The organism is Xanthomonas sp. LMG 8993, assembly GCF_009835065.2.
In the GTDB taxonomy this organism is placed as follows: Bacteria; Pseudomonadota; Gammaproteobacteria; order Xanthomonadales; family Xanthomonadaceae; genus Xanthomonas; species Xanthomonas arboricola.
On the sequence record NZ_QVIF02000004.1, the window covers coordinates 1 to 113,887 of the forward strand.

Consider the following 113,887-nt stretch of genomic DNA (forward strand, 5'->3'; position numbering starts at 1 on the left):
AGCCCCTTCGCGCCCTGGGGCGCTCCTACGGGGTCATGGGGTTTGCGTGGCCATGCAAGCGCCGGGTTCGACACGGTCGAGGCCGCGAACCGATTGCGCAAGCCAATGGCATCGCCCCTGCGTAGGAGCGCACCCGGGCGCGACTGGGGCATTCCCGGTGAAGCCCCTTCGCGCCCTGGGGCGCTCCTACGGGGTCATGGGGTTTGCGTGGCCATGCAAGCGCCGGGTTCGACACGGTTGGGGCCGCGAACCGATTGCGCGAACCGGTGGCATCTGCGCCGCGTAGGAGCGCACCCGGGCGCGATTGGGGCGTTCCCGATAAAGCCTCTTCGCGCCCAGGGGCGCTCCTACGGGTCATGATGGGGTCTGCGTGGCCACGCACGACCTCTTGCGGCATCCATCTCATCGCCCACAAAAAAACCCCGCCTTTCGGCGGGGTCCTTTGTGCTGCAACAGCCGAGTGGCGTGGATCAGAAATCCATGCCGCCCATGCCGCCCATGCCACCGCCGGCCGGCATCGCCGGCTCGTCCTTCTTCGGTGCATCGGCCACCATGGCTTCGGTGGTGATCATCAGGCCGGCGATCGAGGCTGCGTTCTGCAGCGCCGAGCGGGTGACCTTGGTCGGATCCAGGATGCCGAACTCGACCATGTCGCCGAACTCGCCGTTGGCCGCGTTGTAGCCGTAGTTGCCGGTGCCTTCCTTGACCTTGTTCAGGATCACGGACGGCTCTTCGCCGGCATTGGCCACGATTTCGCGCAGCGGGGCTTCCATCGCGCGCAGGGCGATCTGGATGCCGTGGGTCTGGTCTTCGTTGGCACCGGTCAGGTTACCGACGGCCACCAGCGCACGCACCAGGGCCACACCGCCGCCCGGGACCACGCCTTCTTCGACGGCTGCACGGGTGGCGTGCAGGGCGTCTTCGACGCGGGCCTTCTTTTCCTTCATTTCGATTTCGGTCGACGCGCCGACCTTGATCACTGCAACGCCACCGGCCAGCTTGGCCACGCGCTCCTGCAGCTTCTCGCGGTCGTAATCGGACGAGGTGTCTTCGATCTGGGTCTTGATCTGGCCAACGCGGGCTTCGATCGTGGCCGAGTCGCCGGCGCCGTCGATGATGGTGGTGTTCTCCTTGGAGACCTGCACCTTCTTCGCGCGGCCCAGGTCCTTGATCGTGGCCTTCTCCAGCGCCAGACCCACTTCCTCGGAGATCACGGTGCCGCCGGTCAGCACGGCCATGTCTTCCAGCATCGCCTTGCGACGGTCGCCGAAGCCCGGTGCCTTGACGGCCACGACCTTGACGATGCCACGGATGGTGTTGACCACCAGGGTGGCCAGCGCTTCGCCTTCGACTTCTTCAGCGACGATCAGCAACGGCTTGCCGGCCTTGGCCACGCCTTCCAGCACGGGCAGCAGGTCGCGCACGTTGGAGATCTTCTTGTCGTGCAGCAGGATGAACGGGTCGTCCAGGTCGGCCGACTGGCTCTGCTGGTTGTTGATGAAGTACGGGGAGAGGTAGCCGCGATCGAACTGCATGCCCTCGACCACGTCCAGCTCGTTTTCCAGGCCCGAGCCTTCTTCAACGGTGATCACGCCTTCCTTGCCGACCTTCTGCATCGCTTCGGCAATGATGTTGCCGATCGATTCGTCCGAGTTGGCCGAGATGGTGCCGACCTGGGCAATTGCCTTGTCGTCGGTGGTGGGCTTGGAGATGTTCTTCAGCTCGATGACGGCGGCCTTGACGGCCTGGTCGATACCGCGCTTGAGGTCCATCGGGTTCATGCCGGCGGCCACAGCCTTGGCGCCTTCGCGGATCAGGGCCTGGGCCAGCACGGTGGCAGTGGTGGTGCCGTCGCCAGCGTTGTCGTTGGTCTTGGAAGCGACTTCCTTGACCATCTGCGCGCCCATGTTCTCGAACTTGTCAGCCAGTTCGATTTCCTTGGCGACGGAAACGCCGTCCTTGGTGATGGTCGGCGCGCCGAAGCTCTTCTCGAGCACGACGTTGCGGCCCTTCGGGCCCAGGGTGGCCTTGACGGCATTGGCAAGCACGTTGACGCCACGAACCATACGGGTACGTGCGTCTTCACCGAAACGAATGTCTTTAGCAGCCATTTGTTGTAACTCCGGAATTTGAGATTGGGGATTGGGGATTGGCTAAAGCGGGGTTCGGGGGAGATGCGGGATCAGCTGCGCCAAGCGCAGTGGCCAATCCCGAATCCCCACTCCCGAATCCCGCCGTCAACGGCTATCAGCCGATGACCGCCAGGATGTCGTCTTCGCGCAGCACCTTGTACTCGACGCCTTCGGACTTGTAGCTGCTGCCGGCGTACTGGCCGTAGATGACCTTGTCGCCAACCTTGACCACCGGCGCGCGCAGGCTGCCGTTGTCCAGGGGCTTGCCGGCGCCGATGGCGACGACTTCACCCTTGGTGGACTTTTCCTTGGCGGAGTCCGGGATCACGATGCCGCCGGCGGAAACTTCGTCGGCTTCGATCGGCTTGACTACAACGCGGTCGTGAAGCGGCTTGATGCTCATAGAGAAAGACCCTCTTAAGTGATTGATTGGTCTGGAAATTATCGGCGATGTTAGCACTCGTATGTGACGACTGCCAGCACAGCGCGCGGAAAAAACCCGACAGAGCGGGTGCGGGCCAGAGATTGTGCTGTGTGGCCAGCTTTCAAGGGCTGGGGGCAAAAAATTTTCGCCGGGCAGTTCCGTGCCAGGACCGCGAAGCGGCCGACACGACCTGGCGCGCATTGCCCGCTGGCGACGGTCAGCCGGGTGGGAACCGTGGTGGGAACCGGGCTGCGCGATCGCCAGCTGCGCCTGAGACCGGCTACCGAGCCACTGGCACGCCGGACGGTGCGCACCGAGCAGTCGCCGGAGCAGCCGCTCTAAAAATGGAACCAGGTTCCACCGATTGTCATGCGCACGTTTTACAGTCGGCCACGCATTCCCCGATCACAAGGAGCTGTCGATGAGGTTGCCTTCCCCTGCCCGTGCTTTCCCCTTGCGCTGGTCCCCCAGCTGCACGCTTCCCCTGGCCTGTGCGCTCGTACTGGCCGTCCCCACCGCCCACGCGGCGGTGTTCATCAACGAACTGCATTACGACGACGCAGGCGCCTCCGGCGACAGCGGCGAAGGCGTGGAAGTGGTGGCCACCGCCGGCGAATCGCTGAGCGGCTACCGCATCTATCTGTACAACGGCAGCACACCGGGCGCGGCCACGGTTTACGCCAATACGGCGGTGCCGGCCGGCAGCCTGGTCAGCTGCGGCAGCCAGGTGCGCGTGGCCACGGTCGGCTACGCCAGCAATGGCGTGCAGAACGGGCCCAACGACGGGGTGGCGCTGGTCGACCCCAACGGGCAGCTGGTGCAGTTCCTCAGTTACGAAGGCGCCATCACCGCCAGCGGCGGCCCTGCCGCCGGCATCACCAGCCAGAACCTGCCGGTCAGCGAGAGCAACAGCAGCGCGGTCGGCAGCTCGCTGCAACTGACCGGCACCGGCAGCAGCGCGGCCAACTTCAGCTGGGCCGGCTCGTCGGCGCAGACCTTTGGCGCGTGCAACCGCGGCCAGAGCTTCAACGGCAGCGGCGGTGGCGGCGAGACCGGCGCGGCACCGACGATCACCAGCACCACCCCGACCCAGGGCGCGACCGGCTTTCCCGCCGCCGGCGACCTGAGCGTGGGCTTCAGCGAGGCGGTGACGCTGAGCAGCGGCGCCTTCGCACTGAGCTGCGCCAGCTCCGGCACGGTGGCGCTGAGCTACCCGACCAGCGGCACCCGCTTCAGCCTGTCCACCAACACCGCCTTGGTCGGTGGCGAGCGCTGCACTCTGGCGATCACCGCCAGCGCCATCCGCGATGCCAGCGGGCTGAGCCCGGCCGCCAACCAGTCGATCGCCTTCACCGTGGCCACCGCCAGCGGCGGCGGCACCGGTTACTACTCGCGGGTCAACACCGCCAATGCCAGCCAGTTGCGCTGTTCGCTGCACACCGTGATCAAGGGCCACACGGTCTATCCGTACAGCGGCTCGGGCACCAGCACCTGGACCATCCTGGAGATGGCCGACGAAGATCCCAACAACAGCGGCCGGATCCTGGACGCCTACCGCAACCGCAGCTACGCCAAGGGCAGCGACCGTGCCGGCACCGGGAGCGGGCTGACCTACAACCGCGAGCACACCTGGCCCAACTCGCTGGGCTTCGGCAGCGCCAGCGGCGACAAGGGGCTGCCGTATGCGCCCTACACCGACACCCACATGCTGTATCTCACCGACACCGCCTTCAACGCCGACCGCGGCAACAAGCCGTACGCGGCCTGCACCAGCAGCTGCGGCGAGCGGGTCACCGAGGTCAATGACGGCAGTGGCGGCGGCAGCGGGCGCTATCCGGGCAATTCCAACTGGGTGCGCACCCCGGATGGCAACGGCGGTACCTTCGAGGTGTGGGGCAAGCGCAAGGGCGACATGGCGCGTGCGGTGATGTACATGGCGATCCGCTATGAAGGCGGCACCGACGCGGCCACCGGGCAGTCCGAGCCGGACCTGGAACTCACCGACGACCGCAGCAAGATCGTGCAGACCTCGGCTTCGCCGGCCTACATGGGCCTGTTGTCCACGCTGCTGGCCTGGCACCAGGCCGACCCGCCGGACGATGCCGAGCGGGCGCGCAACCAGGTGATCTTCAGCTTCCAGGGCAACCGCAACCCGTTCGTGGATCACCCCGAATGGGCGACCTCGAGCCTGTTCACCTCGGCCAAGCCGGCCAGCTGCCAGCTGGCCAATTGATCCGGCCCGGCCCGGCGCCCCAGGCGCCGGGCCGGGAGACGGCCTGCAGCGGCAATCCACATGCCCGACCGCGCAGCAGGCGCGCGAGCCGTCGGCCTGCGTCATTCAACATCAGCGGGCAGGCGCAGGACCGGTATCGCCGGCCAGCCGCCAGGCCCAGCGAACTTGACGCCCTGTTCCGGAATCTGCGGTCGATCCCCCGCAAACAGGGGATTACACTGCGCGGTCACATGAGCGCCTCTTCCCTCCATCTGTTGTTCAGCACCTGCCCGGATGCCGACAGCGCCGAGCGCATTGCGCGCGTGCTGCTGGACGAGCGTCTGGCCGCCTGCGTCACCCAGTTGCCCGGCGTGCAGTCGCTGTACCGCTGGAACGGGGCGATCGAGCGCAGCCAGGAAGTGCAGCTGTTGATCAAGACCTGGGAAGACCGCCTGCCGGACGCCATCGCGCGGCTGCAGGCGCTGCATCCGTATGAACTGCCGGAGGCGATCGCGGTCCAAGCCAGCGCCGGGCTGCCGGCGTATCTCGATTGGGTCCGGGCCGAAACCCGCAAGGAATCCTGACGTCCATGAAGTCTCTGTCCCGCTGGATCGCCCGCTGCGCATTGCTGGCCGTACCCTTGCTCGCCGCGCCGCTGGCGCTGGTGGCGCCCCTGCCCGCGCAAGCTGCGGTCACCGAGGCCGACCTGCTGCCGGTGGATCAGGCCTTCACCCTGAGCGCCACCGCCGATAGCCGCGACAGCATCGCGCTGCACTGGAAGATCGCGCCGGGCTATTACCTGTATCGCCACCGCATCAGCGTCAAATCCGGGCAAGGCTTTGCCGCCGGCGAGCTGGCGCTGCCGGAAGGCGAGAGCAAGCACGACGAGTTCTTCGGCCAGGTGCAGACCTACCGCAAGCAGCTGCAGGCCAGGCTGGCCGGCAAGGCCGATGCCGGGTTGCAGACCGCCGTGCTGCAGGTGCAATACCAGGGCTGCGCCGACGCCGGCGTGTGCTACCCGCCGCAACGCCGCGAGCTGCGCGTGCGCCTGCCCGATGCCTCGGCTCCCGCCGCGACACCCGCCACCCCGCGCGAAAACCTGGGCGCACTGGTGCCGCGCGCACCGGCAGGCCCGCGGCTGTTCGGCAGCACCGGCCAGGCCGCCGGCGTGGACGCACTGCCGCTGCCGGCCGAGCAGGCCTTCACCTTCGAAGCCATCGTCGGCGACGGCAACAGCCTGCTGCTGCGCTTCACCCCCGCGCCCGGCTATTACATCTACCGCGACCGCACCTCGCTGGCGCTGGAAGGCGCCGGCGGCGTGCGTCCCGGGCTGCCGCGCTGGCCGCAGGGCAAGGCGCACCGCGATGAGCACTTCGGCGATGTGGTGGTGTATTTCGACCAGGCCGAAGTCACCTTGCCGCTGCTGCGCGAGCACGCCGAACCGGTCAAGGCGACCCTGGTGGCGACCTTCCAGGGCTGCCAGACCGACGGTATCTGCTACCCGCCGATGACCCGCCGGGTAGCGCTGGAGTTGCCTGCCGGCACGGTGTCGCCGCAGAACCAGGCGCAGGCAGCGCCGCTGATGATCTCGCCGCTGCCGGCCGGGCAGCTGCCTGCGGAACCGGCGCCGGCACCGACGCCCGCAGCGACTGCAGCGCCGGCCGCAGATGCCTCGGCCGACAATCCGCAGCGCACCCAGCCGCCGCACGCCGACAAGGGCTTGCTGGCCATGCTGGTGCTGGCCCTGCTCGGCGGGCTGGTGCTGAACCTGATGCCCTGCGTGCTGCCGATCCTGTCGCTGAAGGTGCTGGGCCTGGCCCACAGCGGCGAGAGCCGCAGCCACGCGCGCAGCCACGCGATCTGGTATTCGCTGGGCGTGCTGGTGTCGTTTGCGGCGATCGGCGCGCTGGTGATCGGCCTGCGCGCGGCCGGGCAGGCGGCCGGCTGGGGCTTCCAGCTGCAGCAGCCGTGGTTCGTCGCGGCGCTGGCCTATCTGATGTTTGCGGTGGGCCTGAGCCTGTCGGGCGTGTTCACGCTGGGCAGCAATCTGGGCGGCATCGGCCAGTCGCTGGCAGCGCGCAATGGCCCGCTGGGTGATTTCTTCACCGGCGTGCTGGCCTGCGTGGTGGCCAGCCCCTGCATCGCCCCGTTCATGGGCACCGCACTGGCGTATGCCTTCACCGCCCCGGCGCTGCTGGCGATGCTGGTGTTCCTGGCGCTGGGCCTGGGCCTGGCGCTGCCGTTCCTGCTGATCGGCTTCATTCCCTCGCTGGCGCGGCGCCTGCCCACGCCCGGCGCGTGGATGGAAACGCTCAAGCAGGTGCTGGCGTTCCCGATGTATCTCACTGCGATCTGGCTGCTGTGGGTGCTGGGCAAGCAGCGCGGCGTGGACGCGCTGGCGCTGATGCTGGTTGGCGCCACGCTGCTGGCGCTGGGCCTGTTCTGCTTCGAGCGCAGCCGCTGGAAGAGCCATCGCATCGGCATGGGCCTGGCCGCGGTGATGCTGGTGCTGGCGATCGTGCCGGTGGTCGGGGTCACCCGCCTGCGCCTGCCGGCCGCCACTGCCGCCGAAGGCGTAGTGGCGTTCTCGCCGCAGTTGCTGGACCGCCTGCGCGCCGACAACCGCGTGGTGTTCGTCAACATGACCGCCGACTGGTGCGTGACCTGCAAGGCCAACGAGAAGAACGTGCTGAGCAGCGCCGACTTCCGCGACGCACTGCGCCGCGTCGACGCGGTCTACATGAAAGGCGACTGGACCAATGTCGACCCCAGGATCAGCGCCTTCCTCGACCAGCACCAGGCCGTCGGCGTGCCGCTGTACGTGGTCTACGGCCCCGGCGCGCCGCCTGCGGTGCTGCCGACCGTGCTGACCAACGCGATCACCGAGGATGCGTTGCTGCGCGCGGCTAGGTGAGCCGGTCGGTCAGACCCGCGGGCCGGCACGCCGGCTCGAACGGCGGCCCGATGCATGGACGGCATGGGTCGATGATGAAGGGAACGAGCGCCGATCGGCGCTGAAGTGGCTGGATGCCGGCGAACACCAGCCGGCGTTGCCGAGCACGCCGCTCGACAGCACGACAGATAGCAGGGGCCGGGACGCACGGCAGCGAACGCACCGCTTCCGCGAATGGACGCGCTGCACTACGCACCATGGCGATTCAGCAGATGGTCGGCATGCGATCGACAGACCGGCAAGGCTGGGCGCCTGCCGCGAAACCGCAGCCCCACAGGGCTTGGCACACCAACGCAGCAGCGTGCCACCACGAAATTAAAACAACCGTTTAAAACAGACCTAACTTCGCCTATCTGGACAGCATCGGCGACATCGCGCAGACTTCCGGCCTTTCCGCTCTCCCGGATGTCATGGCCCACCTGCTGCTGTTGCACGGCCCCAACCTCAACCTGCTTGGCACCCGCGAGCCGGATGTCTACGGGCGCACCACGCTGGCGCAGATCGATGCGGCCCTGGTGGACCGGGCGCAGGCCGCCGGGCATGCGCTGGCCTGCCTGCAGTCCAATGCCGAGCACGTGCTGGTGGAGCGCATCCACGCCGCGCGCGAGGACGGCACCGCCTACATCCTGATCAACCCGGCCGCCTTCACCCACACCTCGGTGGCGCTGCGCGACGCGCTGCTGGGAGTGGGATTGCCGTTCGTGGAAATCCATCTGTCCAACCCGCATGCGCGCGAGCCGTTCCGTCACCACAGCTATCTCAGCGACAAGGCCGACGGCGTGATCTGCGGCTTTGGCGCCGACAGCTACCGGCTGGCGCTGGAAGCGGTGATCGCGCGGCTGGAACGCGACGCATGACATCCCGCTCACCCACGCCGGCGCCCGCGCCGACGGCCTGACCCCCTTCCGCCGGCAGCCGCCGGCAACCTCCACCGATTCACCTCATGAGGCCCGTATGGATCTCCGCAAAATCAAGAAACTGATCGACCTGCTCGAAGAATCCAATCTCGCCGAAATCGAGATCAAGGAAGGCGAAGAAAGCGTGCGCCTGGCACGCGTGCCCAAGGGCACCACCGTGATGAGCGCGCCGGTGCAGCAGTACGCACCTGCCCCGCCCGCGCAGGCCCCGGCCGCCCCCAGCATGCCGATGCAGTCGCCCACCGAGGCCTCCACCGGCGGCGCCAAGCAGGCTGCCGCCCTGCCGGAAGGCCACGTGCTGCGCGCGCCGATGGTCGGCACCTTCTACACCTCGCCCTCGCCGGACAAGCCGGCCTTCGTCACCGTCGGCCAGCAGGTCAAGGCCGGCGAAACGCTGGCGATCATCGAGGCGATGAAGATGTTCAACCCGATCGAAGCCGACGTCTCCGGCACCATCGTGGCCATCCTCGGCGAAACCGGCCAGCCAGTGGAATTCGATCAGCCGTTGTTTGTGATTGGCTGAGCGGCGGGGATGGGAGAGTCGTGATGACAGCCATACGGCTGTGGAAAAGCCGGGATTCGCAAGAGCGGCCGCATGAGCGCCTGATGGCCTGGCGCGATGCGATGTCGCTTGTCGAAGCGATCTACCGCCTGAGCCACGACTTTCCTGATTCCGAACGTTTCGGACTGACGGCACAGATGCGGCGCGCTGCGATCAGCGTGCCTTCCAATATCGCCGAAGGCGCCGCGCGGCGTTCCACTGCCGAGTACCTGCGTTATCTGTCGATGGCGCGGGGTTCGCTGGCGGAACTGGATACGCAACTGCAGATTGCCGCACGGCTGCAGTTCGGTTCGCCCGATACGGCAACCCTGGATCTTTTGAATCGCACGTTTGCCAGGCTCAATGCATTGATCCGCACGCTGGACGAATCGCGCCATCTGCGCGAGCCCGGCGCCCTCTACGAATCACCACTCTCGAATCCCCAATCCCATGCTAGATAAAGTCGTCATCGCCAACCGAGGTGAAATCGCGCTGCGCATCCTGCGCGCGTGCCACACGCTCGGCATCCGCACGGTCGCGGTGCATTCCACGGTCGACCGCAACCTCAAGCACGTGGCCATGGCCGACGAGTCGGTGTGTATCGGCCCGGCTGCCTCCAGCGACAGTTACCTCAACATCCCGGCGTTGATCGCCGCGGCCGAGGTGACCGATGCGCAGGCCATCCATCCCGGCTACGGCTTCCTGTCGGAAAACGCCGACTTTGCCGAGCGCGTGGAAGAATCCGGCTTCATCTTCATCGGCCCCAAGGCCGACACCATCCGCCTGATGGGCGACAAGGTGGAGGCGATCCGCGCGATGAAGGCCGCCGGCGTGCCGTGCGTGCCCGGTTCGGGCGGTCCGCTGGGCGACGACATCGTCGCCAACACCAAGGTGGCGCGCGAAATCGGCTACCCGGTGATCATCAAGGCCGCCGGCGGCGGCGGCGGGCGCGGCATGCGCGTGGTGCATTCGGAGGCCGCGTTGAAGGCCGCCATCGAAACCACCAAGTCCGAAGCCAAGGCCGCCTTCAGCAACGATCAGGTCTACATGGAGAAGTTCCTGGAAAATCCGCGTCACGTGGAAATCCAGGTGCTGGCCGACGGCCAGGGCGGCGCGATCCATCTGGGCGAACGCGATTGCTCGATGCAGCGCCGCCACCAGAAGGTGGTGGAAGAAGCGCCGGCCCCGGGCATCACCGAAGAACTGCGCAACGAGATCGGTAAGGTCTGCGTGGATGCCTGCATCCGCATCGGCTATCGCGGCGCGGGTACCTTCGAGTTCCTGTTCGAAGACGGGCGTTTCTACTTCATCGAAATGAACACGCGCATCCAGGTGGAGCATCCGGTCACCGAGCGCATCACCGGCATCGACCTGGTCTGCGAGCAGTTGCGCATTGCCGCCGGCCGCAAGCTGACCATCAAGCAGAGCGACATCGTGCTGCGCGGGCATGCGATCGAGTGCCGCATCAATGCCGAGGACCCGGAGACCTTCATGCCCAATCCGGGCCTGATCACCGCGTTCCATCCGCCCGGCGGCCCGGGCGTGCGTGTGGATACGCACATCTACGCCGGCTACAAGGTGCCGCCGAACTACGACTCGATGATCGGCAAGCTGATCGTGCATGGCCCCGATCGCGAGACCGCGATCGCGCGCATGCGCGTGGCGCTGAGCGAGATGGTGGTGGACGGCATCAAGACCAACATCCCGCTGCAGCAGCGCATCATGCGCGACAAGGGCTTCCAGGCCGGTGGGCAGAACATCCACTATCTGGAAAAGCGCCTGGCCGAGCGCAAGAACAAGTCGATCGCGCTGGTCTGATCGCACCGGCCAGTGCACCGCGCAACAAGCCCGGGAAACCGGGCTTGTTGCGTTGTTGCCCGGTGCATTGCGCAGGCCAGCCGACCTGTGCGTAGGAGCGCACCCGGGCGCGACCGCGCTTTATCGGTGGAACCTCGTCGCGCCCAGGTGCGCTCCTACGGGATCCTGGGTGCTAGCGGATCCGCGGCGCCGGCTGCTGGCTGCCCGGCACCGGCACGATGCCGCTGGAGGAGGCCGGGTCGACCACGGTCATGGTTTCGGTGGAGCCATCCGGCCACACCACCTGGAAGGTGGAGCCGGCCGGCAGTGTCGAAAACGGCATCGCGCTGCTGGCGCGGTACACCGCGGCCACCTGGCTGGCGCCATGCCGTCGCTGCTGTTCGTCAGCGGCGACCGTGGTCGACTTGACCGACAGCGGCTGGTAGCGGTGATCGGCGGTGTCGATCATCACGATGCCCACGGCCGCGGCCGAATACGCCACGAACAACGCGACCCAGAACCAGAACTTGGCGCCATGCGCCAGGCGACGGTAATTCATGACTGCGCTCCCGGCTCGGAGACCAAGCTATCGACCATCTCATCCACTCTGTCTGCTCCCTGCCGCGGCACCGCGGCATCGAATACGAACGACACGAAATCCTGTGCGCTGTTGCGCGAGCAGATGCCCGCATTGGCGCAATAACTGGTGACCAGGGTGCTGTCTGCGCTGCAATCCAGCCCCAGCCGGCATGCAGCCACCTGCCAGGCCAGCTCGGCGAACTGATCGCCGGCCACGTAGCCGTCGAGGCTGTCATCGCCACTGGCGCGCGCGCCCATCGCCGGCGCCAGCGCCAGGTAGGCCTCCGGGTCGCGCGAGGCCAGCACGCGTTGCACCAGCGCGCGCTTGTAGCTGGGCGAGCGCTGCAGCGGCTCGCCCAGTGCCAGCAACGCCGCCTCGGCAGCCAGATTGCCCGCACGCGCGGCCGCCTGCCGTTGCTGCGCCACCAGCCGCGGGCCCAGGCCGTCGCCGGGCGCAAAGCCGGCGCAGCGTTGCGCCACGCGCGTGCGCGCCGCGTGCATCGCCGCCACGCCGGGCGTGTGTTGCGCGGCGATCCAGGCGCTGTCGGCGGCGTAACCGGCCGGGCTGGACGCATACGGCGCGCAGTAATCGTAGACGCGGCTCAGGCGCCACCCCGCCTGCGCATTGCCGGCGCGCACCTGCTGCTGCAATTGCTGCGCATAGCGGTACAGGTCAGGCTGCGCGTCAACCGCATCGCGGTGGGGCAGCTGCAGGGCAGTGCCGCGTTCGGCGGGCGCGTGCGCCACCGCTGCCGGCGCGCCGGCACGGTCACTGCTTGCCACCGCCGGCAGCACGGCGGTGGGCGAATCGCCCGGTTGCGCGCGCACATGCCACCAGGCCGCCGCCGCGAGCGCGACGGGAGCCAGCAACAGCCAGAGATGGCGGGCACGAGCAAGCGGCATGGACAGCGGCGACCCTGCTGCGGAAAGCCCCGCAGCGACGGCGCGGAGTCTAGCACCCGCGCCCGCGCACGCTGGCGCGCAAGCGGACGCTGCCGATGCGAACGGCGGACGGTGCATTGCATGAGGACGGTGATCTGCGCGGGTGTGGCGTGGGTGGCGCGCAGCGGGCGTCTGGTTGCCGGCACGCCCGCGTGCTGCGCCGGCAGCGGCCGGCACTACCGCGCTGCATGTGCTGAGTGCACCGATCAGGCGACGGCATCCGCGGTATCGCGCACGCGGTGCGCCTGCCTATCCGGCCCCCGTCGCGCAGGAGTCCGCCGGCATGAATGGTCTACGATGCACGCTTTCGAATTGCCCGACCGCCACGATGCCGTTTCTTGAACTGACCCTGCCCTGCTCCGACGCCACCCAGCCCCGTTACCAGAATGCGCTGGACGACATCGGCGCGCTGGCGGTGACGTTGCTCGACGCCAATGCCGACACCAGCAACGAGCGCGCCATTCTCGAGCCCGGCGTCGGCGAAACGCCGCTGTGGAACACCATGGTGCTGAACGCGCTGTTCGACGGCGACAGCGATGCACTGGTGCTGCTCGCCGCGCTGGAAGCGTTCGACCCCGGGCTGGACTGGAGCCAGGTGGCGTTCCGCACGGTCGACGACAGCGACTGGGAACGCGCCTGGATGGATCAGTTCAAGCCGATGCAGTTCGGCGCGCGCACCTTCATCGTGCCGTGGAATCACGCGCTGCCCGAGGCCGCGCAGGCGCCCGACGCCGCGGTGATCCGTCTGGATCCGGGCCTGGCGTTCGGCTCGGGCACGCACCAGACCACCGCGCTATGCCTGCGCTGGCTGGACAGCCTGGCCGGCAGCGGCGAGCTGCAGGGCCGCAGCGTGCTGGATTTCGGCTGCGGTTCGGGCATTCTCGCCGTCGCCGCGCTGAAGCTGGGCGCCGCCAGCGCGGTGGGCGTGGACAACGATCCGCAGGCGCTGCTGGCCACTGCCGACAATGCCGAGCGCAACGCCTTGCAGGCGCAGCTGGCGGTGTACCTGCCGCAGGACGAGCCGGTGCAGACCTATCCGGTGGTGGTCGCCAACATCCTGGCCTCGGCGCTGGATGCGCTGGCCGACACCTTGTCCGCGCGCGTGGCACCGGGCGGACGGATTGCGCTGTCGGGCATCCTGCATGGTCAGGAAGAGGAACTGCTGCAGCGCTACGCGCCCTGGTTCGAGCAACTGCGTTGCGAACGCGACGAAGACTGGATGCGCATCGACGGCGTACGCCGCCACTGACACCGCGTCGGCTCAGCGGTGTGGCCGGCCGGCGCGGATCTGCGCGGTGGTCACCGCATCGGCCACGCTGATGGCGCGCAGGCGGGTCACCGCCTGCCAGCCGGCACGCCGCAGCGCCGCGTTGCGCCACGGCCCGGCCTGCCGGGCCAGCTGCACGCGCAGGCCCAGCTCGGCCAGCAGCAAGGCCGCCCAGGCCGGCAGCGACCACGTGCGCGGGCCCAGGCTGGCCAGGCCGCCGGCCAGCGCCAGCAAACCCACACTGAGCGCCAGCAGCCACCAGTGCCGCTGGCGCAGCGCCCACCACCGCGGCGCCAGCCCGGCCGACCACTGCGTGCCGTCGGCCACCGCGGTCCACGCGTCCTGGCGCTGCCAGACCTGGTAACACGGCGCGCCCCGAAAGCGGGTGATCGCCGGATCCAGCGGCGAATGTGCCGGCCATGGCGCGGCGGGCGGCGTTGAAGGCGTGGTGGAACGGGCGGATTTGGGAGCGGCTGGCTCGACCATGGATGTCCTCCTTGAGTTCGCTGTGATCCCGTCATCATTGACGCCCTGACAGTATCGCAAACATATCGGCATATGAAAGGTATACGAACTATCCCTGATTGCTGCTAGGGCTATATCTCCCGGCCCGTTCCCCACTCACGGTGCCGTGTGAGCAAGTTGTACGAACGCGTCCGCGAAGCCCGCGCCCTGACCAAGCTGACCCAGGAAGGCCTGGCCGGCGAGCTGGGCGTGACCCGTAGCGCGGTGGCGCAATGGGAAATGGCCGAAGGCACCGCGCCCTCGGTGGACAACCTGATCGGCCTGGCCAGGCGCAGCGGCATGGCGTTCGAATACCTGGCCACCGGCCGCGGCGAGCGCACCTTCGGCCCACCGGTGCCGACGATCGCCGAAGAGCCCGCGCAGTATCGCCATCTGGACGAGCAGCAACGCGTGCTGCTGAACCGCTTCGACACGCTGGCGCCGCGCCAGCGCAGCGGCCTGCTCGATCTGTTGCTGGCCGAGAGCAAGACGCGGCGTCGGCGTTGAGTTGGGGATTCGGGATTCGGGATTCGGGATTCGGGAATCGGGAATCGGGAATCGGGAATCGGGAATCGGGGGCAGGCTGCTTGGGGCTTCGTTTGTGAGGCAAGCTCGGTGTTGGTAGCTGGCTCAGTCGGATGTGGATGACGTGGTGCCGGTCGTTGCGTTTGCTTGTTGGCTGGAATGCGTCTCTGCTGGAATGCGGCCTCGGGCTGCGGCAGGGTGGTCACAGCGGCGCGACGGTTGGCCAGCCAACGGGATGCGTACCCCGCAGTCGATGGAAGCGGCATCTGCGCTTGCGGCTGCGTGCCGCACGCATGACGCGCCCGGGTTCGCCCAGTGGCGTGCGCGTGGTTGAATAGGGTTCTTCCCGCTGCACGCCTGCCGATGTCCGAGACTCCGCCACCGCGCCGCCCCCTGGCCACGTTCCTGCGTGCGACGCCGGCTGCCCCGTCGCTGATCCCGACCCCGGTGGTGCCTGCGGCCGACGCGCCGCTGCACGCGCCGCCGGTGCCGGCCGGCGCACTGGTGCCGGCACCATTGGCCGAGGCGGTGGCCGCCCCGGCGGCGCCGCTCGTTCCGCCACCGTCTGCGCCACCGTCTGCGCCACCGGCGACTGCGCCGCGCAGCGATTCGGTGCCGGTGGACATCCTGCCGCCACCCGGCGATGCCGGCCAGACCGCGGCAGATACCGCCGAGCCGGACCGGCTGGCGTGGACCACGGCGACCACGCGCCAGCTACCCGGCGATCCTGCCGAAGACACGGCGGCCGGCCGCAGCGACACCCGCAGCGCGCTCGCCGGCACTGCCCCTGCACAGCCGACCACTGCACAGCCGCGCGACGTAGCAGCCGCCGGCGTGCCAGGCACAGCCCGGCAGCGTGAGCACGGCAACGCATCCGCTCCCGCCTCCGACCTGGCCGCCCCGCCGGCACCCGGCACCGATCCGGACACGGACGCCGAGCCCAGCGACAACGACGCGGGCGCTGCCGACGCAGCAGCGCCCGCCCAGTTCCAGCCACTGCCGGCCGAGGCCGCGCCTGCATTCGCACGGCGCGGGCTGAGCCGGCCACGGCTGCGCGCCAGCGGCCGCCAGTGGGCGTTACTGGTCGGGCTGGTCGGCCTGCTGGCCTTGCAGATCGTCATCGCCGACCGCGCGCAGCTGGCGGCCGATGCGCGCTGGCGCCCGCTGGTCAGCGCCGCCTGTGCCGTGGCGCGCTGCACCCTGCCGGCCTGGCGCGAGCCGGCCGCGCTGACCTTGCTCAATCGCGAGGTGCGCCCGCTGCCCGGGGTGCCGGGCGTGCTGCAGATCCAGGCCAGCTTCCGCAACGAGGCACGCTGGGCGCAGGCCTGGCCGTGGCTGCAGCTGTCGCTGTCCGACGCCGACGGGCGGGTGATCGGCACGCGTGTGCTGGCGCCGCAGGAGTATCTGGGCCAGCCGCCGGCCGCACAGGACACGCTCGCGCCGGGCCAGGCGGTGCAGGTGGCCTTTCGCGTGCGCGAACCGGCCGCAAGCACGGCGGCCTTCAGTTTCGACTTCCGCTGAGCGGACCCGACCTGCACCCATGGCCACACGGGCGTGGCGAGCGGGGAGGTCACGCGCTAGACTCACTCCCCCTCGCCGGCCACGCGTCCCGGCTTCGTGACACTGGGAAACCTCCTTTGAACGCAGCCCCCTCTCGTCCTGACACCAGTCGTGGCGCCCCGAAGTCGCCGCTGCGCGAACACGTGGCCCAGTCCGTCCGCCGTTACCTGCGCGACCTGGACGGCAGCGACGCCGACGACGTGTACGAAATCGTGCTGCGCGAGATGGAGATCCCGTTGTTCGTGGAAGTGCTCAACCACTGCGAAGGCAACCAGAGCCGCGCGGCGGCGATGCTGGGCATTCACCGCGCCACGCTGCGCAAGAAGCTGAAAGAGTACGGGCTGACGTAAGCCGGGATTGGGGAATCGGGATTGGGGAATCGTTAGAGCGTTGGGGTGTGCTGCGGGCTGGCAGTGCACTGCGCTGGCACGCTTGGTGATGACGCGGCCGATGCCGATCCTTATTGCGTGTTATGGATGTTCTGCGTGTTGATGCCCGGTCGGGCTGCCCAAAGTATTCGCTCTTGATCCCACGCGTCGGCGCAATACTTCTGTCGCGCCCAACGTGCCCTGCCTCGCGCGCCCTCTTCATCTGATCGAGTCAACCGCCGGAATCCGGCGGTTGGCTGCAGTGCTCAATCGGCGATGCCGATCGCCTGGGCGAGTTGCCTGCTCAGTTCGGCAATTGCGTCACCGCTGCATGATCCGCTGCCGGGGCCGGGCCGCTGCCATGGTCCGGCACGATGGTGGCGAGCGTGTCGAAGGGATCGTCGAACTTCTCCACCACGTTCTTGTCGTCATCGATCTGATAGGCGGTGTCGGCCTCGACGCCCTCTTCCCCGGTCTTGGCGATGATGTTGGTGTAGCGCTTGCCGTCCCAGCAGCGAAAGATCAGCACCGAGTCTTCGCCACCGGTCAGGGTGGAGCCCAGGCTGCCGATCAATCTGCTGTTGGCGCCCGCCGTCAGGATGCTGTTCTTGCCAGCGGTCAACTTGCTGCGGTCGCCCGCCATCAGCGTGCAGTCATCGCCGGCGGTGAGCCTGCTGCGGTCCCCGGCGGTGAGGAAGCTATTGCTGCCGGCCAGCAACTTGCTGCGATCGCCAGCGATCTGGGTGCTGTCGGCGCCGGCGATCAGCTTGCTGCGGTCACCCGCGGTCTGCACGCTGCCCATGCCGGCGATCAACGTGCTGCGCGAGCCGGCCGTCTGCGAACTCAGCTTGCCGGCAATCAGCATGCTGCGGTGACCGGCAATCTGGGTACTTTCGTGTCCTGCGATCAGCGAGCTGCCATAGCTGGCGATCTGGTTGCTGCCGTAGCCGGCGGTCAGATAGCTGCGCACGCCACTGGTCAAGCTGCTGCCATAACCGGCAATCAGCGAGCTGTCCTGCCCGGCGATTTCGGTGCTGCCGTAGCCTGCGGTCAACGAGCTGTTGTCCTGCGCGGTCAGGGTGCTGCCATAGCCGGCAGTCAGCGTGCTGTCGCCACCGGCGGTCTGGCTGCTGCCGTAACCGGCGATCAGGGTGCTGGAAAACCCGGCGATTTCGGTACTGCCATAGCCGGCGGTGAGCGAGCTGTTTTCCAGCGCGGTCAGCGTGCTGCCGTAACCGGCGGTCAGGGTGCTTTCGTAACCAGCCGTCTGCGTGCTGCCATAGCCGGAAATCAGGGTACTTTCGTAGCCGGCGGTGGAATTGCTGCCGTAACCGGCAGTCAGGATGCTGCCATGGCCGGCGGTTTGCGTACTGCCGTAACCGGTGGTGAGCCAGCTGATTTCCTGCGCGGTCTGGGTGCTGCCGTATCCGGCGGTCAGCGTGCTTTCGTAACCGGCCGTCTGCGTGCTGCCATAGCCGGCAATCAACGAGCTTTGGAAGCTGGCGGTGGAGGTACTGCCATAACCGGTGATCAGCCAGCTGCTGCTCTGCGCGGTCTGGGTGCTGCCGTAACCGGCAGTCAGGGTGCTGTCGTAACCGGCGGTCTGGGTACTGCCATACCCTGCGATCAGCGAGCTGTCCGGGCCGGCCATGGAGGAACTGCCGTAGCCGGCGATCAGCGAACTGCTTTCCTGCGCGGTCTGGGTACTGCCATAGCCGGTGGTAAGAATGCTCTTGTAGCCGGCCGTCTGCGTACTGCCGTAGCCGGCAATCAGCGTACTGTCATGCCCTGCCGTCGAGGTGCTGCCGTAACCGGTGGTGAGCGTGCTGCGCTCCTGCGCGGTCTGCGTGCTGCCGTAGCCGGCGGTGAGGATGCTCTTGAAGCCGGCCGTCTGGGTGCTGCCGTAGCCGGCGATCAGCGAGCTGTCCGAGCCCGCGGTGGAAGAACTGCCATAGCCGGCAGTGAGCATGCTGCCCTCTTGCGCGGTCTGGGTGCTGCCATAGCCGGTGGTCAGGATGCTCTTGAAGCCGGCCGTCTGCGTGCTGCCGTAGCCGGCGATCAATGAACTGTCCGAACCGGCGGTGGAGGTGCTGCCGTAGCCGGCGGTCAGATCGCTGCCTTTGCGCGCGGTCTGCGTGCTGCCGTATCCCGCCGTCAGGGAACTGTCGCCACCGGAGGTTTGCGTACTGCCATAACCGGCAATCAGCGTGCTGTCGGCACCAGCTGTCGAGGTACTTCCATAGCCGGTGGTGAGGTCGCTGCCCTTGCGCGCGGTCTGCGTGCTGCCGTAGCCGGCGGTGAGCGAGCTTTCCCCGCCCGAGGTCTGGGTGCTGCCGTAACCGGCAATCAAGGTGCTGTCGGCACCGGCCGTGGACGTACTGCCGTAACCGGTGGTCAGGTCGCTGCCCTTGCGCGCCGTTTGCGTGCTGCCGTAGCCCGCAGTGAGCGAACTGTCACCGCCCGAGGTCTGCGTACTGCCATAGCCGGCGATCAGCGTGCTGTCGGCACCGGCCGTGGACGTACTGCCGTAGCCGGTGGTCAGGTCGCTGCCCTTGCGGGCGGTTTGCGTGCTGCCGTAGCCCGCGGTCAGCGAGCTGTCGCCGCCCGACGTCTGCGTACTGCCATAGCCGGCGATCAAGGTGCTGTCGGCGCCGGCGGTGGAGGTACTACCGTAACCGGTGGTCAGGTCGCTGCCGCTGCGTGCGGTCTGCGTACTGCCGTAGCCCGCAGTGAGCGAACTGTCACCGCCGGATGTCTGGGTGCTGCCGTAACCGGCGATCAGCGTGCTATCGGCGCCAGCGGTGGAGGTACTACCGTAGCCGGTGGTCAGGTCGCTGCCGCTGCGCGCCGTTTGCGTGCTGCCGTAACCGGCGGTGAGCGAGCTATCACCACCGGACGTCTGCGTGCTGCCATAGCCGGCGATCAGCGTGCTGTCGGCGCCGGCCGTGGAGGTACTGCCATAGCCGGTGGTCAGGTCGCTGCCGCTGCGTGCGGTCTGCGTGCTGCCGTAGCCGGCGGTCAGCGAGCTGTCGCCGCCGGAGGTCTGCGTACTGCCATAGCCGGCGATCAAGGTGCTGTCGGCGCCGGCCGTGGAGGTACTGCCATAGCCGGTGGTCAGGTCGCTGCCCTTGCGTGCAGTCTGCGTACTGCCGTACCCGGCAGTGAGTGAGCTCTCGCCACCGGAGGTCTGGGTGCTGCCATAGCCGGCGATCAGCGTGCTGTCCGCACCGGCCGTAGAGGTACTGCCGTAGCCCGCGGTGAGGTCGCTGCCGGTGCGGGCGGTTTGCGTGCTGCCGTAGCCTGCCGTCAGCGAGCTGTCGTTGCCCGAGGTCTGCGTGCTGCCATAACCGGCAATCAGGGAGCTGTCGGCACCTGCGGTGCCGGTGCTGCCGTAGCCGGCAGTGAGGTCACTGCCGTCCTGCGCAGTCTGCGTGCTGCCATAGCCGGCGGTCAGCGAGCTTTCTCCGCCCGAGGTCTGGGTGCTGCCATAGCCGGCAATCAACGAGCTGTCGGTGCCCGCGGTGCTGGTGCTGCCGTAGCCTGCGGTGAGGTCGCTGCCGTTCTGTGCGGTCTGGGTGCTGCCGTAACCGGCAGTCAACGAGCTGTCGCCGCCGGAAGTTTGCGTGCTGCCATAGCCGGCGATCAGCGAGCTGTCTGCACCCGCGGTTTCCGTGCTGCCGTAGCCTGCAGTCAGATCGCTGCCATGGCGCGCGGTCTGGGTGCTGCCATAGCCGGCCGTCAGTGTGCTGCCACCGCCTGCGGTCTGGGAACTGCCGTAGCCTGCGACGATGGTGCTGTCGGATCCGGCCACGCCGGTGCTGCCATAGCCGGCGATCAACTCGCTGCCGTTACCCGCGGTTTCGGTACTTCCATAGCCTGCGATCAGCTGGCTCTGATCGGCGCCGGTGAGCGTGCTGCCGTAGGTGGCGATTTCGCGTGTGCGCAGGATCGCAGCTGAAGCCTGTGCGGTTTGTGGATCGATGCCGTGGGTCGCAACCGGCATTGGCGCGGTGGAATGCGCAGCGCTTTCGACGAGCGGTGCGGTGAATTGCGCCTGCGCTGCCTTGGGAATGAAATCCGCGGCAATGACCGGCGTTACCGGCGGCTCCGGCTGGGGCGGCGCGTGCTGCGCAATGCCCGCGGCAATGCACTGCATGGCACCGGCACGGCTGCCGGCGTAGACCACCTCGGCCCGGGGAAACTTGATCATGCCCTCCTCGCCCAGCCAGATGATGTCGGCGGTATCGACCATGCAGACCACCCAGTGCGCATCAGCATGCATGTTCAGATGCGCATTGGTTCCCTGTCCCCACAACAGGCCGGTCAGGCCGTTTTCCTGCTTGATGGTGGGTTGCCAATGCCGGCATTCGACACTGCCTGACTGCGGCCAGATCAGCCCGCAGTGATCGGACATGTTGTTGGTGCAGGTGCGTAATGCCAGGACTTTTTCGCGATTCATAAGGGTGATCTCATAGGAATGTTCCGAGCAGCTGCGCAAACCGGCATGCATGCCCTGGCCGACGAACGGGTGCGGAGCGTCCCGCCGTGAGGGCGAGACGGATCGGCCCATTGGCAAGGGCAGTACCGGCACTGCGACGGTTGGTCATCGACGAACGCCACAAGGCGCACGCGCGCTGCGGTGTCTTGCTTGAATCGCAGGGTCATGGACGGCCGTGACGGCAAGACGCAGCGGGGAGTGATGGCAAGGCTGGCTCCTGCGCGACAGCCGTTGCAGCAAGTAGCGACGGGACGCCTCGCCGAAAGCGTCGTTGCTGGTGAACCGGTTGAGTGAATCGATCAGCGAGCACAGATCGTCGGTCAGCCCGTCGCTGGCAACTGTCGCCGTAGCAGAAGACAGGTGCGCATTACCGAAGAACAGGCATGCATTCCACGCCCGAAGACAGGTCTTTTTGATCAATCTGCGACCGGCTCCGGATTGTGTTCGTCAGTGCACGACCGGAACCAAGAAGAGTTTTGCGCAATCATCGAATCCCGTCGCGGTGGCACACGTGCATGCCCGGCCACAGCGCATGCCGCGGCGGCCACCAGCAACGCCACCGCTGCCGCGAACGCCCGGTCGGCGCTGATGCCGCCGCGTGACCGCGCGCCCGCCATCGGCCGCAGCAGTGCCTGGCAGCGCCTTTTCGGCGCATGGATCGACGCCATTGCGGGCGCTCGGGTCCATTCAAGCGCCGGCGCGGCCTACAATATGGGCTGCTCCGCTTTGATATCCCCCACCGATGGCCTCTGATCTCCTGCCCGTGCGCCGGGCCCTGCTCTCCGTTTCCGACAAGACCGGCCTGATCGATCTGGCCCGCGCGCTGGCAGCGCGCAATGTCGCGCTGCTGTCCACCGGCGGCACCGCCAAGGCGATCCGCGAGGCGGGCCTGCCGGTCACCGACGTCGCCGAGCTGACCGGTTTCCCGGAGATGATGGACGGCCGCGTCAAGACCCTGCACCCGCTGGTGCACGGCGGCCTGCTCGGCCGCGCCGGCATAGACGAAGCGGTGATGGCCGAACACGGCATCGTGCCGATCGACCTGCTGGTGCTGAACCTGTATCCGTTCGAATCGGTGACCGCCAAGGCCGACTGCACGCTGGCCGATGCGGTGGAAAACATCGATATCGGCGGCCCGGCGATGCTGCGCAGCGCGGCGAAGAACTTCGCCCGCGTGGCGGTGGCCACCGACCCGGCGCAGTACGCCGAGCTGCTGGCCGAACTCGACGCCAACGACGGCCAGCTGTCGGCGGCCAGGCGCTTTGCGCTGTCGGTGGCCGCGTTCAACCGCGTGGCGCAGTACGACGCGGCGATCAGCAACTACCTGTCGGCGGTGGCCGACAGCACCGAAAACGTGCCCACGCGCAGCCCGTTCCCGGCGCAGATCAATTCCAACTTCGTCAAGGTGATGGACCTGCGCTACGGCGAGAACCCGCACCAGGCCGGTGCGTTCTACCGCGACCTGTACCCGGTGCCGGGCACGCTGGCCACCTTCCAGCAGTTGCAGGGCAAGGAACTGAGCTACAACAACCTGGCCGATGCCGATGCGGCATGGGAATGCGTGCGCCAGTTCGATGCGCCGGCCTGCGTGATCGTCAAGCACGCCAACCCCTGCGGTGTGGCGGTGGGCGCAGGCTGCGGCGATGCCTACGAGCTGGCCTACGCCACCGACCCGACCAGCGCCTTCGGCGGCATCCTGGCCTTCAACAAGACCCTCGACGCGGCGACCGCCAAGGCCATCCTGGATCGCCAGTTCGTCGAGGTGCTGATCGCCCCGGACTACGAGCCCGGCGCGCTCGACTATGCGACCAAGAAAGCCAACGTGCGCGTGCTCAAGATCCCGCACGGCAACGGCCTCAACAACTACGACACCAAGCGGATCGGCTCGGGCCTGCTGATGCAGTCGTCCGACAACCGCGGCATGTCGCTGGGTGAACTGAGCGTGGTCACCCAGCGCGCGCCCAGCGAAGCCGAACTGGGCGATCTGCTGTTCGCCTGGCGCGTGGCCAAGTACGTCAAATCCAACGCGATTGTCTACGCCAAGGACCACCGCACCATCGGTGTGGGCGCCGGGCAGATGAGCCGCGTGGTCAGCGCCAAGATCGCCGCGCTCAAGGCCGAAGAAGCCAAGCTCACGGTGGCCGGCTCGGTGATGGCGTCGGATGCGTTCTTCCCGTTCCGCGACGGCATCGATGCCGCCGCTGCGGCCGGCATCAAGGCGGTGATCCAGCCGGGCGGCTCGATGCGCGATGGCGAAGTGATCGCCGCCGCCGACGAACACGGCATCGCGATGGTGTTCACCGGCGTGCGGCATTTCAGGCACTGACGTGCCGGGATTCGGGAGTGGGGATTCGGGAGTGGCAACGTCGCTCTGGTCTCTCCTGTTTCCGGTCTCTGCCTTGCTTCAACCAATCCCCAATCACGACTCCCCAATCTCGGCACTTACATGAAAATCCTCGTCATCGGCTCCGGCGGCCGTGAACATGCCCTGGCCTGGAAGATCGCGCAGTCCGCGCGCGTGAGCGAGGTGCTGGTGGCACCCGGCAATGCCGGCACTGCGACCGAAGCCAAGTGCCGCAACGTGGCGATCAAGGTCGACGACCTGGATGGCCTGCTGGCGCTGGCGCAGCGCGAAGCCGTGGCGCTCACGGTGGTCGGCCCGGAAGTGCCGCTGGTGCTGGGCGTGGTCGACCGTTTCCACGCCGCCGGCCTACGTATCTTCGGGCCCACCGCCAAGGCCGCGCAGCTGGAGGGCAGCAAGGCCTTCGCGAAAGATTTTCTGGCGCGCCATGGCATCCCCACCGCGTACTACGCGGTGCACACCGAGGTGGACGCCGCGCTGGCCTACGTGCGCGAGAAAGGCGCGCCGATCGTGGTCAAGGCCGATGGCCTGGCCGCCGGCAAGGGCGTGATCGTGGCGATGACGCTGAGCGAGGCCGAAGACGCGGTGCGCGACATGCTCTCGGGCAATGCGTTCGGCGATGCCGGCGCGCGCGTGGTGATCGAGGAATTCCTCGATGGCGAAGAAGCCAGCTTCATCTCGATGGTCGACGGCAGCCACGCCTTGCCGATGGCCACCAGCCAGGACCACAAGCGTGTCGGCGATGGTGACACCGGCCCCAATACCGGCGGCATGGGCGCGTACTCGCCGGCCCCGGTGGTCACGCCCGAGGTGCACGCGCGGGTGATGCGCGAGGTGGTCGAGCCGACCGTGCAAGGCATGATCGCCGACGGCGTGCCGTTCACCGGTTTCCTGTACGCCGGGCTGATGATCGATGCGCACGGCGCGCCCAAGGTGATCGAATTCAACGTGCGCTTCGGCGACCCGGAAACCCAGCCGGTGATGCTGCGCCTGCAGTCGGACCTGGTGGATCTGCTGGACGCCGCCATTGACGGCAAGCTCGACAAGACGCAAGCGCAGTGGGACCCGCGTCCATCGCTGGGCGTGGTCATCGCCGCCAAGCCGTATCCCGAAGCCCCGATCACCGGCGAGGTCATCAGCGGGCTGGACGCGGTGCCGGCCACCGCCAAGGTCTTCCATGCCGGCACCGCATTGAATGCGACCGGTGAGGTGGTCAGTGCCGGTGGCCGCGTGCTCTGCGTGGCCGCGCTGGGCGATAGCGTGCTGGAAGCGCAGCGCAATGCCTATGCCGGTCTGCAGCCGATCCACTGGGCCAGCGCCTTCCAGCGCAATGACATCGGCTGGCGTGCGATCGCCCGCGAGCAGGGTGCACAGGCCTGAGCGGCTTGCCCCAGGCACTTGCGACAACGCGGCTACTGACAAAGAACTAGCCGCCCTCCACCCCGATGGCGCGTGCCTGCGGCAATAATGCCCGGGCACCTTGCCTTGCAGAGACTGTGGCCACTTCCTCCTTCGAAACCCGCCTGAGCCGCCTGTGGGCCCATGAAAAGGCCAGCTATGGCCTGCGTGTGTTCATCGCGCTGGCGGTGGCAATGGGCGTGTGCTGGCACTGGCAGCAGCTCACCGCGGTGCCGGCGCTGTTCCTGGGCGCGATCGCCAGCGCCATCGCCGAGACCGACGACAACTGGCTGGGCCGCATCAAATCGGTGCTGCTGTCGCTGCTGTGTTTTGCCGCTGCTGCCGCGTCGGTGGTGCTGCTGTTCCCGTATCCGCTGGCGTTCGTGACCGGCATGGCGGTGGCGACCTTCTCGTTGACCCTGCTCGGCGCGTTGGGCGAGCGCTACGCCTCGATCGCGCAGGCCACCGTGGCCTTGTCGATCTACGCCATGATCGGCATGGACCAGCACGGCAGCCACGATCCGTCGATCGCCTGGCATGGCGCGATGCTGCTGCTGATCGGTGCCACCTGGTACGGCGTGCTGTCGATCCTGTGGACCCTGCTGTTCGCCAATCGCCCGGTGCGCGAACGGCTGTCGCGGCTGTTCTTCGAGCTGGGCCGTTATCTCAAGCTCAAGGCCGACCTGTTCGAACCGGTGCGGCAGAGCGACCTGCACGCACGCCGGCTGGCGCTGGCCGAGCAGAACGCCAAGGTGGTCGGCGCGCTCAACGCCGCCAAGACCGCGATCATGAGCCGCTTCGGCCGCTCGGGGCGGCCGGGCGTGCAATCGGGCCTGTATTTCCGCCTGTACTACATGGCGCAGGAATTCCATGAGCGCGCCAGTTCCTCGCACTATCCCTACGAAGCGCTGACCGACGCGTTCTTCCACAGCGACGTGCTGTACCGCTGCCAGCGCCTGCTCGCGCTGCAAGGCAAGGCCTGCGCCGCGTTGGGCGAGGCGATCCGCCTGCGCCATCCGTTCGATTACGGCGACAACAGCCGCCTGGCCACCGAAGACCTGCGGCAATCGCTGGACTATCTGCACGCGCGTGCCGACCCCGCACTGGCGCGTCTGCTCGGCGCGCTGGAATTGCTGGTGACCAACCTGCAGAGCATCGAACGCAAGCTGTCGGAAGCGGCGCAATCCGATTCCACCAGCGACAACCTCGACACCCGCCTGCGCGACTCCTCGCCGCACACCCTGCGCGAAATGGCTGCGCGTCTGATGCAGCAACTCACACCTGGCTCGGTGCTGTTCCGCCACGGCCTGCGCATGGCCATCGCGCTGGTGGTCGGCTACGCCATCATGCAATCCATCCATGCCGACAACGGCTACTGGATCCTGCTCACCACCGCCTTCGTGTGCCGGCCCAATTACGGCGCCACCCGCCTGCGGCTGGTACAGCGCATCGCCGGCACCCTGATCGGCCTGGTCGCTACCTGGGCGCTGATGCAGCTGTTCCCCGGCACCGAAGTGCAGCTGCTGCTGGCGCTGGCCGCCGCGCTGATCTTCTTCATCACCCGCACCGATCGCTACATGCTGGCCACCGCCGGCATCACCGTGATGGCGCTGTTCTGCTTCAACCTGCTTGGCGATGGTTTCGTGCTGATCTGGCCACGCCTGATCGACACGCTGATCGGTTGCGCAATCGCTGCGGCCGCCTCGTTCCTGATCCTGCCGGACTGGCAGGGCCGCCGCCTCAACCAGGTGATGGCCACGGTGCTGGCCAGCTGCGCGCGCTATCTGGCCCAGGTGCTGGAGCAATACGCCAGCGGCATGCGCGACGACCTGCCCTACCGCATCGCGCGCCGCGACATGCATAACGCCGATGCCGCGTTGTCGGTGGCCTTGTCCAACATGCTGCGCGAACCCGGCCGCTATCGGCGCAACCTGGATGCCGGCTTCCGCTTCCTGGCGCTGTCCAACACCTTGCTCGGCTATCTGTCTGCGCTCGGCGCGCACCGCGCCGCGCTCGATGGCGAACACGATCCTGCCATCGCGCAGGCCGGCGACTACCTGCAGCGCGCGCTGGGCGAAATCGCCACCGCCTTGCGCGAACGCCAGCCGCTGCCGGCACACGACGAAAGCCAGGAAATCGCCACTGCCGAAGCGCTGGAGCAGCATGCCGTGCAACTGCCGCCCAAGCAGCGCCTGGTGCGCGACCAGCTGGCACTGACCCTGCGGCTGCTGCCCAAACTGCGTGCCGCTGCCGTGGCGGTCACCACCGCGCCGGCAGAAGGCACACCGCGCCTGGCGACCAGCAAGACCTAGCGCGTCGTCGGTGGTGCGCATGCACGCCGCGCAGCCACTGCCGCATCGATGTGGGCGGCGATGCCGACGCCTCGTGGTGCGCGCGCAGGCCACTTGATCCGGTTGCCGCTGCGCCGTTCCGGCAACCGCCTCTACTTCCAGTGCTTGCGCGCCACGCTCAGTCCCACCCAGCCCAGTGCCGCCACCGCCAGCACCGCCCCACCGATCACCACACCGTTCCAGCCGGCCTGCGCATATGCCGCCGTGCCCAGCGTGGAACCCACCGCACCGCCGATGAAGTAGCAGGTGATGTAGGCCGAGGTGATGCGATTGCGCGCGTTCGGATTACGCTGGTAGATCACGCTCTGGTTGGCGATGTGCACGCCTTGCACCGCGATATCCAGCAGCAGCACGCCGACGATCAGCAGCGCGATTGACTGCGGCGCAAACGCCAGCAATCCCCACGACAGCAGCAGCATCACCAGCCCGCCCCAGCTGACGCGGTCGCCATGGCCGTGATCGGACCAGTGACCGGAACGGTTGGCCGCCAGCGCGCCGGCCGCACCGATCAGGCCGAAGAGCCCGATCACCGCCGTGCCATAGCCATACGCAGGCCCGGACAACAGGAACGCCAGCGTGGTCCAGAACATGCTGAAGCCGGCAAAGATCAGCCCGCCCAGCACCGCACGCGAGCGCAACACCGCATCGTCGCGCAGCAGCGTCAGCACCGAACCCACCAGCTGCGGATACGACAGCTGCGCATTGCCCGGGTGCCGCGGCAGCCCGCGCCACAGCAGCCAGGCGGTGACCAGCAACAGGCCGGAGGCGATCCAGTACACCGTATGCCAGCCGCCAACGCCGGCCAACACCCCAGCCGCGGTGCGCGCCAGCAGGATGCCCAGCAACAGGCCGCTCATCACCGTGCCGATCACCCGCCCACGCTCGTGCGGGGCGGCCAGGGTCGCGGCAAACGGCACCAGGATCTGCGCAGCCACCGAACTGGCACCGGTGACGATCGTGCCGGCCAGCAACATGCCGAAACTATGCGAGGCGGCGCTTACCAGCAGCCCCAGCGCACTGAGCACGAACAGGCCGACGATCAACCCGCGCCGCTCCAGCCGGTCGCCCAGCGGCACCAGCAACAGCAGCCCCGCCGCGTAGGCCAGCTGCGCGGCGGTCACCACCGCCCCGGCACTGCGCACCTGGATCCCGAACGCCTGCGCCAGCGTCTCCAGCAAGGGCTGGGCGTAGTAGTTGCTTGCCACCGCCAGCCCGGTGGCGGCGGCCATCAGCAGCACCAGTCGGCGCGGCAATGGCGGGTGGGCAATCGGTTCGACGGTCATGGCAGGTGCCTGCTGTAGGAATGGGCGCAGTGTGGGCAGCGACGCGGCATCTTTCCAATGTATTGTTTTCACCGTGTCCATCACGTTTGGAGATCGCATGCTGACCCTGCGCCAGCTGGAGTTCGCCGTGGCCGTGGCCGAGGAAGGCGGCTTCACCGCCGCCGCACGCCGGTGCAACACCGTGCAATCGGCGCTCAGCCACCAGGTCGCCAAGATCGAGGAATCCCTCGGTGCGCGCCTGTTCGAGCGCGGCACCCGTCGGGTGCGGCCCACCGCAGCCGGCGAGGTGTTTCTGCACAACGCCCGCGCCACCTTGCGCGCGGCCGAACGCCTGCACGAGGAAATGGCCCAGGCCCTGGGCACGGTGCGCGGCCGGCTCACGCTGGGGCAGATCTCCTCGCTCACCACCGTGCAGCTGCCGACGCTGCTGCGCGCCTTTCGCAGCGCGCATGCGCGGGTGGACGTGCACCTGCGCACCGCCATGAGCGAGGCCCTGCTGCACGACCTGGGCGAAGGCCGGCTGGATGTGGCCCTGGTCGGCGTCGGCCCGCAGGTCGCGGTGCCGGAACAGCGGCTGCTGCTGCACGAGGAAGCCCTGGCCTTGATCGTGGCGCCCAGCCATCGCTTCGCCACGCGCAAGCGGGTGGCGCTGGCCGAGCTGGACGACGAACCGATGGCCGGGCTGATCGCCGGCGCCGGCGTGCGCGGCATCGTCGATGCGGCATTCGCGCAGGCCGGCCTGCGGCAGCGCCAGCAATACGAGGTCACCCATGCCGACCTGATGCGCGAACTGGTCGCCGCCGACCTGGGCGTGGGCATCGTGCCGCAGACCATGGCCACGGCCATGCGCGGGGTGGTGACGGTCGCGCTGAAGGAGCGCTTCGGCTTTCTGACCTATGCGGTGTGGCGGCCCGATCCCACCCCGGCCGCACGGGCCTTCATGGCGCTGCTGCGCGCCCAGGTCGCGCGACGTGCGCCATCGGCACGCGCGCCACGCTGAGCGCGTCTGCATGCACCAGCGCGCCGTGGAAGCCTGCTAGGCTGCGCGCGTTCGCAAAGGAAACTGCATGTCCGGTCACAGTCAGTTCGCCCTGCTCAGGCAGCGCCGCTTCTTGCCGTTCTTCGCCGTGCAGGCGTTGGGCGCGTTCAACGACAACGTCTATCGGCAGGCCATCATCGGCCTGTTGTTCTACCTGGGCATCGATGCGGCGCAGCGCACGCTGTACACCAATCTGGCGCCGGCACTGTTCATCCTGCCGTACTTCCTGTTCTCCGCGCTGGCCGGGCAGATCGCCGAAAAGCTGGAAAAGCAGAAACTCATCGTGATCACCACCACGATGGAGATTGCGATCATGTCCCTGGCGGCGGTGGGGTTTGTCACCGAGAACATGGTGATCCTGCTGGTCGCGCTGTTCTGCACCGGCCTGCAGTCCACGCTGTTCGGGCCGGTGAAATATTCGATCCTGCCCTCGGTGCTGAAACCGGAGGAACTCACCGGCGGCAACGGCCTGGTCGAGATGGGCACCTCGATCTCGATCCTGTGCGGCATGATCTTCGGCGGGCTGATCTTCCAGATCGCCGGCAGCCACGGGCCGGTCGCCGCGGCCACCGCGGTGATCGCGATTGCCGTCACCGGCAACCTGGTCGCGCGGCTGGTGCCCAAGGTCGATGCCGGCGCGCCCGAGCTGAAGATCAACTGGAACCCCATCCCCGAATCGCGCGCCATCATGCGCCTGACCCGGCGCACGCCGGCGGTGCGCAACGCCGTGCTCGGGGTGTCGTGGTTCTGGTTCGTCGGCACCGTGCTGACCGCGCAGTTGCCCACCTACGCGCAGGTCAATCTTGGCGGCCAGCAGGATCTGTACGTGTTCGCGCTGGCGCTGTTTTCGATCGGCACCGGTGTCGGCTCGCTGCTGTGCGAGCGGCTGTCCGGACGCACCGTGGAAATCGGCCTGGTGCCGCTGGGCGCGTTCGGCATCAGCGCATTTCTGCTGGACCTGTACTTCGCGCGTCCCGGTGTTGCACCGGCCACCGATCTGTCGATCGGCCAGTTCGTGCAGCAGGCCGGCAGCGTGCGCCTGATCGTGGACCTGGTCGGCATCGGCCTGTTCACCGGCTTGTTCGTGGTGCCGTTGTTTGCGCTGATCCAGAGCCGCACGCCCAAGGCCGAACTCTCGCGCGTGATCGCCGGGCTCAATATCCAGAATTCGTTGTTCATCGTCACCGCCGCCATCATCGGCATCGCGCTGCAGCTGCCGCAGCTGGTGCTGTTCGGCGTGCGCATTCCGCTGCCGGGCCTGAGCATTCCGCAGGTGTTCCTGGCCCTGGCGCTGGCCAATACGCTGGTGGCGCTGTGGATCTTCACCCTGGTGCCCGAGTTCCTGATGCGCTTTCTCAGCTGGGTGCTGGTGAGCGTGCTGTACCGGCTGCGCACGCGCGACATCGACCGCCACGTGCCCGACGAAGGCGCCGCGTTGCTGGTCTGCAACCACGTCAGCTACATGGACGCGCTGATCCTGTCGGCGGTGATTCCGCGCCCGGTGCGCTTTGTCATGTACTACAAGATCTTCCGCATCCCGGTGATGCGCTGGATCTTCCGCACCGCCAAGGCGATCCCGATCGCCGGCGCACGCGAAGACCCCGCGCTGATGCAGCAGGCCTTCGACCGTATCGATGCGGCGCTGGCCGACGGCGAGCTGGTGTGCATCTTCCCCGAAGGCGCATTGACCAGGGATGGCGAGATTGCACCGTTCAAGTCGGGCGTGGAGAAGATCCTGCAACGCCGCCAGGTGCCGGTGATTCCGATGGCACTGCGTGGCATGTGGTCGAGCATGTGGAGCCGCCGCGACACCCGCCTGGGCCGCATGCGCGTGCCGCGCCGGATCCGCGCGCATATCGAAGTGGCCGCCGGCCCAGCGGTTCCCGGCGACGCGGCGACCGCCGCGCTGCTCGAACAGCAGGTCCGTGCACTGCGCCAGGATCAACCGTGACTGCGGCCAGCGCGGGCTTTGCGTCCGCCGCGTGCCGCGAGTAGCCTGTGCGCCATTGCACGCATTGCCGCCGCGCTCGCCTAGCGGGCGCGACAAGAAGGACCGGGGGAAGTCGTCGTACGCCACATCACCGTGTCAGACGCGTTCGCCGTGATCGGTGGACGCTGCCTGCGCGGCCCATCGCTGCCTTCCCCACGCGCTGCAACATCTCGCTGTTGTTTACCACCCAAGGAGCTTCACCATGAGTGCCATCCCACCGCCGATCCATCCCTCGCCCAGCGCCGCACCGGGCCCGATTCCCAATCACCTGATCTGGGCGATCGTCTCCACCGTACTCGGCTTCTGCCTGTGCTGCCCGGCCCTGATCACCGGCATCGTGGCGATCGTGTTCTCCAGCAAGGTCAACGGCCTGCTCAACCAGGGCGACATCGACGGCGCACGGCGTGCCTCCAACACCGCCAAGACCTGGTGCATCGTGACCAGCGTGCTGGCCGTCATTGGCCTGCTGATCAACATCGGCATGGTCGCCACCGGCGGCATGCAGGGCTACATGGACTACATGCAGCAGTTGCAGCACATGCAGTAATGGAACTGCGCCCACGCCACTGGCTTGGACTCGGGGCGGCCACCAGCGTGGCCGCCTTCGGCGTGTCGCTGCTGTATCGCTTCGATCCGAACGCGAGCAACAGCCCGTTCCCGCCCTGCGTGTTCCGTGCCGTGACCGGCTGCTACTGCCCCGGTTGCGGCATGACCCGCGCGCTATATGCGCTGGTGCACTTCGATCTGCCCGGCGCCTTCGCCATGAACCCGGCCGCCGTGCTCGGCCTGTTCACCCTGCCCGGCCTGATTGCCTGGAAAGCCGGCTGGCGCGCGCGCTGGTTCGCACCGGTGGTGGCAGTGATGTCCGAACCGAAGTTCTGGTTATGGGCATTGCCGATGTATTGGGTTGCCAGGAATTTGCCTTGGTACCCGTTTACCTTGCTGGCACCGGGTTAGCAGGTCGCGAACAGCCGCGCGATCGAAATCAGGCTGCGCGCCTACCGCACCCAGCCGGCAATCACCAGCAACGCCAGCACCACCATCCACAGCAGCAGCACGCGCCAGACCAGGCTCATCGCATCGCGCACCTCCGGCAGCCGGCGCCAGACCGGCACCAGGCCCGAATCGGTGTAGTCGTGGGCTTCCTCGCGCAGCTCGGCGCTGACGCTGGCACGCGCCACCGCACCGAGAAAATGCGGCTCCAGCGACCAGCGGTTGCCATGCGCCTGCCGCCAGGCACGGAACACCGTGTCGAAATTGCCCACCAGCGCCATCGACACCGTGATCAACTGCGCCACCGGCCATTCCAGCGCGGCCAGCAACCAGCGCGCGCCGGCCAGGTTGCGCGGCGGCAGCAGCACCGAGAGCGGGCTTTCCACCGCCAGCGCCGTCAGCCGATACAGCACCGCGCCGAACGGCCCCAGCAGCAAAAACCACCACAGCACCGCGAACCAGCGCCGCAATCCATTGACCACCACCGCTTCCACCAGCGACGGCGCGTCCTCGTGCACGCTGCCGCCGGCGGCCTGCAGCTGCGCGATCGCATCGCGGCGCGCGCCCGGTTCGTCGGCATCGATCACCGCTTCCACATCGCGGTCCAGATCGCGCGGCCCCCAGGTCCAGGCCAGCACCGCCACGCCGAACAGCAAGGCCCAGAACCCGCGCCAGACATCGTCCAGCAGCCATTGCAGCAGCACGACCACCAGCAAGGCCGGCAACAGCGCCAGCACCACGCCATAGCGCCCCTGCCACGCACCGCGCCCGGCGGCATGGCTGTCCAGCCGGCGCAGCCACTGGCCGAACCATTCGAAACGCCGCAGCCGCGCCACCTGGGCGGGCGCCAGGTGGCCCAGCGCAAGTGCGACGACGACAGCAACCAGGGTGGTGAACATGGGTGGGCCTCCTCAGCCGAGTCTAGCCGAGCCGATGCAGGCGCACCCGATCCGCCTGCGCTGCAGCGCCCGCCCCGGCTCAGCCATGCGCGCGATGCCAATGCTCGATCAGCGCCCGCGCGATGGAAATGCGCGGCGGCAGCCCGACCTGGCCTTCGCCGGCCAATGCCGCGGTGACCTCGGCATGGCTGACCCAGCGCGCGTCTTCCAGTTCACCGGTGACCTGCGGCACCTCGCTTGCCGCAGCGCGCGCGGTGAAGCCCAGCATCAGCGCACCCGGGAACGGCCACGGTTGCGCGCCCAGATAGCGGCAGTCCTGCACCTGCACGCGGGTTTCCTCGAACACCTCGCGCGCCACGGTCTGCTCCAGCGACTCGCCGGGTTCGACAAAGCCGGCAATCACCGAATAACGCCCCGGCGCCCAGCTTGCCTGCCGCCCCAACAGCAAGCGCGCGCCATCGCTGACCGCCACGATGATCGCCGGGTCCACGCGTGGGTAATGCTCGGTCTGACATTGCGTGCAATGGGCGATGAAGCCGGCCCGGCGGAACGCGATCGCCCCGCCGCAGACGCCGCAGAAGCGCGTGCGCGACTGCCAGTGCAACATCGCACGCGCATAGGCAAAAGCAGTGGATATGTCTGCCGGCCAGTCGGCGGCGGCCTGGCGCAGGTCGATGCGCTGCGGCGCTTCCACACCGAGCACATCGGATGGCAGGCAGAACCAGCCGACGTCATCGCGCAGCCCAAGAAAGATCGCCCCGTCCGGCCCGTCGCCAAGCGCGGCACCGTCCATCAGCAGCGGCTGGCCATCCGCATCGGCCAGCGCAGTGCCCTTGGCATCGAGCAGCAGCACGCGGCCTTGCGGCCACAGACGCGCCAGCGCCGCGGGATCGTCACGCAACAGATCGCCACGATCCAGCGGCGCATGGGTGAAGGCAAAACCGGAGGTTGAAAAAGAAGACTCTGACATCGGCGCAAGCCTGCCGATAATCGGCATCGCCCGCAAGCAGCGCACCATCGATGCAGGCCCGGCCGGCGGCGCGCGTTCAGACGTCGACACCACCTGGCGCCCGCCGGGCAGTCATGAGCGCGTCACATTGCGCGCCACATCGCAGAGCAGGCCACGTGCGATCGACATGTGCTGCAGCCAGCCGAGTCCGAATCCCGGCATCTTCAGCCCTGTCGCCGGTGACAGCGACAAGGCTCCATCGCAGGGCGAGGCGTCCAGCGCCGATCCTGGACGCGCTGATCATCCAGCGCTGTCAGCGACACCCCATTCCGGCCTCAGCGCTGCTTGTCCAGCAGCTGATGCCGCACGGCGACGATGCACGGTTCGTTGGTGGTCAGATGCACGAACGCCGAGTTGTCGTTGGGGTCGCCACTGCCGATATCGACCAATGCTGCCTGGGTGCTGCCGCGATGCTTGAAAGCGGCAATTGCGGTCACCGCATTCTTCAGCGGAATGGTGGCGTCGTTGGACGAACCGCATAGCAGCGTCGGCGTCTGCGGCGCCCAGTCCAGCAGGTCGTTGCGTGCCAGATCCTTGCGGAACGGATTGCCGGGGTTGCTGGCAAAGTCGCGATAGAACCCTGGCTGGAAATACGCCTTGAGCTGGTCGATCCCGGGCAGCGTATCGCCCAGGACCAGATCGGTCAGGCCCAGCTTGCCGGGGAACAGCGCCTCGACCCGGGCCGCCCACGGATCCTGAAACACCTGCCCGGCCGCCAGATAGATATTGCGATACGTGTGCTGCATCGCGACGATCGCGTAGCTGCCCAGGATGATGCCGAAGCTGCTTTCGCCAACCGCGTTGCTCCCGCTCCAGCTGTCCACGAAGGTCTGCTCCAGCGCGTAGGGCCCGGAGATCGGCGCGCTGGCAACCAGATGAAACTCGCTGGACAGATGCGCTTCGATTTCCCGCTGGGTTGCCAGTGCGGCATGGCCGCCTTGCGAATACCCCGACAGCATGACCTTGCCGGATAACGGCGTCTTCAAACGCTGCAACACGCTGCGTGCCGCGCGCAAGGCATCGATCGTCGCACTGGCCTCGGTCGCGCTATGCAGGTAGGGATGGAAGCCATAGCTGGATTGACCGAGCCCCAGATAATCGCTGCTGACCACCACATAGCCCTGACTGGCCAGACGTGTGACCAGCGGGTCGTCGCCCTTGGCATCACGGATGTCCTTGGCCTGTTCCTCGTTGCGGATCGTCGCTGTCGACCGCCCCCAGCCCAGCAACGGATACGGCCCGCTGCAACGCTCGCCGCCTGGAATCAGCACCACGCCCGACGCAGTGGCCGGCTCGCCATCGACACCGACGGTGGCATAGGTGAACTCGGCCACGCGCACGTTGCATCTGGGCTGTTCGGCCTTCGGCTCGGAGGTGAGCAACGCGGCAATCGCATCACGGGTGTAGCTGGTCAGGAAGTTGCTGCTGAGCAAGCTGCCGCGTGCGGGCGATGCCTGCGCGCTGGGTGCAAGCACTGCGCTGGCGATACCAAGCATGGCCAGCAGGCCCAGCGTCGAACGGGATCTGATCTGCAACATGGTGAGGCTTCTCTCGTGGATGACTGCAATGGGCAGGGGACTGGCGTGTCGAAGGATCGAGATCCGTTGCGCGATCAACGTCCGCGGGCTGGGCGGCGCGGTGACTGCGCCATGGGGTGGGATCGGCGCGGTGCGCGGTACGCTCGGTCAGCGCAGTGGCGACCGCCCGCGCGCGTCACGCAAGGCAAGACGCGATGCATGAATCAAAATCGGCATGTGCTGGCACCAGCGCTGGGCATGCGTGCAGTATCGCCATCGCCGCACGCGGCCCAGCTCGCGCGCACGAAGCTTGCGCGCGCATGGCGAACCCCGCAGCAGGCGAATGTTCACAGCGCGTTGGACATGTACATCGATAGCGCGGTGCGCTTCGCCAGTGCATCGGCGAGCATCTGCGCAGTGCATGGATCACATAGATCGGCGTTTGAAAATCCGCCCGGCTGCGGTGTCGTTGACCCGCAACACGCGTCGCATCAAGAGTCATACAGCGCGTGCAAGCGACGCACAGCGTGAGGCCGTATCGACACACTCACGCGACTGCCGTTATCACTGCACCATGTCAGACCTGAAAACGTCGCAGGCAGCAGGTTGCCCGCGACTCGACCGCAACATCACACACGAACAACCAGGCACCAGCAACCGCGTCGATTCAGACGCTGAAGCTGCTACCGCACCCACAGGTGGTCTTGGCGTTCGGATTGCGGATCACGAACTGCGCCCCGGTCAGGCTTTCGGTGTAGTCCACTTCGGCGCCCATCAGATACTGCAGGCTCAGCGGGTCCACTAGCAGCGTCACCCCGTCGGTGGCCACGGCCAGGTCGTCCTCGGCGCGGTTCTCGTCGAACTCGAAGCCGTACTGAAAGCCGGAACAGCCGCCACCCTGGATGTAGACACGCAACGCCAGCTCGGCGTTGCCTTCTTCCTGGATCAGCTCGCGCACCTTGCTGGCAGCGGCCACGGAAAAGTTCAGCGGCCGGTCGATGGACTGATAGTCCGGGGCCGGGGCGGCGGTGGGAAGCGAAACGAGCGTGCTCATGGCGTCAGCATGGGGGCCAGGCGGCCCCACTTCAAGCGCTGCTTGCCAAATCTGGCGCCCGCTTCAGCTGCAGGCCACACCCTCAGGCGTCGGCAGTCTCGGCCTGCAAGGCCTTGACCGGCTCGACGCGGCCGGCCTCCGGCGCCGGCAACGCGGCGGTCGCGGCATGGATCAGGCGGCCGGTGAGCTGCGCGCCGGCGCTCATCTCCACCACCTGGTAATGCACATTGCCCTGCACCCGCGCATTGGCGGCCAGTTCGACCCGCTCGGCGGCATGCACGTCGCCGGTCAGCTGGCCATTGATGATCACCACCGGCGCGCGCACCTCGCCCTCGATGCTGCCCTGCTCGGCCACCGTCAAGGTGGCGCTGGCGCCGTCTTCGGCAATCACCTTGCCCAGGATGCGGCCTTCCACATACAGCCCGCCGCTGAACATCAGGTCGCCGCGGATGACCACCTGCGGCCCGATCAAGGTGTCGACCACGGTCTGCGCACCACGGTTGGATTTGTTTCCGAACATCAGCTACTCCCCCGCGCCATTCCCGGCGACTTTCCAGTCGAATGTCTGATTGACCGGCGCCCCATCGCCGCTCAGGGAGATTTTGACACGTTGCGGAGTGAAATCCTTCGGCAGGATCACGCTGCCGTCCAATTGCTGGAAATAGCGGAACGAGTACGGCTGCCCGGCCGCATCCGGCTTCTGGTGCAGCTCGTTCCAGCTCACCGTGACCAGCTTGCCGGCACGCACGCCTTCCACCGCAAAGCGCAGCTGGCCCTGGCTGATCGCGCCGCGGTTGAGGTTCTGGGTCAGCACCACGCTGTAGTTCCAGGTGCCGCCGGCCTCGGCGGTGAATTGCACCGAGTGCGCGTTCAGCCCCTTGCGCTGCGCGGTGGAGCCCACCAGGCGCTCGTAGAACGCCACATCCGCGCGCAGTGCGGCGATCTGCTCGTCGCGCTCGGCCAGCGAGGCCTGCACCTCGGTATTGGCGGCGCGGCTGATCTTGTCGGACATCGCCAGGTTGACCTGGCGCTGCTGCAGCTGCGCGATCTGCCGACGCTGCTGGGCCTGGTTGCGCTGCGCCTGCTGCAGCGCCGCCTCGGCCTGGACCAGACGCGGCGCGGCAGTGCGGCTGGCCATCCACCACGTCACGCCCAGCGATGCCAGCCACACCAGCGCAATCACCAGCCATAACCAGCGGCCGCGGGGACGGCCACCGCCGGAGTCACGTTGGACGATCTGAACGCGTGCGGCTGGTCGCATGGGCATCGGGTCCGGACGGGCCGGCGCAGTCATGGGCGGCGTAGTGTGCCAGAGCGACACTGACCGTCGTGCTGGCGCTGGACCGGCGGTTATCCCAAAGTTCTGCGATAGTTCTGCAATTGTTTGCAGGGATCGACGACGCCATGAGCGAAGCCCATCTGTTCGTGATCGGCATCCTGCTGGCCTGGCTGGCCGGCATCCGTGCCTATCTCACCGTGTTCGGTGTCGGCCTGGCCGGCCTGCTCGGCTGGATCGAGCTGCCGCCCGCCCTGCACCCGGCACAGTCGTGGTGGGTGCTGGGCACCTCCGGTGCACTGGCGGTGGCCGAATTCTTCGCCGACAAGATCCCCGGCGTGGATTCGGGCTGGGACCTGCTGCAGACCCTGGCACGCGTGCCGGCCGGTGCCTTCCTGGCCGCGGCCACGCTGTCGCCGGACGGTGATCTGAGCACGGGCGTGCTGGCCGCCGGCGCGGGCGTGGCGCTGACCAGCCATACCCTCAAGGCCGGCACCCGCGCCTTGCTCAACACCTCGCCGGAACCGGCCAGCAACTGGGTCGCCTCGCTGGCCGAAGACACCATCACCACCACCGCGCTGGCGCTGGCACTGGCGCACCCGTGGCTGGCACTCAGTGTTGCCGTGGGCTCCAGCGTGCTGGCCACGCTGGTGGTGTGGTGGGTGTGGCGCCTGCTGTGGCGGGGCATGCGCCGGCTGGTCGCGCCGATGCGTTCCACCACCACGCCGGCTGCACGTCGCTCCCCGCTATCGTGAAGTTCATCGCATAATCATCGCGACTGCAGGGAGTATCGATGGCCGCCCGAGATCCGGTTCCTTTCACCCGTGACGACACCGCCACGCGCAATCGTCCATTGCGCGCAGAAACGCCCCCGGCCGACTATTGGCGCCGCTGGGCCGACGAGACCGCGGCGGCGTCCACCGTTGCCGAGCCGGTGAGCGCGGCCATCATTCCGGCGCCGGCGCTCGCTGCCGCACCCGCAATGATCCTGCCGATGGCGCCAGCGCAGTCCGCTGCACAAGGCAGCAGCGCGCACGCGACGGCCGCAGCGCCGACGCCAACGACCGCCTCAACCCCGCGCGAGGGCGATGACAACGCCGCCGCCGACGCGCCGTACCGCGTGCTGATCGTCGAGGACGACCGCTCGCAGGCGCTGTTTGCGCAGAGCGTGCTGCACGGCGCCGGCATGCATGCACAGGTGGAAATGACCGCCGCCAGCGTGCCGCAGGCGATCCAGGACTACCACCCGGATCTGATCCTGATGGACCTGCACATGCCCGAGCTGGACGGCATCCGCCTGACCACCCTGATCCGCCAGCAGCCGGGCCAGCAGTTGCTGCCGATCGTGTTCTTGACCGGCGACCCGGATCCGGAGCGTCAGTTCGAAGTGCTCGACAGCGGCGCCGACGATTTCCTGACCAAGCCGATCCGCCCACGCCACCTGATCGCCGCGGTGTCCAACCGCATCCGCCGCGCCCGCCAACAGGCGCTGCAGCAGGCCGGCGAACCGGTCAGCGTGCGCAGCAATCCGGAAACCGGCCTGCCGACGCGCGGCCATGTGATGGAACTGCTGGCCGATGCGCTGGCGCGCAAGCAGGCCGGCGGGCTGTTCTTCATCGAAATCGCCAGCGCGCTCGGCCTGCGCGAGCGCTACGGCTATGCCGCCTACGAGCGTCTGATGACCCAGGCCGGGCATCGCCTGGCCAGTGCCGCGCACCCGTATCCGCTGGCGCGCTTGAACGACAACAGCTTCCTGTTGCTGGGCGTGGACATGCCCGAATCCAGCCTGGAACAGCATGCGCTGGAGATCCGCCAGCGGCTGTCGGCGCATGCCTTCCCGGTGCGCGAGGAGGAATCGGTGCACGTGCGCTGCGCCATCGGCGTGGCACCGCTGGGTCTGGGCTTCGACGACACCGGCAGCGCGCTGGAAGCGGTCGAGCGCACCGCGCTGCAGGCACGCCTGCGCAGCGACGGCGTGCAGGCCTATCTGGCCCCCAGCCAGGCCGAACAGCAGGAGCAACTGCGCCTGGTGGAAGGCCAGCTCGAACTGGCCTATCAACCGATCGTGGCGGTGGCCGGCGGCGACACCGCGCAATACCAGGTGCTGCTGCGGCTACGCCAGGCCGACGGCACGCTGCTGTCGGCCGGCCAGGTGATTCCCGCCGCCGAAGCGGCCGGACGCATCGCCGATCTCGACCAGCAGGTCATGGATCACGCGCTCGGCCTGCTGCATCTGTACCAGCACGCCCACCCGCCGCTGCGGCTGTTTGTGTCGCAGTCGCCGCGCACGCTGGCGCGCGATGCCTTTGCCGACTGGCTGCTCAAGGCGCTGGTCGAGCGCGGCGTGGCCGGGCAATCGTTGATCGTCGACCTGCGCCTGGACGATGCCCTGATCCACGCGGTCACCGTGCAGCAGTTCTGCGCCAAATTGATGCCGGCCGGCGTGCAGTTCTGCCTGAGCCAGTTCGAGCCCGGCGACGAGGCCAACGCGCTGCTGGACCAGTTGCCGCTGAGCTTCGTGCGCATGGCCAACCGCTTCGCCGATGCCCACGGCAACACGGCAGTCCGCGACGAACTGCGCAGCGTGATCAATATCGCCCATCAGCGCGGCCTGCTGATCATCGGCCAACGCATCGAAGATCCGCAGGCGGCCGCGGCGATGTGGATGAGCGGCGTGGACTTCATCCAGGGCAACCTGGTGCAGACGGTCGGCAAGGAACTGGACTTCGACTTCACGAACGCGGTGCTCTGAGTGACAGCGCGGGCAGGAGGCCTCCGCGCCTGGAGCAGCCTGGCCACGCTGAGCGCGCTGGTCGCTGCGCTGGGTGCGGGCCTGCAGTGGTCGGCCATCGACGGGCCGTGGCGCGCAGTGACGGCGCTCTCTGCAGCACTGGCGGTGGTATTCGGTCTATGCGCTGCGGTTGCCGGCTACCGCAGCGCGCGCGCGCAGCGCGCCCTGTTGCAACGCCTGGAAGAAGCCGACGTTGCCCGTGAACGCCTACAGCAGGAGCTGCAGCGTCACGGCGCGCTCGAACAGGAACTGTTGCGCGCCAAGCAGGCCGCCGAGGCCGCCACGCTGGCCAAGGGCGAATTCCTGGCCACCATGAGCCACGAGATCCGCACCCCGCTCAACGGCATCATTCCGATGCTGGAACTGATCTCCAGCGGCCAGCTCAGCCTGGACCAGCGCGACATGCTGCAGACCGCCACCGGCAGCTCGCTGCAACTGCTGCGCATCGTCGACGACATCCTCGACTACTCCAAACTCGAAGCCAACAAGCTCGAACTGGAGATCACCACCTTCAACCTGCGCGAGCTGCTCGACGGCGTCGTGCAGCTGCTGCAGCGCACCGCTGAAGGCAAGCAGCTGCGCGTGGGGCTGGATATCGAACCGTCGGTGCGCCTGCTGGTGCGCGGCGACCCGATCCGCCTGCGCCAGGTGTTGGGCAACCTGATCGGCAATGCGATCAAGTTCACCGAGCGCGGCAGCGTCGACATCCAGCTGCGTCGCCTGGGCGAAACCCGCGCCCAGCATCTGCTGCGCTTCCAGGTGCGCGACACCGGCATCGGCATCGCCCCGGATCAGCAGGCACGCCTGTTCCGCTCCTTCGCCCAGGCCGACGCCTCCACCACGCGCCTGTACGGCGGCACCGGCCTGGGACTGGCGATCTGCAAGCGCATCATCGACCTGATGGGCGGCCGCATCGGCGTGGAGTCCGAGCCCGGGCGCGGCGCCACGTTCTGGTTCGAAATCCCGCTGCTCAAGGTCATCGGCGACCTGCAGCAGAACGCCGGCGCCGATGCCGCGCGGGTGATGGTGATCAGCTCCGACACCCGCCTGTTGCAGCGCCTCAAGCGCCTGCTGGACAGCTGGGGCGTATCGCACGTGCTGATGGAAACCACCCAGGAAGCGCTGGAGCGGGTGCGTCGCCACAGCGACAGCGAAGGCTTCCGCTGCGTCATCGCCGACCACGACACGCTGCGCTACAGCGCGCGCGCCGTGCATCGCGCACTCGCGCGCCCGGACGACCTCAGCGGCGCACGCCTGATCTGGCTGTACGGCGACGAGCCGGTGCCGTCCGAGCTGCAGGACAATGCCACCCTGGTGCCGCGCCAGAGCCCGGACGAGACCCTGCGCTCGCTGGTGCTGCCGCCCGAGCCGAGGCCGGCCCACGCGGCCACGCTGGCCGCGGCGATGATTCCCGAGCCGATGGCGCCGGCGCTGGCCAACGCGCGCGATGTACGCATCCTGCTGGTGGAAGACAACCCGGTGAACCTGCTGGTCGCGCAGAAACTGCTGGCCGTGCTCGGCTTCGACGCCGATACCGCCACCGATGGCGAAGCCGCGCTGAGCAGCATGGAGTCCACCCGCTACGACATGGTCTTCATGGATTGCCAGATGCCGGTGCTGGACGGCTATGCCGCCACCCGCCGCTGGCGCGCGATGGAAACCGAGAGCGGCGGCCGCCCGATCCCGATCGTGGCGATGACCGCCAACGCCATGGCCGGCGATCGCGAACGCTGCCTGGCCGCCGGCATGGACGACTATCTGTCCAAACCGGTCGCCCGCGAGCAGCTCGACGCCTGCCTGCAGCGCTGGCTGCCGCGCCAACCGCTGCTGCCTGGCCCGGCCATCGGCAGCCAGGCAGCGGGCGATCCCGAAAGCGTCAGCGCCGCGCAGGCGCGCGCCCTGCCGATCCTGGACAACAGCGTGATCGATGAGCTGTACGAGGTGGCGGGCGCGGACACCATCACCATCCTGCAGCTGTTCCTGGAAGACGCACCCGGCATCATCGAGCGCCTGGAAACCGCAGCCACCAACCGCGACAGCATGCAGCTGCGCGATCTGGCGCATACGCTCAAATCCTCCAGCGCCAATGTCGGCGCCCAGGCGCTGGCCAATGCCGCGCGCCGGATCGAACTGGCCGCGCGCACCGGCACCATCGAACGCCCCTCGGTGATGGTGGCGCTGGTCATTGCCGAATACGCACGCGCCCGTCTGGCGCTGCTCGGCCAGGTCGCCCGCCTGCAGGCCAAGGCCCGCACAGCCGGCTGAACCGCGCAAGCCTGCAGCCGATGACAACGACCGCCAGGCAACACAGTCGAAGACATCCCGCGAAGAAAAATTCCGCCCTGCTCCGCCGCGGCGAAAAGGCAGGGCTTGCGCGCCACTGGCGTGCGTGCCCTGGAGCGCCTGCGTCGCAGACGCGGGCCCGGGGGCGCGGAAAGAGCTGGGGTTGAGGTGCGCGCGCAGCCAAATGCGGCCAGCCACAGCGACAGCACGACACCCATGCAGCGCCTGCATGCTCCCCAGCAGTGCAAGCGCCTACTGACTCACCCTATTGCGCTGGTCCCGACACAACGCCGACCAGCACCGCGCTGAGCGCCCTCAGTCGTCCAGCTTGGTCAGCAGGTAATTCGGCTCGCCGATGCGCGCCACCAGATCCAGCTGCGTTTCCAGCCAGTCGATGTGCTCTTCTTCCGATTCCAGGATGTCCACCAGCAGCTGGCGGCTGACGTAGTCGTTGACGGTCTCCGCATAGGCCACGGCCTCGCGCAGCACGGCGACCGCCTCACGCTCCAGCGCCAGATCGCAGCGGAACATCTCGGTGGGGTTCTCGCCGATGCGCAGCTTGCCCAGCGCCTGGAAATTCGGAAGTCCTTCGAGGAACAGGATGCGGTCGGACAGCTTGTCCGCATGCTTCATCTCGTCGATGGATTCCTTGTACTCATGCTCGGCCAGTTCTTTCAGGCCCCAGTTCTTCAGCATCTTGGCGTGCAGAAAGTACTGGTTGATCGCAGTGAGTTCGTTGTAGAGCACCTTGTTGAGGTACTCGATGACCTTGGTATCGCCCTTCATGCGATGTCTCCGAGACAGTGAGCCGGCCGCACTGTAGCGCGTTGCCGCGGCGCATGAAGGAACGCGAATCGTGATCAGTTGCGCGACGCCTGCCCGCCCGCAGGTGGCCGGCAGATGGCCTGTTGCACGTAACGTGCGCATCGATCATTTGCCGAACATCGCGCGCTGTCGATCGAACGGCAACCGCAGGGTTACGACCTGACCGCATGATGGTCAGCCAGGAAGGCGACCTATCGATCGCGCCTTGGCGGCGCGACAGAACGACGGTAGAGCGAGCCAGACCGGCAACCTGCTCGCGGCAGTCCGTTACCGACAGTGCGCGAGCACAGCGGAAGGCGCTCAGGCAGCGCTGGCAAGTCCCAGCATGGGTAACGGCAGCGCACGGCTCGCATGGGCCTGGCTCAGCACGTCGCCCGCCATTTCCAGGCACGACCCACAGTTCGAACCACAGCCGGTGCGCATGGTCAGTTCGGCCACGCTGGCGCAGCCATTCTCGGCCGCTTCGCGGATCTGGTGGTCGGTGACCCCATTACAGATGCAGACGTACACGGTATCGGTCGGGTGCTGGCGATCCGGAGAGGACCGGCGCTGATTGCACCGCAAACGAGAATAGGTGTCAATTCCAAACGTTAATCATTATTAATCCGTACCGCACGAGGCCCGCCCCGCTTGCGTGGACGCTTGCGCGGACTGTCGTGCCCCGCCGCGCTGCTGCCCGGCAACCAGGCCTCCAGCGCGCGCTCGGGCATCACCCCGACCGCCGCAGAGCCCGCGATGGTCTGCGCCAGCGGAGCCAGATGACGCAGCGCGCGCGCATAGACCCCACGCTTGAACATCACCACATGCTCGACCGGATACCAGAAATCCACCCAGCGCCAGTGGTCGAACTCCGGCGTGTCGGTGTGGTCGAGCTTGAGATGGGATTCGTGGCCGGTGAACTGAAGCAGGAACCAGACCTGCTTCTGGCCGATGCAGACCTGGCGCTCATTGCGCCGCACTGCCCGGCTCGGCAGGCGATAGCGCAGCCATCCGGGGGTGGCACCGAGCAATTCGACATGCTCGGGCAACAACCCGGTTTCTTCGCGCAACTCGCGGTACATGGCTTCTACGGGTGTCTCATCGGTATTCATGCCACCTTGCGGGAACTGCCAGCCGTCTCTGCGCACACGTCGTGCCCAGAACACCTGACCATCCTCTCGCATCAGCACGATGCCGACGTTTGGCCGGAAACCGTCCGGATCGATCACGATGCGGACTCCTGAAAATCTACTGTCACCGACTCTGCCACGGCGACGGCCGGCTCACAAGCTGAAAACGAAATGCTTGACAAGACGCGGGCGCTTGGTAAGAATTACCGGCTCCCTAGGCTATGTAGCTCAGCCGGTTAGAGCACAGCACTCATAATGCTGGGGTCGGTGGTTCGAGTCCACCCATAGCCACCAAGGTTTTCAGGCCCACCTGGGCATGCAATACTCTTGGTTCAACACGTTTTATTGCCCCGTCGCCAAGCGGTAAGGCACCTGACTCTGACTCAGGCATTCGGTGGTTCGAATCCATCCGGGGCAGCCAAACACGAAAGGTCCGATCTGACGATCGGGCCTTTTTTGTTGCCCGATTACTGCTTGCCGGCATTCGTGCAGCAGGCATTCCCGCCCCAAGGCCGAACAGCGATCACCGAAGGCGACACCCACCCTGGTCGAAAATGGATACCGGGTCAGACAGGCACCCAACAGTCAGGCACAGAGCCCGGCCACGGCGGCGTAACCCCATGCCGCCGTGCGCAGGCGCAGCGGCCGGTACACACGAGATGACCAGCCAGCGTTTGCGAAAGTCACCAGACCTGGGCAAGGAAAAATCTGCCTCGACACAGCAGGCCACCGACTGCAGGCACCCACTGCGCAGGCCCCAAAACGACAAAAGCCCGGCATGGCCGGGCTTCTGAAGCAGGCGCCCCGGCGAACCGGGACGCAACAAACGCGATGGATCAGCGCTTGGAGAACTGGGTCGCGCGACGGGCCTTGTGCAGACCGACCTTCTTACGCTCGACTTCGCGAGCGTCACGGGTCATGAAGCCGGCCTTGCGCAGCTCGGACTTCAGGGTTTCGTCGTACTCGACCAGTGCACGGGCGATGCCCAGACGGATCGCACCGGCCTGACCGGTGGTGCCGCCGCCGGAGGCGGTGACCAGGATGTCGAAGCTTTCGGTGTTCTTGGTGAGTTCCAGCGGCTGACGCACGATCATGCGTGCAGTCTCACGGCCAAAGAACTCGTCCAGCGGACGGTCGTTGACGGTGATGTTGCCGGTACCCTTGCGCAGGAACACGCGAGCGGTGGAGGACTTGCGGCGGCCAGTGCCGTAGTTTTGCGTGATAGCCATGATTAGATATCCAGAACTTGCGGCTGCTGGGCGGCGTGCGGATGCTCGGCACCCGAATAGACCTTGAGCTTGCGGTACATGGTGCGGCCCAGGGGGCCCTTCGGCAGCATGCCCTTGACGGCGATTTCGATCACGCGCTCCGGGTGGCGCTCCAGCGCCTGCTCCAGGCTCTCGGTCTTGAGGTTACCGATGTAGCCGGTGAAGCGGTGATACTTCTTGTCTTTCAGCTTGTTGCCCGTGACCACGATCTTTTCGGCATTGATCACCACGAGGTAATCGCCGGTATCGACGTGCGGGGTATAAACCGGCTTGTGCTTGCCGCGCAGACGGCGGGCCAGTTCGGTGGACAGACGGCCGAGCGTCTTGCCGGCGGCGTCAACGAGATACCAGTCGCGCTGGACGGTCTCGGACTTGGCGGTGAACGTAGTCATGAGAAAACTCTTGAGTGGTCGGGCGGATTGCAGCGGCAATGACCGCTGGAACTTTGCCACGCGTTGTGAAGGCGAAACAGAAGAGGCGGGATTGTACGGGACGATACAAGGCCACGCAAGTCGCCGGCTGGCCGGAGCGCTGGCGGTTGGCAGCGGCTCGGTCCGGGGCCAGAATCGGCGCATGACCCAGATCTCCTCTTTCCGACTGCATAGCCCGCTCGACCGGCTGCTGGTCGAAGCCCAGCGCGCGCTGGACACGGTATTCGGCAATCCGCCCGCCGAGCGGCCCAACCCGGCCGCCGACACCCCCGACGTCGCACTGGAACCGGACCAGCGTCGCCACGCCGCCGGCTTGATGCGGATCAACCACGTCGGCGAAGTCTGCGCGCAAGGCCTGTATTTCGGCCAGGCCGCGGTCGCCCGCGATGCCCACACCCAGCACCATCTGCTGGAGGCGGCGCAGGAAGAAACCGACCATCTGGCCTGGTGTGCCGACCGCCTGCACGAGCTGGACAGCCGCCCCAGCCTGTTCAACCCGCTCTGGTACGCCGGCAGCTACGCGCTCGGCGCCCTGGCCGGATTGCGCGGCGACGACTGGAGCCTGGGCTTCGTGGTCGAAACCGAGCGCCAGGTCGAAGCCCATCTGGACGAACACCTGGAAACCCTCCCCGAGGGCGACCAGCGCAGCCGCGCGATCCTGCGCGTGATGAAGATCGACGAAGCCCGCCACGCCGACCAGGCCGAACAGGCCGGCGCGCGCATCCTCCCGCCCCCGATCCCCAGCGCCATGGCCCTGGCCTCCAAGCTGATGAAAGCGGTGGCGTACCGGCTGTAGCCGGGGGGATTGGGGATTGGCGGCCGGCGGCCGGCGGCCGGCGGCCGGCGGCGCCCAGCAAACCATGCCCCACACCTCGCAACACCCCCACTGGAGTAGAGCCCCCTTCTGTTAAGGGGGCGCGCCGAAGGCGGGGGGATAGGCTGCTACGAAGTGGGGCCCAAGGTTTGCTACGCAAACCTTGGGGGGTCAGGCCCACGCAGTGGGGCTGACCACGCAGGACTGACCACGACTACCCCACCAGCTTCAGCCCGATCACCCCGGCCACGATCAGGCCGATGCAGGCCAGACGCGACCAAGACGCGCTGTCGCCGAACAGTGCGATGCCGGCGATGGTCACGCCCAGCGCGCCGATCCCGGTCCAGATCGCGTAACCGGTGCCGACCGGAATGGTCTTCAGTGCCTGGGTCAGGAACCACAGGCTGATGCCCGCCAGACCGATCGTCAGCACGGTCGGCCACAGGCGGGTGAAGCCGTCGCTGTACTTCAGGCCCATGGCAAAACCGATTTCGAACAGGCCGGCCAGCAGCAGATAGATCCAGGGCATCGCATCACTCCTCACTTGAAAAACGCACAAAAAAAAAAGCGACCCAGTGTTTGCACACTGGGCCGCCGTCGGCTGTGGAACGCAAGGTCATCGCGTGGCGGGCCGTCCCGCCTTGGTTCTTTCGCGCCTGCAGGCAGGTCGCGCAACAGCTCGCTCGCTGCGCTTACTCGCTCAGGTTGCGCCCGTGGAACAGTTCTTCGATCTCACGCTTGAGCAGCGTTTCGATCTTCATGCGCTCCTTGAACGAGAGGTTCTTGGCGCGCTCCTCAAACAGGTACTGGTCCAGGTCGAAGTCCTTCAGGTGCATCTTGGTATGGAAGATGTTTTCCTGATAGACGTTGACATCGAACATCTCGTAGCGCGACTTGACGTTTTTGGCGAGGAAGTGCTGGATCGAGTTGATCTTGTGATCGATGTAGTGCTTCTTGCCCTTCACATCGCGGGTGAAGCCACGGACGCGGTAATCCATGATCACGATGTCCGACTCCAGACTCTCGATCAGGTAGTTCAGCGCCTTCAACGGCGAGATCACGCCGCACGTAGCGACGTCGATATCGGCGCGGAACGTGGCAATGCCTTCCTGCGGATGCGTCTCGGGGTATGTATGGACAGTGATATGACTTTTGTCCATATGAGCGACCACGGCATCGGAGATCAGCTCCTTGCCGGCCTGCTTCTTGTCGATGACGGGCTCTTCCGAGATCAGGATCGTGACCGATGCGCCCTGTGGATCGTAGTCCTGACGTGCGATATTGAGGATGTTGGCGCCAATGATCTCGGCAACATCGGTCAGGATCTGCGTCAGACGATCGGCGTCGTACTGCTCATCGATATATTCGATGTAGCGCTGACGCTCCTCTTCGGTACGCGCGTAACAGACGTCGTAGATGTTGAAGCTCAACGCCTTGGTGAGGTTGTTGAACCCCTGTAGCCTCAGGCGAGGCAACGGCTTGACCACGTCGGTCTGTCCTTATGGAAGGCGGGAAAGGAAACAATTATGAGCCAAAGATCCCAGCAACGAAATGCCGACGTTAAGAATGGTTTACCTTGCATGACTCATGCCGTTAAGCTTCAGGAATTACACGCGGAACTACCATGAGCCCAGGAAACACGACGGTTGTGACTACGACGGTACGTAACGCTACCCCTTCTCTGGCGCTGGACGCGGGCACGATCGAGCGTTTCCTGGCGCACAGCCATCGCAGGCGCTATCCGACCCGGACCGATGTGTTCCGGCCAGGAGACCCGGCTGGCACCCTCTACTACGTGATCAGTGGCTCGGTGAGCATCATTGCCGAGGAAGATGACGATCGTGAGTTGGTGCTGGGCTACTTCGGTAGCGGCGAGTTCGTCGGCGAGATGGGGTTGTTCATCGAATCCGATACCCGCGAGGTGATCTTGCGCACCCGCACCCAGTGTGAGCTGGCCGAGATCAGCTACGAGCGGCTGCAGCAACTGTTCCAGACCAGCCTGTCGCCGGATGCGCCCCGCATCCTGTACGCGATTGGCGTTCAGCTGTCCAAGCGGTTGCTCGATACCACAAGGAAAGCCAGCCGCCTGGCGTTCCTGGACGTGACCGACCGCATCGTGCGCACCCTGCACGACCTGTCCAAGGAGCCTGAAGCGATGAGTCACCCGCAGGGCACCCAGCTGCGCGTATCGCGGCAGGAACTGGCACGGCTGGTGGGTTGTTCGCGCGAAATGGCCGGGCGCGTGCTCAAGAAGCTGCAGGCCGACGGCCTGCTGCATGCACGCGGCAAGACCGTCGTGCTCTACGGCACCCGCTAAACGGTTGTGGTCGCGGCTGGTGCAGCACTGCACCAGCCGCAGCTTGAACCGCATGCCGCATGAAATGCGGACTGCTGTAGTCAGGCGCGCTGCGCCGCCGCGTGCTGCGTGCGTGCCGTGCATTACTAGCTGCTTACCCTTCCCTGCTGCTTCGGCGGGCTTGGCGTGACCAGTAAATCTTGGTGAACAGCCACCGGATGCGCGCGAAGCAAGCCGTGCGTCTGCGCGGTAGCTGCCGAGTTCGAATACCTGCCGTGCCCGCCAGGCTGCGCGCCGCTACCGGCGCCAGGCGCTACAGCGCCTTGCCACCGCGATCGCGACATCCCCAGTTGAGGATCGGCGTGCCGGCCGGCAGCACCTGCCGGAACAGCGCTTCGCGATTGGCCTTCGGATTGACCACCACCGGCGCACGCGCGGCCTTCAACAGCGGCAGATCCGCGGTGCTGTCCGAATAGGCAATGGCGATGTCGGCATAGCCGCGCTCGCGCAGCATGCGCATCTTCTCTTCGTTATGGCAGTGACGCCGCGCGGTGACCGCACCCAGGCGTGGGCCGACCAGGCTGCCGATCACCGGCACATCCTGATGGGCGACAAAGCCGAGAATGGCGCGCGCCAGTTCCGGCGGCGCGCCGGTGGCCACCACCACACGGTCGCCGGCAGCCCGGTGGTCGGTGAACACCTTCAAGGCGTGCGGCAACAGGCGCTGCCGGATCTGCGCCTCATGCTTGAGCACGTAGGCATCGATGAAACGGTTGAACTCGCGCGTGCGGTGCAGGCCGAAGGTGGCGATCCACACATACCCGGACACGCCGCGGCGGCGGGTCGGCAGCATCGCCACCATCGGGCCGAGGATTGGCGAGGCCAACAGTGCCACCAGCAGACGCAAGGGGTTGCGCTTGATCAGCCAGGCGAACAGATGGCTGCCGGAGTCGCCGTCATACAGCGTGTGGTCGAAATCGAAGACCACCAGCGGTGCGTCGTCGCGCGGTACGGGATACGCCTCAGTCATGCGCGAAGAATAGCTGACGCAGCGACTCGCCGGGTTCGGGCGCGCGCATGAAGGTCTCGCCAACCAGAAACGCGTTCACGCCGTGGCTGCGCATCAACTGCACATCGGCCGGAGTGACGATGCCGCTTTCGGTGACCAGGATGCGGTCGCGCGGCACGGCGGCACGCATGTCCAGCGTGGTCTGCAGCGTCACTTCGAAGGTGCGCAGATTGCGGTTGTTGATGCCCACCAGCGGCACCGGCACCTGCACCGCGCGCTCCAGCTCGTCGATGTCGTGCACTTCCACCAGCACGTCCAGGCCCAGCTGCATGGCCAGGCCGGACAGCTCGGCCAGCTGCCCATCGTCCAGTGCCGAGACGATCAGCAGGATGCAATCGGCGCCGAGCACGCGCGCCTCGTAGACCTGGTAGGGGTCGACGGTGAAGTCCTTGCGCAGCACCGGCAGCGTGCAGGCCTCGCGCGCCTGGCGCAGATAGGCATCGGCGCCCTGGAAGAAGTCCACATCGGTCAGCACCGACAGGCAGCTGGCGCCGCCGAATTCATAGCTGACCGCGATGTCGGCCGGGTGGAAGTCGGGCCGGATCACGCCCTTGGACGGGCTGGCCTTCTTCACTTCGGCGATCACTGCCGGCTCGCCGGCGGCGATGCTGGCCTGCATGGCGGCGGCAAACCCGCGCGTGAGCGGCAGGTCGGCGCTGCGCGCGATCAGCTCGGCAAGCGGCACGCGCGCACTGCGCTCGGCGATTTCTTCGGCCTTGCGGGCAAGGATGGTGTTGAGGATATCGCTCATCGTATCGGGTCCTGGCAGTCGGGCATTATCGGTCAAGACGGCCGCAACCGGCCGCCACGCGCCAGCCCCAGCATGCCAGCGGTCATGATCGGGATGCCGCCGCATGCCTGCCGGTGCAGTGGGAGGGGTCAGGCCTGTGAGGCAATCTGCCGGGTGAAGGCGACATAGGCGTCCAGTCTTGCACGCGCCGAGCCATCGGCCAGGACCGCACGCGCACGCACGACGCCCTCGGCGATGCTGTCGGACACGCCTGCCACGTATAGGGCGGCACCGGCGTTGAGCGCGACGATGTCCAGCGCCGGGCCGGGCACATTGTCCAGCACCTGCAGCAGCATCGTGCGCGACTGCGCGGCATCGGCCACCTTGAGGTTGCGGCTGGCCGACATCGCAATGCCGAAATCCTCCGGATGCACTTCGTATTCGCGCACCTGGCCATCGCGCAGCTCGCCGACCAGGGTGCCGGCCCCCAGCGAAAGCTCGTCCATGCCATCGCGGCCCCACACCACCAGCGCACGCTCGGCACCGAGTTCCTGCAGCACGCGCGCCTGGATGCCGACCAGGTCCGGATGGAACACGCCCATCAGGATATTTGGCGAGCCGGCCGGATTGGTCAGCGGGCCGAGGATGTTGAAGATGGTGCGCACGCCCATCTCGCGGCGCACCGGCGCCACCACCTTCATGGCCGGATGATGCACCGGCGCATACATGAAGCCGATACCGGTCTGCGCCAGCGAGGCGGCGACCTGCTCGGGCTGCAGCTCGATCGCCGCGCCCAGCGCCTCCAGCGCGTCGGCACTGCCGGACTTGGACGAGACGCTGCGGTTGCCGTGCTTGGCGACCTTGGCACCACCGGCGGCGGCCACGAACATGGCGCAGGTGGAGATGTTGAAGGTATGCGAGCCGTCGCCGCCGGTGCCGACGATGTCGACCATATGCCGGCGATCACTCACTTCCACGCGACGCGAGAACTCGCGCATCACCGTGGCTGCGCCGGCGATCTCGCCGATGGTTTCCTTCTTGACCCGCAGCCCGGTGAGGATTGCCGCGACCATCATGTCCGAGACCTCGCCACGCATGATCTGGCGCATCAGCTCGACCATTTCGTCGTGGAAGATTTCGCGGTGTTCGATGGTGCGTTGCAGGGCTTCTTGCGGGGTGATGGGCATGGACGAGGACCGTGGCAAAACGTGGGAAAGATAGGCGGCAGCGAGCTTGATCGATCAATGCTGGCGCTGCAGTCGCGCATGGCGGCAATGCCATGCAGCGACGCGGCGCGCAGCGCTCACTGGCCCGGGCGCCGCATGCGGAAGCGTGCCTGCGCCTGCACTTCGAAATAGTCGGCGGCGCCGCCGGCGCGCAGAATCGTCTGCACAGCTGCGGGATCGTAGATGCCGTCCTGCAACGCCGCGTGCGCCAGATGCACGCCGACCACTTCGCCCAGGACCAGCCAGGTTTCGATGGCCTGCCCGGCTGCGCTCTGCAGCGGCAATAGCTGGCTGAGCCGGCATTCGAAACTGACCGGACTGGCTGCCACGCGCGGGGCACCGATCAGCCGCGATGGCGCCATCTGCAGCTCGGCCAGCACGAACTCGTCGACCTCCGCCGGCACCATCGCCGCACTGGCGTTCATTGCCTCGGCCAACGGGCGCGTGGCCAGGTTCCAGCTGAACTCGCCGGTGGCTTCGATATTGCGCAGGCTGTCCTTGCGGCCGATGCTGGCGAAGCCGACGATCGGCGGCACGTAGTTGAACGCATTGAAGAAGCTGTAAGGGGCCAGATTGGCGATGCCCTCGGCGCTGCGCGAGCCGATCCAGCCGATCGGCCGCGGACCGACGATGGCGTTGAACGGATCGTGCGGCAGCCCGTGGCCCTGGCCTGGTTCGTAGAAGTGGAAGCTGTCGCTGGTGGTGCTCATCGTGATCCGGATGCAGGTGTGAACGAAGCGAAGCGGGAAGCCGGCCGCATGCTGGCGCACAGGCAATTGCAGGCATTGCGCGCATCGATCGCTGGTGCATCGATGGCGCCGAAGACTGCATCGAGACCGACAAGGGTTGCGGCAGCCATTGCGACGTGTGTGCTGTGCATTTCGATCAACGCTGCAGGAAGTTTTTCAGCAAGGCATGACCGTGCTGGGTCAGGATCGACTCGGGATGGAACTGCACGCCTTCGACCGGAAACTGGCGATGACGCAGGCCCATGATCTCCTCGATCGAGCCATCCGGATTCTCGGTCCAGGCGGTGACTTCCAGCGCGTCGGGCAAGGTGGTCTTGTCCACCACCAGCGAGTGGTAGCGGGTTGCCTCGTAACTGTCCGGCAGGCCGGCGAACACGCCTTTGCCCTGGTGACGGATCGGCGAGGTCTTGCCATGCATGATGGTGTCGGCGCGGATCACATCGCCGCCGTAGACCTGCCCGATGCTTTGATGACCCAGGCACACGCCCAGGATCGGGGTGGTCTGGCCCAGTTGCTCGATCAGCTGCAGCGAGATACCGGCCTCGTTCGGGGTGCACGGGCCGGGCGAGATCACGATGCGCTCGGGCCTGAGCGCGGCGATCTGATCTACGCTCATCGCGTCGTTGCGCACCACCGTGACCTCGGCGCCCAGCGCCTGCAGGTACTGCACGAGGTTGTAGGTGAAGCTGTCGTAGTTGTCGAGCATCAGCAGCATGGCAAAGGACTCATTGCGCGATCAGGAAGACCGCATAGATATTTTGGGTGAAGGTCAGGCTGCCGGCGTCAGGTGACTCTGCGATCGGCGATGGCGCGTCATGACTGCCACGCACCTGACCAGCATCGAGCGAACCGGGACAGGCAACATTTCGGCGTTCGAGTTGCTTCATCTGTTTCGCTCCATCTGGTGCGCATGCTCATGGCACACCGGGATGAAGCGCGGCAACATCCGCGCAGAGCCGGTCGACCGACGCGGCCGTGGTCGCCCACGAGGTCACGAAGCGGATCACCTGACTGCCATCGGCGCGCACTTCCCAGCGCTCGAAGTCGTAGCCTTGCGCCAGCTGCGCGGCCTGCTGCGCGCTGACGGCGATGAACTGCTGGTTGGTCGGCGAATCGCTGGTGAACTGCGCGCCAGCGGCCAGCAATCCCGCGCGCAGGCGCTGGGCCATCGCATTGGCGTGTGCGGCCAGCTCGAAGAACAGGCCATCTTCGAACAGAGTGGCAAACTGCGATCCCAGCAGCATGCCCTTGGCCAGCAGCGCGCCGCGTTGCTTGATCAGGTAGCGGAAGTCGGCCTGCAAGGCAGGAGTGACGATGACCAGCGCTTCGCCGAGCAATGCGCCGTTCTTGGTGCCGCCGATGTAGAACGCATCGGTCAGCGCGGCGATCGTGGGCAGATCCAGATCGTTGCCCTCGGCGGTCAGCGCGGCGCCCAGGCGTGCGCCATCCAGATACAGCAGCAGATCGTGCGCGCGACAGAAACGCGACAGCGCCTCGAGCTCGGCACGGCTGTAGATGGTGCCACTCTCGGTGCTGTTGGAGATGTAGACCAGGCGCGGTTGCACCATGTGCTCGTTGCCGTGCACATCCAGCAATGGCTGGATCAGCGCCGGGGTCAGCTTGTCGTGCAACGCGGGTACGGTCAGCACCTTGTGGCCGGTCGCTTCGATGGCGCCGGTTTCGTGCGTGGCGATGTGCCCCGCTTCCACCGCGATCACCGCCTGATGCGGGCGCAGGAACGCCGCGATCGCGGTCAGGTTGGTCTGGGTACCGCCGACCAGCAAATGCACCTCGGCCTGCGCCTGCGCGACTGCGCTGCGGATCAACGCAACCGCACGCGCGGTATGCCGATCGGTGCCGTAGCCGGCGTTCTGCTCGGCGCTGGCCTGCGCCAAGGCCTGCAGCAGGCGCGGGTGCGCGCCCTCGCTGTAATCGTTGCGGAAGCTGATGCGCGCAGCGTTGCCCTGCCCGTCCATCACAGCCCCTTGGCCGCCTGCGCGACCGCACGGAACAGCGCGCGACCCTTGTTCATGGTCTCCTGCCATTCCAGATCCGGGTCGGAGTCGTAGACCACGCCGCCGCCGGCCTGCACGTACAGATACCCATCCTGGATCACCGCCGTGCGGATCGCGATGGCGGTGTCGGCATCGCCGTGCCAGCCGATGTAACCGACCGCGCCGGAATAGACGTTGCGCTTGACCGGCTCCAGTTCGCGGATGATCTCCAGCGCGCGGATCTTCGGCGCGCCGCTGACGGTGCCGGCCGGGAAGGTCGCACGCAGCACGTCGCTGTAATTCAGGCCGGCCTTGAGCGTGCCGGTGACCTCGCTGACGATGTGCATGACGTGGCTATAGCGTTCGATCACGAACTGCTCGCCCACCTTGACCGTGCCCGGTTCGGCCACGCGGCCGACATCGTTACGACCGAGATCGATCAGCATCACGTGCTCGGCGCGCTCTTTCGGGTCGGCCAGCAATTCGACTTCCAGCGCCTTGTCCTGCTCGGGCGTGGCACCACGCGGGCGGGTGCCGGCGATCGGCCGCACGGTGACCACCCCATCGCGCAGGCGCGCCAGGATTTCCGGCGAGGAGCCCACCACCTGCGTGCCGCCCACATCGAGAAAATACATGTACGGCGAGGGATTGAGCGCGCGCAGCGCGCGATACACATCCACCGGACGCACACGGAACGGCACGCGCAAGCGCTGCGACGGCACCACCTGGAAGATGTCGCCGGCGCGCACGTATTCCTGCGCCTTGCGCACCACCGCGTGATATTCCTCGCGGGTAAACGAGGAGTGGAAGTCCGACTCGTCGATCGCATCGGAAACCTGCGCCTGCGGATACCCGGCACCGCCCTGACGCAGCCGGTGCGCCAGTTCGTCCAGGCGCCGGTTGGCGCGCACATAGGCCTGCGGCTGGCGCGGGTCGGCGTGCACGATCAGGTACAGCCGATCCTTGAGGTTGTCGAACACCGCCAGCTCTTCGGACAGCATCAGCAAGATGTCCGGCGTGCCCAGCTCATCGGGTTTGTCGCCGCTGCCCAGGCGCGGTTCGATGTACTGGATGCACTCGAAGCCGAACCAGCCGACCAGGCCGCCAGTGAAGCCGGGCAGGCCGTCGAGCTGCGGCACCGAATGCTCGGCGCGCAAGGCGTCCACTTCGGCCAGCGGGTCGGCGACCTCGCGGGTTTCCAGCACTTCGCCGTGCTCGCTGATTTCCAGCGTATGCCCGCGGAAGCTGTACACGCGCCGCGCCGGCAGGCCGATGATGGAATAGCGCCCGAAGCGTTCGCCACCTTCGACCGATTCGAACAGATAGGTGTAGGGGCCGTCGGCGAGCTTCAGATAGACCGACAGCGGCGTGTCCAGGTCGGACAGCACTTCGCGGACGACGGGAATACGGGTGTGACCTTCAGCGGCCTGGCGCTGGAACTGCTCTGCAGTGATCAAGACGACTTTCCTTCCGGGACTCTGTGGCGGGGCGGACGACGGCAACGGGCCACCATCGCCACCAGCGGCGAGCGGAAGAGAAGGAGCGTGGAGTCGTCAAGCGGGACACGTCCCTACTGTAGCGCAACTGCCGCGCCAGGGCAGCAGGCCCGAGGCGAAAGCCAAGCAAATTGCGAAGCCGGGCAGACCGGCCTGGCGCCGCACAACCAGCCCCGCTCTACCGATTCCCCAATCCCGATTCCCGATTCCCCACCCTCAAGCGCTCCGCAACGGGCACTCCACAGGCAAATGCATCCGCAACCGCGCCGGCACGCATTCGATGCGGAAATGCAGCGAGGTCTCCGGCTCGCCATCCAGGTTCAAGGTCAGCGGCTGATGGGCGACGATCTCCAGCCACGGCAGCCGCGCGCGCACGGCCACACGTTCCAGCGCGGCCTGTTTGCCGCCGGTGACCAGGGTGCCGAGGGTGGCGGCCACTTCGCCGTTGAGCGCGGGCACGATGGTGACGTCGAGCAGGCCATCGTCGATCAGGGCCTCCGGGCACAGCGCCTGGCCGCCGCCGGCCTGGCGCCCGTTGCCCAGGCCAAGCGCGATGAACTCGCCTTCCCAGTTGAAATCCGGGCCGCTGAAGCGGGCGCTGATCGGGTCGATGCGGCCCAGCCGCGACATGCCGGTGATCAGATACGCCAGGCCACCGAGCATCTTCTTCAGGCCTTCGTCGGTTTCGACGGTGACCTGGGTGCCGAACCCGCCACTGGCGACGTTGGCGCACCAGTGCGGGCCGTGCTCGGCATCGATGCGCAGCAGATCGATCGGCTCGGCAGGGCGCTCGGCAATCAGCGTTAGCGCAGCGAGCGGTTCGATCGGCAGGTTGGCGGCGGTGGCGAAGTCGTTGGCGGTGCCCAGCGGCACCAGGCCCAGCGATGGCAGCGTGGCGGCATCGGCGGTGTGATGCGCCAGCGCCGCGGCCACTTCGCTCAAGGTGCCGTCACCGCCGGCCGCGATCACGGTGTGGGCGCCGTCGGCAACCGCTTCGCCGACATAGCGCTCGGCATCGCCGTCTTCCCAGGTGACCCGCACCTCGAGCTGGATGCCACGCTTGCGCAGCGCTCCCACCGCCTCACGCAGGTCCAGATTGTCGGTGGACTTGCCGTTGAGGATCAGACGCCAGTGGGACGCGGCCATGCACGCTGCCAATGCTGTGGGGGTGGTGGACGCAGGCTAGCAGCGGCCCGCTGCGCGCATCGTGAATACGCAATGTCGTCGGGCTGTCATCGGCATGTCACCGAGAACCCGGAGAGTGGAAGGCCATAGCAGGGACGACGGGCGGAGGCAGGATCAGCCTCCAATTTTCTCGAAGGCCGCTCCAAGGGGAGCGGCCTTCTCTTTGCGTGCCGCGGCGGCGCGCAGGGCGCGCTCAGGCGCCGGCGGCGAACGCGGCCAGGCGCTCGCCGTCGAGCCGGTAGACGGTCCAGCCGTCCATCGGGCGCGCACCGGCCGCCTGATAGAAGTCGATGGCCGGCTGGTTCCAGTCCAGCACCGACCATTCGAAACGCCCGCAGCCACGCTGCACGGCCAACCGGGCCAGGTGCCGCAGCAAGGCCAGACCGGCACCCTGCCCGCGCGCCTGCGGGCGCACGAACAGGTCTTCCAGATACAGGCCGTTGCGGCCGAGCCAGGTCGAGTAATTGAAGAAATACACCGCAAATCCCAGGGCCTGGCCGTCCTGCTCGCAGATCAGCGCATGCGCGGTGGCGCCCTCGCCGAACAGGCTGGCGCGCAGGTCCTGCGGGCTGGCCTTGACCGCATCGGGCTCGCGTTCGTACACCGCCAGTGCAGTGATCAGCTCATGCAGCAGCGCCACATCGTCAGGCGTGGCGGCGCGGATCTGCAGCGCGGGCGCGCTCATCGCACCGCATCCACCGCCGCGCGCATCTGCGCGATCACCTGTGCATAGTCGGGCGCATTGAAGATCGCCGAGCCGGCAACGAAGGTGTCGGCACCGGCGGCAGCGATCGCGCCGATGTTGTCGGCCTTGACCCCGCCATCGATCTCCAGCCGGATCGGCTTGCCCAGGGCGTCGATCCTGCTGCGGATGGCACGCAGCTTGTCCAGCGCCGAGGGAATGAAGGCCTGCCCGCCGAAGCCGGGATTGACCGACATCACCAGCACCAGGTCCAGCTCGGGCAGCACCCAGTCCAGAATGTCCACCGGGGTGGCCGGGTTGAGCACCAGGCCGGCCTGGCAGCCGTGCGACTTGATCAGCTGGATCGTGCGGTGCACATGGCGGCTGGCTTCGGGATGGAAGCTGATGGTGGTGGCGCCGGCCTCGGCGAAGTCCGGCACGATGCGGTCCACCGGCTCGACCATCAGGTGCACGTCGATCGGCGCGGTGATGCCGTGCTTGCGCAGCGCCTGGCACACCATCGGGCCGATGGTGAGGTTGGGCACGTAATGGTTGTCCATCACGTCGAAGTGCACCCAGTCGGCGCCGGCCTTCAGGACGTTGTTCACTTCCTCGCCCAGACGGGCGAAATCGGCGGACAGGATGGACGGGGCAATCGCCGTCGGTTGCATGGGCAGCTCGTCAAGGAACGGAAAACACATTGTCGCAGGCGCGCAAAGCCAGTGCATCCGCAGCGGTCCAGGCTGCGTATGCACCTGAACCGGCGCACCGCGCCCTTTCGCCAAGGACACCGCATGAAGACCACCCCGCTCGCCTCCGCTGCGCTCGTTTTGATGGCCCTCGCCCCCTCCGCCTGGGCCCAGACCGGCCCGGCCGACTGGTCAGGTTTCTCGATCGGCGCCAATGTCGGCGGTGCCGACGTCAGTGGCGTTTCCGGCGGCCGCTTCGGCTTTGACACCAACCTGGATGGCCGCGACGGCGACCAGGTCAGCACCCCGACCGGCGCCGATGCCTTCTCGCCCGGGTTCTGCGGCGGCGCGGCGGCCGGGCGCACCCCGGCCAGCGGCTGCAGCAAGGACAAGGGCGGCGCCGAATACGGTGCGCGGCTGGGTTACGACTGGCAGGCCGGCAACTGGGTCTACGGCGTCGTTGCCGAGTACACCCGCAACGACCTGCGCGACAGCGTCAGCGCCTTCAGCACCACCCCGGCGTTCTACACCTTCACCCGCCAGCTCAACCGCACCGCCGCACTGCGCGGCCGTATCGGTTATGCCTTTGGCGCGCAGGGCGACTTTCTGGCCTATTTCACCGCTGGCGTGGCACGCGGCGAGTTCGATCACAGCTTCTCCAGCAGCAACACCGCCAACAGCTTCACCAGCAGCGGCGGCGACAGCGCCGACGGCTACCAGGCCGGCCTGGGCCTGCAGCGCCGCCTGAGCGACAACGTCTCGGTCGGTGTGGAATACCTGTTCACCCGCCTGCAGGACGAAGACACCCGCGTGCGGGTCGGGCCGGGCACTGCGCCGGCGACCAACCCGTTCCTGCGCGTCAATCCGGCCGGCACCGACCTGCGCCGCAGCGATACCGACTTTTCGTCGAATGCGGTGCGCCTGACGGCGACCTATCGCTTCTGAGTGTTCGGCGCCTGAGTGACCGCGCCTGACCTGTCATGGGTCGGGCGTTTTCATTTTTGGCGCCCATGCCGACCCTGTGTGGGTGCCTGGCAGCGATATTGCAGCGTAGGCTGGATCAGCGTTTGCGCAGGCGCTGGATCCGATCGTAGGCCGCATTGATCTGGCTGGCCTTCTTCTCCGCCTGGCGGCGTGCTTCCGGCTCGGCGTTGGCCACCTTGTCGGGGTGGTAGCGCGACATCAGCCGACGGTAGGCCAGGTCGATCTCGGCGGTGGTGGCGTCCGGCTCCAGTCCCAGCGCTTCGTACGGGTTGTCGGCGCGGCGCTTGAACCAGCCGGCGTCCACCGCATGCCCGATCGCCAGGCCGATCATCAGCCCGAGTACCGGCGCGCCGCGGAACAGCAGGGCGCCGGCCAGTGCGCCGAGCAGTTTTCCGTACCAGGACATGGGCGATCGGGGGGCGGGATGGCGGGCTGGCGATCTTACCCGAACGCCCGCCCGGCCTGGCTGACGCGGCATGCACGCCGCCCACCGGGGCGGCCCCAATAAATCCAGCGGCGCGCGCCGAAGCGCCGTACACTACGCGGCCCGCTGCCCACCCGCGGGCCCGCCGGGTCCCGGGGACAGCGTCATTGCGACGTCCTTAGGAGTGCCTGTGTCGACCACGCTGTTGCAATCCGATCTGCCCGGCCTGCCGTTGCGTCACCGTGGCAAGGTCCGCGATGTCTTCGACATTCCCCGCGAGCGCCTGCCCGCCGATGCGCCCCCGGGCGATTATCTGTTGATGGTGGCGACCGACCGCCTGTCCGCGTTCGACGTGGTGCTGCCCGACCCGATCCCCGGCAAGGGCGAGATGCTGTGCCAGGTCTCCAACTTCTGGTTCCACAAGACCGAACACCTGATGCCCAACCATCTGGTCGACATCACCGTGGAGCAGGTCTTGCCCGAGGGCGTAGACCCGGCGCTGTATGCCAAGCGCGCCGTGGTCACGCGCAAGCTCAAGCCGGTGCCGGTGGAAGCGATCGCACGCGGCTATCTGATCGGCAGCGGCTGGAAGGATTACCAGCGTACCGGCAAGATCAGCGGCATCGAACTTCCCGACGGCCTGCGCCAGGCCGAGAAACTGCCCGAGCCGATCTTTACCCCGTCGACCAAGGCCGCGGTCGGCGACCATGACGAAAACATCGACTTCGATGCGATGGTCATGACCGTCGGCGCCGAGCTTGCCGAACGCGTCCGCGATGCCACCTTGCGCATCTACCGTTTCGCCGCCGACTTTGCCGCCGAGCGCGGCATTCTGCTGGCCGACACCAAGTTCGAATTCGGCACCGATGCCGATGGCCGCCTGTACATCATGGACGAGATGCTGACCCCGGACTCGTCGCGTTACTGGCCGGCCGACCAGTACGAACTCGGCACCAGCCCGCCCAGCTACGACAAGCAGTTCGTGCGCGATTATCTGGAAACCCTGGACTGGGGCAAGACCGCACCCGGCCCCAGCCTGCCGGCAGAAGTGATCGAACGCACGCGCGCAAAATATGCCGAAGCATTGCAGCGGTTGGCGGGTATTTCGGTCGATTGATCTCCAAGGCCCCGCGTCCGGGGCTTTGAGGCTGTAGTAAAGCAACAATGGCGGGCAGCGCTCTTTATTGAGCGCTGAAGGACGCACCTGACGCGGTCTGTTGCCCAGAAAAGTCGCAATGGCGCTCTCATACTTTTCATTCCGCAGCCGCGTCGGACAGAAACCTCCGTATTACCGCGTCATTGCGATTCCTGCAGACAGCGTCGCCGGATGCAAGAACAACCCGGCATGCGGAACATATGGCGACAGGCCGATCCAACGCTCGAAGACCGCCACTGGCGAGAGCTGAAATGTTGCCGCGCCGGGCCAGTATGTCGGCGACTGCGCGCAGGGATGGGTGGGTGCGGATGCACCCGATGTATTTTCAAACGGGATATAGTCAGCCGCGCCATACCGGATAAATCCCCGGCCAAACCATGATCAAATCATCATGACTTTTGCGCAGGATCGATCGAGATAGCCCGGCGTTGCTGACCGCAATCAATGGCCGTGGACTCACCCGAGCACCGGGGCCACCGTCAGGCTGCTTGTTCTGCGAGGGTATTGGCCTGCCGCATGCCGGCCAGTTTGCGCAAGCCACGACTCTGCCAGCCTTCACACATTGGCAAGCAGCGCGCGTATACCATCCCGCCCGCGTTCCAGTTGCCCCGCAATGATCAGGAGGATCCCTTGGCCCTTTTTCGAACGTCCCTGCACGCTTTCGCACTGAGCCTGGCGTTGGTCGCCTGCAAGCCGCAAGCTGAGCCCGCCGGCGCTGCGACGCCTGCTGCGAATGCAGCACCCGCAGCCCCGGCACCTGCCACCGCTCCGGCAACGCCTGCGCAGGCGACAACCTGCCCCAGCGCCGACTTCTCTGCATTTCTGAAAAGCTTCAGTGCAGACATTGCGGTACAGGAAAAGGCCACCGCCGATCCGCTGACGATGATCCAACTCGACCCGGACGCGCAGCCCGAGCCCACACCGGTCACCCGCACGGTTCCGCTGGCCAAGGTCGAATGGCCTGTCATTCCCAACCTGGAGGCAGCCCGCAACGGCGGCCGCGAGGTCACGATTTCCGAAGAGGCCGATGGCCGCCAGGTACTGGTCCGCACGCCGGACACTGGCGATCAGCAGGTCTACCACTTCGCCCAGCGCCCCTGCTGGATGCTGGTTAAGGTGGACGACCAGTCCCTTTAATCAGCGCGCTAGTGGCGACACTGGTAATGGCGCATCCGCCAACGTTTCAGGAGATAACCTTGCGTCCTTTCCGACTGATTGGCCCTGCATTGGCAGTTGCACTCGCGGCCTGTAACGGACCTCAAGCTGGTGGTGCGGCCGAGCAGTCGAACGCCGCTGCCGGTACCGCGGCGACGCAGCCGTCCGCACCTGCCGCACCAACCCCCGCAACACCGACACAAGGGACTGTACCTATGGGCACGATAGACTCCTTCATTCCGGCGGGATCGAAGGCTCTGGAGACCATCCGTGGCGATCTGACTGGCGCGGGCCGCTCCGATGCGTTGGTGGTGATTTCCCCATCCAGCACCGGCGCCGAAAAACTTGGCGAGGGACAACCGCGTACGGTTCTGCTGCTGACGCAGACCGCCGACGGTGCGATGCAGAAGGCCTCAGAAAATAGCAAGATCGTGCCATGCGCCCGTTGCGGCGGTCTGGCAGGCGACCCTTACGCGTTTTCGCGCATCCAGACCGGGCAATTCACCATTTCCATTTCCGGCGGATCGCGCGAGCGCTGGGCAGACGACTTCACGTTTAAGTATTCGGCAGACAAGCAGACCTGGTTGCTGGACAAGGTGGTGCGTGACCTGTCCGATACCGAGACCGAGCAGCACAACACCCTGGAATTGACCGCCAAAGACTTCGGCACGGTGGCGTTTCAGGAGTTTGATCCATCCACATTGAAGAAAGCTGCGGCATTGGACGACGCCGCAGCCGAGAAGGCGAATTAAAGGGACGTAATGGTTTGCACGGACAAGGAAGGAGTCCGTTATTTCATGTTGCTGAGAAATGAGGAGTTACACCATGGCAACCGATCGTGAAACAGGGCTGCTCCAATCAGCCTATGCTGCAGGCATTACCCAGCCGAAGGAGCTGGCAAACTTCATGGCCCAGGTGGGTCATGAATCGATGGGCCTCAACCGCCTGGAAGAAGGGTTCCGCTATACGCACGGATCCTCACAGGTGAGTTCGAAGGTGCGCTCCGCACTGCGTGAGGGCCCCGAAGCCCTGGAGCAGGCACGTCTGGATGCCCTGCGGGGGCAACCGGAAAAACTGGCCGAATTGATGTATGGCGGACGCATGGGCAATAACGAGCCCGGCGACGGCTACTTGTACCGTGGCCGCGGTTATATGCAGCTCACCGGCAAGGACCAATATCGTGCGGCGGGCGAAGCGTTGAACCTGGATCTGGTGGCACACCCCGATCTGGCGGCACAACCTGAAAACGCATCCCGCATCGCCACTTGGTACTGGCAAAACAACGTGCCGCAGGCCGCCAGGCAGGACGCGCATGCGGCAGGTGTTGCGATCAACGGCGGCGATCCGCCAAATGGATTGGCCGACCGCGAGAACCGGTTTGCCCGCTGGCAGCGCGATATCACTCCAGAACTGATGAACAACCTGGCCCATGGCCAGCTCGGACAGCCGGTGCAGCACACTGCACCAGCACCTGTGCAGCCACAGCATGGTGGATCCAGCTCGTTTCAGCAGACGATGGAACGGATGCTCCCACCGCAGAACGGGACGGCACCGCACATCACCGGCCATTACGGCGAGCATCGCAGTGCCCGTGATCACGGCGGTACCGACTTCAACTACCAGGGTGGCCAGACAGGCCGCAACATGCAGCACCCGACGGTGCATTCGCCGGTCGCCGGAACCGTCACCTTCGCGGGCGGCAACTACGGCACCGTCAAGATTCGCGATGCACAGGGCAACTCGCACGAGATCCTGCACCTGGACGCGCTCAAGGTGAAGGAAGGTCAGACGCTGTCTGCAGGCGATGCCATCGGCACAATGGGTGGACGCGGCCCGAACGGTAACAGCCAGTACGCGCAGCACGTGCATTACCAGCTGCGCGATGCCAACGGCAAGCTGACCAGTCCGGAGACATTCTGGAATCAGGGCCATCAGCAGGAGTCCGGCGCGCGCCACCCCCAGCCGGCGACAGCGGGTGGCAATGGCACGCTGCGGCATGGCGAGCAAGGCAGTGATGTCGGCAAGCTGCAGCAGGACCTCAACCGTCTCGGCGTGCGCGATGCGCAGGGCAACCGGCTTGCCGAGGATGGCCGCTTTGGCGACAACACGCGTGAGGCGGTGATTGCGTTCCAGAAGCAGCACGGGCTGCAGCCCGATGGCGTGGTGGGGCGCAACACGCAGGCCGCGTTGTCCGCACAACCGGCCCAGGCACAGGCAGCGCAGACGCCGGTTGCTGCGCCCAAGGGGCCGTCGCTCGACGATGCCTCGCATCCGGACCATGCCTTGCACAACGCGATCCGCAGCAAGCTGCCCAGCATGATCTCCAACGAGACCGCGGCCCACGTCACCCTGCAGGCCAAGCAGAACGGTATCGATTCGGCAGACAAACTGCAGAACGTCACCGTGCAGGATGGCAAGGCATTTGTCATGGGCACCACGCCGGGCTTCCGTGCGGCGGTGGATCTGAACCAGCCAGCTCCCCCGCTGGAACAGACCAATGCGCAATTGCTGGCTGGCCAGGCTTCGCAGCAGCGTGCGCAGGATGAGCAGCAGCGGGTCGCGATCGGCGGCCGCTGACGGTTCAACGCCGCAGCACGAAAAACCGGCCAGATGTCTGGCCGGTTTTTTTGTGCCTGTCTGCTTTCGACAGTAGCGCCGAGAGCGTCGCTGCGGCCGCGTCTGACTGCACACACCTGCGCGGATTGCCTGTTGTTGCCAGCGGATTGTGCGTCGCTGGAGGTTGGTGCACCCTCCAGATTGCGACAATACGGCGTGCCTGCCGCGCTGGTGATGTTGCACACGCAGCGACACTCCTGCTGCTCTGCGATGCCCTCCACACCGCAAAGTGGCGCGGCGCACAGAACGCAACACAGCTGTAACTTTTACTACTGTGCTGTCGTGGACTGTGCAAATTTATCTGCCGGCACCTGTTGCCAGTCGCGATCGGCCGTGATGCGTATCGCCGCCGATCTTTGCATTGCACGTTTTCGGGGAGAGAGTCGTCATGCGAGTTCATGTCCTGGGCGCAGCGATCTGCTGCGCGCTATCGTTGTCTGCTGTCGCCACTGCTGCGGATCTTTCCGCGGATGCCGCGGTGTCGCGCGCGCAATCCTTGTTGGGCAATCACGCTGCGGCGCTGGCCAATCGTGCAACGGCCGATGCGTTTGTCGCGCGCGACAGCATTGTCGATGCCGACGGCAGCGAGCATGCGCGCTTCGATCGTACGTATCAGGGCCTGCCGGTGATCGGCGGCGATGTGGTGGTGCATTCGCGGCGCGGAGTGATGCGTCAGTTGAGCCAGAGCATGGACACCAGCGTGCGCCCGAGCATCGTGCCCGGCATCGATGCCGACACGGCAGTGCGCGCGGCCGGTGCGCAGTTCGATCTGGCACCCGATGCCGCGCCGCGCGCAAGCCTGGCCTTGTATGCGCGTCAGGGCGCACCGCGGCTGGTCTATGAAGTGATCTACAGCGGCATCAAGCCCGATCAGACGCCGACCGAAATGCATTACATCGTCGACGCAATCAATCAACGCATTCTCGAATCCTGGGACACGGTGCACACCGCCTGCGCGGGTGGCACCAATGCGGCCGGCACCGGGCGTTCGCTGTATGCAGGCAGCGTGGCGTTGGCAACGACGCGTTGCAGCAGCGGTTACGAGTTGACCGATCTGAGCCGCGGCAGCGGCGCCACCTACAACATGCGCAACAGCACCTCTGGCAACGGCACGCTGGTCACCGATGCCGACAACGCCTGGGGCAGCGGCGCCAACAGCGATACGGTGACCGCGGCAGTGGATGCGCATTACGGCGTGGCGTTGACCTGGGACTATTTCCGCACCACCCATGCGCGCAGCGGCATCGCCAACGATGGTATCGGTGCGCGCAGCCGCGTGCATTACGGTAGCCGCTACAACAACGCGTTCTGGCAGGACAGCTGCTTCTGCATGACCTTCGGCGATGGCGACGGCAGCACGTTCACGCCGCTGGTGTCGGTGGATGTGGCCGGCCACGAGATGACCCACGGCGTGACTAGCCGCACCGCGCGCCTGGTGTATTCGGGCGAGTCGGGCGGCCTGAACGAAGCCACGTCCGACATCATGGGCGCGATGGTGGAGTACTCCGCCAACAACAGCGCGCAGCCGGGCAATTACCTGATCGGCGAGAAGATCATCCCGGGCAACAGCAGCGGGACGCTGGCCCTGCGCTACATGTTCAAGCCCAGCCTGGATGGCGATTCGCCCGATTGCTACAGCAGCAGCCTGGGCTCGCTCAATGTGCATTACAGCTCGGGCGTGGCCAACCATTTCTACTATCTGCTGGCCGAAGGCGCGGTAGTGCCGAGCGGCTTCGGGTCGGGCACCAGCTGGAACGTGACGCCGGCCGGGCTGGTCTGCAACGGCAATACGGCATTGACGGCGATCGGCCGGGCGGCGGCCAGCCGCATCTGGTACCGCGCGTTGACGGTCTACATGACCTCCTCGACCAACTACGCGGCCGCACGCAGGGCCACGTTGAGCGCGGCCACCGATCTGTATGGCAGTAGCTCCACGCAGTACCGCGCGGTTGCTGCAGCGTGGAGCGCCGTGTCGGTCAACTGATGCACACCGGCCCCTGCCACGCGCACTGTGCGTGGCAGAGAGTACGGCTGCCACAGCGCCATCCGCGCGCGTATGCTTGGGTCATTCCTGGGAGGGAACATGACCGAACGCACCAAGACCGCGCGACCGATCGACCGCTATTTCGCCAGCTACGCCGACGATCACCGCAACACCACCAATCAGCAGATCCACGTGCTGGCGGTGCCGGCGATCCTGTGGTCCGTGGTGGCCCTGCTGTGGTGCATCCCGGTTGGCGGCACCTGGTTCAGCAGCGGCGTGTGGGCGGCGTTGTCGATGTTCGCGGCTTGGTCGTACTACAACCGCCTATCGCGTCCGCTCGGGCTGGGCATGCTGGGGATCTTCTTTTTCTTCGGCTGCCTGTGCCGGTTGCTCGAAGGCAGACTCGGGCTCACCGGGCTGTTCGCCACGGCGCTGACGGTGTTCGTGCTGGCCTGGGTCGCGCAATTCGTCGGCCACCGGATCGAAGGCCGCAAGCCGAGCTTCCTGACCGACCTGACCTATCTGCTGATCGGGCCGATCTGGGTACTGGCCAAGCTCTATCGTCAGCTGGGTTGGCGGTACTGAGCGCGAGTGACAGCCAGAACATAGCCGGTCGCCGGCGGGGTCATGACCTGAAAGCAGCGGATTACGCCGAAGCGCTGCAGCGGCTAACGGTCATGCCGCATCGCCCTGCGCAGCAGAGCTAGCGGACCGCGCGCCATGCAGGTCTTCGAAGCACATCCGCCCAGACGAGCCTCACTCGCCGATGCCGAGTTCTTCGGGCAGGGGACGAAAGGCGCGCGGCGCATAACCGAAGTCGCGACGCGCCGGTTCCAGGTCAAACACCAGGTCATCGCGCATGCGCTGCAATGCGGCCGCATTGATGCCACGCAGGCGCCCCAGCCGCTGCGCAGCGGTGAGGGCAAGGCCGAACAGTCCGGGCGGCACCTGATACAGCCGCGCCGGTCGTGGCAGTGCTGCCAGCACGCGCTCCACCATCTGCGTATAGGCCAGCACTTCGCCGCCGCCGACGGCATAGCTGCGCTGCTGTGTCGCCGGCTGGGTGACCACCGCCAGTGCGGCGCTGGCCAGATCGTCCACATGCACCGGCTGGCGCAGCCCTGTCGCGTTGGCCGGCAGCACGAAGGCGCCGGTGCGCTGCGCCAGCCCGGCGATCTGGGTGAGCGTGCGGTCGCGCCCGGCACCGTAGACCAGGGTCGGGCGCAGTACCGTCGCCGCAGCGCCACGCGCCTGGGCTGCGGAAAACAGCGCCTGTTCGGCATTTGCCAGGCGCTGTGCGACATCGCGCTCGGCCGCGTCGATCGAGTGTTCCTTGACCTCCAGGCTGGTGGAACCGAACGCCACGATGCGCGGAGCACGCACCGGATTTTCGACATACCAACGCGCGAAATGGTCCAGCGGACCGCAGCTGAAGATCACCTCGAATGCCTCGCCCGCGGCAGCCGGCATGGCCAGATCGCCCTGCCGCCAGATCAGCCCGGCACGCGCGGCACGTGGCTGGCGCGACCAGGCCGTCACCTGCCAACCGCGGCCGAGCAGCCGCGTCAGCAGGCGTTCGCCGATCTGACCGCTGCCGCCGAACACCAGGGCGCGCGGCGCAGAAACGGCAGTGGACGGAGCGGGATCGGCAGCAGTCACAGGGCTCGGATGCAGTCTGGGTGATCCCAGCATAGCGAGTGACAGGCAGCGGCGCGACGCCGATCCGGCCGCGATTTGCGCAGGCGCGCAGCCACGGCGTTGACGCTGGCGTCAGTCAACGATTTGTTAAGCTCTCTGGCCTGCTCGCGAATCTTGTGTTCCCTGCATGCCTTTCTCGCTGGAAATCCTGCTTGCGCTGCCATTTGTGATGGCGGCCGCCACTGCGCTGCTCTGGCGCACCTCCCGTTCGATCACTGCGTGGTTGGCTGCGGCCGCGCCGTTGGGCGGGCTGGTCATCCTGGCGACGCTCACACCGGCCGTATTGCGCGGTGAGGTGATCGGCAGCCAGTACGCATGGTTGCCGCAGATCGGCCTGATGTTCTCGTTGCGGCTCGATGGCCTGGCGTGGATGTTCGCGTTACTGGTGCTGGGCATCGGTGCGCTGGTGGTGATGTATGCGCATTACTACCTGAGTGCACGCGACAGCGCATCGCGTTTCTTCGCCTATCTCATGCTGTTCATGGGCGCGATGCTCGGCATGGTGCTGTCGGGCAATCTGCTGTTGCTGATGGTGTTCTGGGAACTCACCAGCATCAGTTCGTTCCTGTTGATCGGCTTCTGGTCGCACCGCAAGGATGCGCGCGAAGGCGCGCGCATGGCCTTCGTGCTGACGGCCGGTGGCGGCCTGGCCCTGCTCGGCGGCATCCTGATGATCGGCCGCATCGTCGGCAGTTTCCAGCTGGATGCGGTGCTGGCGGCCGGCGATCTGATTCGCGCCAGTCCGTTGTATCCGTATGCACTGGGGTTGGTGCTGCTGGGCATCTTCACCAAGAGCGCGCAGTTCCCGTTCCACTTCTGGTTGCCGCACGCGATGGCGGCGCCGACACCGGTGTCGGCGTACCTGCATTCGGCCACGATGGTGAAGGCCGGCGTGTTCCTGCTGGCGCGCCTGCATCCTGCCCTGGCCGGCACCGACCTGTTCTTCTACACGGTCACCAGCATCGGTGCGATCACGCTGTTGCTCGGCGCATGGCACGCGATCTTCCAGCACGATCTCAAGGGCGTGCTGGCGTACTCGACCATCTCGCATCTGGGCCTGATCACCATGCTGTTCGGCCTGTCCACGCCGATGGCGGTGGTGGCCGGCGTGTTCCACATCCTCAACCATGCGGTGTTCAAGGCCTCGTTGTTCATGGCCGCCGGCATCATCGACCACGAGACCGGCACGCGCGACATGCGCAAGCTGGGCAACCTGCGCCGCCTGATGCCGGTCACCAGCGTGCTGGCGATCACCGCCTCGCTGGCGATGGCCGGCGTTCCGCTGCTCAACGGCTTTTTGTCCAAGGAAATGTTCTTTGCCGTGGCGCTGGAAACCGATGCGCCGCAGACGATGCGGGTATTGGCCAGCATCGCCGCACTGCTGGCCGGCCTGCTCGGCGTGGCCTACAGCCTGCGCTTCGTGCACGACACCTTCTTCGGCCAGGGCCCACGCGATCTGGACACCACTCCGCACGAGCCGCCGCGCTGGATGCGGATTCCGGTGGATGTGCTGGTGCTGATCTGCGTGGCCGTGGGCATCGTGCCGGCCTGGACCATCGCGCCGGTGCTGCGCGCCGGTGCCAGCGCCATCCTGGGCGCGCGCCTGCCCGACTACAGCCTGGCGCTGTGGCATGGCTGGAACTGGCCGCTGGCGATGAGCATCGCCGGCATGGTGGGCGGCACCCTGTTGTACATGGCGCTGCGCCGCACGCTGGACATGTACGCGATCCAGAACCGCTCACCCGGCAAGGCGCTGTTCAACTGGAACCTGCGCGCGCTGTTCGCCGGCACCGTGCGCATGACCGATGCGGTCACCAACGGCAACCTGCAACGCATGCTGATGCTGCTGGTGCTGAGCGCTGTCGTAGTGGCGCTGGTGCCGTTCCTGCAGGGCGGTGCATTGCCGGCCTGGCCGGCGCCCACCCCGCTGCCGCTGCTGGGCTGGACGATCTGGCTGCTGATGATCGCCTGCGCCCTGGGCAGCCTGTTCCTGTACAAGCAGCGCCTGCTCGCGGTGCTGGTGCTGGGTGGCACCGGCCTGGCGGTCAGCATGACCTTCGTGTTCCTGTCGGCACCGGATCTTGCGTTGACCCAGTTGCTGGTGGAGATGGTGACGCTGGTGCTGATGCTGCTGGCGATGAATTACCTGCCCGAGCGCTCGTTGCCCGAGCCCGCGCGCCTGCGCAAGCTCCGCGATGCCGGCATCGCCGTCGTCGGTGGTGCCGGGCTTGCCGCATTGGCCTATACCTTGATGACCCAGCCCAGCCACACGGTTGCCGGCGAGCTGCTGCAGCGTGCGCTGCCGGAAGCCTACGGGCGCAACGTGGTCAACGTGATCCTGGTGGATTTCCGCGGCTTCGATACCTTCGGCGAGATCACCGTGTTCGCGATCGCCGGGCTGGTAGTGCACGCGCTGCTGCGGCGCTCGCGGATGGCGCCGGAGCGCAGCATGCCCGGCCCGCCGATCAAGTTGCCGGTGCCGGCCGATCTGGCGCAGATCATGTTCCCGCTGACGCTGACGGTGTCCTTGTTCCTGTTCCTGCGCGGCCATAACGCGCCCGGTGGCGGCTTCATCGCCGGGCTGGTGCTGGCGGTGCCGTTGCTGATGCAGTACGTGATCCAGGGTGCCGCGTCGGTGGAATCGCGCTTCGGCTTCGACTACATCCGCCTGATCGGCATCGGCCTGCTGTGCGCGCTGGTCAGCGGCGCCGGTGCGCTGGTGTTCGGCATGCCGTTCCTGAGCAGCGGGCATCTGGAGATTCCGTTGCCGCTGCTGGGCGACCTGGAACTGGCCAGCGCGCTGGGCTTCGATGTCGGCGTGTATCTGGTGGTGTTCGGTGCGGCGATGCTGATGCTGTCGATGATGGGCACGATCAAACCCTCGCGCACGCGCAGCTCGCAGCGCGGCGAGATCGACCCCACCCAACGTTCGACACGCACCGCGGAGCAGCATTGATGGAACTGGCAGTGGCAAGCGCGATCGGCGTTCTCACCGCATTGGCGATCTACCTGTTGCTGCGCGCACGCAGCTTCGACGTGATCCTGGGGATGACCTTCCTGTCGTACGCGACCAACCTGCTGATCTTCGCCGGTGGGCGGCTGCGCAGCGGCCAGGCGCCGGTGCTGCGCGAGGGCGTGCCGGCCGACCTGATGCACTACACCGACCCGTTGCCGCAGGCGCTGGTGCTGACCGCGATCGTGATCGCCTTCGCGATGACCGCGGTGAGCCTGGTGCTGGCGATCCGCAGCCGCAGCGACAACGGCAGCGATCATGTGGATGCGCATGAAGACGCCACCACCGGCGTGGATACGCGCGAGGCCCGGCGATGAACCATCTGCTGATCCTGCCGATCCTGATCCCGATGCTGGGCGCGTCGGCGTCGCTGTTCGTCGAACACCGACGCTATGGGCCGCGCGTGCAGCGCACGGTGGCATGGGCGAGCATGGCCTTGCTGGCCGCAGCGGTCATCGCCTTGTTCGCGCGCGCCGCCGAAGGCCAGGTGCTGGTGTACCTGCTCGGCGACTGGCCGGCGCGCATCGGCATCGTGCTGATGGGCGACCGCCTGTCGGCGTGGATGCTGTTGACCACCCTGATCCTGGGCGCGGCCTGCCTGCTGCATGCCTGCGCCGGCTGGGACCGGCGCGCGCCGCATTTCCATGCACTGTTCCAGTTCCAGCTGATGGGCTTGAACGGTGCGTTCCTGACCGGCGACATCTTCAACCTGTTCGTGTTCTTCGAAGTGATGCTGATCGCCTCCTACGGTCTGCTGCTCAGCGGCGGGCGCGGGCTGCAGATGCGTGTGGGCCTGCATTACGTGGTGTTCAACGTGTGCGCGTCGACCCTGTTCCTGATCGCGCTGGGCCTGTTGTTCGGCGTGTTCGGCACCTTGAACATGGCCGAGCTGTCGCAACGCATCGCCGCGTTGCCGGCGCAGGACCTGCCGCTGGCCAAGGCCAGCCTGGGCCTGTTGCTGCTGGTGTTCTGCAGCAAGGCCGCGTTGCTGCCGCTGTACCTGTGGCTGCCGGAGACCTATTCGCGCGCGCCGGCGGCGGTGGCGGCGTTGTTTGCGATCATGACCAAGGTCGGGCTGTACGCGACCCTGCGGGTGTCGGCGCTGTGGTTCGGCACCAGTGCCGGCGCGCTGCAGGGCTTCGGCCGCCACGCATTGCTGTGGCTGGGCATCGCCACGCTGCTGATGGCCGCCTTCGGGGTGATGGCCGCATCGCGGCTACGGGTGATGGTGTCGTATCTGGTGGTGTTCTCGGCGGCGACATTGTTCATCGCCTTCTCGCTGGACGATGCCGGCGCGTTGGGTGCAGGCCTGTACTACCTGCCGCATAGCAGCTTCGTGGCCGCGGCGTTGTTCATGGTGTCGGACCTGATCCGGCGTCGCCGTGGCAGCGCCAGCGACCGCAAGGAAGTGGTCGCGCCGCTGCCGCGGCGCGGGATCCCCGGCGCGATGTTCATGGTCGCCGCGGTGGCGGTCGCCGGGCTGCCGCCGTTGTCCGGCTTCCTGGCCAAGGCCGCGTTGCTGCAGCACGTGCCCGAGGGCCTGGTCGGGCCAGTGTGGTTCGCCATCCTGGGCAGCAGCCTGCTGGTGGTGATCGGCCTGACGCGTGCCGGCGTGCGCCTGTTCTGGCGCGTGCCCGAAGCGGTGCAGGACGTTCCCGAGCTGCAGCCGCAACGGCGTGCACGCATGCGCCCTGTGGAAACCGCCGCCACGCTGCTATTGCTGGGCGGGGTGGTGGCGATGACGGCCGGTGCCGGCCCGTTGATGCGCTACACCGACGCGGCTGGCGTGCAGCTGCGCGACCCCGGCGCCTACGTCGAGCAGGTCCGCGCCACCACGCCGCAACGGAGGCAGCCATGAGCACGCGCCTGCCGCTGCGCAGCCGGCTGCTGCCCTCGCCGTCGCTGAGCGTGACGGTCTTCATTTTCTGGCTGTTGCTCAGCGACAGCTTCGGGCCGCAGCAATGGGTGCTGGGCTTGTTGCTCGGCTGGGTGGTGCCGATCTTTGCGGCGCGCCTGGACCGCGAGTTCGCCCGCATCGGCTCGCTGCGTTCGGTGCCGCGCATGTTGCTGGTGGCCGCCGGCGATATCGTGCGCTCCAACATCAAGGTGGCCGGCCAGGTGCTCGGCCCGGAGTCGCGCATCCACCCCGGTTTCATCTGGGTGCCGCTGGATATCGCCAACATCCACGGCATCGCCGCGCTGACCAGCATGATCACGCTCACTCCCGGCACGGTGTCGGCGGCGCTTTCGGACGACCGCAAGTATCTGCTGGTACACGTGCTGCACCTGGACGACCCGGACGCCTTGATCGCCGAGATCAAGACCCGCTACGAGAAGCCCCTGATGGAGATCTTTCCGTGACCGGCCACATGTTCATCGAATCGACCATCGTCATCTGCATGCACACGGTGGGCCTGGCCATGCTGATGGCGCTGTGGCGCCTGCTGCGCGGCCCGAGCGTGCCCGATCGCATCCTGGCGCTGGACACCCTGTCCATCACCGCCATCGCCGAGCTGATGCTGCTGGGCATGTACCTGGACTCGCCGATCTACTTCGAGGCCGCGCTGGTGATCGCGATGCTGGGCTTCGGCAGCACCGTGGTGCTCAGCAAGTTCGTGTTGCGTCGGGACATCGTCGAATGATTGCGCTGACCGAATATCTGCTCAGCGCGCTGCTGCTGGTCGGCACCTTCTTCATCCTGATCGGCGCGCTCGGCCTGGTGAAGCTGTCGGATTTTTTCAAGCGCCTGCATGCGCCGACCAAGGCCAGCACCCTGGGGGTGGGCTGCGTGCTGCTGGCATCGGTCGGCTATCACCTGTTCCTGGGTGTGGACCCGCAACCGCGCGAGTTGCTGATCACCGTGTTCCTGTTCATCACCGCACCGATCAGCGCCCATCTGATGGCCAAGGCCGCGCTGTCGCTGATGATGGAAAACCGCCCGGAAGTGCCCAACCACGGCGAGATGAAGCAGGAAGGCCTGCCCACGCCGCAGACGCAAGGCGATATTGGCGAAAACGCGGAAACCGCCAAGCAGCACGCCGAGCCGGACAAGGATCCGCGCTGAGCTGCGCAGCTGCTTCGAGACCCCCTGCCCGGATGGTCTCGACACATTGTTCTACGCGCATGCTACCAGTCGACTATGCGCGCGCACGCTGCGCTGCCGGAAGCCGCTTGCGCCGCCGATGCGGCGCAGTGGCGGCCGTGACGGATCAGCCGCAGCCTTCCACATAATCCACTTGCGGCGGCTGCCCGACCCGCCAGCTGGTGACCTTGCCGTCGGCATCGGTCTCGAACACCAATGCGGACCGGGTGGCCGCATCGGCCATGCGCAGGGTGAACGCGCCGGGGACGTATTTGTGCGGCTGTTCGGTCAGACCTGCCGGATACAGCGCGCGCAGCTGCGCCAGCGTCATGCCGACCCTGCCGCCGCCCGGGGCGAGCTCCTTGGGTTCGTTGGTCTGATAACGCACAAGGCGATCGCCTTCGAACATGAAACCGAAGCGGCGCGCATCGTCGGCCCACTGCGGCCGTAGCAGATAGCAGCCGCCGTCGGTCGCCGGTTCGCCGCGCAGGTCGCCGCCCCAGGCAGCGCGCGCCTGCGCTGCGTCCATGCCCAGGCGCAGATCGCCGTACCCATCCAGGCGCGCGAGCGCAGCCGGCTGCTGGCGCAGTTGCGGCGGAAACGTGCCGGCCGGCGCAGTGGCCGGCGGAACCTCCCCGGCTGGCTGGTCGTTGGCGGCTGCCACCGGTGCGGGTGCCGCGTCGGGCGCGGCCGTGGTGGCGTCCTCGGCACGGTTGCAGCCGGTCAGCAACAGCAATGCGCCCATCAAACCGAGCAATCTGGTGGTCATGCATGCATTCCTTATGGGTCCGCCACAGCGTACACAGCCCACATCGCGACGATGTGCAGAACGCGCTGGCGTTGTCTCGTGCCGATGTCATCGGCGCTTCATTGGCGGCGGGCAAGCTGGGTGCCTCGCAGGACCGCCGCCATGACCCCACGCAAGACCGAGCTCGCCCTTACCGCGCTGCAATCGCACCGCAGTCCACTCACCTTGCTGCAGCGACGCGCGCTGATCCTGGCCGACGGCCAGCGCGATCTGGCAACGCTGGCCGTGCTGCTGGGCGGCGACGGCGCCGCGCTGGTACATGCGCTCTGCGCGATGGGCTATCTGGAGTTCGGCACGCAGGCAGGGAGTGCGACACGCACTGACACGGCGTCTGATTCCTCGCCGGCAGGCGTGCCCGGTACCCACGTGACGCCGCCAGCGGCACCACCGAGCGAAGAAGACCTGCAGCGCCAGCGCCGTCGCGCGGCCACCAACGCGCGGCTGTACCTGCTCGACATCCTGCAACTGCAACGCGACCCGGCGGCCGCCGCGCTGCATCGGCAGCTGCAGGCCGCACGCGCCGAGGACGCCATCGGCGCCGCCATTGCCGACGCGCTGCGCGCGTTGCCGCAGATCACCTCGGCAAGCTACGCCGAGCGCGTACGTGCCCGGATTGGCGAGCTGTTGCCGGATGCGCTGCAGGCGGCTTGAGCGGACAACTGGAACCCTCGATCCGGCACCTGCGCCCCCCCTGGCTGCCGTAGCGCCTGATCAGCACATTCGCCCAACTGCCTGAGTTACTGCGCACCCTCTGAGCTGGGCGCCTGAAACGCCGCGCGCAATCCGGACCAGCACTGCTGATAGTCGCCCTGCCGGTGCGCGGCCTGCAAGGCCTGCTGGGTGGGGCGCAGCACCGCACGCGTTTCGAACATGAAGGCCATGGTGTCGGCGATCACATCCGGGCGCGTCAGGTCCGCATGCGAGGCCTTGTCGAAGGTCGCCGCATCCGGGCCATGCCCGCTCATGCAGTTGTGCAGCGAGGCACCGCCCGGCGCGAAGCCGTCGGCCTTGGCGTCGTAGACGCCGTGCACCAGCCCCATGAACTCGCTGGCCACGTTGCGATGGAACCACGGCGGGCGGAAGGTGTGCTGCGCCACCAACCAGCGCGGCGGGAAGATCGCAAAATCCATGTTCGCCGTGCCATGCGTGTCGCTGGGCGAGGTCAGCACGGTGAAGATGCTCGGATCCGGATGATCGAAGCTGATCGAGCCGATGGTGTTGAAGCGGCGCAGATCGTAGCGATACGGCGCGTAGTTGCCATGCCAGGCCACCACGTCCAGCGGCGAGTGGCCGATGTCCGCACGCCACAGATGGCCCTGGAATTTGGCCACCAGCTCGAACGCACCTTCGCGCTGTTCATAGGCCGCATGCGGCGTTTCGAAGTCGCGCGCATTGGCCAGCCCGTTGGAGCCGATCGGCCCCAGGTCTGGCAGCCGCAGCACTGCGCCGAAGTTTTCGCAGACATAGCCGCGCGCCTCGCCATCGGGCAGCTCGACACGGAAGCGCACACCGCGCGGTATCACCCCGATCTGCTGCGGCTCCAGCTCCAGCACACCGAGCTCGCTATGGATGCGCAGGCGGCCCAGTTGCGGCACCAGCAACAGCTCGCCATCGGCATCGTAAAAGAAGCGATCGTGCATCGATGCGTTGGCCGCATACAGATGCACGGCGACACCGGACATCGCCTCCGGCCCGCCGTTGCCGGCCATGGTGTACAGACCGTCGACGAAATCGGTTGGCGTGGACGGCAGCGGCAATGGGCTCCAGCGCAGTTGATCCGGCGGCACCGGGCCGCGCCCGAAATCGTTGTGGAGCTGCGACTGTTCGACCAGGGAAAAACTGCCATGCACGGCCGCCGGGCGGATGCGGTACAGCCAGCTGCGCCGGTTCTCGCTGCGTGGCGCGGTGAACGCGGTGCCGGACAACTGTTCGGCATACAACCCGTGCGCCACACGCTGCGGCGAGTTCTGCCCCACCGGCAAGGTACCGGCCACCGCCTCGGTCGCAAACGCGTTGCCGAAACCGGTCATGTAGTGCTGGTTGTTATGCATGGCATGCGTCCGGATCTTGGCCCTCCCTTCCCGGATGCAGAAGGTTGGGATTGAGTTGAATCAGGCCGCTTTCCTACCGTAGAAGAGCTAAGCCTGGCGGATTAAGCCCCTCTCCTCGCGGGGAGAGGGGCCTTAACGACGTGCGTCTTCGTTGCTTTGTGTTGTCGGAAAACACCTTGCCTGAGCGCGCTTGATTGCGACCACTTGCCGCCCGCTTCGTTGGATCCGTACCGGAGCCACATCCGACGTGACGGGCAGCCAGGCTGACATCGCAACACTTTGCACCACTCAAACCCGCACCGACCCAGTTAACCGCACCAACCGCAAATCCCGAATCCCGAACAGCGAATCCCCAATCCCCGCCCTCAAAGCACCCCACGCTTCATCTGGTCGCGCTCGATGCTCTCGAACAGCGCCTGGAAATTGCCTTCGCCGAAGCCCTCGTTGCCCTTGCGCTGGATGATCTCGAAGAAGATCGGGCCGATGCAGTTCTGGGTAAAGATCTGCAGCAGCTTGCGCTGCTTGGTGTCCACGTCGGCATCGATCAGGATCTTGTTGCGGCGCAGGCGTTCGACATCCTCGCCGTGATCGGGGATGCGCAGGTCCACCACGTCGAAATAGGTGTCGGGCGTGTCCAGGAATGTCACGCCGGCCTCGCGCATCTTTTCCACCGAGCTGTAGATGTCGTCGGTGAAGCAGGCGATGTGCTGGATGCCTTCGCCGTGGTAGGCGTCCAGATACTCGTTGATCTGGCTCTTGGGGTCGGAGGATTCGTTGAGCGGAATGCGCACGATGCCGTCCGGGGCGGTCATCGCCTTGGACACCAGGCCGGTCTTGGCGCCCTTGATGTCGAAGTAGCGGATCTCGCGGAAGTTGAACAGGCGCTCGTAATAGTCCGACCAGCGCTGCATGTTGCCGAAGTACAGGTTGTGGGTCAGGTGGTCGATGAAGGTCAGCCCGAAGCCGGCCGGGTGCTGGTCGGCGCCTTCGATCGGCTCGTAGTCGGCGTCGTAGATGCTGCCCGCATCGCCGTAGCGGTCGACCAGATACAGCATGCAGTCGCCAATGCCCTTGACCACCGGGGCCGGCACGGCGCGGGTGTCGGCCTTGTCCTGCACCGCTTCGCCGCCGTTGCCCAGCACGGTCTGCAACACGGTCTCGGCCGGGGTGCGGAAGCGGATCGCAAAGCCGCAGGCGCTCGGGCCGTGCGCGGCGGCGAAATCGGCGGCAAACGAATCGGGCTCTTCGTTGAGCAGGAAGTTGACCCCGCCCTGGCGATAGACGGTAATGGCACGGCTTCGGTGGCGCAGCACCGCGCTGAAGCCCATCTTGCGGAAATAGTCGTGCAGCTGCGCCGCCTGGTCGGCCGGCGCGGCGAATTCGACGAATTCGAACCCGTCGATCCCCATCGGATTGTCGAAGGTGGTGACCTGCATGCCCAGGTTCGGGCGGGTTGCGGTACTGCTCGGTTGTGCGCTCATCGTCGTTTCTCCACGCTAGGCCGTCCGCAGGGCTATGCGGGGTGGCAGAAGACCCGCGAGAATGCGCAGGCCACCCAAGGTTTGTAGTTGCAAATGAAACCAAAATCAAGACACAGTGCAACATGAGCGATCTCGACGCCCCCACCCCGCCGCCGCATCCTGTGCTGCTCAACCTCGAGCAGTTCCTGCCGTATCGCCTGAGCGTGCTGTCCAACCGTATCAGCAGCAACATCGCCAAGGTCTACGGCGATCGTTACGGCATGGCCATCCCCGAGTGGCGGGTGATCACCATCCTGGCGCTGTATCCGGGTTCCTCGGCCAGCGAGGTCTCCGACCGCACCGCGATGGATAAAGTTGCAGTCAGCCGCGCCGTTGCGCGCCTGCTGGAGCGCGGCTTCATCCGCCGCGAAACCCATGGCGACGACCGCCGCCGCTCGATGCTGGCACTGTCGCCGGCCGGCCGCCAGGTCTACGAGACCGTCGCCCCGCTGGTCAACGAGATGGAACAGCGGCTGATGTCGGTGTTCAGTGCCGAGGAGCAGCAGGTCCTGGAAAAGCTGATCGACCGGCTGGCCAAGGACGGGCTGCCGCGCATGGCCGGCAAGGACTGATAAAAAAACCCCCGCAGTGCGGGGGTTTTTGCATGCCACGGCAACGACGGATCAGGCCTGCGGCGGCGCCCACTGCTTGAGGAAGTCGAACAGCTTCCTGCGGTCGAAGCGCTCGCCCTTGCGCAGGTCCGGGCCGGTCTGGGTGGTCAGCAGCTTGCCGTCGTTGTCCAGCACCAGCAGCGACGGATAGTCGTTGAGCTGGGCGAACTGCGACAGGAACGCGGCATTCTCGTTGGCCGCATCGCGATTGACCTTGACCACCACGAAGTGCGCGTCGCGGAAGCTGCGCAGCTCCGCATCGCCGCCCATCAGTTCGTCCAGCGCCTTGCACGGCTCGCAGGCCGCATTGCCGACATTGAGCACGATGCGCTTGCCGCCGCGCTTGGCCTCGACCTTGGCGGTCTCCAGATCGGCGGCCGGATCGCGCGAGGGGTCGTACTGCGCATTGAGCGCCGCCGCCGCGGCGATGTCCGCCGCGGTGGGCGTATTGCCCGAGGACACCGGCTGGCTGGGATCGGCGCTGGGCGGCTTCTGCATCGAGGTATCCAGCGGCCGTGGCGCCTCCTGTTGCTCGGTGGGCTGCCCGCAGGCGCTCAACAGACCTGCCAGCAGCAGGCCACAGACAGTGGGTTTGATCGGCATCGCTGTTCTCCTCACTTCACACCATGCATCAGTTTGTTGATCAACGGCGCGATCAGGAACAACACCGCGCCAGCGCCCAAGAGCGCCCAAAATCCGAAGGTATACCCGCTCAGGGCCGAAGACACGCTCATCCCTTCGCTTCCGCTGACATGCCCGGCAAAAATGCCCGACAGGTTGTTGCCGATGCCGGTGGACAGGAACCAGCCGCCCATTCCGAAACCGACCAGGCGCACTGGCGCCAGCTTGGTCACCATCGACAGGCCGATCGGCGACAGGCACAGCTCGCCCACCGACTGGATCACGTACACCATGAACAAGGTCCAGAACGGCACCTTGCCAGCATCGTTGACCAGGCTCGACAGTGCAAACATCAGCAGCAGGAACGCCAGGCCGTTGAACAGCAGGCCCAGGCCGAACTTGCGCGGAATCGACGGGTTGAAGCGGCCGGCCTTGACCCAGATCCAGGCGATGACCGGCGCCAGCGTGATGATCGCAATCGAGTTCACCGACTGGAACCAGGCGGTCGGGAAGGTCCAGTCGCCGAAACTGCGGTCGACGATGTTGTCGGCCAGGAAGGTGAACGAGCTGCCGGCCTGTTCGAAGAACATCCAGAACAGCACGTTGAAGGCGAAGATGATCAGCATTGCGATCACCTTGTCGCGCTGCACCTTGCCTTCGCGGATGCCTTCGACCAGCAGCATCACCGACAGGCCGACGAACAACACGGTCAGCACGATCTGCAGCACGTCCGCACCGACGGCGAGCAGGAAGTACACCACCGGGATCGCCAGCACGCAGCCGACCAGCACCATCAGCACGCGGCCAATGCCCTGCGCGTTCGGCGCCGGTGCACCGATGCCCTTGAGCTGCGCGCGGCCGATCCAGAACCACACCAGGCTGATCAGCATGCCCACGCCGGAGGCCATGAACACCATCTTGTAGGACGGCATGGCGTCGGTGCCGAACACCTTTTCGGCCAGCAGCTGGGTCAGCACCGGCGAGATCATCGCGCCGAGGTTGATGCCCATGTAGAAGATGGTGAAGCCGCTGTCGCGGCGCGGATCGGCCACCGAGTACAGCTTGCCGACCATGGTGGAGATGTTCGGTTTGAACAGCCCGTTGCCCACCACCACGGTGGCCAGGCCGATCTCGAACATGGTGTGGTCGGGAATGGCGATCAGGAACAGGCCGGTGGCCATCACGGCCGCACCGACCAGGATCGAGCGTTGGTAGCCGAGCACGCGGTCGGCCACGTAGCCGCCGAAGATCGCTGCCGCATACACCAGCGCCAGATAGGCGCCATAGGTGCGTCCGGCCGGCGCCTGGCCGGTGGCATCGCCGTTGAAGAACTGCGCCACGATGTACAGCACCAGCGCCCAACGAATGCCGTAGAACGCGAAGCGTTCCCAGAATTCGGTCATGAACAGCATCCACAGCGGCCGGGGATGACCGAGCAGCGTGGGGAACTCGGGCGGTGCCGGCGGCGGCGGAGTGGCGGCGGAAGTCGGCGCGGTAGCGTCAACGCTCATGGAATGTCCCTTGCGTATTCAGTAATGGCTGGGTGCCCGGAGCGTACCCCGGGAGACGCGCGAGGATCACTTAGACGTCATGTACGCGTCAAATTCGCAGGACTCGCCGGCCTGATCGCGGCCGCTCTGCGGGGATGACGCCCGTAGCGACCCGCTCAGCCCTTTTCAGGCTCACCGCGGCCACCACCCACCGGCTCACGACCTTCCACGCCCACCGAGGTGCGCACGTCGAACAGCTCCGGGAAGAACGTCAGCGCCAGCGCCTGCTGCAGAAAGCCCACGCCGCTGGACCCGCCGGTGCCGCGCTTGAAGCCGATCACCCGCATCACCGTGCGCATATGGCGGAAGCGCCAGAGCTGGAACTGGGTTTCCACATCGACCAGGTCCTCGCACAGCGAGTACTCGCGCCAGTAGCGGTCGGTGTTTTCGTAGATGCGCTCGAACACCGGGCGCAGGCTGTCGTCGGCCACATGCGCGCAGGTCCAGTCGCGGGCCTGGTATTGCGGCGGAATCGCATGGCCGAAGCGCGCCAGGTAGCGCAGGAACTCCTCGTACAGGCTGGGCGCTTCCAGCACCTCGCGCAGCCGCGCCTGCCCCTGCGGGTCGTACGCGAACACCTGCAGCATCTGCGGGTTCTTGTTGCCGAGCAGGAACTCGATATAGCGGTATTGCAGCGACTGGAAGCCGGACGAGGGGCCCAGCACGTCGCGGAATCCCATGTACTCGCTCGGCGTCAGCGTTTCCAGCACCGACCACTGTTCGGTGAGCTGGCGCAGCACCTGCTTGCTGCGCGCCAGCACCTTGCGGCACTGCCAGACCTGGTCGTTCTGCAGGTGCACCATCGCCGCGCGCAGCTCGTGCGCCAGCAGCTTCAGCCACAGCTCGGAGGTCTGGTGCTGGATGATGAACAGCATCTCGTCGTGGTGCGCCGGTTCGGACAGGGGCTGCTGCGCCGACAGCAACTGGTCCAGCCGCAGATAGCCGCCGTAGGTCAGCCGCCCCTCCAGATCGGTGTGGATGCCGGGTTCCAGGTCACGCAGATTCTTGTCGACGGGCATGGCGGTGCAGGTGGATCGGGCCGGTCAGGGTAGCTCAGTGGCGGGGATTGGGGATTGGGGATTGGGGATTGGGGATTGGGGATTGGGGATTGGGGATTGGGGGGAATCGGGATTCGGGAATCGGGAATCGGGAGGCAGGAGTTGCAGCGCGCGGCCTTGATGCATGTCGCGGCAGCGCGCTGCCGTAGCAGCGTCCGGTTTGTCTGGCTGGCCTGCCTGCTTGGCAGCCTGGCTGCCGTGACGTACGCGACCATTACTTCACACCTGAAAAATGCTGCGGCGGCTGCGCCGGTGTCACCGTATCGTCAACCAAGGTCTGCAAATTCATGCAGAATCGAACGGCGCTGCCGGCCAGGGACGTGGCCGGACCAGGGGAGCGCTTCACGTCTCATGGATCAGGGGACTCTCATCTCATGCATGTGTTGCAGCGTCGTGCAGCCTTACTTCTCTGTGCGCTGGCGGTTGCCGGCCACGCCAATGCCCAGGTCGTCATCAGCCAGGTCTACGGCGGTGGCGGCAACAGCGGTGCCACCTTCCGCAGCGATTTCGTCGAGCTGCACAACATCGGCAGCACCACGGTCAGCCTGGACGGCTGGTCGGTGCAATACGCCTCGGCCGCCGGCAGCAGCTGGCAGGTCACGCCGTTGGCAGGCAGCGTTCCGGCCGGCGGCTATTACCTGGTCAAGCAGGCCGATGGCAGCGGCGGCAGCGTCGCGCTGCCCACGCCCGATGCCACCGGCACCATCGCCATGGGCGGCGGCGCCGGCAAGGTGGCGCTGAGCAACAGCGCCTCCGCGTTGAGCGGCGCCTGCCCCACCGGCAATGCCGACCTGGTCGGCTATGGCAGCACCGCCAGCTGCGCCGAAGGCAATGCGCCCACGCCGGCGCCCAGCAATACGCTGGCAGTGCTGCGCGGCGGCGATGGCTGCACCGACACCGACAACAACGCGGCCGATTTCGCCACCGGCGCGCCGGCGCCGCGCAACGCCGCCAGCCCCGCACGGCTGTGCAGCGGCGGCGGCCAGCCGATCGCCACGCTGGCCGACGTCAGCCAGGCCGAAGGCAACAGCGGCAGCCGCAGTTTCGTGTTCACGCTGAGCCTGAGCCAGCCGGCCGGCGCAGGCGGGGTGAGCTTCACCGCCGCCACCGCCGATGGCACGGCCACGGCCGGCAGCGACTATGTCGCCCTGCCCGCCTCCAGCGTCCGCATCGCCGCCGGCGAGCGCAGCGCCAGCATCACCGTGGAGGTGCTGGGCGACACCACGCCCGAGCCCGACGAGACCTTCGCGCTGCAGATCAGCGGCCTCACCGGCGCGTTGCCGGCCACGCTGAGTGCCACCGGCACCATCCTCAACGACGACTTCAGCCTGCTGCCGATCCACGCCATCCAGGGCAAGGGCGCACGCTCGCCGCTGGAAGGCCAGGTGGTCGCCACCTCGGGCATCGTCACTGCCCGTCGCAGCGCCGGCTTCTTCCTGCAGGCACCGGATGCCGAAACCGATGGCGATCCGGCCACCTCCGAAGGCGTCTACGTCTACACCGGCAGCGCACCGCCGGATGCCGCTGCCATCGGCAACCGGGTGCGCGTGCAGGGCACGGTGCTCGAGTACGTGCCCACCGCCGACCCGACCCAGCCGCCGTTGACCGAGATCGGCGGCAGCCTGACCGTGCTGCTGGATTCCACCGGCAACCCGTTGCCGATGCCGGTGGCGTTGAGCGCGAACTTCCCTAACCCGAATGGCGCCTTTGATCAGCTCGAAGCGCTGGAAGGCATGCGTGTCACCGCCGCCAGCCTCACCGTCAATGCCCCCACCGGCGGCAGCGTCAACGAGACCAACGCCAGCGCCACCAGCAATGGCGTGTTCCATGCGGTGGTCACCGGCCTGCCGCGCGCCTTTCGCGAGCCCGGCGTGCAGTTGCCCGACCCGCTGCCGGCTGGCTCGCCTGCCGGCGTGCCGCGCTGGAACACCAACCCGGAAGTGATCGCCGTCGGCAGTGCCGGCGTGGGCGCCGAACGGCTGGATCTGGCCTCCGGCTGCGTCGTGCTGGATGTCACCGGCCCGCTGGATTACAGCTTCCGCCGCTACACGCTGTATCCGGAACGCACCCCGCAGGTGAACTGCAACGGTGCCGACCAACCGCGCCCCGCACCGGTACCGCAGGCCGACGACGTGGCCGTGGCGACCTACAACATGGAGCGCTTCTTCGACGACCAGAACGACCCGGCGATCGGCGAACCGGTGCTCACTCCGGCCGCGTTCCAGGCCCGCCTCAACAAGGCCTCGCTGGCGATCCGCAACTACCTGCACACGCCCGACATCCTGGGCACCGTGGAGGTGGAAAACATCAGCGTGCTGCAGACCCTGGCTGCGCGCATCAACGCCGATGCCATCGCCTCCGGCCAGCCCAACCCGCAGTACGTGGCCTACCTGCAGGAAGGCAACGACGTCGGCGGCATCGACGTCGGCTTCCTGGTCAAGACCGGTACAGTGTCGGCCGGCATGCCGCGCGTGGAAGTGGTGTCCATCGCCCAGGAAGGCAAGACCACCACCTGGACCGAACCGGGCGGTGGCGTGAGCCTGCTCAACGATCGCCCGCCGCTGGTGCTTACCGCCAGGGTGCATCAGGCCGATGGCCGCGTGCTGCCGCTGACCGCCATCGTGGTGCATCAACGCTCGCTCAACGGCGCCGAGACCGACGATGCCGCAGGCACCCGCATCCGCGCCAAACGCCAGGCCCAGGCCGAGTACCTGGCGCGCCTGCTGCAGACGCGCCAGCAGCTCGACCCGGCCGAGCAGGTGCTGGTGATGGGCGACTTCAACGCCTTCGAGTTCAACGACGGCTATGTGGATGCGATGGGCGCCGTCACCGGCCGGCCGGCGCCGGATGCGCAGACCGTGGTGAATGGCGATGGCGCGGACCTGGTCAACCCGGACTACACCGATCTGACCTGGTTCAACACGCCCGACCAGAGCTACTCGTACGCCTTCGACGGCAACGTGCAGTCGCTGGATCACATCCTGGCCAACGAGGCGCTGATGCGCGCACCCGGCATCGCCTCGCTGTCGGTGGGCCACGCACGCATCAATGCCGACTTCCCCGGCACTGCGCGCAACGATGCCAATACGCCCACGCGCCTGTCCGATCACGACCCCACCGTGGTGCTGTTGCGCATGGCGCCCGCGTTGCGTGCCGACCTGGGCGCAACGGTCACTGCGGCACGCGCACAGGTCACCGAAGGCGAGCGCATCGACTTCAGTGTGGATGTGGACAACCGTGGGCCCGACAGCGCGGCGTTTGCCGCGGTGGCACTGGCCTTCGATACCGCGGTCAGCCCGCGGGTCACCGCGGCACCGGGCTGGAGCTGCAAGGCGCCGGAAACCGCGACCCAGACGGTGGTCACCTGCACCATCGCCTCGCTGGCAGCCGGTAACGCACAGCGCTTTGCCGTGCAGGTCGACGCTGGCGCGGAACTGGCAGGACGCACGCTGACCCTGGCCGCCTCGGTCGCCTCGCAAACGCCCGACCCGCAGCCGGACAACAACACCGACACCGCCGCAGTCAGTGTGCAGCCAGCGCTGCGCAGCGATCTGGCAGTGCGCCTGGAAGGCCCTGCCACGCTGCCCACCACCGCCTTCAACGCCACCTACCGGGTATTGCTGGACAACCGCGGCAACGCAGCGGCCACCGGTGCCAGCGTGCGGATCGAAGGCAACACGGTATCGGCCTTGTCGCTGCTGGTGCCGCCCAGCGGCTGGCGTTGCACCAAGCAACTGCCGTCGTTGCGCAACGCAGTGTTTGTCTGCAGCACTGCCGCCGCAGTGCAGCCGGGCGCGCAGGCCGTGTTCCAGCTGACCGTCGCGGCAAAGCCGATCCCGGCCGAACGCGCGGTGCGGGTGCAGGCCAGCGCCAGCTCGACCTCGCCCGATGCCAACCCGGCCGACAACGCGGCGCTGATCGTTACCCCGATCGGTGGAGGTACCGGCCGCCGCTGATCGCAGTGCAACACGTCGCAGTTCTGTACTGCGACAAAGGGCGCGGCCTGGTCCGCGCCCTTTTTTTTGTGCAAGCCAGCATCATTGTGTGCTGCGGTGCAGGACAGCTTTTTGCTGCGTGGTCCTTAACATCGCAACTCATATCATTTGAAACTTCTTGGTGAAGGTGTCGCCGCAATGAGCGTAGCCGCGCAGTTCGAGATCGAATACCTGCAATACATGGATGCGGACGGCCAGATCGTCCGCGACGACCTGCCGGCCGACGCCGCCAACCCGCAACAGTTGCTCGCGCTGTTCAAGCGCATGCTGTTCGTGCGCACCTTCGACAGCAAGTCGGTCGCGCTGCAGCGCACCGGCAAGCTGGGCACCTATGCGGCCTGCCTCGGCCACGAAGCCACCCATGTGGGCATCGGCGCATCGATGCGCAGCGGCGATGTGTTCGCGCCCAGCTATCGCGAGTACGGCACCATGTTCGAACGCGGCGTGCGCCCGCGCGACGTGCTGCTGTACTGGGGCGGCGACGAACGCGGCAGCGACTATCCGCGCGATGCCGATGCGGCGATCGACTTCCCGATCTGCGTGCCGATCTCCACCCAGTGCCTGCACGCGGCCGGTTCGGCGCTGTCGTTCAAGCTGCAGGGCAAGCCGCAGGTCGCTGTGGCCTGCTGCGGCGATGGCGGCAGCTCCAAGACCGACTTCTACGCCGCGCTCAATTCGGCCGGCGCCTACAAGCTGCCGCTGATCCTGTGCGTGATCAACAACGGCTGGGCGATCTCGGTGCCGCGCTCGGCGCAGACCGGCGCGCAGACGCTGGCGCAGAAGGGCCTGGCCGGCGGCCTGCATTGCCTGCAGGTGGACGGCAACGACCTGATCGCAGTGCTCGAGGCGATGCGCCAGGCGCGTGCGCGTGCACTGGCCGGCGACGGCGGCACGGTGATCGAGTTCCTGACTTACCGCCTGTCCGATCACACCACCGCCGACGATGCGCGGCGCTACCGCGGCGAAGAAGAGGTCAAGCAGGGCTGGGCGCGCGAGCCGCTGCTGCGCCTGCGCCGTTATCTCACCGCGCAGGGCCTGTGGGACGAGGCGCAGGAAACCGCCTGGAAGGCCGAATGCGGCGCGCGCGTGGACGAAGAAGTCAATGCCTACCTCAACACGCCGGTACAGCCGGTCGAAGCGATGTTCGATTACCTCTATGGCGACCCGCCGGCCGAGTTGCTGGCCCAGCGCGCCGAGGTGATGGCGCAGGAGGCCCGTCATGGATGAGCTCAACCAGTCACACCTGGCTGCGACACAGCAGCAGGCCAGCGCCCCTTACAACGCCGCAGCCACGCGCGGAGAGATCGCCATGAGTTCGCCCATCACCTTGATCGAAGCCATCACCCAGGCGCTGGCCTGGGAGCTGGAACACGACCCTGCGGTGCTGGTGCTGGGCGAGGATGTCGGCGTCAACGGCGGCGTGTTCCGCGCCACCGCCGGCCTGCAGCAGCGGTTCGGCAGCGAGCGGGTGCTGGACACGCCGCTGGATGAAACCACCATCGCCGGCCTGAGCGTCGGCCTGGCCGCGCAGGGCATGAAGCCGGTGGCCGAAGCGCAATTCGACGGCTTCGTGTATCCCATGGTCGATCACCTGATCTGCCACGCCGCACGCCTGCGCAACCGCACCCGCGGCCGCCTGCATTGCCCGATGGTGCTGCGCGTGCCGTGGGGCGGCGGCATCCGCGCGCCGGAACATCACAGCGAAGCCAACGAGGCCATCTTCACCAACGTGCCCGGCTTGCGTGTGGTGCTGCCGTCCTCGCCGCAGCGCGCCTATGGCCTGTTGCTGGCCGCGATCCGCGACCCGGATCCGGTGATTTACATGGAGCCCAAGCGCATCTACCGCCAGTACAAGGAAGTGGTCGCCAACGATGGCGAGGCGCTGCCGCTGGACGTGTGCTTCGTGCTGCGCGACGGCACCGACGTCACCCTGGTCACCTGGGGCGCGCAGGTCAAGGAAGCGCTGGAAGCGGCCGACAAACTCGCCGGCGAAGGCATCAGCGCCGAGGTCATCGACGTGGCCACGCTGCGCCCGCTGGACTTCGACACCATCGCCGAATCGGTGGCCAAGACCGGCCGCTGCGTGATCGTGCAGGAAGCCCCGCGCACCGCCGGCTTCGGTGCGGAGATCGCCGCGCAGCTGGCGGAAAAATCGATGTACGACCTGCTCGCACCGGTCGAACGCGTCACCGGCTACGACACGCATATCCCGCTGTTCCGTCTGGAAATGAAGTACCTGCCGAGCGTGGAGCGCATCGTCACCGCCGCCCGTCGCGCGGTGGCCGCCGGCTGACATGCGCGCCCGTCTGCTCTGCGATTACCGCGCCGCGTACGCCAACCCGATCCGCTTCCGCGCTGGCCAGCAGGTGACCATCGGCGTGCGCGATGAGGAATGGCCGGCCTTCGCCTGGGTCAACACCGGCGACGGCCATGCCGGCTGGGCCCCGGTGGCCTGGCTGCGCCCGCTGGGCGACGGCCAGGCCGAAGCCCTGCGCGACTACGACGCACGCGAACTCGATGCCCACCAGGGCGAGGACGTGCTGCTGCATTACGAACATGGCGGTTGGTGGTGGTCCGAGCGTGCCGATGGCATGCAGGGCTGGCTGCCGGCCGCCGACCTCGAACTCCTCGACGACACCACGCCGCCGCTGCCTGCGGCGCAAGAGAACCTGCCATGAGCGAAGCCAAGAATTTCCACCTGCCCGACCTGGGCGAAGGCCTGCCCGACGCCACCATCGTCGAATGGTTCGTCAAGGAGGGCGACAGCGTCCGCCTGGACGATCCGCTGGTCTCGATGGAGACCGCCAAGGCGGTGGTCGAGGTGCCCTCGCCGTTTTCCGGCACCGTGACCAAGCTCGCCGGTGCCGCCGGCGACATCATCGTCACCGGTGCGATGCTGGCGCAGTTCGCGCTGGACGCCTCGCAGCCGCAGCGCGCCGATGGTCAGGACACCGGCCACTCGCATGGCCCTGCACCCACGCACACGCCCAGCACCGGCGATAGCGCGGCCGGCCCGACCGCGCGCGTGGTCGCCTCCGACAACGGCGGCGAGATTGCCGATGCCGATTCCAGTGGCGAGAGCGAGCGCGACGACGCCGGTACCGTGGTCGGTGCGATGCAGAGCTCCAACGCAGTGCAGAGCGAACAGGCGATCGCCGTGGGCGGCGTGCGCGCGATGCCGGCCGTGCGCGCGCTGGCGCGCAAGCTGCGCGTGGATCTGGCCCAGATCCGCGCAAGCGGCCCGGATGGCACGGTGACGATGGCGGATGTGAAGCAGGCCGCCGCGGCCGGCAGCGCGCCGCTGTCTGCAGCGCGCGCCGGCGCCTCGGTCACCCCGAGCAACGGCAACAACGCGCCGGCAGTCGCCTCGCACGCCGCTGCCGGCACGCAATCGGCAACCAGCGCAGCCGGCAACGCGCAACCACGTGCAGCGCTGTCTGCCAGCGGCAAACCGATGCGCACCCAGTCGCCAGGCGTGGTCGCCAAAGGCCAGCCGGAGCAGCTCAAGGGCGTGCGTCGCAACATGGCGCGCGTCATGGCCGATGCGCACAGCAAGGTGGTGCCGACCACGCTCAACGACGATGCCGACATCCACGCCTGGCAGCCCGGCAACGATGTCACCGTGCGGCTGGTGCGCGGCATCGTGCGGGCGTGCCAGGCGGTGCCGGCGCTCAATGCCTGGTTCGACGGCGAGGCACTCAGCCGCACCCTGCACACGCAGGTGGATATCGGCATTGCAGTGGATACCGAAGAAGGCCTGTTCGTGCCCGCATTGCGCAATGCCGACATGCTCGACGCGCACGGCATTCGCGAAAGCGTCAACCGGCTGCGCCAGCAGGTGGAAAACCGCAGCATCGCCGCCTCCGAACTCAGCGGCTACACCATCTCGCTGTCCAACTTCGGCATGTTCGCCGGCCGCTACGCCACCCCGGTGGTGGTGCCACCATGCGTGGCCATCGTCGCCGCCGGCCGCGCACGCTACCAACTCACTCCGGTGATGGGCGGGGTGGAAACCCACAAGGTGATGCCGCTGTCGCTGACCTTCGACCACCGCGCCGCCACCGGCGGCGAAGCCGCGCGCTTCCTGCGCGCACTGCTGGACGATCTGGCGCTGGCCAACTGAGGCACGGATAGCAGAACGGCCGCGCCCACCGCTTGGTGGGTGCGGCTCGCCTTGTCGCATCCAACCACGCGCGACCGGACCCGCGGTTCGATAAGTTCGCCGCTTGCGGAACCCGTGGCGGCATGGAGACCGCAGTAGAGCCTTTATTGCTTCGGATTCCGTGTCTTGCGAGCTTGAATATTGCGGACAGATCACTCGTAGAGCGGCTGACCTGCGGCCTGGCTGCAGGGTCCTTGCCCGCCCACCCTCGCAGGACACGCCGCAAGTACGTCCTTGTAGGCTCTTACGCGGCATCCATGCCGCATAAGGTCCCGCGACGGTGGGCGGGCAAGGACCAGTCGAGCTGGTCGGTGTGCGCGGTTACAAGCAGCGCATGAGATGGGTTGTTTCTATAGCAAGGCCAATCGGTTATCCAAGACGAGCCAAGCAACAAGCAGGCTTTCATTGAAGCAACCTAGTAACTTTCTGGTGCGGTGCCCTCGCCGGTTGCGGGACCCTCGGCGGCATGGATGCCGCCGAGGAGCCTCCACGGACGGATTCACGGCGTGTCCCGCAAGCGGTGAGGGCACCGCGCACTCGACGGACCAGTCTTTTGATTCAAACATCTGATCGCCCCTAAGAATCTATGGGTCGAAGTCTTGACTGCGTTACGCATTGTGCCGCGATGGACTTGGACGATATGGAGAGATGCGCTGCCGAGCGGCGGCGCTGCGCTCTGGTTGCGGCGCCCTGCCCGCCCATCGATGCATTGCCCAGCGGCAACCCCGCATGACGTCCCACCGACCATTGCAGCGCAAATGCCTGGATAATCGGCCCATGTCATTTGCCCATCTCTCGCTGTCGCCACAGCTGCAGCCATTCTTCGACACTGCACTGGCACGCGCCGGTCACCACACACCCACGCCAATCCAGCAGCAGGCCATTGCGCCGATGCTGCAGGGGCGCGACCTGATCGCGATGGCGCAGACCGGCTCGGGCAAGACGCTGGCCTATGCGCTGCCGCTGCTGCAGCAACGTTGCCTGGCGCCCGACACCGCGCCGCGCGTGCTCGGTGCGCTGGTGCTGGTGCCCACGCGCGAACTCGCTGCGCAGGTGGAAGACACCTTGCGCCAACTGGCCGCGCATCTGCCGCGGCGGCTCAAGATCGTGGCGGCCACCGGCGGCAGTTCGATCAATCCGCAGCTACTCGCCCTGCGTGGTGGTGCCGATATCGTGGTCGCCACGCCCGGGCGGCTGCTGGATCTGGTCGACCACAACGCGCTGCGCCTGAGCGAGGTCGCCACACTCGTGCTGGATGAAGCCGACCGTCTGCTCGAGCTGGGCTTCGGCGCCGAGCTCGATCGCATCCTGGCCTTGCTGCCGACGCAGCGCCAGAGCGTGCTGTTTTCGGCCACGTTTCCGCCCGGCATCGCCTCGCTGGCCAAGCGCCGCCTGCGCGACCCGCTGCGCATCACCGTTGCCGCCACCCCGGAGGCTGCGCCTGCGATCGAACAACGCGCGATCGCCGTCGATGCCGGCCAGCGCACGCAACTGCTGCGCCACCTGCTGCAGGAGCATGGTTGGTCGCATGTGCTGGTGTTCGTCGCCAGCCGGCACACCGCCGAAAAAATCGCCGAAAAACTCGGCAAGACCGGCATCAACGCGCAGCCGCTGCACGGCGAACTGAGCCAGGGCCGCCGCGAGCGTACGTTGCACGCCTTCAAACAGCGCGAGCTGCAGGTGCTGGTAGCCACCGACCTGGCCGGACGCGGCATCGATATCGATGCGCTGCCGGCCGTGATCAATTACGACCTGCCGCGTTCAACAGTGGATTACACCCACCGCATCGGCCGCACCGCACGCGCCGGCGCCAGCGGCCTTGCGATCAGCTTCGTCACGGCAGAGAGCCAGCCGCAATGGCGTTTGATCGAAAAACGCCAGGGCCTGCGCGTACCGACCAGCGTGGTCGCCGGGTTCGAGCCGAGCCCGGCGACCGCGGCGCCTGCAACACAGATGCCGAACAACGGCACGCGCGCTGCGGACGACAACGGCGGCATCAAGGGCAGGCGGCCGAGCAAGAAGGACAAGCAACGCGCCGCAGCGGCGACACAGGCAGGCAAGCCCGACTGAAGGCGGTGCGTGACACCTGACGCGCTGTCGTCACGCCGAGGCGGACACCACGCGAAGACTCAGTCCTGCTCGAAATCCAGTTCGCCGCCCGCGGCGCTGTCGCCATCGGCACGCGGAGTCCGCTTGCCGGGCTTGCGCAGGATTTCCACGAAGAACTGCCCGCCACCTTCGCTGGTGAGCGCATTGATCGAGCGGATCAGCTCGGCCGGCGGCAGCGGCGCAGCACTGGCCTCGTCCACCCCGAAGCGCATGTCGAAATCCCAATTATCCGCTCCTTCCGGCAAGTCCTTGCGACGCTCGCGGCGGATGTACTTGCGGATATCGTGCTTGCTGGATTCCAGCAGACGGTCGCGGTTCTTGCCTTCGAGGTTGAGCTGGTAGGTCTTGCGCATGGCGACATCGGTTGGGAGCTGGCCGCCTATTGTGAGGCCACACGGGCATTCTGGGTGAATGGCCGGGGATTCGGTGGCCGGCGGCATGGGCGCAAGCGTTTGCCTGCCTCGGCGTGGAGAACGCAACGCGCGCCCTGCGCCAGCATAGATACACGCCGCCGCTACGGCGCGACGGGCGGCCCGTCGATGCAGGCTGGCACAGGCGGGCAGGCCGCCGCCGCCTCATGCACGACGATGGCGTGTCGCACACCTCGGCCTGCCACCTGGCTGCCGATGTCAATGTGAAAGGCGTGCTCAACGTGGCCGCAGCGGTGCTGCCGCAGATGATCAAGCAACAGTCCGGCCACGTCTTCAATACTTCCTCGATCGCCGGGCGCAAGGTGTTTGGCCAGGGATTTGCGGTGTCCTCGGCAAGCAAGTTTGCAGTGACCGCATTCACCGAAGGCCTGCGGATGGAAGTCGGCAAGAAGCACAACATCCGCGTCAACCGGGCATCGTCGCAACCGAGCTTCCGGCACAGACCACCGGCGCGGAATATCAGGCCATGATGCCCGGTTATGCCGGCACGGTTCGCATGCTGGACCCGATGGATAGTGCCGACACTATCCTGTTCGCGGCGCACGCACCGTCCAACGTCAACATCGCCGAAGTCTTCGTGCTTCCGACCGACCAGGTCTGAGTCTCCGCCTCACCAGGCAAACCGCAAGGCACGGACGCGCTGTCGTCTGTGCCCTGCGCGGCGCCACGGTTCCCGCACGCCGGCCTGCCGGCCGGCTGCCAGTTCCTCGCAGGCCGCGGCGGCGGCCCACGCGGGTGAACGACCTCGCGCCGCCGCCTTCGATAATGGCGGCTTGGCCGCCCTGGCCGGGCGGCATCAAACGTGCTGCGTCGCTGCCCGGGTGCTACCGGAATCGGGCCGGATCTTGAACCAGATCGAATACATCGCCGGCAGGAACACCAGCGTCAGGATCGTGCCGGCCAGGGTGCCGCCGATCAGCGTATAGGCCAGCGTGCCCCAGAACACCGAATGCGTGAGCGGGATGAACGCCAGGATCGCCGCCAGCGCGGTCAGGATCACAGGGCGCGCACGCTGCACGGTGGCTTCCACCAGCGCATGGAACGGGTCCAGCCCTTCGGCCTCGTTGTGATGGATCTGCCCGATCAGGATCAGCGTGTTGCGCATCAAAATGCCCGACAACGCGATCAGGCCCACCAGCGCATTGATGCCGAACGGTTGCTGGAACAGGATCAGGGTCGGCACCACGCCGATCAGGCCGAGCGGGCTGGTCAGAAACACCATCACCATCGCCGAGATCGAACGCACCTGCAGGATGATGATCAGCAAGGTGGCCGCCAGCATGATCGGGAACAGCGGCAGCATCGCGGTGGTTGCCTTGCCGGATTCCTCGATCGAACCGGCCTCCTTGATCTGGTAACCGCTGGGCAATGTGTCGATGATCGGCTGCAGCTGCCTGGTGATCGCCGCCGAGACATCCGGCGGCTGCAGTTGGTCGTCGACATCTCCGCCCACGGTGATCGTCGGCACCCGATCACGGCGGCGCATGATCGGCTCTTCCATCCGCACATCCACCTTGCCCACCTGCGACAGCGGCACGCGCTGGCCGTTGGCACCGGCCAGGGTGAAGTCGGCGATGCGTGCCGGATCGAAGCGCGTATCGCCAGCCGAGCGCGCCATCACCTGCACGCTGCGGATATCCTCGCGCACCAACGTGACCGGCACGCCGCTGAGCAGGAACTGCAGTTGCTGCGCCACCGCGGTCGAGGTCAGCCCCAACGCCTGCAGGCGGTCCTGGTCTAGGGTGAAATGCAACGTGGGCGTGCGCGTGCCCCAGTCGGTGTTGACGGTGCGCAGCATCGGGCTGTCCTGCATGACCTGCCTGACCTGCGCGGCGATGCCACGCACCACCTGCGGGTCGGCGCCGCTGACCCGGTAGGCCACCGGAAACTGCGAGTACGGGCCGAAGGTGAGTTGGGTCACGCGCACGCGTGCTTCGGGGGCCAAGCCTTCGGCAACGGCCTTGCGCATGCGCAGCTTCAATGCGTCGCGCTTGTGCTGGTTGTCGGTGCGCACCACGATCTTGGCGAACGACGGATCCGGCAACTCCGGGCCCATCGCCAGGAAGAAACGCGGCGCGCCCTGGCCGATATACGCGGTGACAATCTTCGCTTCGTCCTGTTTGGCCAGCCAGGCTTCCAGCTTGGCCGTGGCCGCGCTGGTCTGGGTGATCGAGCTGCCGTACGGCAGTTGCACTTCGACCAGCACTTCAGGGCGATCGGAGATCGGGAAGAACTGCTTCTTGACGATGCCCATGCCCAGGATCGCAAGCACGAACAGGCCCACCACCGAGCCGGCCACCAACCACTTGCGCGCGATGACGCGTGCCAGCGCATTGCGGAAGCGGTTGTAGCGCGGCGTGTCGTACAGCGCGGCGTGGCCGCCTTCGATCTTCTTCAGATCCGGCAGCATCTTGACGCCCAGATAAGGCGTGAACACCACTGCCACCACCCACGACACAATCAGCGCGATCCCCACGATCCAGAACATGTTGCTGGTGTATTCGCCGGCAGTGGAGGCGGCAAAGCCGTTCGGCATGAAGCCGACCGCGGTCACCAGCGTGCCGGACAGCATCGGCGCGGCGGTATGGCTCCACGCATAGGCCGATGCGGCGACGCGGCTATAGCCTTCCTCCATCTTCACCACCATCATCTCGATCGCGATGATGGCGTCGTCCACCAGCAATCCCAGCGCCAGGATCAACGACCCCAGCGTGATGCGGTCGAAGTTCTTGCCGGTGGCCAGCATCACCACGAACACCGCCGCCAGCGTCAGCGGCACCGCGGCCGCCACCACGATACCCACGCGCCAGCCCATGCTGACGAAGCACACCAGCATCACCACCAGCAGTGCGACGAAGAACTTGGTCATGAACTCGCCCACCGACGCGTCGATGTTGACCGCCTGATCGGTGACCTTGCTCAGGGTCATGCCCAGCGGCAGCTCGGCATTGATTGCGCCCACTTCGCTGTCCAGCGACTTGCCCAGATCCAGCCCGTTCCAGCCATCGCGCATGATGATGCCCAGCAGCAACGCCGGCTCGCCGCCACTGCGGATCATGAAGGTGGACGGATCTTCGTAGCCGCGTTTGACCGTGGCGATATCCGACAGTTTCAGGGTGCGGCCCTGCACCACCAGCGGGGTGTCGCGGATCTTCTGCAGGCTGTCGAGCGCACCGTCCAGGCGAATGAACACCTGCGGCCCGCGCGTCTCCACCGAACCTGCCGCATTCAAGGTGTTCTGCGCATTGAGCGCGGCAAACACCTCCTGCGGATCCACGCCCAGCGTGGCCAGGCGCTCGTGCGAGAACTCGACAAAGATGCGCTCGGGCTGTTCTCCGATGATGTTGACCTTCTTGACGCCCGGCACGTGCAACAGGCGCTGGCGCAGGCTTTCCGCATCGCGCGCAAGCAAACGTTGCGGCTCGCCCTTGGCCTTGAGCGCGAACAGCGCGAAGGTGACGTCGGCATATTCGTCGTTGACCATCGGCCCGATCACGCCGGCCGGCAGGTTGCCGACTTCGTCGCCCACCTTCTTGCGCGCCTGATAGAACTGCTCCTGCACCTGGCTGGGTGGTGTGCTGTCCAGCAAGGTCAAGGTCGTGAACGCAAGCCCGGGGCGCGTATAGGTTTCGCTGCGGTCGTACCAGCGCAGCTCCTGCAGGCGCTTTTCGAGTTTCTCGGCGACCTGGTCCTGCATTTCCTGCGGCGTGGCGCCGGGCCAGGCGGTCACGATGGTCATGACCTTGACGGTGAAGGCCGGGTCTTCGGCCCGGCCAAGCTTGAGGAAGGCGACCAGGCCGGCCAGCGAAATCAGGACGATCAGGAACAGCGTGATCGAGCGCTCGCGCACCGCCAGCGCGGAAAGATTGAACCGGCCTTCGCTCACGGCTGCGCTCCTGCCGCGGCCGCGGCCTTGGCGCCGGTCGTGGCGCCGGCGGCAGGCGCAATCGTGTTGACCACCCGCACCTGCTCGCCGTCGCGCAACAGGTGCGCACCCAGTGCCACGATGCGCTCACCGCGCGCCAGCTTGCCGGCAACCGTGGCATGGTCGTCGTCCAGGCCCAGCACCGTCACCGGCCGCCAGCGCACCTTGGCCGGATTGCCGGCAATCACCCACACGCCCGGCCCCTTGCCGGCATCGAACAGCGCGGCCAGCGGCACCTGCAGCCCGGCCTGCGGGCCGGCGGCCGTGCCATCGGCGATGCGCAGGCTGACGGTGGTGCCCAGCGGCGCATCGCCCAGTGCGCCATCGAGCACGTAACGTGCCTCGAAGGTGCGGGTCAGCCGGTCGGCGCTTTCGGACAGCTGGCGCAAGGTCGCCGGCACGGTGACAGCGGCATTGCCGAACAAGGTGGCCTGCGCCACCGAGCCGACCTGCGGGCGCAGGGTTTCCGGCAACTGGATCACCGCCTCGCGGCGGCCGGCATGCGCCAGCCGCACCACCGGCTGCCCGGCCGCGACGACCTGGCCCGGTTCGACCAGCGTCTCCATCACCACGCCATCGGCGTCGGCCAGCAGGTCGGTGTAGCGGTTGGCGTTGCGGGCTACTTCGGCCTGCGCTTGGGCGGCGCTCAGCTGCGCCCTGGCGGCGTCGGCGGCGGCCTTGATCTGGTCGTAGGCCGAAGCCGAGATGGCGCCGGTGCCACGCAGATCGCGGTAGCGCGCTTCATCCTCACCCGCCTGCTGGGCGCGCGCCTGCGCGGCCGCCACCGCGTCCTGCTGCGCCCGCGCGGCGAGCTTGAGGTCGACCGGGTCGATCCGCAGCAGCGGCTGGCCACGTTTCACGCGCTGGCCGGCATCGACCAGACGCTCCTGCACCTTACCGGCGACCCGGAACCCCAGGTCGCTCTGTACACGGGCCGCGACCGTGCCGGAGAAGCTGCGCGCCGCTGCACCAGCTTCTTCGACGATGGCCACCCGCACCAGCGGAGCCGCGGTACGCGGGTCGGAGGGGGGCGCCTTGCCGCAGGCAATCAATGCCAGCGGCAGCACACAGAAAGCGGCAGAGGTAACGAGGCGCCGATGCATGGCAAATCCAGGAGCGAGCTGATGAAGGCTCGCATCCTGAGACTTGTGACTAAATCAGTCAATAGTCACAAACGAATTTAGGGCGATAGGCTGCGCAGCACCAGGCTCGACAACAGCACCGGCACCTCGTCGGCCTGCTCCAGGCTGTGCTGCAGCAGCAGCGGGTTCATGTAGGGGCGCAGCACCATGTAAATCGCCTGCGTGGCCTCGTCCAGTGGCGTCTTGCGCTCGAAATCACCACTTTGCCGGCCTTGCTGCAGCACATCCTGCAGCAGCGTCTGGATGCGCACTTCATAGGCGCGGACCGATTGCCAGCGCTCGGTGGCCGCCGAGGTGGCGATCTCGTACAGCTTGCGATCCTGGAAGAACAGCCGGAGGCTCGCCTCGATCATCACCTTGAAAAGCCTGCGTAATTTTTCCGGCGGCTGCTCCGCCTCGTCGACCGCGGCACGCACCTCGGTCTCGATTTCGCGCAGGCAGTTGCTGCAGATCATCTCGCCGATGGCCTGCTTGGATTCGAAGAACTTGTAGATATAGGCCTTGGAGAACCCGATCGCCTTGGCCAGGTCCGAAACCGCGGTCTTCTCGTAGCCGTAGCGGCTGAAATGCTCGGTGGCCGCAATCACGATCTGATCGCGCACGTCATGGTCGGCCGGGCCGCGGCCCGAAACCGGATAGCTGGATGTCTTGCTCATGCCGCCAGCTTAGCGCCCCAGCGCCCCACATACAAAAGTGACCATTTCGTATTATAGTCACACCTTATCCCTGCCCGCCCGGTCTGCCATGTCCCCGTTCCGTCCTGTTGCCCTGCTTGTCGTTGCCAGCCTTGCCACGGGCTGCGCAGTCGGTCCGACCTACACCCGCCCCGCAGCGCCCCTGCCAGACCGTTATGCAGGCCAAGCGGCAGTCGAAGTGCGCCCGGCAGCGCGACCGGCCGAGCTTTCGACCTGGTGGACCGGCTTCGACGACGCCGACCTGAGCCGCTACGTCGCCCAAGCGCTGGCGCAGAACCTGGACCTGGCCCAGGCCACCGCGCGCGTCACCCAGGCCCGCGCCGGCCTGACCGCCGCCACTGCTGCGCTGCTGCCTTCAGGCAACATCAGCGGCAACGCGACCCGCGCCTACCAGTCATTGGAAACGCCGCTCGGCCAGGTGCTCAACAGCACGCCCAACTTCGACCGCTACGCCAGCAGCTACGAAGCCAACCTGGGCGCGAGCTGGGAGCTGGATCTGTTCGGCGGCCTGCGTCGCGGGCGCCAGGCCGCACTGGCCGACTACCAGGCCAGCGAAGCCGGCGCCGCCGCCACCCGCCTGGCGGTGGCGGCGCAGACCGCCGATATCTACATCAGCATCCGCGGCCTGCAGGCACGGCTGGAGGTGGCGCAGCGCCAGGTCGCCACCCAGCAGGGCCTGCTGTCGATGGTGACGCTGTTGCATGGCAAGGGGCTCGCGCCGGAGTTGCAACTGCACCAGGCGCAAGGCGCGCTGGCACAGGCGCAGGCCTCGGTGCCCGGCATCGAAAGCGCCCTGGTCGCGGCGATGAACGCCCTGGACGTGATGCTGGGTGTGCCGCCTGGCACGCACCGCGCGGAACTGGCCGCCACCAAACCGATTCCGCTTGCGCCGCGGATCGCCGAGACGGGCACGCCCGGCGACCTGCTGCGGCGCCGCCCCGATCTGATCGCGGCCGAGCGCAGGCTGGCAGCGTCGAACGCGCGCATCGGCGTGGCGATGGCCGAGTACTACCCCAAATTCTCGCTCAGTGGACTGCTCGGCAGCGCCACCGCGATCTCCGGCGCCAACCTGTTCACCGGCGATGCCAGCCAGTCCGCCGGCGTGCTGGGCCTGCGCTGGCGGCTGTTCGACTTCGGCCGCATCAATGCGCAGATCGCCCAGGCCAAGGGCCAGGAAGCCGAGCAGCTGGCGGCGTATCGCCTGGCGGTCCTGCGCGCCACCGAGGACGTCGAAAATGCATTCACCGCACTGGTCAAACGCGAACAACAAGCCAGCGTGCTCGCGCAAGGCGTGGACGCACTGGGCAAGGCGCGCACCGCGTCGGCGCTGGCCTACGAAAAGGGCGTGGTCAGCCTGATCGAAGTGTTGAATGCCGACGAGCAGCTGCTTCGCGCGTCCGATGCGCAGGTGCAGGCGCGCACGGATGCCGCGCGCAGTGCGGTGGCCACCTTCAGGGCGCTGGGTGGCGGCTGGCAATCCAGCACCGCCGACGCAGTTGCGCTGCAGCAGTCGTCACCGCGCTGACGCAAGCACGGACAAGGTCGCTAACGGGCAACCGCAAACTGCGGCGCTTGCCTCATATCGGTGGGCGTCGTCTGTGCGCCAAGCGGGTCCTGCATCCTTGGCGGAAGAAAACTCGCTGTCCTCTCCGCGACCCGGGTGCAGATAACGACTGCGCGTCGCCGTGCACGCGATGGCTGCTGCAGCCCGCGCAGTCGTCATGTGGTCAACCGGCGTGGAAACGGATGCCTTGATTGATCGTGCATTGATACGCCAGCACTGGCCCGCGTTGCTGCAGACCCGGCAGGTCGTACATGTAGGTGGTGAAACGCACGCTGCCATCCGGGCGCAGCTGGTAGCGCATGAACTGCTGAATCGGCTTGCCGTCGTTGGCCACGGTGAAGTGCGAACCAGAGAACGCGGCAGTGCCGTCCTCGGTGATGCGGTACGCATCGATATGGCGGCCGCCACGGGTCTGGGTGACCGGCGTGCCTTGTTCGGGTGTGCAGCGGCCAAGATCGGTGGTCAGGCTGACGTCGTAACCGGATTCCAGGGCTGCGAGCACTTCCGCACGGGTATTGAGCGATTCGCTGGCCCAGGCGGGCAGCGCGCAGGCGCACAGCGTGGCGAGCAGGGCAGCGGGAGCAAGACGGGGCATGGCGAACTCCAGGATGAGGGAAGGAAGCGACCTGGACTGTAATCAGCCCAGGGCCGTCAACATGACCCAGTCCTGTCTGCAACGGCGCACTGCGCTACGCATCACGCGGCATGATTGCGCTGTTTGGCGATGTCCGCGCGAGATTGCGCCGTGCGGGCTATGCCTGCGCGCGCAGAGGCCGTTTGTTGCGTGATCGGGCGCTTCTATCGCCAGAAAAAGACGAAGGAATGTCGGTCGACGACAGACGACAGACGACAGACGACAGACGACACGAGCATTACGCAAACGTCTGATGCACACACAAAAAAATGCTGCTACTGGCGAGCGTCGACCGGAAGCAACTTTTTCAAAGCGGCATCATCCAACCCCACGGGGCTGCGCGCCTACCCTCATCCGGCGCTGGCGCGCCACCTTCTCCCGATGGGAGAAGGGTTCAAGATGCAGGGTGATGAGGCACTCTCTCGATGAGAGAAGGCCCAAACTCGCACTCGTCACAGCTTCAACTTCATACAACCATCAAAAAGCTGCAATGCAAATCCACCCAGCTACAAGCGCGCATTGACCTCGCGCCGCACCTGTTCCGGCTCCGGCTGTAACGCCGGCATCGCGCCCAGCAACAGACGGTCTGCCAGGGCACGTGTGGCCACACGCAACTCCGGCACGGCGGTGATTTCCCAATAGCGTCCGCGTAGCAGCGGGCCCACGCAATACAGCCCCGGCACGATCTGTCCGGCACCATCGCGCACGCGCAGTTGCGCATCGGTGTCCACGCCCAGGCCCAGCGGATCGGCACGCAACAGCCCAGCCTCGCGCATGCCGGCGATCAACGGGTCGCTGGTGCGGTCGATATCGGTGTCCAACCCTGTGGCGCGGATCACCGCATCGTAATGATCGGTCTGCGCGTCGGCCGATCCACGCGGGCGAATCACCGCTTCCACGCCATCGGGCACCCAACGCGCACGCAGCAGGCGCGCTGCGACGATCTGCAGTTGCCCCGATTGCTGCAATTGCGCCAGCTGTTCCGCTGCGCCCGGCGCAACGCGGTGCCGCGCCACCTCCCAATACGGGCGCAGATGGCGCAGGAAACGCGCACGCTGCGGCAACTCCAGCCGCTGCCACAGCGGTTGCAGATGCGGGCGCAAGGCATCCACCACGCGTCGCCAGTCGTCGACCACTGCACTCAATTGCCGTACGCCGCGCAGCAGGCCACGCAGGTCGGCATCCTTGAGTGCGCGCTGCAGATGCGGCGGCAATTCCAGCGCTGCACCCGGCTGGCGCAGATGCGCCTGCGGCGCAAGGCCGCGTCGCGAGATCGCCAGCAGGCGGCCACGATGCCCGCGCGTGTGCAGGGTCAATGCCACATCCACCATGGTCAGCCCGGTGCCGACGATCAGCACATCGTCGTCCGGCGACAGGCGCGCCAGGGCATCGCCCTGCCACGGCCAGCCGATGTAGCGCGGATGCACGCTCAGGCGCGGGCCGATCCCGGCCAACGCCTGCGGCTGCAGTGCGCCCACCGCCAGCACCACCCGATCGCTGTGGAAGGCATCGCCATTGGCCAGGAACACGCGAAAGCCCTTGCGCGCACGCTCCACCGCCACCGCTTCCTGCGACAGCCGCACGATCGACGCCTGCGCGCCACTGACCGCGGTATCCAGCTCGCTGCGCAGATAATCGCCATAGGCAAGGCGCGGCAGGAATTCCAGTCGCCCGCTGTCGCCCAGATGCAGGGTATCGGCGAAGGCGCCTGGCGCCTGCGCATCGATGCCCAGGTCCTTGGCACGCACGTTGAGCAGGTGCTCCGGCCGGGCGGCACCATAGGCGATGCCGCTGCCGAAGGTCTCGGTCACGCCGACCAGGGTGATACGCACCTGCGCATCGGCCGTCTGCGCCAGCGCACGGACCAGCGCGGTGCCGCAGAAGCCGGCACCGATGACGGTGATATGGGTTTCCATGTGCAACTCCCACTGAATGACCCGCACGTTGTGCCCGCAGCGCGGCGCAAACGTGTAAACAAATGGTTAGCGGCGAGCAATCGAAAACGCATGAGCTGATCATGCTTGGTGATGAGGCTTGCGTTGCAAGCTGCGTGCGCACGGTATTGCACAAAGATGACAGCGCACGCGGCCGCAGCCAGGTGTCGGTGCATGGCCCCCAACCTGGCTCGCAGCGCAGCGCTGCGCACCGCGATTTGGGGTGGCTGACAACACGTAGCGAGCAATCGCTCGGGGCGTGTGGACGGCGCGCTCAAAACCTGAGGGTACGTGTAGCACATGGCAATTCCGAGCACCGCCGCACGCCTGAGGATGAGCGCAGTAGATCGCATGCCCCGTTACGCGCGGTGGCCGGCGCGTCGTTGGCAGAAGCGGTGGAAGTTGTGGAACGGAGAGCAGACATTGCGATGCTGCGTTCAACACTGCAACGGCGCCGAGCACCGCGTCATGACCGGGCTGCTCGATAATGTCGGTTTCCGATCGAGTGTCCGCCATGTCCATTTCCGCAGCACCCACGCAAATCTCGCCGCGCAATCAACGCGTGCTGATCGCCGGCGGCAGCCGTGGCATCGGCCTGGCGATTGCCGAAGCGTTCGTCCGCAACGGCGCGCAGGTCTCGCTGTGCGCACGCAATGCCGATGGCCTGGCACAGGCCGCCCACGCGTTGGCGCCTCATGGAGCCCCGGTACACACCTTCGCCTGCGACCTGTCGGACGCTGCGCAAATCGAGGCCTATGTGCAGGCCGCAGCGCAGGCACTGAATGGTCTGGACGTGGTGATCAACAACGCCTCCGGCTATGGACATGGCAACGACGATTCGAGCTGGCAAGCCGGCCTGGACGTGGATCTGATGGCCGCAGTGCGCTGCAATCGCGCCGCGCTACCGCACCTGCGCAACAGCGACGCGGCAGTGATCCTCAATATCAGCTCGATCAATGCGCAACGCCCCACACCACGTGCGATCGCCTATTCCACCGCCAAGGCGGCGCTCAATTACTACACCACCACGCTGGCCGCCGAGCTCGCCCGCGAGCGCATCCGCGTCAACGCGATCGCTCCAGGCTCTATCGAGTTTCCGGACGGGCTATGGGCCCGCCGCCGCGATGAAGAACCGGAGCTGTATGCCCGCATCCGCGACAGCATCCCGTTCGGCGGATTCGGTCAAGTGCAGCACATCGCCGATGCGGCGTTGTTTCTTGCATCGCCGCAGGCGCGCTGGATCACCGGACAGGTACTGGCGGTGGATGGCGGGCAGTCGTTGGGGGTGTGAGCGGGGATTTGTGCTGGCGAACACGCCGATCCGCTGTCGGCCAACCGGTAGGAGCGTGCCTGCGCGCGACGAAGCTCTATCGGTAACGCCCCGTCGCGCGCAGGCACGCTCCTACGAACAGCCGGCGACCGGTTCCTTTATCCGCGACACCTTCGCGACGACGGGCGGGTGCTGATGGATGATGGATGATGGACAGTCGTTGGGAGTGTGAGCGGGGATTTGTGCTGGCGGAGATGCCAGTCTGCTGCGCGTGAACCTGTAGGAGCGTGCCTGCGCGCGATGAAGCTACTGGTAATGCCCCGTCGCGCGCAGGCACGCTCCTACAATACGGCGGCGCCTCACCTCTATCCGGCTGCCTCGCGACGAGGCGATGAGGCGGCGTTAGCCAACCAACTCCGCCGCCTCGACGCTGTGCTCGCCACGCGCCGGTGCCAGCGCGGCGCTCACCATGGCGGCGGCGATGCGTTCGGCCGGGTTGATGCGGAAGCGGCGTGGTAGCAGTGGGCCGAGCGCGCCCAGCACGAGGCTGCCGATGTGTTCGCCGGTGCGCCGCTGCTCGCGTTCGCCGCCGATCAGGCCCGGGCGCACGAAGGTGAGCGAGGGGAAGCCGACCGCGCGCAGGTCGCGTTCCAGTTCGCCCTTGACGCGGTTGTAGAAGATGCGCGAGTGCGCATCGGCACCGGCCGCCGAATTCAGCACGAACACCGAGGTGCCCTGCGCGCAGACGGCGCGTGCCAGCGCCATCGGGTAGTCGTGATCGATGCGGTAGAACGCCTCGCGCGAGCCGGCCTGTTTCATCGTGCTGCCCAGGGCGCAGATGGCCGCTTCCATGCGCGGCGCGGTCCAGTGGTCCAGGCGCTCGAAATCGATCACATGGTTGCGCAGCTTGGGATGGATCTGCGACAACGGCCGGCGCGTGATCGCCACCACGCCGGTACAGCGCGCGTCGGCCAGCAGCTGTTGCAAAACATGTCCGCCGACCAGACCGGTGGCCCCTGCCAGCAGCACGTCCATCAGACCGCCCCTGCCATCAGCGTGCGCCCTCGGAGACGATGCGTGCGCTGCTGGCGATGCGATCGCGCTCCACCGCCAGCAAGGTCAGCGAGTGCGCCGGCGCCTTCCATTCGCTGCCGCCGGCCACCACGCGGCCGCCATGGCGTGCGGTGTCGACCAGTACGCGCCAATGTTCGTCGTGCATCGCCGGCAGCGTGAACGACACGCTGGTGGAGGCGGCATTGATCAGCATTAGCAAGGTCACGTTGGCGGCGATCTCGCGCAGACCGGTGGTCGGTGAGCGGCCATCCAGGCGCAGCATCAGCGCGCGTGCTTCCGGGTCGTGCCAGCCGGCTTCGTCCATCTCGTGACCGTCCGGTGCCAGCCAGGTGAGATCCTTCAGGCCCAGCGCTTCGTCGAACTTGCCATCGAAGAAACGGGCGCGATGCAGCAGCGGATAACGCTGGCGGATACGGATCAACCGCCGCACGAATGCAGCCTGATCGGCGGCGGCGGCCTTGGTGGCGGCAGTCCAGTCGATCCAGGTCAGTTCGTTGTCCTGGCAATACGCGTTGTTGTTGCCGTTCTGGCTGTGGCCGAACTCGTCACCGGCCAGCAGCATCGGCGTGCCCTGCGACAGCAACAACGTGGCCAGCAGGTTGCGCATCTGTTGGCGGCGCAGCTGCTTGATGGCCGGGTCGTTGGTGTCGCCTTCGACGCCGTAATTGGCCGAGATGTTGTGGTCGCTGCCGTCCCTGCCCTCTTCGCCGTTGGCGAAGTTGTGCTTGCCTTCGTAGCTGACCAGATCGCGCAGGGTGAAGCCGTCATGCGCGGTGACGAAGTTGACCGACGCAGTGGGGCGGCGGCCGCTATGGTTGAACAGGTCGGCCGAGCCGGTCAGGCGCGTGGCCAGTTCGGCCAGCTGACCACCGTCGCCACGCCAGAACGCGCGCACGTTGTCGCGGAACTTGTCGTTCCATTCCACCCAGCCCGGCGGGAAATTGCCGACCTGGTAACCGCCCGGGCCGATATCCCACGGCTCGGCGATCAGCTTGGTCTGGCTCAGTACCGGGTCCTGGCGCACCGCATCGAGAAAGCTGCCCGACGGATCGAAGCCATAGCGCTCGCGGCCGAGGATGCTGGCCAGGTCGAAGCGGAAGCCGTCGACATGCATTTCCTGCACCCAGTAGCGCAGCGAGTCCATCACCATGCGCAACGCGCCGACGTTGGTCAGGTCGAAGGTGTTGCCGGTGCCGGTGTCGTTGATGTAGAAGCGGCGATCGTCGGCCAGGCGGTAGTAGCTGGCATTGTCGATGCCCTTGAACGACAGCGTCGGCCCCAGCTCGTTGCCTTCGGCGGTGTGGTTGTAGACCACGTCCAGCAGCACTTCCAGCCCGGCGTGATGCAGGCGCGCCACCATCTGCTTGAACTCGGCCACGGTGCGCGTGGACATGTAGCGCGCCTGCGGCGCGAAGAACCCCAGCGTGTTGTAGCCCCAGTAATTGCGCAGGCCTTTTTCCAGCAGGTATTGGTCGTCGACGAAGGCGTGAACCGGGAGCAGCTCCACCGCGGTGACGCCGAGCGAGCTGATGTGGTCGATCAGCTCGTCGGTCTTCAGGGCCGAGAAGGTGCCGCGATTTTCCGGCGGCACTGCCGGATGCAGCATGCTCAGCCCGCGCACGTGCGCTTCGTAGATCACCGTACGGTTCCACGGCGTTTGCGGCGGGCGGTCCTGGCCCCAGGTGAAGGCCGGGTCGATCACTGCGGATTTGGGCATGAACGCGGCGCTGTCGCGACGGTCGAAGCTCAGATCCTTGTCGCGGTGGCCGATGGTGTAGCCGAACAGATGCGGCGCCCATTTGAGCTCGCCGACGATCTGCTTGGCATACGGGTCCAGCAGCAGCTTGTTGTGGTTGAAGCGATGCCCGGCCTCGGGCGCATAAGGTCCATGCACGCGGTAGCCGTACAGCTGGCCGGGGCGTGCGTCGGGCAAATAGCCGTGCCAGACCTCGTCGGTGTATTCGGGCAGCGCCAGGCGCTCCTGCTCGCGGCCACGCTCGTCGAACAGGCACAGTTCCACCCGGGTGGCGTTGCGCGAGTACAGCGCGAAATTGACCCCCAGGCCATCCCAGGTGGCGCCGAGCGGGTTGGGACGGCCTTCGCGAATGCGCGAGCGCTGAGTGAACTTGCGGGTGGCCATCGGTAACTCCTGAGAACGGTGAACTCAAAACGCTGAGCGAATGCGGGCGCCTGCGTGCCTGGGCACGCTCACCCTGGCACGGCACAGCCTGCAGGGTGAACCATGCAAGGTGACAGAGGCACCGTTACTGGCGTGCAGTTACCGGCGGGCCGGCCTGTTCGGCGGCGCGCTCTTCGGCATCCACCAGCCGTTCGGCCATGGCCCAATGCCGATCTGCGTGGCCGTCCGGGCGGCCTTCGGCCTCCCAGATCTCCTGTGCCAACTGGCGAAGCCGCGCTTGCCGTTCCATGTCGTTCATTGCTTACGTTCTCTTAGGGGGTCAACAACACTGCCACTGGCGCACGTGCAAACAGCGTGGATATCGCCACGCGGCCGCCTTGCGGCTGCAGTGTGCTGCCATCGAGCACATTACGATACGTGGCGGGCGGCAATGCCAACGACGCCTGACCCCAGTTGGCCGGCGGCACCAGCAGCGGCAGGTCGCCATCGCCCTGGTTGCCGGCACCCAGCCGCGTCACTGCCACCACCAGCGACTGGCCGCGGTACTGGCGGCGGAACGCCAGCACCTGCGCATCGCCGCTGACCGCCACGGTCAAGGGCTGATAATCGCCCTTCGCAAACAGCGACGGATGATCGGCACGCAGCTGCAACAGCAGTGCGGTGAGACGTGCCTTGACCGCGCCATCGCGCCAGCTGCGCAGCAGCGTGTTCCAGTCGCGCGCCTGCGCCAGCCACTGCTGGCGCTGCGCGTAGTCGACCGGGCGGCGGTTGTCCGGGTCCACCAGCGACAGATCCCAGCCTTCGGTGCCCTGGTACAGGTCGGGCACGCCCGGCACGGTCAGACGCAACGTGGTCTGCACCAGCGCGTTGCGCGCACCGGCGGCGGCGATGTGGTTGCTGGCGCGCAGCAGCGCCCGCCGCAGCGGCAACCCGGCGCGGCTGCACAGCACCTGCTCCACGGTGGCCTGCACGGCCTGCTCGTAGGCCGGCGAGCCATCGGTCCAGCTGGTGTGCAGCTTGGCTTCGCGCACCGCCTTGAGCAGCCACTGCGCAATGCGCTCGGCGTACTCGGCCAGCGGTTCGGTCTGGTCAGCGCCCAGGCCGATCGGCCAGGCGGCCACCAGGGTCTGCCAGAGCATCTGCTGGTCGCCACCGGCCAAGGCCGGCGAGTCCAGCGTCTCGGTCAAGGCATCGAACTGGCTGCTCTGCTCGATCCACCAGCGCGGTTGCTCGGACAGCACCGCCAGCCGCATGCGCAGATCTTCGCCGCGCTTGTGGTCGTGCGTGGCGGTGGCCAGCAACGCGCGCGGGAAGTGCTTGGCGCGTTCGAGATTCTGCGCGTGGAACTCGGCCGCGTCGTTGGCGAAGTGGGTCGGATGGCTGCCGACCTCGTTGCGCGACAGCAGCACGCCATGCCGGTAGAACGCGGTGTCTTCCACCGACTTGGCATTGAGCGGTGCGGACAACTGCTCCACGCGACGACGCAGGATGCGCCGCAAGGCGACCTGCGCGCGGTCGGCGCCGGCATCGTCGAGCAGCCAGCGCTCGATCGCGTCGACAGCCGCAACGATCGACTCCGGCATGCCCTCGCGCGCACGCGCGGCAGTGGCGCGCAGGCGCTCGGCTTCGCTGCCGGTCACGCCCTTGGCACCGGCGTAGGTGCGGTACACCGGAAACCAGCGTAGCAACACGCACAGGCCGCGCGCCAGCATCTGCGGGCTGAACTCGCGCGTGGGCGGGTCCAGTCGCGCCAGTGCCGACAACGCACCGACGGCGCGATTGAATTCGGTCTGCAGCGGGCCGCGCAGGATCTCGTCGCGTGCGCTGCGCTCTTCCTGTGCGAAATCGCCACTGCGTCCGCTCACCTTTTGCCAGGCACGCGCCAATGGCTTGAAGCCGGCCGGGTCATGCAGCACGCCGCCGACCTGGTCCATGAAGTCGTAGCCGGTGGTGCCATCGCAGGGCCAGTCGGCCGGCAAGGCTTCGCCGGGCGCCAGGATCTTTTCCAGATACAACCCCAGCGTGCCGGGCTTGAGGCCACGCGTGCGGCCGGCCGCATCCAGCCGGCTGCGCAGCTTGCGCACATAGCCGGTGGGGTCGGTGAGCCCGTCCACATGGTCGATGCGCAAGCCATCCAGGTGACCTTCGGCCACCAGCCGCAGCGGCAGCGCATGCACCGCGTCGAACACCGCCGGCAGCTCCACGCGCAATGCCACCAACGAGGTGATATCGAAGAAACGACGGTAGTTGAGCATGTCGTTGCCCACGCGCCACCAGTTCAGGCGGTACGGCTGGCGCTCGATCAGCTTGTGCAGACGGCCATCGCCACGCTTGGCGCCGTCGTTGTAGTCGCGCAGCCATTGCGCGCGGGCGGTCTTTTCCGGCACCTCCAGCGTCTGCGGACGGATCGGGTAACGCTGGTCGTAATGCGCCAGTGCCGCGCTGCCGTCGTCCTCCACCACCAGCGTGATCAGGCCTTCGGCCAGTGCGGTGGCATACGGGCGGTCCAGCACCGCCAGCCACAACTTGCCGTCGCGCCCGGGGGCGCGCCAGTCGATGTCGAACCAGTCGGCATGCTTGGCGCTGCGGCCATTGCGCAGCACATCCCACCACCATGCGTTGTCCGCATGGGTGGCCATGTGGTTGGGCACGATGTCGGCGATCAGGCCCATGCCGTGCTCGCGCGCGGCCTGCGACAGGGCGATCAGCGCGTCTTCGCCGCCGAGTTCGGGATTGACCACGGTCGGGTCGATATTGTCATAGCCGTGCGTCGAGCCCGGCACCGCAGTGCCGATCGGCGACAGGTACAGATGGCTGATGCCGAGGCCGGCGTAATACGGCACCTGCGCGAGCGCATCGTGCAGGGTGAAGCCGACATGCAGCTGCAGGCGGGCGGTGGCGCGAAGTTCGATCATGGATGCGGTTCCGAAACAGCCGCGACGCGACGCGCCTCGGCAAAGCCCTGCAGCGCCGTACTCAGGCGCGCATGCGGCAAGGGATCGGGCAGGCGTCGACGCCAGTTGGGATGGACCTCGACGGTGCCCGGCAGATTGGGTTGTTCTTCCAGCGCCAGCGCGTCTTCCACCGGCAGCAAGGCCAGGGGCGAGACGCTGGTGGCGGTGAAGCGCAGCGCGCCCAGCAGCGGGTCGTCCGCCGCGGTCAGGCCGGCGTGTTCGACCGCCGCATCCAGGCGTGCCAGATCCTTGCTGCGCGCGGTGGCGTCATCGCTGGCCTGCGCGGGCTGGATCAGTTCCAGCTTGCGTCGCCAGTCGATATCGCGGCCTTCGCGCCAGCCGGTCAGGGTGGGCAGATCGTGCGTGGTGGTGGTGGCCACCGCATCCGGCCGCCACAGCGCCGGCGAGACGAAGGCGCCATCGTCGTCGCGGGTGAACATCAGCACATCGATGCCCATCACCCCGCGCCGTGACAGTTCCTCGCGGATGCCCGGCGGCACCACGCCGAGGTCTTCGCCGATCACGATCGCCCGGTGCCGCCACGATTCCAGCGCGAGCAGGTTGAGCAGATCGTGCAGTGGATAGGCCAGATACGCGCCTTCGTTGGAGCTGGCACCTTCCGGCACCACCCACAGCCGCAACAACCCCAGGATATGGTCGATGCGGATGCCGCCGCGGTCGCGCAGCACTGCGCGCAGCAGCGCGATATACGGCGCATAGCCGCTACGCCGCAATGCGGTGGGCGAATACGCACCGATGCCCCAGTGCTGGCCGTCGGCATTGAAGGCGTCCGGCGGCGCGCCCAGCACCAGGCCGCGCAGCACGGTGTCGGCGGCTGCCGCGGCTTCGGCGCCATTGGGATCGAAGCCCACGGCCAGATCGGCGATCAAACCGATCTTCATGCCGCGCTCGTGCGCCTCGCGTTGCGCATCGGACCAGCTGCGCGCCGCCAGCCATTGCGTGAACACGTGCAGCTGCGGATCGCCGTCGCCGAAATCCTGCGCGGCAAACCGTGCAAAGCCCTCCAGCGCCTCGCCCCCCTCGCTGCGGAAGGCAGCCAGATCGGGGTGATCGGCGGGCACGCGGGTGTAGAGATGGCGCAGCAGCTGCCACTTGGCCTGCGCCGAGGCCGGCCAGTCGATCAGGGCGCTGTGGTGCAGCGTATCGAAGCGCTCGCGCAGGCCGGGCACCTCGTTGATCGCCTCCAGTGCGAGCTCGCCCAATACGCGCACCGGTGCGGCATGCAGGGGATCGAGAAAACGCCGGTCGCTGGGCGAATACGGGCTGTAGCCGCCGGTGACCGGGCGCGCGGCATGCACCGGGCTCAGGGCCAGGGCATCGGCACCGGCCAGTGCGGCATGCCGCACCCATTCCACCGTGCCGGATGCGTCGCCGATGCCGGCGTCGTCGATGCTGCGTGCCGAATACACCTGCAGCGCCATGCCCCAGGCACGCGGTGCCGGCAGGCCACAGGCATCGGCCACGCTGAAGCAGCGTTGC

Annotated in this window: 99 protein-coding genes, 2 tRNA genes, 1 other RNA gene and 2 pseudogenes (1 of these 104 cut by a window edge); 51 read left to right on the forward strand and 53 right to left on the reverse strand. The window is 66.9% G+C overall.

Annotation, left to right across the window (positions count from 1 at the left end):
* Positions 1-470: 470 nt before the first annotated feature.
* Both groL and DYQ94_RS09020 read right to left on the reverse strand, forming a co-directional pair.
* A complete protein-coding gene (gene groL, locus DYQ94_RS09015; RefSeq protein WP_011035771.1) occupies positions 471-2,111 on the reverse strand; it encodes a chaperonin GroEL in 1,641 nt (546 codons plus the stop codon).
* A 136-nt stretch (positions 2,112-2,247) separates the two neighbouring features.
* Positions 2,248-2,535, reverse strand: coding sequence for a co-chaperone GroES (locus DYQ94_RS09020; protein WP_003483210.1), 288 nt, complete (start codon positions 2,533-2,535; stop codon positions 2,248-2,250).
* Between the two features lie 442 nt (positions 2,536-2,977).
* On the opposite strand from DYQ94_RS09020, the gene DYQ94_RS09025 reads away from it, so the two are divergent.
* The 7 genes from DYQ94_RS09025 to accC all read left to right on the forward strand — a co-directional run bounded on the left by DYQ94_RS09025 (position 2,978) and on the right by accC (position 10,997).
* On the forward strand, positions 2,978-4,789 hold the full coding sequence (locus DYQ94_RS09025; RefSeq protein ID WP_126965246.1) for an endonuclease: 1,812 nt from the start codon (positions 2,978-2,980) through the stop codon (positions 4,787-4,789).
* 230 nt (positions 4,790-5,019) lie between these two features.
* Positions 5,020-5,352, forward strand: a complete 333-nt coding sequence (gene cutA / locus DYQ94_RS09030; protein ID WP_024940554.1) for a divalent-cation tolerance protein CutA — start codon at positions 5,020-5,022, stop codon at positions 5,350-5,352.
* Between the two features lie 5 nt (positions 5,353-5,357).
* Entirely contained in the window at positions 5,358-7,682 is a 2,325-nt protein-coding gene (locus DYQ94_RS09035; RefSeq protein ID WP_104593776.1) for a protein-disulfide reductase DsbD family protein, read from the forward strand.
* A 449-nt stretch (positions 7,683-8,131) separates the two neighbouring features.
* Complete coding sequence (aroQ, locus tag DYQ94_RS09040; RefSeq protein WP_039811529.1) at positions 8,132-8,578, forward strand: type II 3-dehydroquinate dehydratase; 447 nt, start codon at positions 8,132-8,134, stop codon at positions 8,576-8,578.
* 97 nt (positions 8,579-8,675) lie between these two features.
* On the forward strand, positions 8,676-9,161 hold the full coding sequence (gene accB, locus DYQ94_RS09045) for an acetyl-CoA carboxylase biotin carboxyl carrier protein (RefSeq protein ID WP_016903367.1): 486 nt from the start codon (positions 8,676-8,678) through the stop codon (positions 9,159-9,161).
* A gap of 23 nt (positions 9,162-9,184) precedes the next feature.
* The gene (locus DYQ94_RS09050; protein ID WP_126965247.1) at positions 9,185-9,640 is read left to right on the forward strand and encodes a four helix bundle protein; all 456 of its coding nucleotides are present in this window, start codon (positions 9,185-9,187) and stop codon (positions 9,638-9,640) included.
* On the forward strand, positions 9,630-10,997 hold the full coding sequence (accC, locus tag DYQ94_RS09055) for an acetyl-CoA carboxylase biotin carboxylase subunit (protein ID WP_016903366.1): 1,368 nt from the start codon (positions 9,630-9,632) through the stop codon (positions 10,995-10,997). Before DYQ94_RS09050 ends, accC begins: the two co-directional genes overlap by 11 nt.
* 172 nt (positions 10,998-11,169) lie before the next feature.
* Here the strand turns inward: accC and DYQ94_RS09060 are convergent, their stop codons facing one another.
* Together DYQ94_RS09060 and DYQ94_RS09065 are read right to left on the reverse strand one after the other, a co-directional pair.
* Complete coding sequence (locus DYQ94_RS09060; RefSeq protein WP_016903365.1) at positions 11,170-11,535, reverse strand: hypothetical protein; 366 nt, start codon at positions 11,533-11,535, stop codon at positions 11,170-11,172.
* Positions 11,532-12,458 (reverse strand): hypothetical protein, encoded by a 927-nt coding sequence (locus tag DYQ94_RS09065; protein ID WP_126965248.1) that lies wholly within the window; start codon positions 12,456-12,458, stop codon positions 11,532-11,534. Before DYQ94_RS09065 ends, DYQ94_RS09060 begins: the two co-directional genes overlap by 4 nt.
* 367 nt (positions 12,459-12,825) lie before the next feature.
* On the opposite strand from DYQ94_RS09065, the gene prmA reads away from it, so the two are divergent.
* Positions 12,826-13,746: a 50S ribosomal protein L11 methyltransferase gene (gene prmA / locus DYQ94_RS09070; protein WP_039509979.1), complete on the forward strand. Its 921-nt coding sequence runs from the start codon at positions 12,826-12,828 to the stop codon at positions 13,744-13,746.
* A 12-nt stretch (positions 13,747-13,758) separates the two neighbouring features.
* Here prmA and DYQ94_RS09075 read toward each other — a convergent pair whose 3' ends face one another.
* A complete protein-coding gene (locus DYQ94_RS09075) occupies positions 13,759-14,250 on the reverse strand; it encodes a hypothetical protein (RefSeq protein ID WP_126965250.1) in 492 nt (163 codons plus the stop codon).
* 147 nt (positions 14,251-14,397) lie between these two features.
* Here DYQ94_RS09075 and DYQ94_RS09080 point away from each other — a divergent pair, with 147 nt between their 5' ends.
* The 3 genes from DYQ94_RS09080 (at position 14,398) to fis (ending at position 16,703) form a co-directional block, all read left to right on the forward strand.
* Positions 14,398-14,775 carry a helix-turn-helix domain-containing protein gene (locus DYQ94_RS09080; RefSeq protein ID WP_016903361.1) on the forward strand — a complete coding sequence of 126 codons (378 nt, stop codon included), beginning with the start codon at positions 14,398-14,400 and terminating at the stop codon, positions 14,773-14,775.
* A gap of 381 nt (positions 14,776-15,156) precedes the next feature.
* Positions 15,157-16,314 (forward strand): DUF3426 domain-containing protein, encoded by a 1,158-nt coding sequence (locus tag DYQ94_RS09085; RefSeq protein ID WP_126965251.1) that lies wholly within the window; start codon positions 15,157-15,159, stop codon positions 16,312-16,314.
* 116 nt (positions 16,315-16,430) lie between these two features.
* Positions 16,431-16,703: a DNA-binding transcriptional regulator Fis gene (gene fis, locus DYQ94_RS09090; protein ID WP_002804983.1), complete on the forward strand. Its 273-nt coding sequence runs from the start codon at positions 16,431-16,433 to the stop codon at positions 16,701-16,703.
* 322 nt (positions 16,704-17,025) lie between these two features.
* Here fis and DYQ94_RS09095 read toward each other — a convergent pair whose 3' ends face one another.
* The 3 genes and pseudogenes from DYQ94_RS09095 to DYQ94_RS09105 form a co-directional block, all read right to left on the reverse strand.
* Positions 17,026-21,180, reverse strand: coding sequence for a beta strand repeat-containing protein (locus DYQ94_RS09095; RefSeq protein WP_126965252.1), 4,155 nt, complete (start codon positions 21,178-21,180; stop codon positions 17,026-17,028).
* Between the two features lie 144 nt (positions 21,181-21,324).
* Complete coding sequence (locus DYQ94_RS09100; protein WP_154831334.1) at positions 21,325-21,639, reverse strand: hypothetical protein; 315 nt, start codon at positions 21,637-21,639, stop codon at positions 21,325-21,327.
* Between the two features lie 119 nt (positions 21,640-21,758).
* Positions 21,759-21,887: pseudogene (locus DYQ94_RS09105) on the reverse strand (CDP-alcohol phosphatidyltransferase family protein); the annotation flags it as partial.
* Between the two features lie 74 nt (positions 21,888-21,961).
* On the opposite strand from DYQ94_RS09105, the gene purH reads away from it, so the two are divergent.
* The 3 genes from purH (at position 21,962) to yccS (ending at position 27,291) form a co-directional block, all read left to right on the forward strand.
* On the forward strand, positions 21,962-23,545 hold the full coding sequence (gene purH, locus DYQ94_RS09110; RefSeq protein WP_102580342.1) for a bifunctional phosphoribosylaminoimidazolecarboxamide formyltransferase/IMP cyclohydrolase: 1,584 nt from the start codon (positions 21,962-21,964) through the stop codon (positions 23,543-23,545).
* Positions 23,546-23,665: 120 nt separating this feature from the next.
* Positions 23,666-24,961: a phosphoribosylamine--glycine ligase gene (gene purD, locus DYQ94_RS09115; RefSeq protein WP_126965254.1), complete on the forward strand. Its 1,296-nt coding sequence runs from the start codon at positions 23,666-23,668 to the stop codon at positions 24,959-24,961.
* Positions 24,962-25,077: 116 nt separating this feature from the next.
* Positions 25,078-27,291, forward strand: coding sequence for a YccS family putative transporter (gene yccS, locus DYQ94_RS09120; RefSeq protein WP_126965255.1), 2,214 nt, complete (start codon positions 25,078-25,080; stop codon positions 27,289-27,291).
* A 131-nt stretch (positions 27,292-27,422) separates the two neighbouring features.
* On the opposite strand, the gene DYQ94_RS09125 is transcribed toward yccS, so the two are convergent.
* Positions 27,423-28,613, reverse strand: a complete 1,191-nt coding sequence (locus tag DYQ94_RS09125) for an MFS transporter (RefSeq protein WP_016904528.1) — start codon at positions 28,611-28,613, stop codon at positions 27,423-27,425.
* Positions 28,614-28,710: 97 nt separating this feature from the next.
* On the opposite strand from DYQ94_RS09125, the gene DYQ94_RS09130 reads away from it, so the two are divergent.
* The 4 genes from DYQ94_RS09130 to DYQ94_RS09145 all read left to right on the forward strand — a co-directional run bounded on the left by DYQ94_RS09130 (position 28,711) and on the right by DYQ94_RS09145 (position 32,599).
* Positions 28,711-29,613, forward strand: a complete 903-nt coding sequence (locus DYQ94_RS09130) for a LysR family transcriptional regulator (RefSeq protein ID WP_126965256.1) — start codon at positions 28,711-28,713, stop codon at positions 29,611-29,613.
* Between the two features lie 67 nt (positions 29,614-29,680).
* Positions 29,681-31,603 carry an MFS transporter gene (locus DYQ94_RS09135; protein ID WP_046345547.1) on the forward strand — a complete coding sequence of 641 codons (1,923 nt, stop codon included), beginning with the start codon at positions 29,681-29,683 and terminating at the stop codon, positions 31,601-31,603.
* A 241-nt stretch (positions 31,604-31,844) separates the two neighbouring features.
* Positions 31,845-32,189: a CD225/dispanin family protein gene (locus tag DYQ94_RS09140; RefSeq protein WP_016902410.1), complete on the forward strand. Its 345-nt coding sequence runs from the start codon at positions 31,845-31,847 to the stop codon at positions 32,187-32,189.
* Positions 32,189-32,599, forward strand: a complete 411-nt coding sequence (locus DYQ94_RS09145; protein ID WP_126965257.1) for a DUF2752 domain-containing protein — start codon at positions 32,189-32,191, stop codon at positions 32,597-32,599. The genes DYQ94_RS09140 and DYQ94_RS09145 overlap by 1 nt, the downstream gene beginning before the upstream one ends.
* 41 nt (positions 32,600-32,640) lie before the next feature.
* Here DYQ94_RS09145 and DYQ94_RS09150 read toward each other — a convergent pair whose 3' ends face one another.
* The 6 genes from DYQ94_RS09150 to DYQ94_RS09175 all read right to left on the reverse strand — a co-directional run bounded on the left by DYQ94_RS09150 (position 32,641) and on the right by DYQ94_RS09175 (position 38,375).
* Positions 32,641-33,534, reverse strand: a complete 894-nt coding sequence (locus DYQ94_RS09150) for a cobalamin biosynthesis protein (RefSeq protein ID WP_054592426.1) — start codon at positions 33,532-33,534, stop codon at positions 32,641-32,643.
* A gap of 79 nt (positions 33,535-33,613) precedes the next feature.
* Positions 33,614-34,504 carry an NAD(+) diphosphatase gene (gene nudC, locus DYQ94_RS09155; protein ID WP_126965258.1) on the reverse strand — a complete coding sequence of 297 codons (891 nt, stop codon included), beginning with the start codon at positions 34,502-34,504 and terminating at the stop codon, positions 33,614-33,616.
* A gap of 314 nt (positions 34,505-34,818) precedes the next feature.
* The gene (locus DYQ94_RS09160) at positions 34,819-36,081 is read right to left on the reverse strand and encodes a lipase family protein (protein WP_126965259.1); all 1,263 of its coding nucleotides are present in this window, start codon (positions 36,079-36,081) and stop codon (positions 34,819-34,821) included.
* A 646-nt stretch (positions 36,082-36,727) separates the two neighbouring features.
* The gene (gene erpA / locus DYQ94_RS09165; RefSeq protein WP_024938186.1) at positions 36,728-37,114 is read right to left on the reverse strand and encodes an iron-sulfur cluster insertion protein ErpA; all 387 of its coding nucleotides are present in this window, start codon (positions 37,112-37,114) and stop codon (positions 36,728-36,730) included.
* Positions 37,115-37,196: 82 nt separating this feature from the next.
* On the reverse strand, positions 37,197-37,634 hold the full coding sequence (locus DYQ94_RS09170; RefSeq protein ID WP_126965260.1) for a bactofilin family protein: 438 nt from the start codon (positions 37,632-37,634) through the stop codon (positions 37,197-37,199).
* Between the two features lie 3 nt (positions 37,635-37,637).
* Positions 37,638-38,375 carry a DUF6776 family protein gene (locus DYQ94_RS09175; RefSeq protein WP_126965261.1) on the reverse strand — a complete coding sequence of 246 codons (738 nt, stop codon included), beginning with the start codon at positions 38,373-38,375 and terminating at the stop codon, positions 37,638-37,640.
* A gap of 143 nt (positions 38,376-38,518) precedes the next feature.
* Between DYQ94_RS09175 and DYQ94_RS09180 the strand changes: the two genes are divergently transcribed.
* The 3 genes from DYQ94_RS09180 to DYQ94_RS09190 are packed head-to-tail and all read left to right on the forward strand — an operon-like array spanning position 38,519 to position 43,446.
* Positions 38,519-39,145, forward strand: a complete 627-nt coding sequence (locus DYQ94_RS09180) for a DUF4126 domain-containing protein (RefSeq protein ID WP_126965262.1) — start codon at positions 38,519-38,521, stop codon at positions 39,143-39,145.
* A 38-nt stretch (positions 39,146-39,183) separates the two neighbouring features.
* A complete protein-coding gene (locus tag DYQ94_RS09185) occupies positions 39,184-41,142 on the forward strand; it encodes an EAL domain-containing protein (RefSeq protein ID WP_160954865.1) in 1,959 nt (652 codons plus the stop codon).
* 39 nt (positions 41,143-41,181) lie between these two features.
* Positions 41,182-43,446, forward strand: a complete 2,265-nt coding sequence (locus DYQ94_RS09190) for an ATP-binding protein (RefSeq protein WP_160954868.1) — start codon at positions 41,182-41,184, stop codon at positions 43,444-43,446.
* A 333-nt stretch (positions 43,447-43,779) separates the two neighbouring features.
* On the opposite strand, the gene bfr is transcribed toward DYQ94_RS09190, so the two are convergent.
* The 3 genes from bfr to DYQ94_RS09205 all read right to left on the reverse strand — a co-directional run bounded on the left by bfr (position 43,780) and on the right by DYQ94_RS09205 (position 45,497).
* Positions 43,780-44,250, reverse strand: a complete 471-nt coding sequence (bfr, locus tag DYQ94_RS09195; protein ID WP_005990707.1) for a bacterioferritin — start codon at positions 44,248-44,250, stop codon at positions 43,780-43,782.
* A gap of 339 nt (positions 44,251-44,589) precedes the next feature.
* The gene (locus DYQ94_RS09200; protein WP_126965264.1) at positions 44,590-44,799 is read right to left on the reverse strand and encodes a (2Fe-2S)-binding protein; all 210 of its coding nucleotides are present in this window, start codon (positions 44,797-44,799) and stop codon (positions 44,590-44,592) included.
* A gap of 80 nt (positions 44,800-44,879) precedes the next feature.
* Positions 44,880-45,497, reverse strand: a complete 618-nt coding sequence (locus DYQ94_RS09205) for an RNA pyrophosphohydrolase (protein ID WP_024938192.1) — start codon at positions 45,495-45,497, stop codon at positions 44,880-44,882.
* Between the two features lie 118 nt (positions 45,498-45,615).
* Between DYQ94_RS09205 and DYQ94_RS09210 the strand changes: the two genes are divergently transcribed.
* Together DYQ94_RS09210 and DYQ94_RS09215 are read left to right on the forward strand one after the other, a co-directional pair.
* A tRNA-Met gene (locus DYQ94_RS09210) sits at positions 45,616-45,692 on the forward strand.
* Positions 45,693-45,744: 52 nt separating this feature from the next.
* Positions 45,745-45,819: transfer RNA gene (locus DYQ94_RS09215), tRNA-Gln, on the forward strand.
* 415 nt (positions 45,820-46,234) lie between these two features.
* Here the strand turns inward: DYQ94_RS09215 and rpsI are convergent.
* Together rpsI and rplM are read right to left on the reverse strand one after the other, a co-directional pair.
* A complete protein-coding gene (gene rpsI / locus DYQ94_RS09220) occupies positions 46,235-46,627 on the reverse strand; it encodes a 30S ribosomal protein S9 (RefSeq protein ID WP_016902423.1) in 393 nt (130 codons plus the stop codon).
* 2 nt (positions 46,628-46,629) lie between these two features.
* Positions 46,630-47,058 carry a 50S ribosomal protein L13 gene (gene rplM, locus DYQ94_RS09225; RefSeq protein WP_016902424.1) on the reverse strand — a complete coding sequence of 143 codons (429 nt, stop codon included), beginning with the start codon at positions 47,056-47,058 and terminating at the stop codon, positions 46,630-46,632.
* Positions 47,059-47,239: 181 nt separating this feature from the next.
* On the opposite strand from rplM, the gene coq7 reads away from it, so the two are divergent.
* Positions 47,240-47,893, forward strand: coding sequence for a 2-polyprenyl-3-methyl-6-methoxy-1,4-benzoquinone monooxygenase (gene coq7 / locus DYQ94_RS09230; RefSeq protein WP_102255541.1), 654 nt, complete (start codon positions 47,240-47,242; stop codon positions 47,891-47,893).
* A 232-nt stretch (positions 47,894-48,125) separates the two neighbouring features.
* Here coq7 and DYQ94_RS09235 read toward each other — a convergent pair whose 3' ends face one another.
* Both DYQ94_RS09235 and speD read right to left on the reverse strand, forming a co-directional pair.
* Positions 48,126-48,440 (reverse strand): DMT family transporter, encoded by a 315-nt coding sequence (locus DYQ94_RS09235; protein ID WP_003483069.1) that lies wholly within the window; start codon positions 48,438-48,440, stop codon positions 48,126-48,128.
* 163 nt (positions 48,441-48,603) lie between these two features.
* Positions 48,604-49,398, reverse strand: a complete 795-nt coding sequence (speD, locus tag DYQ94_RS09240) for an adenosylmethionine decarboxylase (protein ID WP_005990692.1) — start codon at positions 49,396-49,398, stop codon at positions 48,604-48,606.
* Positions 49,399-49,535: 137 nt separating this feature from the next.
* On the opposite strand from speD, the gene crp reads away from it, so the two are divergent.
* Positions 49,536-50,228 carry a cAMP-activated global transcriptional regulator CRP gene (crp, locus tag DYQ94_RS09245; protein ID WP_024938194.1) on the forward strand — a complete coding sequence of 231 codons (693 nt, stop codon included), beginning with the start codon at positions 49,536-49,538 and terminating at the stop codon, positions 50,226-50,228.
* A 292-nt stretch (positions 50,229-50,520) separates the two neighbouring features.
* On the opposite strand, the gene DYQ94_RS09250 is transcribed toward crp, so the two are convergent.
* From DYQ94_RS09250 to rpe, 11 genes are all read right to left on the reverse strand, one after another.
* Positions 50,521-51,237, reverse strand: coding sequence for a haloacid dehalogenase-like hydrolase (locus tag DYQ94_RS09250; RefSeq protein WP_016902427.1), 717 nt, complete (start codon positions 51,235-51,237; stop codon positions 50,521-50,523).
* Positions 51,230-52,027: an indole-3-glycerol phosphate synthase TrpC gene (trpC, locus tag DYQ94_RS09255; protein ID WP_016902428.1), complete on the reverse strand. Its 798-nt coding sequence runs from the start codon at positions 52,025-52,027 to the stop codon at positions 51,230-51,232. The genes DYQ94_RS09250 and trpC overlap by 8 nt, the downstream gene beginning before the upstream one ends.
* Positions 52,028-52,155: 128 nt before the next feature.
* Positions 52,156-53,193, reverse strand: a complete 1,038-nt coding sequence (trpD, locus tag DYQ94_RS09260) for an anthranilate phosphoribosyltransferase (protein WP_046345540.1) — start codon at positions 53,191-53,193, stop codon at positions 52,156-52,158.
* A gap of 116 nt (positions 53,194-53,309) precedes the next feature.
* Positions 53,310-53,942, reverse strand: a complete 633-nt coding sequence (locus DYQ94_RS09265; RefSeq protein ID WP_126965265.1) for a flavin reductase family protein — start codon at positions 53,940-53,942, stop codon at positions 53,310-53,312.
* Positions 53,943-54,117: 175 nt separating this feature from the next.
* Positions 54,118-54,696 carry an anthranilate synthase component II gene (locus DYQ94_RS09270; RefSeq protein WP_024938197.1) on the reverse strand — a complete coding sequence of 193 codons (579 nt, stop codon included), beginning with the start codon at positions 54,694-54,696 and terminating at the stop codon, positions 54,118-54,120.
* A gap of 10 nt (positions 54,697-54,706) precedes the next feature.
* Positions 54,707-54,868: a hypothetical protein gene (locus tag DYQ94_RS09275; protein WP_164738848.1), complete on the reverse strand. Its 162-nt coding sequence runs from the start codon at positions 54,866-54,868 to the stop codon at positions 54,707-54,709.
* Between the two features lie 27 nt (positions 54,869-54,895).
* On the reverse strand, positions 54,896-55,957 hold the full coding sequence (locus tag DYQ94_RS09280) for a threonine aldolase family protein (RefSeq protein ID WP_126965266.1): 1,062 nt from the start codon (positions 55,955-55,957) through the stop codon (positions 54,896-54,898).
* Positions 55,957-57,432, reverse strand: a complete 1,476-nt coding sequence (gene trpE / locus DYQ94_RS09285; protein ID WP_160954866.1) for an anthranilate synthase component I — start codon at positions 57,430-57,432, stop codon at positions 55,957-55,959. The genes DYQ94_RS09280 and trpE overlap by 1 nt, the downstream gene beginning before the upstream one ends.
* A gap of 255 nt (positions 57,433-57,687) precedes the next feature.
* Positions 57,688-58,617 (reverse strand): lipid kinase YegS, encoded by a 930-nt coding sequence (gene yegS, locus DYQ94_RS09290; RefSeq protein ID WP_126965267.1) that lies wholly within the window; start codon positions 58,615-58,617, stop codon positions 57,688-57,690.
* A gap of 232 nt (positions 58,618-58,849) precedes the next feature.
* A complete protein-coding gene (locus DYQ94_RS09295) occupies positions 58,850-59,341 on the reverse strand; it encodes a GNAT family N-acetyltransferase (protein ID WP_054592402.1) in 492 nt (163 codons plus the stop codon).
* Complete coding sequence (gene rpe / locus DYQ94_RS09300) at positions 59,338-60,009, reverse strand: ribulose-phosphate 3-epimerase (protein WP_016901363.1); 672 nt, start codon at positions 60,007-60,009, stop codon at positions 59,338-59,340. Before rpe ends, DYQ94_RS09295 begins: the two co-directional genes overlap by 4 nt.
* A gap of 123 nt (positions 60,010-60,132) precedes the next feature.
* On the opposite strand from rpe, the gene DYQ94_RS09305 reads away from it, so the two are divergent.
* Positions 60,133-60,972: an outer membrane protein gene (locus DYQ94_RS09305; RefSeq protein WP_039511280.1), complete on the forward strand. Its 840-nt coding sequence runs from the start codon at positions 60,133-60,135 to the stop codon at positions 60,970-60,972.
* A 115-nt stretch (positions 60,973-61,087) separates the two neighbouring features.
* On the opposite strand, the gene DYQ94_RS09310 is transcribed toward DYQ94_RS09305, so the two are convergent.
* Positions 61,088-61,417 carry a J domain-containing protein gene (locus DYQ94_RS09310; protein ID WP_016901358.1) on the reverse strand — a complete coding sequence of 110 codons (330 nt, stop codon included), beginning with the start codon at positions 61,415-61,417 and terminating at the stop codon, positions 61,088-61,090.
* Between the two features lie 208 nt (positions 61,418-61,625).
* On the opposite strand from DYQ94_RS09310, the gene DYQ94_RS09315 reads away from it, so the two are divergent.
* The 7 genes and pseudogenes from DYQ94_RS09315 (at position 61,626) to DYQ94_RS09345 (ending at position 68,931) form a co-directional block, all read left to right on the forward strand.
* Positions 61,626-62,552, forward strand: coding sequence for a phosphoribosylaminoimidazolesuccinocarboxamide synthase (locus tag DYQ94_RS09315; protein ID WP_046345459.1), 927 nt, complete (start codon positions 61,626-61,628; stop codon positions 62,550-62,552).
* Positions 62,553-62,700: 148 nt separating this feature from the next.
* Positions 62,701-62,931, forward strand: a pseudogene (locus tag DYQ94_RS09320) (hypothetical protein); the annotation flags it as partial.
* Positions 62,932-63,221: 290 nt separating this feature from the next.
* Positions 63,222-63,728 (forward strand): hypothetical protein, encoded by a 507-nt coding sequence (locus DYQ94_RS09325; RefSeq protein ID WP_126965282.1) that lies wholly within the window; start codon positions 63,222-63,224, stop codon positions 63,726-63,728.
* A 233-nt stretch (positions 63,729-63,961) separates the two neighbouring features.
* Positions 63,962-64,498 carry a hypothetical protein gene (locus tag DYQ94_RS09330; protein WP_104554499.1) on the forward strand — a complete coding sequence of 179 codons (537 nt, stop codon included), beginning with the start codon at positions 63,962-63,964 and terminating at the stop codon, positions 64,496-64,498.
* Positions 64,499-64,571: 73 nt separating this feature from the next.
* Positions 64,572-66,323, forward strand: coding sequence for a peptidoglycan-binding protein (locus tag DYQ94_RS09335; RefSeq protein ID WP_104577300.1), 1,752 nt, complete (start codon positions 64,572-64,574; stop codon positions 66,321-66,323).
* A 427-nt stretch (positions 66,324-66,750) separates the two neighbouring features.
* Positions 66,751-68,346 carry a M4 family metallopeptidase gene (locus DYQ94_RS09340; protein ID WP_126965268.1) on the forward strand — a complete coding sequence of 532 codons (1,596 nt, stop codon included), beginning with the start codon at positions 66,751-66,753 and terminating at the stop codon, positions 68,344-68,346.
* A gap of 99 nt (positions 68,347-68,445) precedes the next feature.
* Entirely contained in the window at positions 68,446-68,931 is a 486-nt protein-coding gene (locus DYQ94_RS09345; protein WP_024938209.1) for an Mpo1 family 2-hydroxy fatty acid dioxygenase, read from the forward strand.
* 171 nt (positions 68,932-69,102) lie between these two features.
* Here the strand turns inward: DYQ94_RS09345 and DYQ94_RS09350 are convergent, their stop codons facing one another.
* Entirely contained in the window at positions 69,103-70,005 is a 903-nt protein-coding gene (locus DYQ94_RS09350) for an NAD-dependent epimerase/dehydratase family protein (protein ID WP_024938210.1), read from the reverse strand.
* A gap of 166 nt (positions 70,006-70,171) precedes the next feature.
* Here DYQ94_RS09350 and DYQ94_RS09355 point away from each other — a divergent pair, with 166 nt between their 5' ends.
* Genes DYQ94_RS09355 through DYQ94_RS09380 form a run of 6 tightly spaced genes read left to right on the forward strand, consistent with a single transcriptional unit; the run spans position 70,172 to position 76,121 of the window.
* The gene (locus tag DYQ94_RS09355; protein ID WP_102250963.1) at positions 70,172-73,000 is read left to right on the forward strand and encodes a monovalent cation/H+ antiporter subunit A; all 2,829 of its coding nucleotides are present in this window, start codon (positions 70,172-70,174) and stop codon (positions 72,998-73,000) included.
* Positions 73,000-73,374 carry a Na+/H+ antiporter subunit C gene (locus DYQ94_RS09360; protein WP_016901335.1) on the forward strand — a complete coding sequence of 125 codons (375 nt, stop codon included), beginning with the start codon at positions 73,000-73,002 and terminating at the stop codon, positions 73,372-73,374. The genes DYQ94_RS09355 and DYQ94_RS09360 overlap by 1 nt, the downstream gene beginning before the upstream one ends.
* A complete protein-coding gene (locus DYQ94_RS09365; RefSeq protein WP_126965269.1) occupies positions 73,371-74,915 on the forward strand; it encodes a monovalent cation/H+ antiporter subunit D in 1,545 nt (514 codons plus the stop codon). The genes DYQ94_RS09360 and DYQ94_RS09365 overlap by 4 nt, the downstream gene beginning before the upstream one ends.
* Positions 74,912-75,418 carry a Na+/H+ antiporter subunit E gene (locus DYQ94_RS09370; protein WP_047127937.1) on the forward strand — a complete coding sequence of 169 codons (507 nt, stop codon included), beginning with the start codon at positions 74,912-74,914 and terminating at the stop codon, positions 75,416-75,418. Before DYQ94_RS09365 ends, DYQ94_RS09370 begins: the two co-directional genes overlap by 4 nt.
* The gene (locus tag DYQ94_RS09375) at positions 75,415-75,699 is read left to right on the forward strand and encodes a K+/H+ antiporter subunit F (protein ID WP_046345450.1); all 285 of its coding nucleotides are present in this window, start codon (positions 75,415-75,417) and stop codon (positions 75,697-75,699) included. The genes DYQ94_RS09370 and DYQ94_RS09375 overlap by 4 nt, the downstream gene beginning before the upstream one ends.
* Positions 75,696-76,121 carry a Na+/H+ antiporter subunit G gene (locus tag DYQ94_RS09380; RefSeq protein ID WP_126965270.1) on the forward strand — a complete coding sequence of 142 codons (426 nt, stop codon included), beginning with the start codon at positions 75,696-75,698 and terminating at the stop codon, positions 76,119-76,121. The genes DYQ94_RS09375 and DYQ94_RS09380 overlap by 4 nt, the downstream gene beginning before the upstream one ends.
* Before the next feature lie 145 nt (positions 76,122-76,266).
* On the opposite strand, the gene DYQ94_RS09385 is transcribed toward DYQ94_RS09380, so the two are convergent.
* Complete coding sequence (locus DYQ94_RS09385) at positions 76,267-76,884, reverse strand: lectin (protein WP_160954869.1); 618 nt, start codon at positions 76,882-76,884, stop codon at positions 76,267-76,269.
* A gap of 165 nt (positions 76,885-77,049) precedes the next feature.
* Here DYQ94_RS09385 and DYQ94_RS09390 point away from each other — a divergent pair, with 165 nt between their 5' ends.
* Complete coding sequence (locus DYQ94_RS09390; RefSeq protein ID WP_126965271.1) at positions 77,050-77,598, forward strand: hypothetical protein; 549 nt, start codon at positions 77,050-77,052, stop codon at positions 77,596-77,598.
* Positions 77,599-77,684: 86 nt separating this feature from the next.
* Here the strand turns inward: DYQ94_RS09390 and hmgA are convergent, their stop codons facing one another.
* The gene (gene hmgA / locus DYQ94_RS09395; RefSeq protein WP_126965272.1) at positions 77,685-78,998 is read right to left on the reverse strand and encodes a homogentisate 1,2-dioxygenase; all 1,314 of its coding nucleotides are present in this window, start codon (positions 78,996-78,998) and stop codon (positions 77,685-77,687) included.
* A gap of 365 nt (positions 78,999-79,363) precedes the next feature.
* Entirely contained in the window at positions 79,364-80,479 is a 1,116-nt protein-coding gene (gene hppD / locus DYQ94_RS09400) for a 4-hydroxyphenylpyruvate dioxygenase (protein WP_046345445.1), read from the reverse strand.
* 122 nt (positions 80,480-80,601) lie between these two features.
* Here hppD and DYQ94_RS09405 point away from each other — a divergent pair, with 122 nt between their 5' ends.
* Positions 80,602-81,090: a MarR family winged helix-turn-helix transcriptional regulator gene (locus DYQ94_RS09405; protein ID WP_016905082.1), complete on the forward strand. Its 489-nt coding sequence runs from the start codon at positions 80,602-80,604 to the stop codon at positions 81,088-81,090.
* A gap of 51 nt (positions 81,091-81,141) precedes the next feature.
* On the opposite strand, the gene DYQ94_RS09410 is transcribed toward DYQ94_RS09405, so the two are convergent.
* The 3 genes from DYQ94_RS09410 to DYQ94_RS09420 form a co-directional block, all read right to left on the reverse strand.
* A complete protein-coding gene (locus DYQ94_RS09410) occupies positions 81,142-81,732 on the reverse strand; it encodes a thioredoxin family protein (protein WP_054592411.1) in 591 nt (196 codons plus the stop codon).
* 11 nt (positions 81,733-81,743) lie between these two features.
* Complete coding sequence (locus tag DYQ94_RS09415) at positions 81,744-83,261, reverse strand: peptide MFS transporter (protein ID WP_046345443.1); 1,518 nt, start codon at positions 83,259-83,261, stop codon at positions 81,744-81,746.
* Positions 83,262-83,416: 155 nt separating this feature from the next.
* Positions 83,417-84,319 carry a tryptophan 2,3-dioxygenase gene (locus DYQ94_RS09420; RefSeq protein WP_047126213.1) on the reverse strand — a complete coding sequence of 301 codons (903 nt, stop codon included), beginning with the start codon at positions 84,317-84,319 and terminating at the stop codon, positions 83,417-83,419.
* Positions 84,320-84,732: 413 nt separating this feature from the next.
* On the opposite strand from DYQ94_RS09420, the gene DYQ94_RS09425 reads away from it, so the two are divergent.
* The 6 genes from DYQ94_RS09425 to DYQ94_RS09450 all read left to right on the forward strand — a co-directional run bounded on the left by DYQ94_RS09425 (position 84,733) and on the right by DYQ94_RS09450 (position 94,585).
* Complete coding sequence (locus DYQ94_RS09425) at positions 84,733-88,314, forward strand: lamin tail domain-containing protein (protein WP_126965368.1); 3,582 nt, start codon at positions 84,733-84,735, stop codon at positions 88,312-88,314.
* 177 nt (positions 88,315-88,491) lie between these two features.
* A complete protein-coding gene (gene pdhA / locus DYQ94_RS09430) occupies positions 88,492-89,580 on the forward strand; it encodes a pyruvate dehydrogenase (acetyl-transferring) E1 component subunit alpha (RefSeq protein WP_016901647.1) in 1,089 nt (362 codons plus the stop codon).
* Entirely contained in the window at positions 89,573-90,646 is a 1,074-nt protein-coding gene (locus DYQ94_RS09435; RefSeq protein WP_039515775.1) for an alpha-ketoacid dehydrogenase subunit beta, read from the forward strand. The genes pdhA and DYQ94_RS09435 overlap by 8 nt, the downstream gene beginning before the upstream one ends.
* Position 90,647: 1 nt before the next feature.
* Positions 90,648-91,031, forward strand: a complete 384-nt coding sequence (locus DYQ94_RS09440) for an SH3 domain-containing protein (protein ID WP_016901649.1) — start codon at positions 90,648-90,650, stop codon at positions 91,029-91,031.
* Entirely contained in the window at positions 91,028-92,476 is a 1,449-nt protein-coding gene (locus tag DYQ94_RS09445) for a dihydrolipoamide acetyltransferase family protein (RefSeq protein WP_160955099.1), read from the forward strand. Before DYQ94_RS09440 ends, DYQ94_RS09445 begins: the two co-directional genes overlap by 4 nt.
* Before the next feature lie 816 nt (positions 92,477-93,292).
* The gene (locus DYQ94_RS09450; protein ID WP_126965370.1) at positions 93,293-94,585 is read left to right on the forward strand and encodes a DEAD/DEAH box helicase; all 1,293 of its coding nucleotides are present in this window, start codon (positions 93,293-93,295) and stop codon (positions 94,583-94,585) included.
* A gap of 59 nt (positions 94,586-94,644) precedes the next feature.
* Here the strand turns inward: DYQ94_RS09450 and DYQ94_RS09455 are convergent, their stop codons facing one another.
* Entirely contained in the window at positions 94,645-94,977 is a 333-nt protein-coding gene (locus DYQ94_RS09455; protein WP_160955100.1) for a DUF6172 family protein, read from the reverse strand.
* Between the two features lie 113 nt (positions 94,978-95,090).
* On the opposite strand from DYQ94_RS09455, the gene DYQ94_RS09460 reads away from it, so the two are divergent.
* Both DYQ94_RS09460 and DYQ94_RS09465 read left to right on the forward strand, forming a co-directional pair.
* On the forward strand, positions 95,091-95,525 hold the full coding sequence (locus DYQ94_RS09460) for an SDR family oxidoreductase (protein ID WP_202397561.1): 435 nt from the start codon (positions 95,091-95,093) through the stop codon (positions 95,523-95,525).
* Complete coding sequence (locus DYQ94_RS09465; RefSeq protein WP_255419557.1) at positions 95,522-95,656, forward strand: hypothetical protein; 135 nt, start codon at positions 95,522-95,524, stop codon at positions 95,654-95,656. The genes DYQ94_RS09460 and DYQ94_RS09465 overlap by 4 nt, the downstream gene beginning before the upstream one ends.
* Positions 95,657-95,851: 195 nt before the next feature.
* Here DYQ94_RS09465 and DYQ94_RS09470 read toward each other — a convergent pair whose 3' ends face one another.
* The 3 genes from DYQ94_RS09470 to DYQ94_RS09480 all read right to left on the reverse strand — a co-directional run bounded on the left by DYQ94_RS09470 (position 95,852) and on the right by DYQ94_RS09480 (position 100,778).
* Entirely contained in the window at positions 95,852-98,941 is a 3,090-nt protein-coding gene (locus DYQ94_RS09470) for an efflux RND transporter permease subunit (protein ID WP_160955101.1), read from the reverse strand.
* Positions 98,938-100,083 (reverse strand): efflux RND transporter periplasmic adaptor subunit, encoded by a 1,146-nt coding sequence (locus DYQ94_RS09475; protein ID WP_126965372.1) that lies wholly within the window; start codon positions 100,081-100,083, stop codon positions 98,938-98,940. The genes DYQ94_RS09470 and DYQ94_RS09475 overlap by 4 nt, the downstream gene beginning before the upstream one ends.
* Positions 100,084-100,160: 77 nt before the next feature.
* Positions 100,161-100,778: a TetR/AcrR family transcriptional regulator gene (locus DYQ94_RS09480; protein WP_039517156.1), complete on the reverse strand. Its 618-nt coding sequence runs from the start codon at positions 100,776-100,778 to the stop codon at positions 100,161-100,163.
* A gap of 88 nt (positions 100,779-100,866) precedes the next feature.
* Here DYQ94_RS09480 and DYQ94_RS09485 point away from each other — a divergent pair, with 88 nt between their 5' ends.
* Positions 100,867-102,342 carry an efflux transporter outer membrane subunit gene (locus DYQ94_RS09485; RefSeq protein ID WP_126965373.1) on the forward strand — a complete coding sequence of 492 codons (1,476 nt, stop codon included), beginning with the start codon at positions 100,867-100,869 and terminating at the stop codon, positions 102,340-102,342.
* 202 nt (positions 102,343-102,544) lie between these two features.
* Here the strand turns inward: DYQ94_RS09485 and DYQ94_RS09490 are convergent, their stop codons facing one another.
* From DYQ94_RS09490 to DYQ94_RS09500, 3 genes are all read right to left on the reverse strand, one after another.
* Complete coding sequence (locus DYQ94_RS09490; protein WP_126965374.1) at positions 102,545-102,976, reverse strand: VirK family protein; 432 nt, start codon at positions 102,974-102,976, stop codon at positions 102,545-102,547.
* 545 nt (positions 102,977-103,521) lie between these two features.
* Positions 103,522-104,931 carry an FAD/NAD(P)-binding protein gene (locus tag DYQ94_RS09495; RefSeq protein ID WP_104543873.1) on the reverse strand — a complete coding sequence of 470 codons (1,410 nt, stop codon included), beginning with the start codon at positions 104,929-104,931 and terminating at the stop codon, positions 103,522-103,524.
* 243 nt (positions 104,932-105,174) lie between these two features.
* Positions 105,175-105,251, reverse strand: a non-coding RNA gene (locus DYQ94_RS09500) — sX9 sRNA.
* Between the two features lie 212 nt (positions 105,252-105,463).
* Between DYQ94_RS09500 and DYQ94_RS09505 the strand changes: the two genes are divergently transcribed.
* Positions 105,464-106,240 carry an SDR family NAD(P)-dependent oxidoreductase gene (locus DYQ94_RS09505; protein WP_126965375.1) on the forward strand — a complete coding sequence of 259 codons (777 nt, stop codon included), beginning with the start codon at positions 105,464-105,466 and terminating at the stop codon, positions 106,238-106,240.
* Positions 106,241-106,621: 381 nt separating this feature from the next.
* On the opposite strand, the gene DYQ94_RS09510 is transcribed toward DYQ94_RS09505, so the two are convergent.
* From DYQ94_RS09510 to malQ, 5 genes are all read right to left on the reverse strand, one after another.
* On the reverse strand, positions 106,622-107,254 hold the full coding sequence (locus DYQ94_RS09510; RefSeq protein ID WP_160955102.1) for an NAD(P)H-binding protein: 633 nt from the start codon (positions 107,252-107,254) through the stop codon (positions 106,622-106,624).
* A gap of 16 nt (positions 107,255-107,270) precedes the next feature.
* Positions 107,271-109,433: a glycogen debranching protein GlgX gene (gene glgX, locus DYQ94_RS09515; protein ID WP_016901662.1), complete on the reverse strand. Its 2,163-nt coding sequence runs from the start codon at positions 109,431-109,433 to the stop codon at positions 107,271-107,273.
* A 124-nt stretch (positions 109,434-109,557) separates the two neighbouring features.
* Entirely contained in the window at positions 109,558-109,731 is a 174-nt protein-coding gene (locus DYQ94_RS09520) for a DUF2934 domain-containing protein (protein ID WP_160955103.1), read from the reverse strand.
* Between the two features lie 13 nt (positions 109,732-109,744).
* On the reverse strand, positions 109,745-112,348 hold the full coding sequence (gene treY, locus DYQ94_RS09525) for a malto-oligosyltrehalose synthase (protein ID WP_160955104.1): 2,604 nt from the start codon (positions 112,346-112,348) through the stop codon (positions 109,745-109,747).
* Positions 112,345-113,887 carry the 3' portion of a 4-alpha-glucanotransferase gene (gene malQ / locus DYQ94_RS09530; protein WP_160955105.1) on the reverse strand. Its footprint extends 407 nt past the window's final position, so only the last 1,543 of its 1,950 coding nucleotides appear in the window; its start codon lies off the right edge, out of view; it ends in the stop codon at positions 112,345-112,347. Before malQ ends, treY begins: the two co-directional genes overlap by 4 nt.

Bases quoted from the DNA above. Each gene is read 5' to 3' on its own strand.
- DYQ94_RS09440 (WP_016901649.1), top strand. From the start codon at position 90,648: ATGCGCGCCCGTCTGCTCTGCGATTACCGCGCCGCGTACGCCAACCCG.
- DYQ94_RS09295 (WP_054592402.1), bottom strand. From the start codon at position 59,341: ATGAGCGCGCCCGCGCTGCAGATCCGCGCCGCCACGCCTGACGATGTG.
- DYQ94_RS09390 (WP_126965271.1), top strand. From the start codon at position 77,050: ATGACCCCACGCAAGACCGAGCTCGCCCTTACCGCGCTGCAATCGCAC.
- DYQ94_RS09160 (WP_126965259.1), bottom strand. From the start codon at position 36,081: ATGTTGCAGATCAGATCCCGTTCGACGCTGGGCCTGCTGGCCATGCTT.
- DYQ94_RS09305 (WP_039511280.1), top strand. From the start codon at position 60,133: ATGAAGACCACCCCGCTCGCCTCCGCTGCGCTCGTTTTGATGGCCCTC.
- DYQ94_RS09095 (WP_126965252.1), bottom strand. From the start codon at position 21,180: ATGAATCGCGAAAAAGTCCTGGCATTACGCACCTGCACCAACAACATG.
- nudC (WP_126965258.1), bottom strand. From the start codon at position 34,504: ATGTCAGAGTCTTCTTTTTCAACCTCCGGTTTTGCCTTCACCCATGCG.
- DYQ94_RS09445 (WP_160955099.1), top strand. From the start codon at position 91,028: ATGAGCGAAGCCAAGAATTTCCACCTGCCCGACCTGGGCGAAGGCCTG.
- coq7 (WP_102255541.1), top strand. From the start codon at position 47,240: ATGACCCAGATCTCCTCTTTCCGACTGCATAGCCCGCTCGACCGGCTG.
- DYQ94_RS09035 (WP_104593776.1), top strand. From the start codon at position 5,358: ATGAAGTCTCTGTCCCGCTGGATCGCCCGCTGCGCATTGCTGGCCGTA.
- DYQ94_RS09485 (WP_126965373.1), top strand. From the start codon at position 100,867: ATGTCCCCGTTCCGTCCTGTTGCCCTGCTTGTCGTTGCCAGCCTTGCC.
- DYQ94_RS09140 (WP_016902410.1), top strand. From the start codon at position 31,845: ATGAGTGCCATCCCACCGCCGATCCATCCCTCGCCCAGCGCCGCACCG.
- DYQ94_RS09405 (WP_016905082.1), top strand. From the start codon at position 80,602: ATGAGCGATCTCGACGCCCCCACCCCGCCGCCGCATCCTGTGCTGCTC.
- aroQ (WP_039811529.1), top strand. From the start codon at position 8,132: ATGGCCCACCTGCTGCTGTTGCACGGCCCCAACCTCAACCTGCTTGGC.
- bfr (WP_005990707.1), bottom strand. From the start codon at position 44,250: ATGAAGGGCGATACCAAGGTCATCGAGTACCTCAACAAGGTGCTCTAC.
- glgX (WP_016901662.1), bottom strand. From the start codon at position 109,433: ATGGCCACCCGCAAGTTCACTCAGCGCTCGCGCATTCGCGAAGGCCGT.
- purD (WP_126965254.1), top strand. From the start codon at position 23,666: ATGAAAATCCTCGTCATCGGCTCCGGCGGCCGTGAACATGCCCTGGCC.
- DYQ94_RS09345 (WP_024938209.1), top strand. From the start codon at position 68,446: ATGACCGAACGCACCAAGACCGCGCGACCGATCGACCGCTATTTCGCC.
- hppD (WP_046345445.1), bottom strand. From the start codon at position 80,479: ATGAGCGCACAACCGAGCAGTACCGCAACCCGCCCGAACCTGGGCATG.
- DYQ94_RS09475 (WP_126965372.1), bottom strand. From the start codon at position 100,083: ATGCATCGGCGCCTCGTTACCTCTGCCGCTTTCTGTGTGCTGCCGCTG.
- DYQ94_RS09275 (WP_164738848.1), bottom strand. From the start codon at position 54,868: ATGAAGCAACTCGAACGCCGAAATGTTGCCTGTCCCGGTTCGCTCGAT.
- DYQ94_RS09420 (WP_047126213.1), bottom strand. From the start codon at position 84,319: ATGCCCGTCGACAAGAATCTGCGTGACCTGGAACCCGGCATCCACACC.
- trpC (WP_016902428.1), bottom strand. From the start codon at position 52,027: ATGAGCGATATCCTCAACACCATCCTTGCCCGCAAGGCCGAAGAAATC.
- DYQ94_RS09175 (WP_126965261.1), bottom strand. From the start codon at position 38,375: ATGCGACCAGCCGCACGCGTTCAGATCGTCCAACGTGACTCCGGCGGT.
- DYQ94_RS09435 (WP_039515775.1), top strand. From the start codon at position 89,573: ATGGATGAGCTCAACCAGTCACACCTGGCTGCGACACAGCAGCAGGCC.
- DYQ94_RS09060 (WP_016903365.1), bottom strand. From the start codon at position 11,535: ATGAATTACCGTCGCCTGGCGCATGGCGCCAAGTTCTGGTTCTGGGTC.
- cutA (WP_024940554.1), top strand. From the start codon at position 5,020: ATGAGCGCCTCTTCCCTCCATCTGTTGTTCAGCACCTGCCCGGATGCC.
- DYQ94_RS09265 (WP_126965265.1), bottom strand. From the start codon at position 53,942: ATGAGCACCACCAGCGACAGCTTCCACTTCTACGAACCAGGCCAGGGC.
- DYQ94_RS09410 (WP_054592411.1), bottom strand. From the start codon at position 81,732: ATGCCGATCAAACCCACTGTCTGTGGCCTGCTGCTGGCAGGTCTGTTG.
- crp (WP_024938194.1), top strand. From the start codon at position 49,536: ATGAGCCCAGGAAACACGACGGTTGTGACTACGACGGTACGTAACGCT.
- DYQ94_RS09425 (WP_126965368.1), top strand. From the start codon at position 84,733: ATGCATGTGTTGCAGCGTCGTGCAGCCTTACTTCTCTGTGCGCTGGCG.
- DYQ94_RS09360 (WP_016901335.1), top strand. From the start codon at position 73,000: ATGGAACTGGCAGTGGCAAGCGCGATCGGCGTTCTCACCGCATTGGCG.
- DYQ94_RS09510 (WP_160955102.1), bottom strand. From the start codon at position 107,254: ATGGACGTGCTGCTGGCAGGGGCCACCGGTCTGGTCGGCGGACATGTT.
- accC (WP_016903366.1), top strand. From the start codon at position 9,630: ATGCTAGATAAAGTCGTCATCGCCAACCGAGGTGAAATCGCGCTGCGC.
- DYQ94_RS09480 (WP_039517156.1), bottom strand. From the start codon at position 100,778: ATGAGCAAGACATCCAGCTATCCGGTTTCGGGCCGCGGCCCGGCCGAC.
- DYQ94_RS09330 (WP_104554499.1), top strand. From the start codon at position 63,962: ATGGGCACGATAGACTCCTTCATTCCGGCGGGATCGAAGGCTCTGGAG.
- DYQ94_RS09130 (WP_126965256.1), top strand. From the start codon at position 28,711: ATGCTGACCCTGCGCCAGCTGGAGTTCGCCGTGGCCGTGGCCGAGGAA.
- DYQ94_RS09385 (WP_160954869.1), bottom strand. From the start codon at position 76,884: ATGGGCGCATTGCTGTTGCTGACCGGCTGCAACCGTGCCGAGGACGCC.
- DYQ94_RS09465 (WP_255419557.1), top strand. From the start codon at position 95,522: ATGATGCCCGGTTATGCCGGCACGGTTCGCATGCTGGACCCGATGGAT.
- DYQ94_RS09455 (WP_160955100.1), bottom strand. From the start codon at position 94,977: ATGCGCAAGACCTACCAGCTCAACCTCGAAGGCAAGAACCGCGACCGT.
- DYQ94_RS09365 (WP_126965269.1), top strand. From the start codon at position 73,371: ATGAACCATCTGCTGATCCTGCCGATCCTGATCCCGATGCTGGGCGCG.
- DYQ94_RS09145 (WP_126965257.1), top strand. From the start codon at position 32,189: ATGGAACTGCGCCCACGCCACTGGCTTGGACTCGGGGCGGCCACCAGC.
- treY (WP_160955104.1), bottom strand. From the start codon at position 112,348: ATGATCGAACTTCGCGCCACCGCCCGCCTGCAGCTGCATGTCGGCTTC.
- DYQ94_RS09180 (WP_126965262.1), top strand. From the start codon at position 38,519: ATGAGCGAAGCCCATCTGTTCGTGATCGGCATCCTGCTGGCCTGGCTG.
- DYQ94_RS09380 (WP_126965270.1), top strand. From the start codon at position 75,696: ATGATTGCGCTGACCGAATATCTGCTCAGCGCGCTGCTGCTGGTCGGC.
- trpD (WP_046345540.1), bottom strand. From the start codon at position 53,193: ATGCCCATCACCCCGCAAGAAGCCCTGCAACGCACCATCGAACACCGC.
- hmgA (WP_126965272.1), bottom strand. From the start codon at position 78,998: ATGCATAACAACCAGCACTACATGACCGGTTTCGGCAACGCGTTTGCG.
- purH (WP_102580342.1), top strand. From the start codon at position 21,962: ATGGCCTCTGATCTCCTGCCCGTGCGCCGGGCCCTGCTCTCCGTTTCC.
- DYQ94_RS09085 (WP_126965251.1), top strand. From the start codon at position 15,157: ATGTCCGAGACTCCGCCACCGCGCCGCCCCCTGGCCACGTTCCTGCGT.
- DYQ94_RS09135 (WP_046345547.1), top strand. From the start codon at position 29,681: ATGTCCGGTCACAGTCAGTTCGCCCTGCTCAGGCAGCGCCGCTTCTTG.
- groL (WP_011035771.1), bottom strand. From the start codon at position 2,111: ATGGCTGCTAAAGACATTCGTTTCGGTGAAGACGCACGTACCCGTATG.
- DYQ94_RS09250 (WP_016902427.1), bottom strand. From the start codon at position 51,237: ATGACTGAGGCGTATCCCGTACCGCGCGACGACGCACCGCTGGTGGTC.
- DYQ94_RS09050 (WP_126965247.1), top strand. From the start codon at position 9,185: ATGACAGCCATACGGCTGTGGAAAAGCCGGGATTCGCAAGAGCGGCCG.
- DYQ94_RS09450 (WP_126965370.1), top strand. From the start codon at position 93,293: ATGTCATTTGCCCATCTCTCGCTGTCGCCACAGCTGCAGCCATTCTTC.
- accB (WP_016903367.1), top strand. From the start codon at position 8,676: ATGGATCTCCGCAAAATCAAGAAACTGATCGACCTGCTCGAAGAATCC.
- rpsI (WP_016902423.1), bottom strand. From the start codon at position 46,627: ATGGCTATCACGCAAAACTACGGCACTGGCCGCCGCAAGTCCTCCACC.
- DYQ94_RS09505 (WP_126965375.1), top strand. From the start codon at position 105,464: ATGTCCATTTCCGCAGCACCCACGCAAATCTCGCCGCGCAATCAACGC.
- DYQ94_RS09370 (WP_047127937.1), top strand. From the start codon at position 74,912: ATGAGCACGCGCCTGCCGCTGCGCAGCCGGCTGCTGCCCTCGCCGTCG.
- rplM (WP_016902424.1), bottom strand. From the start codon at position 47,058: ATGACTACGTTCACCGCCAAGTCCGAGACCGTCCAGCGCGACTGGTAT.
- DYQ94_RS09280 (WP_126965266.1), bottom strand. From the start codon at position 55,957: ATGGACGGGCAGGGCAACGCTGCGCGCATCAGCTTCCGCAACGATTAC.
- DYQ94_RS09125 (WP_016904528.1), bottom strand. From the start codon at position 28,613: ATGACCGTCGAACCGATTGCCCACCCGCCATTGCCGCGCCGACTGGTG.
- DYQ94_RS09150 (WP_054592426.1), bottom strand. From the start codon at position 33,534: ATGTTCACCACCCTGGTTGCTGTCGTCGTCGCACTTGCGCTGGGCCAC.
- DYQ94_RS09235 (WP_003483069.1), bottom strand. From the start codon at position 48,440: ATGCCCTGGATCTATCTGCTGCTGGCCGGCCTGTTCGAAATCGGTTTT.
- DYQ94_RS09520 (WP_160955103.1), bottom strand. From the start codon at position 109,731: ATGAACGACATGGAACGGCAAGCGCGGCTTCGCCAGTTGGCACAGGAG.
- DYQ94_RS09270 (WP_024938197.1), bottom strand. From the start codon at position 54,696: ATGCTGCTGATGCTCGACAACTACGACAGCTTCACCTACAACCTCGTG.
- DYQ94_RS09490 (WP_126965374.1), bottom strand. From the start codon at position 102,976: ATGCCCCGTCTTGCTCCCGCTGCCCTGCTCGCCACGCTGTGCGCCTGC.
- erpA (WP_024938186.1), bottom strand. From the start codon at position 37,114: ATGAGCACGCTCGTTTCGCTTCCCACCGCCGCCCCGGCCCCGGACTAT.
- DYQ94_RS09415 (WP_046345443.1), bottom strand. From the start codon at position 83,261: ATGAGCGTTGACGCTACCGCGCCGACTTCCGCCGCCACTCCGCCGCCG.
- pdhA (WP_016901647.1), top strand. From the start codon at position 88,492: ATGAGCGTAGCCGCGCAGTTCGAGATCGAATACCTGCAATACATGGAT.
- DYQ94_RS09335 (WP_104577300.1), top strand. From the start codon at position 64,572: ATGGCAACCGATCGTGAAACAGGGCTGCTCCAATCAGCCTATGCTGCA.
- DYQ94_RS09065 (WP_126965248.1), bottom strand. From the start codon at position 12,458: ATGCCGCTTGCTCGTGCCCGCCATCTCTGGCTGTTGCTGGCTCCCGTC.
- DYQ94_RS09495 (WP_104543873.1), bottom strand. From the start codon at position 104,931: ATGGAAACCCATATCACCGTCATCGGTGCCGGCTTCTGCGGCACCGCG.
- DYQ94_RS09340 (WP_126965268.1), top strand. From the start codon at position 66,751: ATGCGAGTTCATGTCCTGGGCGCAGCGATCTGCTGCGCGCTATCGTTG.
- DYQ94_RS09310 (WP_016901358.1), bottom strand. From the start codon at position 61,417: ATGTCCTGGTACGGAAAACTGCTCGGCGCACTGGCCGGCGCCCTGCTG.
- DYQ94_RS09355 (WP_102250963.1), top strand. From the start codon at position 70,172: ATGCCTTTCTCGCTGGAAATCCTGCTTGCGCTGCCATTTGTGATGGCG.
- DYQ94_RS09025 (WP_126965246.1), top strand. From the start codon at position 2,978: ATGAGGTTGCCTTCCCCTGCCCGTGCTTTCCCCTTGCGCTGGTCCCCC.
- rpe (WP_016901363.1), bottom strand. From the start codon at position 60,009: ATGCAACCGACGGCGATTGCCCCGTCCATCCTGTCCGCCGATTTCGCC.
- yegS (WP_126965267.1), bottom strand. From the start codon at position 58,617: ATGGCCGCGTCCCACTGGCGTCTGATCCTCAACGGCAAGTCCACCGAC.
- DYQ94_RS09075 (WP_126965250.1), bottom strand. From the start codon at position 14,250: ATGGTCGAGCCAGCCGCTCCCAAATCCGCCCGTTCCACCACGCCTTCA.
- DYQ94_RS09185 (WP_160954865.1), top strand. From the start codon at position 39,184: ATGGCCGCCCGAGATCCGGTTCCTTTCACCCGTGACGACACCGCCACG.
- DYQ94_RS09170 (WP_126965260.1), bottom strand. From the start codon at position 37,634: ATGTTCGGAAACAAATCCAACCGTGGTGCGCAGACCGTGGTCGACACC.
- prmA (WP_039509979.1), top strand. From the start codon at position 12,826: ATGCCGTTTCTTGAACTGACCCTGCCCTGCTCCGACGCCACCCAGCCC.
- DYQ94_RS09020 (WP_003483210.1), bottom strand. From the start codon at position 2,535: ATGAGCATCAAGCCGCTTCACGACCGCGTTGTAGTCAAGCCGATCGAA.